The 115,343-nt window shown below is 66.0% G+C and carries 91 protein-coding genes (2 of these 91 only partly in view); 66 read left to right on the top strand and 25 right to left on the bottom strand.

Features of this window, described 5'->3' with window-relative positions; genetic code table 11:
• Nucleotides 1-854 carry the 5' portion of a peptidase U32 family protein gene (locus tag AC07PT_RS06150; protein ID WP_494656138.1) on the bottom strand. It extends 1,156 nt beyond the left edge of the window, so the window shows 854 of its 2,010 coding nt (coding positions 1-854); its start codon is at nt 852-854; its stop codon lies beyond the left edge, outside the window.
• Between the two features lie 113 nt (nt 855-967).
• Between AC07PT_RS06150 and AC07PT_RS06145 the strand changes: the two genes are divergently transcribed.
• Complete coding sequence (locus AC07PT_RS06145; RefSeq protein WP_494656137.1) at nt 968-1,717, top strand: acetyltransferase domain-containing protein; 750 nt, start codon at nt 968-970, stop codon at nt 1,715-1,717.
• Between the two features lie 65 nt (nt 1,718-1,782).
• Here AC07PT_RS06145 and AC07PT_RS06140 read toward each other — a convergent pair whose 3' ends face one another.
• From AC07PT_RS06140 to AC07PT_RS06115, 6 genes are all read right to left on the bottom strand, one after another.
• Entirely contained in the window at nt 1,783-2,568 is a 786-nt protein-coding gene (locus AC07PT_RS06140; RefSeq protein ID WP_492345546.1) for a peptidylprolyl isomerase, read from the bottom strand.
• A gap of 87 nt (nt 2,569-2,655) precedes the next feature.
• Entirely contained in the window at nt 2,656-2,925 is a 270-nt protein-coding gene (locus tag AC07PT_RS06135; RefSeq protein ID WP_492345545.1) for a BolA family protein, read from the bottom strand.
• The gene (locus AC07PT_RS06130) at nt 2,922-3,470 is read right to left on the bottom strand and encodes a septation protein A (RefSeq protein WP_494656136.1); all 549 of its coding nucleotides are present in this window, start codon (nt 3,468-3,470) and stop codon (nt 2,922-2,924) included. Before AC07PT_RS06130 ends, AC07PT_RS06135 begins: the two co-directional genes overlap by 4 nt.
• A complete protein-coding gene (gene msrB / locus AC07PT_RS06125; RefSeq protein ID WP_492345543.1) occupies nt 3,467-3,877 on the bottom strand; it encodes a peptide-methionine (R)-S-oxide reductase MsrB in 411 nt (136 codons plus the stop codon). The genes AC07PT_RS06130 and msrB overlap by 4 nt, the downstream gene beginning before the upstream one ends.
• Nucleotides 3,874-5,355, bottom strand: a complete 1,482-nt coding sequence (locus AC07PT_RS06120) for a protein adenylyltransferase SelO (RefSeq protein ID WP_494656135.1) — start codon at nt 5,353-5,355, stop codon at nt 3,874-3,876. The genes msrB and AC07PT_RS06120 overlap by 4 nt, the downstream gene beginning before the upstream one ends.
• Before the next feature lie 50 nt (nt 5,356-5,405).
• Entirely contained in the window at nt 5,406-6,125 is a 720-nt protein-coding gene (locus tag AC07PT_RS06115; protein WP_494656134.1) for a Crp/Fnr family transcriptional regulator, read from the bottom strand.
• 283 nt (nt 6,126-6,408) lie between these two features.
• Between AC07PT_RS06115 and AC07PT_RS06110 the strand changes: the two genes are divergently transcribed.
• The 16 genes from AC07PT_RS06110 to AC07PT_RS06035 all read left to right on the top strand — a co-directional run bounded on the left by AC07PT_RS06110 (nt 6,409) and on the right by AC07PT_RS06035 (nt 24,948).
• On the top strand, nt 6,409-8,052 hold the full coding sequence (locus tag AC07PT_RS06110; protein ID WP_494656133.1) for a 3-(methylthio)propionyl-CoA ligase: 1,644 nt from the start codon (nt 6,409-6,411) through the stop codon (nt 8,050-8,052).
• A gap of 138 nt (nt 8,053-8,190) precedes the next feature.
• Nucleotides 8,191-9,423, top strand: a complete 1,233-nt coding sequence (locus AC07PT_RS06105) for a branched-chain amino acid ABC transporter substrate-binding protein (RefSeq protein ID WP_494656132.1) — start codon at nt 8,191-8,193, stop codon at nt 9,421-9,423.
• A 70-nt stretch (nt 9,424-9,493) separates the two neighbouring features.
• Nucleotides 9,494-10,447, top strand: coding sequence for a branched-chain amino acid ABC transporter permease (locus AC07PT_RS06100; RefSeq protein ID WP_492345538.1), 954 nt, complete (start codon nt 9,494-9,496; stop codon nt 10,445-10,447).
• A 3-nt stretch (nt 10,448-10,450) separates the two neighbouring features.
• Nucleotides 10,451-11,752, top strand: a complete 1,302-nt coding sequence (locus AC07PT_RS06095; RefSeq protein WP_492345537.1) for a branched-chain amino acid ABC transporter permease — start codon at nt 10,451-10,453, stop codon at nt 11,750-11,752.
• Nucleotides 11,753-11,755: 3 nt separating this feature from the next.
• Nucleotides 11,756-12,538, top strand: coding sequence for an ABC transporter ATP-binding protein (locus AC07PT_RS06090; protein WP_019575513.1), 783 nt, complete (start codon nt 11,756-11,758; stop codon nt 12,536-12,538).
• Between the two features lie 2 nt (nt 12,539-12,540).
• Nucleotides 12,541-13,236 carry an ABC transporter ATP-binding protein gene (locus AC07PT_RS06085; RefSeq protein WP_492345536.1) on the top strand — a complete coding sequence of 232 codons (696 nt, stop codon included), beginning with the start codon at nt 12,541-12,543 and terminating at the stop codon, nt 13,234-13,236.
• A 199-nt stretch (nt 13,237-13,435) separates the two neighbouring features.
• Nucleotides 13,436-15,550, top strand: a complete 2,115-nt coding sequence (locus AC07PT_RS06080) for a 3-hydroxyacyl-CoA dehydrogenase NAD-binding domain-containing protein (RefSeq protein ID WP_494656131.1) — start codon at nt 13,436-13,438, stop codon at nt 15,548-15,550.
• A gap of 26 nt (nt 15,551-15,576) precedes the next feature.
• Nucleotides 15,577-17,046 (top strand): M20 family peptidase, encoded by a 1,470-nt coding sequence (locus AC07PT_RS06075; protein WP_494656130.1) that lies wholly within the window; start codon nt 15,577-15,579, stop codon nt 17,044-17,046.
• Nucleotides 17,047-17,086: 40 nt separating this feature from the next.
• On the top strand, nt 17,087-18,262 hold the full coding sequence (locus tag AC07PT_RS06070; RefSeq protein WP_492345533.1) for an acetyl-CoA C-acyltransferase: 1,176 nt from the start codon (nt 17,087-17,089) through the stop codon (nt 18,260-18,262).
• Nucleotides 18,263-18,470: 208 nt separating this feature from the next.
• Entirely contained in the window at nt 18,471-20,297 is a 1,827-nt protein-coding gene (locus AC07PT_RS06065) for an acyl-CoA dehydrogenase (RefSeq protein ID WP_494656129.1), read from the top strand.
• Nucleotides 20,298-20,308: 11 nt separating this feature from the next.
• Nucleotides 20,309-20,530, top strand: a complete 222-nt coding sequence (locus tag AC07PT_RS06060; RefSeq protein ID WP_492345531.1) for a hypothetical protein — start codon at nt 20,309-20,311, stop codon at nt 20,528-20,530.
• A gap of 159 nt (nt 20,531-20,689) precedes the next feature.
• The gene (locus AC07PT_RS06055) at nt 20,690-21,481 is read left to right on the top strand and encodes an SDR family oxidoreductase (RefSeq protein WP_494656128.1); all 792 of its coding nucleotides are present in this window, start codon (nt 20,690-20,692) and stop codon (nt 21,479-21,481) included.
• A 53-nt stretch (nt 21,482-21,534) separates the two neighbouring features.
• On the top strand, nt 21,535-21,954 hold the full coding sequence (locus tag AC07PT_RS06050) for a PaaI family thioesterase (protein ID WP_494656277.1): 420 nt from the start codon (nt 21,535-21,537) through the stop codon (nt 21,952-21,954).
• A 62-nt stretch (nt 21,955-22,016) separates the two neighbouring features.
• Nucleotides 22,017-23,033 carry an NADP-dependent oxidoreductase gene (locus AC07PT_RS06045; RefSeq protein WP_492345528.1) on the top strand — a complete coding sequence of 339 codons (1,017 nt, stop codon included), beginning with the start codon at nt 22,017-22,019 and terminating at the stop codon, nt 23,031-23,033.
• 34 nt (nt 23,034-23,067) lie between these two features.
• Nucleotides 23,068-24,006: a glutathione S-transferase family protein gene (locus AC07PT_RS06040; protein WP_494656127.1), complete on the top strand. Its 939-nt coding sequence runs from the start codon at nt 23,068-23,070 to the stop codon at nt 24,004-24,006.
• Between the two features lie 36 nt (nt 24,007-24,042).
• Nucleotides 24,043-24,948 carry an SDR family oxidoreductase gene (locus AC07PT_RS06035; RefSeq protein WP_492345526.1) on the top strand — a complete coding sequence of 302 codons (906 nt, stop codon included), beginning with the start codon at nt 24,043-24,045 and terminating at the stop codon, nt 24,946-24,948.
• Between the two features lie 9 nt (nt 24,949-24,957).
• Here the strand turns inward: AC07PT_RS06035 and AC07PT_RS06030 are convergent, their stop codons facing one another.
• Entirely contained in the window at nt 24,958-26,379 is a 1,422-nt protein-coding gene (locus AC07PT_RS06030; RefSeq protein WP_492345525.1) for an alanine/glycine:cation symporter family protein, read from the bottom strand.
• 177 nt (nt 26,380-26,556) lie between these two features.
• Between AC07PT_RS06030 and menA the strand changes: the two genes are divergently transcribed.
• On the top strand, nt 26,557-27,531 hold the full coding sequence (gene menA, locus AC07PT_RS06025) for a 1,4-dihydroxy-2-naphthoate octaprenyltransferase (protein ID WP_494656126.1): 975 nt from the start codon (nt 26,557-26,559) through the stop codon (nt 27,529-27,531).
• Between the two features lie 2 nt (nt 27,532-27,533).
• Here the strand turns inward: menA and AC07PT_RS06020 are convergent, their stop codons facing one another.
• Nucleotides 27,534-28,046 (bottom strand): hypothetical protein, encoded by a 513-nt coding sequence (locus tag AC07PT_RS06020; protein ID WP_494656125.1) that lies wholly within the window; start codon nt 28,044-28,046, stop codon nt 27,534-27,536.
• A gap of 3 nt (nt 28,047-28,049) precedes the next feature.
• Nucleotides 28,050-29,915 carry a monovalent cation:proton antiporter-2 (CPA2) family protein gene (locus AC07PT_RS06015; protein WP_494656124.1) on the bottom strand — a complete coding sequence of 622 codons (1,866 nt, stop codon included), beginning with the start codon at nt 29,913-29,915 and terminating at the stop codon, nt 28,050-28,052.
• Nucleotides 29,916-30,070: 155 nt separating this feature from the next.
• Between AC07PT_RS06015 and AC07PT_RS06010 the strand changes: the two genes are divergently transcribed.
• From AC07PT_RS06010 to AC07PT_RS05995, 4 genes are read left to right on the top strand one after another with little or no spacing between them, the layout of a single operon-like run.
• Nucleotides 30,071-32,416 (top strand): Tex family protein, encoded by a 2,346-nt coding sequence (locus tag AC07PT_RS06010; protein ID WP_494656123.1) that lies wholly within the window; start codon nt 30,071-30,073, stop codon nt 32,414-32,416.
• 37 nt (nt 32,417-32,453) lie between these two features.
• On the top strand, nt 32,454-33,278 hold the full coding sequence (locus AC07PT_RS06005; protein ID WP_492345520.1) for an HDOD domain-containing protein: 825 nt from the start codon (nt 32,454-32,456) through the stop codon (nt 33,276-33,278).
• A gap of 30 nt (nt 33,279-33,308) precedes the next feature.
• Nucleotides 33,309-34,382 (top strand): patatin-like phospholipase domain-containing protein, encoded by a 1,074-nt coding sequence (locus tag AC07PT_RS06000; RefSeq protein ID WP_492345519.1) that lies wholly within the window; start codon nt 33,309-33,311, stop codon nt 34,380-34,382.
• Nucleotides 34,383-34,441: 59 nt separating this feature from the next.
• The gene (locus tag AC07PT_RS05995; protein ID WP_494656122.1) at nt 34,442-35,512 is read left to right on the top strand and encodes an Rpn family recombination-promoting nuclease/putative transposase; all 1,071 of its coding nucleotides are present in this window, start codon (nt 34,442-34,444) and stop codon (nt 35,510-35,512) included.
• A gap of 6 nt (nt 35,513-35,518) precedes the next feature.
• Here AC07PT_RS05995 and gbd read toward each other — a convergent pair whose 3' ends face one another.
• Nucleotides 35,519-36,655, bottom strand: coding sequence for a 4-hydroxybutyrate dehydrogenase (gene gbd, locus AC07PT_RS05990; RefSeq protein ID WP_494656121.1), 1,137 nt, complete (start codon nt 36,653-36,655; stop codon nt 35,519-35,521).
• 195 nt (nt 36,656-36,850) lie between these two features.
• Here gbd and AC07PT_RS05985 point away from each other — a divergent pair, with 195 nt between their 5' ends.
• Together AC07PT_RS05985 and AC07PT_RS05980 are read left to right on the top strand one after the other, a co-directional pair.
• A complete protein-coding gene (locus tag AC07PT_RS05985) occupies nt 36,851-37,828 on the top strand; it encodes an alpha/beta hydrolase (RefSeq protein WP_494656120.1) in 978 nt (325 codons plus the stop codon).
• A complete protein-coding gene (locus AC07PT_RS05980) occupies nt 37,825-38,697 on the top strand; it encodes a YbgC/FadM family acyl-CoA thioesterase (RefSeq protein WP_494656119.1) in 873 nt (290 codons plus the stop codon). Before AC07PT_RS05985 ends, AC07PT_RS05980 begins: the two co-directional genes overlap by 4 nt.
• Before the next feature lie 40 nt (nt 38,698-38,737).
• Here the strand turns inward: AC07PT_RS05980 and ygfZ are convergent, their stop codons facing one another.
• Nucleotides 38,738-39,688 carry a CAF17-like 4Fe-4S cluster assembly/insertion protein YgfZ gene (gene ygfZ / locus AC07PT_RS05975; RefSeq protein WP_494656118.1) on the bottom strand — a complete coding sequence of 317 codons (951 nt, stop codon included), beginning with the start codon at nt 39,686-39,688 and terminating at the stop codon, nt 38,738-38,740.
• Between the two features lie 81 nt (nt 39,689-39,769).
• On the opposite strand from ygfZ, the gene mltG reads away from it, so the two are divergent.
• The 7 genes from mltG (at nt 39,770) to dinG (ending at nt 46,504) form a co-directional block, all read left to right on the top strand.
• A complete protein-coding gene (gene mltG, locus AC07PT_RS05970; RefSeq protein WP_494656276.1) occupies nt 39,770-40,735 on the top strand; it encodes an endolytic transglycosylase MltG in 966 nt (321 codons plus the stop codon).
• Nucleotides 40,732-41,406, top strand: coding sequence for a dTMP kinase (tmk, locus tag AC07PT_RS05965; RefSeq protein ID WP_494656117.1), 675 nt, complete (start codon nt 40,732-40,734; stop codon nt 41,404-41,406). Before mltG ends, tmk begins: the two co-directional genes overlap by 4 nt.
• A complete protein-coding gene (locus AC07PT_RS05960) occupies nt 41,403-42,431 on the top strand; it encodes a DNA polymerase III delta subunit-related protein (protein ID WP_494656116.1) in 1,029 nt (342 codons plus the stop codon). Before tmk ends, AC07PT_RS05960 begins: the two co-directional genes overlap by 4 nt.
• Nucleotides 42,428-42,784, top strand: a complete 357-nt coding sequence (locus AC07PT_RS05955) for a PilZ domain-containing protein (protein ID WP_027474505.1) — start codon at nt 42,428-42,430, stop codon at nt 42,782-42,784. Before AC07PT_RS05960 ends, AC07PT_RS05955 begins: the two co-directional genes overlap by 4 nt.
• 89 nt (nt 42,785-42,873) lie before the next feature.
• Nucleotides 42,874-43,689: a TatD family hydrolase gene (locus AC07PT_RS05950; protein ID WP_494656115.1), complete on the top strand. Its 816-nt coding sequence runs from the start codon at nt 42,874-42,876 to the stop codon at nt 43,687-43,689.
• The gene (locus AC07PT_RS05945) at nt 43,686-44,369 is read left to right on the top strand and encodes an ankyrin repeat domain-containing protein (protein ID WP_494656114.1); all 684 of its coding nucleotides are present in this window, start codon (nt 43,686-43,688) and stop codon (nt 44,367-44,369) included. Before AC07PT_RS05950 ends, AC07PT_RS05945 begins: the two co-directional genes overlap by 4 nt.
• Nucleotides 44,366-46,504: an ATP-dependent DNA helicase DinG gene (gene dinG / locus AC07PT_RS05940; protein ID WP_492345509.1), complete on the top strand. Its 2,139-nt coding sequence runs from the start codon at nt 44,366-44,368 to the stop codon at nt 46,502-46,504. Before AC07PT_RS05945 ends, dinG begins: the two co-directional genes overlap by 4 nt.
• A gap of 28 nt (nt 46,505-46,532) precedes the next feature.
• On the opposite strand, the gene AC07PT_RS05935 is transcribed toward dinG, so the two are convergent.
• A complete protein-coding gene (locus AC07PT_RS05935; RefSeq protein ID WP_494656113.1) occupies nt 46,533-48,881 on the bottom strand; it encodes a putative bifunctional diguanylate cyclase/phosphodiesterase in 2,349 nt (782 codons plus the stop codon).
• 1,628 nt (nt 48,882-50,509) lie between these two features.
• On the opposite strand from AC07PT_RS05935, the gene AC07PT_RS05930 reads away from it, so the two are divergent.
• Nucleotides 50,510-51,847: an MFS transporter gene (locus AC07PT_RS05930; RefSeq protein ID WP_494656111.1), complete on the top strand. Its 1,338-nt coding sequence runs from the start codon at nt 50,510-50,512 to the stop codon at nt 51,845-51,847.
• A gap of 22 nt (nt 51,848-51,869) precedes the next feature.
• Here AC07PT_RS05930 and AC07PT_RS05925 read toward each other — a convergent pair whose 3' ends face one another.
• Nucleotides 51,870-52,193: a nucleotide pyrophosphohydrolase gene (locus AC07PT_RS05925; RefSeq protein WP_494656110.1), complete on the bottom strand. Its 324-nt coding sequence runs from the start codon at nt 52,191-52,193 to the stop codon at nt 51,870-51,872.
• A gap of 239 nt (nt 52,194-52,432) precedes the next feature.
• On the opposite strand from AC07PT_RS05925, the gene AC07PT_RS05920 reads away from it, so the two are divergent.
• On the top strand, nt 52,433-53,149 hold the full coding sequence (locus AC07PT_RS05920) for a glutathione S-transferase N-terminal domain-containing protein (protein ID WP_494656109.1): 717 nt from the start codon (nt 52,433-52,435) through the stop codon (nt 53,147-53,149).
• Between the two features lie 250 nt (nt 53,150-53,399).
• Entirely contained in the window at nt 53,400-55,019 is a 1,620-nt protein-coding gene (locus AC07PT_RS05915) for a methyl-accepting chemotaxis protein (protein ID WP_494656108.1), read from the top strand.
• Between the two features lie 71 nt (nt 55,020-55,090).
• Here the strand turns inward: AC07PT_RS05915 and AC07PT_RS05910 are convergent, their stop codons facing one another.
• From AC07PT_RS05910 to AC07PT_RS05900, 3 genes are all read right to left on the bottom strand, one after another.
• On the bottom strand, nt 55,091-57,289 hold the full coding sequence (locus AC07PT_RS05910) for a methyl-accepting chemotaxis protein (protein ID WP_494656107.1): 2,199 nt from the start codon (nt 57,287-57,289) through the stop codon (nt 55,091-55,093).
• A 236-nt stretch (nt 57,290-57,525) separates the two neighbouring features.
• Nucleotides 57,526-61,536 carry a phosphoribosylformylglycinamidine synthase gene (gene purL, locus AC07PT_RS05905; protein ID WP_494656275.1) on the bottom strand — a complete coding sequence of 1,337 codons (4,011 nt, stop codon included), beginning with the start codon at nt 61,534-61,536 and terminating at the stop codon, nt 57,526-57,528.
• 210 nt (nt 61,537-61,746) lie between these two features.
• Nucleotides 61,747-63,156 (bottom strand): aminotransferase-like domain-containing protein, encoded by a 1,410-nt coding sequence (locus AC07PT_RS05900; protein ID WP_494656106.1) that lies wholly within the window; start codon nt 63,154-63,156, stop codon nt 61,747-61,749.
• 239 nt (nt 63,157-63,395) lie between these two features.
• Between AC07PT_RS05900 and AC07PT_RS05895 the strand changes: the two genes are divergently transcribed.
• The 16 genes from AC07PT_RS05895 to AC07PT_RS05820 all read left to right on the top strand — a co-directional run bounded on the left by AC07PT_RS05895 (nt 63,396) and on the right by AC07PT_RS05820 (nt 84,564).
• Nucleotides 63,396-65,021: an ABC transporter substrate-binding protein gene (locus AC07PT_RS05895; RefSeq protein ID WP_494656105.1), complete on the top strand. Its 1,626-nt coding sequence runs from the start codon at nt 63,396-63,398 to the stop codon at nt 65,019-65,021.
• 108 nt (nt 65,022-65,129) lie between these two features.
• Nucleotides 65,130-66,071: an ABC transporter permease gene (locus AC07PT_RS05890; protein WP_492345500.1), complete on the top strand. Its 942-nt coding sequence runs from the start codon at nt 65,130-65,132 to the stop codon at nt 66,069-66,071.
• Nucleotides 66,072-66,092: 21 nt separating this feature from the next.
• Complete coding sequence (locus AC07PT_RS05885; protein WP_494656104.1) at nt 66,093-66,965, top strand: ABC transporter permease; 873 nt, start codon at nt 66,093-66,095, stop codon at nt 66,963-66,965.
• A gap of 14 nt (nt 66,966-66,979) precedes the next feature.
• Complete coding sequence (locus AC07PT_RS05880; protein WP_494656103.1) at nt 66,980-68,665, top strand: dipeptide ABC transporter ATP-binding protein; 1,686 nt, start codon at nt 66,980-66,982, stop codon at nt 68,663-68,665.
• 27 nt (nt 68,666-68,692) lie between these two features.
• The gene (locus tag AC07PT_RS05875; RefSeq protein WP_494656102.1) at nt 68,693-70,180 is read left to right on the top strand and encodes a M81 family metallopeptidase; all 1,488 of its coding nucleotides are present in this window, start codon (nt 68,693-68,695) and stop codon (nt 70,178-70,180) included.
• A 46-nt stretch (nt 70,181-70,226) separates the two neighbouring features.
• Nucleotides 70,227-71,633: an amidase gene (locus AC07PT_RS05870; protein ID WP_492345496.1), complete on the top strand. Its 1,407-nt coding sequence runs from the start codon at nt 70,227-70,229 to the stop codon at nt 71,631-71,633.
• Between the two features lie 20 nt (nt 71,634-71,653).
• Entirely contained in the window at nt 71,654-72,391 is a 738-nt protein-coding gene (locus AC07PT_RS05865) for an AzlC family ABC transporter permease (RefSeq protein WP_492345495.1), read from the top strand.
• On the top strand, nt 72,381-72,722 hold the full coding sequence (locus AC07PT_RS05860; protein ID WP_492345494.1) for an AzlD domain-containing protein: 342 nt from the start codon (nt 72,381-72,383) through the stop codon (nt 72,720-72,722). The genes AC07PT_RS05865 and AC07PT_RS05860 overlap by 11 nt, the downstream gene beginning before the upstream one ends.
• Nucleotides 72,723-72,768: 46 nt before the next feature.
• The gene (locus AC07PT_RS05855; protein WP_494656101.1) at nt 72,769-74,295 is read left to right on the top strand and encodes a M81 family metallopeptidase; all 1,527 of its coding nucleotides are present in this window, start codon (nt 72,769-72,771) and stop codon (nt 74,293-74,295) included.
• Nucleotides 74,296-74,507: 212 nt separating this feature from the next.
• Nucleotides 74,508-75,353, top strand: a complete 846-nt coding sequence (locus AC07PT_RS05850; RefSeq protein WP_494656100.1) for a creatininase family protein — start codon at nt 74,508-74,510, stop codon at nt 75,351-75,353.
• A gap of 30 nt (nt 75,354-75,383) precedes the next feature.
• Entirely contained in the window at nt 75,384-76,676 is a 1,293-nt protein-coding gene (locus AC07PT_RS05845) for a YncE family protein (protein ID WP_494656099.1), read from the top strand.
• Nucleotides 76,677-76,745: 69 nt separating this feature from the next.
• Nucleotides 76,746-77,564, top strand: coding sequence for a type I methionyl aminopeptidase (gene map, locus AC07PT_RS05840; protein WP_494656098.1), 819 nt, complete (start codon nt 76,746-76,748; stop codon nt 77,562-77,564).
• A 55-nt stretch (nt 77,565-77,619) separates the two neighbouring features.
• Nucleotides 77,620-80,214 (top strand): [protein-PII] uridylyltransferase, encoded by a 2,595-nt coding sequence (locus AC07PT_RS05835; protein ID WP_492345487.1) that lies wholly within the window; start codon nt 77,620-77,622, stop codon nt 80,212-80,214.
• A gap of 251 nt (nt 80,215-80,465) precedes the next feature.
• A complete protein-coding gene (locus AC07PT_RS05830) occupies nt 80,466-80,873 on the top strand; it encodes a response regulator (RefSeq protein WP_492345486.1) in 408 nt (135 codons plus the stop codon).
• A 246-nt stretch (nt 80,874-81,119) separates the two neighbouring features.
• Complete coding sequence (locus AC07PT_RS05825) at nt 81,120-82,511, top strand: GntP family permease (RefSeq protein ID WP_492345485.1); 1,392 nt, start codon at nt 81,120-81,122, stop codon at nt 82,509-82,511.
• 97 nt (nt 82,512-82,608) lie between these two features.
• On the top strand, nt 82,609-84,564 hold the full coding sequence (locus tag AC07PT_RS05820) for an acyl CoA:acetate/3-ketoacid CoA transferase (protein WP_494656097.1): 1,956 nt from the start codon (nt 82,609-82,611) through the stop codon (nt 84,562-84,564).
• Between the two features lie 30 nt (nt 84,565-84,594).
• Here AC07PT_RS05820 and AC07PT_RS05815 read toward each other — a convergent pair whose 3' ends face one another.
• From AC07PT_RS05815 to smc, 5 genes are all read right to left on the bottom strand, one after another.
• Complete coding sequence (locus tag AC07PT_RS05815; protein ID WP_492345483.1) at nt 84,595-85,140, bottom strand: peptide deformylase; 546 nt, start codon at nt 85,138-85,140, stop codon at nt 84,595-84,597.
• A 2-nt stretch (nt 85,141-85,142) separates the two neighbouring features.
• Nucleotides 85,143-87,692: an NAD-dependent DNA ligase LigA gene (gene ligA, locus AC07PT_RS05810; RefSeq protein ID WP_494656096.1), complete on the bottom strand. Its 2,550-nt coding sequence runs from the start codon at nt 87,690-87,692 to the stop codon at nt 85,143-85,145.
• Nucleotides 87,693-88,062: 370 nt separating this feature from the next.
• Entirely contained in the window at nt 88,063-88,674 is a 612-nt protein-coding gene (locus AC07PT_RS05805) for a hypothetical protein (protein ID WP_494656095.1), read from the bottom strand.
• A 151-nt stretch (nt 88,675-88,825) separates the two neighbouring features.
• Nucleotides 88,826-89,911, bottom strand: coding sequence for a cell division protein ZipA C-terminal FtsZ-binding domain-containing protein (locus AC07PT_RS05800; RefSeq protein ID WP_492345479.1), 1,086 nt, complete (start codon nt 89,909-89,911; stop codon nt 88,826-88,828).
• A 33-nt stretch (nt 89,912-89,944) separates the two neighbouring features.
• Nucleotides 89,945-93,472 (bottom strand): chromosome segregation protein SMC, encoded by a 3,528-nt coding sequence (gene smc / locus AC07PT_RS05795; protein ID WP_494656094.1) that lies wholly within the window; start codon nt 93,470-93,472, stop codon nt 89,945-89,947.
• Nucleotides 93,473-93,810: 338 nt separating this feature from the next.
• Between smc and AC07PT_RS05790 the strand changes: the two genes are divergently transcribed.
• From AC07PT_RS05790 to AC07PT_RS05750, 9 genes are read left to right on the top strand one after another with little or no spacing between them, the layout of a single operon-like run.
• Entirely contained in the window at nt 93,811-94,800 is a 990-nt protein-coding gene (locus AC07PT_RS05790) for a LysR family transcriptional regulator (protein ID WP_492345477.1), read from the top strand.
• Between the two features lie 16 nt (nt 94,801-94,816).
• Nucleotides 94,817-96,319, top strand: a complete 1,503-nt coding sequence (locus AC07PT_RS05785; protein ID WP_494656093.1) for a SidA/IucD/PvdA family monooxygenase — start codon at nt 94,817-94,819, stop codon at nt 96,317-96,319.
• The gene (locus tag AC07PT_RS05780) at nt 96,316-97,290 is read left to right on the top strand and encodes an ABC transporter permease (protein ID WP_494656092.1); all 975 of its coding nucleotides are present in this window, start codon (nt 96,316-96,318) and stop codon (nt 97,288-97,290) included. The genes AC07PT_RS05785 and AC07PT_RS05780 overlap by 4 nt, the downstream gene beginning before the upstream one ends.
• On the top strand, nt 97,287-98,204 hold the full coding sequence (locus AC07PT_RS05775) for an ABC transporter permease (RefSeq protein WP_494656091.1): 918 nt from the start codon (nt 97,287-97,289) through the stop codon (nt 98,202-98,204). The genes AC07PT_RS05780 and AC07PT_RS05775 overlap by 4 nt, the downstream gene beginning before the upstream one ends.
• A gap of 5 nt (nt 98,205-98,209) precedes the next feature.
• Nucleotides 98,210-99,247: an ABC transporter ATP-binding protein gene (locus tag AC07PT_RS05770; protein WP_494656090.1), complete on the top strand. Its 1,038-nt coding sequence runs from the start codon at nt 98,210-98,212 to the stop codon at nt 99,245-99,247.
• A 17-nt stretch (nt 99,248-99,264) separates the two neighbouring features.
• Nucleotides 99,265-100,281 carry an ABC transporter ATP-binding protein gene (locus tag AC07PT_RS05765; protein ID WP_492345604.1) on the top strand — a complete coding sequence of 339 codons (1,017 nt, stop codon included), beginning with the start codon at nt 99,265-99,267 and terminating at the stop codon, nt 100,279-100,281.
• A 27-nt stretch (nt 100,282-100,308) separates the two neighbouring features.
• Nucleotides 100,309-101,877 (top strand): ABC transporter substrate-binding protein, encoded by a 1,569-nt coding sequence (locus AC07PT_RS05760; protein ID WP_492345472.1) that lies wholly within the window; start codon nt 100,309-100,311, stop codon nt 101,875-101,877.
• Nucleotides 101,878-101,880: 3 nt separating this feature from the next.
• Entirely contained in the window at nt 101,881-103,212 is a 1,332-nt protein-coding gene (locus tag AC07PT_RS05755; RefSeq protein ID WP_494656089.1) for an acyl-CoA thioesterase/bile acid-CoA:amino acid N-acyltransferase family protein, read from the top strand.
• A gap of 11 nt (nt 103,213-103,223) precedes the next feature.
• Nucleotides 103,224-104,315 carry a CMD domain-containing protein gene (locus AC07PT_RS05750; protein ID WP_494656088.1) on the top strand — a complete coding sequence of 364 codons (1,092 nt, stop codon included), beginning with the start codon at nt 103,224-103,226 and terminating at the stop codon, nt 104,313-104,315.
• Nucleotides 104,316-104,343: 28 nt separating this feature from the next.
• Here the strand turns inward: AC07PT_RS05750 and AC07PT_RS05745 are convergent, their stop codons facing one another.
• A complete protein-coding gene (locus AC07PT_RS05745) occupies nt 104,344-104,658 on the bottom strand; it encodes a HigA family addiction module antitoxin (RefSeq protein WP_492345469.1) in 315 nt (104 codons plus the stop codon).
• A gap of 134 nt (nt 104,659-104,792) precedes the next feature.
• The gene (locus tag AC07PT_RS05740) at nt 104,793-105,299 is read right to left on the bottom strand and encodes a MarR family winged helix-turn-helix transcriptional regulator (protein ID WP_494656087.1); all 507 of its coding nucleotides are present in this window, start codon (nt 105,297-105,299) and stop codon (nt 104,793-104,795) included.
• Between the two features lie 129 nt (nt 105,300-105,428).
• Between AC07PT_RS05740 and AC07PT_RS05735 the strand changes: the two genes are divergently transcribed.
• From AC07PT_RS05735 to AC07PT_RS05715, 5 genes are all read left to right on the top strand, one after another.
• Complete coding sequence (locus AC07PT_RS05735) at nt 105,429-106,475, top strand: cupin domain-containing protein (protein WP_494656086.1); 1,047 nt, start codon at nt 105,429-105,431, stop codon at nt 106,473-106,475.
• Between the two features lie 58 nt (nt 106,476-106,533).
• Nucleotides 106,534-107,244 (top strand): fumarylacetoacetate hydrolase family protein, encoded by a 711-nt coding sequence (locus tag AC07PT_RS05730; protein WP_494656085.1) that lies wholly within the window; start codon nt 106,534-106,536, stop codon nt 107,242-107,244.
• 43 nt (nt 107,245-107,287) lie between these two features.
• Entirely contained in the window at nt 107,288-108,286 is a 999-nt protein-coding gene (locus AC07PT_RS05725; protein WP_492345465.1) for a Bug family tripartite tricarboxylate transporter substrate binding protein, read from the top strand.
• A gap of 250 nt (nt 108,287-108,536) precedes the next feature.
• Nucleotides 108,537-111,383, top strand: a complete 2,847-nt coding sequence (locus AC07PT_RS05720; protein ID WP_492345464.1) for a PAS domain-containing protein — start codon at nt 108,537-108,539, stop codon at nt 111,381-111,383.
• The gene (locus tag AC07PT_RS05715; protein ID WP_494656084.1) at nt 111,380-112,891 is read left to right on the top strand and encodes a chemotaxis protein CheW; all 1,512 of its coding nucleotides are present in this window, start codon (nt 111,380-111,382) and stop codon (nt 112,889-112,891) included. The genes AC07PT_RS05720 and AC07PT_RS05715 overlap by 4 nt, the downstream gene beginning before the upstream one ends.
• Before the next feature lie 18 nt (nt 112,892-112,909).
• Here AC07PT_RS05715 and AC07PT_RS05710 read toward each other — a convergent pair whose 3' ends face one another.
• Nucleotides 112,910-113,749 (bottom strand): IclR family transcriptional regulator, encoded by an 840-nt coding sequence (locus AC07PT_RS05710; protein WP_494656083.1) that lies wholly within the window; start codon nt 113,747-113,749, stop codon nt 112,910-112,912.
• Between the two features lie 83 nt (nt 113,750-113,832).
• On the opposite strand from AC07PT_RS05710, the gene AC07PT_RS05705 reads away from it, so the two are divergent.
• Together AC07PT_RS05705 and AC07PT_RS05700 are read left to right on the top strand one after the other, a co-directional pair.
• A complete protein-coding gene (locus AC07PT_RS05705) occupies nt 113,833-114,849 on the top strand; it encodes a Bug family tripartite tricarboxylate transporter substrate binding protein (RefSeq protein WP_494656082.1) in 1,017 nt (338 codons plus the stop codon).
• A 61-nt stretch (nt 114,850-114,910) separates the two neighbouring features.
• Nucleotides 114,911-115,343: the beginning of a class I adenylate-forming enzyme family protein gene (locus tag AC07PT_RS05700; protein WP_494656081.1), read on the top strand. The gene runs 1,067 nt beyond the window's last position; only the first 433 of its 1,500 coding nucleotides appear in the window; its start codon is at nt 114,911-114,913; its stop codon lies beyond the right edge, outside the window.

The raw sequence follows: 115,343 nt of genomic DNA, 5'->3' as shown, positions 1-115,343 counted from the left end.
CGCGCCAGCGGCGGGCGGGCGGGATCGTAGGAGCCTTCACGCGATTCGATCACCTCGTCGATCAGGCGTCGGTAGTGGGCCGTGATGTTTTTCACATAGGCCATGTCCTTGTAACGGCCTTCGATCTTGAAACTGCGCACGCCGGCATCGATCAGGGCTTCCAGGTTGTCGGACTGGTTGTTGTCTTTCATCGAAAGCACGTGCTTGTCGTGCGCCACGAAGCGGCCCTGGCTGTCGGTCACCTGGTAGGGCAGGCGGCAGGCCTGCGAGCAGTCGCCCCGGTTGGCACTGCGGCCGGTGTGGGCGTGGCTGATGTAGCACTGGCCGCTGTAGGCCACGCACAGGGCACCGTGCACGAAAAACTCCAACTGGCAGCGCGTGGGGTCCAGGCCTTGATGGATGTCGCGGATCTGCTCCAATGTCAGCTCACGTGCCAACACGATCTGCGAAAAGCCCACGTCTTGCATGAAGCGGGCCTTCTCCACGCTGCGGATGTCGGTCTGGGTGCTGGCGTGCAGCTGGATCGGGGGCAGATCGATCTCCAGCAGGCCCATGTCCTGCACGATCAGCACATCGGCGCCGGCGTTGTAGACATCCCAGGCCATCTGGCGCGCGGGCTCCAGCTCGTCGTCGCGCAAGATGGTGTTGAGGGTGATGAAGATGCGACTGCCAAAACGGTGGGCATGGCGGCACAGTCGTTCGATGTCGCGGATGTCGTTGCCGGCCGAGGCCCGGGCACCGAAACCGGGGCCACCGATGTAGACGGCGTCGGCGCCATGGTTGATGGCTTCGATGCCGATCTCGGCATCGCGTGCCGGGGCTAGAAGCTCGATTTGGTGGTTGAGCAAAGACATGGGTGGGCTCACCGGCAGTGACCGGTCGGCTGGACAGGAGGAGGGCGGATTTTAGCGGCCCCGCCCACGATGCGGCGATCAGCCGGATGCATCGGCCCCTCTACACTCAGGGCATGACCCGGAATTCAGCCCGTTTTGACCCCATCGACGCCCTGCGGGCGCTGGCCATGTTGTGGATGACGGCCTACCACTTCTGCTTCGATCTCAACCACCTCGGGTGGCTGCACCAGAACTTTTTCCAGGACCCGTTCTGGACGGTTCAGCGCACTCTGATTGTCAGCCTGTTCCTGCTGTGCGCCGGACTGGGGCAATCGGTGGCCCTGGCCCAGGGCCAGGGCTGGCCGCGCTTCTGGCGGCGCTGGGCCCAGGTGGCGGCCTGTGCACTGGCCGTCAGCGCGGGCTCGTACCTGATGTTTCCCAACAGCTTCATCTATTTCGGCGTGCTGCACGGCCTGGCGGTGATGCTGATCCTGGCCCGCCTGAGCGCCGCCTGGGGGCGCTGGCTGTGGCTTGCCGGCGCCGCGGCACTGGGGGCCGCGTGGGCGGCACCGATGCTGCACCAGGTCTGGCCGGCCTTGTCGGTGTTGGATGGCCGGGCCTTGAACTGGCTGGGCCTGATCGGCCACAAGCCGGTGACCGAGGACTATGTGCCCGTGCTGCCCTGGCTGGGCGTGATGTGGTGGGGGCTGGCCGCTGGCCAATGGCTGATGCGCTCGCAGCCGGCCTGGCTGACCCGGCCATTGCCGCTCTGGGGCCGGTGGCTGGGCCCCCTGGGCCGCATCAGCCTGAGCTGGTACATGCTGCACCAGCCTGTGCTGTTGGGCGCACTGATGGCCTGGCGCTGGGCCTTCGCCCAAGGCTGATGGGGTTTCAGACAACAAAAAAGCGGCCTGAGCCGCTTTTTTGATGGAACCGGCAAGGTGGGGTCTTATTCGACCTTGGCCTTGGCGCGCAGGTCTTCCTGGAACTTGGCCAGGCGTTGCTGCTGCAGTTGCTGGGCAATCTGCGGCTTGACTTCGTCGATCTTGGGCAGTTGAGCCTGGCGCACGTCGTCCAGACGGATCACGTGCCAGCCGAACTGGCTTTGCACCGGGGCGTCGGTGGTCTGGCCCTTGTTGAGCTTGATCAGGGCTTCGGTGAATTCCTTCACGTAGCTGCCGGGGTTGGCCCAGTCCAGATCGCCGCCCTTGGCGCCCGAACCTGGGTCCTTGGATTGCTTCTTGGCGATGTCTTCGAACTTCGCACCCTTCTTCAGGCGGGCGATGATGTCCTTGGCTTCGCTTTCCTTCTCGACCAGGATGTGGCGGGCCTTGTATTCCTTGCCACCGTTGGCGGCGGCAAACTTGTCGTACTCAGCCTTGATTTCCTCGTCGGTGACCGGATTCTTCTTCTGGAAGTCGGCGAACAGTTCGCGGATCAGGATGGTCTGACGGGCCAGTTCGAGTTGGGTCTTGAAGTCTTCGGTGGCGTCCAGACCCAGCTTCTGGGCTTCCTGCATGAAGATCTCACGTGCGATCACTTCGTCCTTGATCTGGCCTTCCAGCTCAGGGGTGACCGGGCGGCCGGAGCGGGCCACTTGCTGGGCCAGCGCTTCGGCGCGGGCCTTGGGCACTGCCTTGCCATTCACGATGGCAATGTTTTGCGCCGAGGCCGGCAGGGCCAGCGTGACGGCAATGGCAGCAGCAGCAATGCTGCCCAGAGACAGTTTCTTCATCCTTGTTCCTCAGAAAATCCGGAGATGTTGGGGCCTTGGGGCCTGATGGATAGACAAGCCTGGTGGGCGTTAAAGCAAATAAGGCGGTTAAAGCACTTCGATGGCGAGGGCATGCAGGCCCTGGTCCATGAAATCTCGCAGCGAATCATACACAAGCCGATGCTGGGCTACGCGTGAACGGCCCGTAAACAAGGGCGAGGCGATGCGCACCCTGAAATGGGTGCCCGAACCACTGCCGTTGGCGCCCGCATGGCCGGCATGGGCTGCGCTTTCGTCCAGTACTTCCAGGGTGTGGGTCTGCAAGGCCACGCGCAGCGTGTCGGCAATGGCCTGGGCGGTGACAGCCTGCTGCGTCATGAGGGATCCTTGGCGTCGTCGGTCTTCATGTAGCGCGACAGCACCAGGGCCTGCGCGATGACAAATACAAACATCAGGCCCATGCCGCCGAACAGCTTGAAATTGACCCAGGTATCGGTGTCAAAGTGGTAGGCCACCCACAGGTTCAGGCAGCCCATCACGGCAAAAAAGCCCACCCAGCTCCATTGCGTCAGTCGCCAGGCGTCTTCGGGCAACTCCATTTGGGTCCCCATCAGGCTTTTGAGCAGGTTCTTCTTGAAGACCAGTTGCCCGATCAACAGAGCTGAGCCCATCAGCCAGTAAAGGACCGTGGGCTTCCATTTGATGAAGGTGTCGTTGTGCGAGATCAGCGTGGCGCCTCCAAACAGCACGATCACCCCCAGGCTGATCCACTGCATGGGCTCGATCTTGCCGGTCTTGTAGCGCAGGTAGCCGATCTGCAGAATGGTCGCCACGATGGCGATGGCGGTGGCCGCGTAGATGCCGGCGAACTTGAACGCTGCGAAAAACAGCAGGATCGGGAAAAAGTCGAGAAGCAGCTTCATGCTTTGGGTTCGAAGTTGAGCGAGGCCGAGTTCATGCAATACCTCAGGCCGGTCGGGGCCGGGCCGTCTTCAAAGACATGGCCCAGGTGAGCCCCGCATTGTGCACAAACTGTTTCGGTGCGGACCATGCCGTGGCTGCGGTCCACGATTTCGCGGATGGCGCCGGGCAGCGCGGCCTGCCAGAAGCTGGGCCAACCGCAGCCCGCATCGAACTTGGTGTCGGCGTCGAACAGCTTCTGGCCGCAGCACATGCAGTGGTAGGTGCCAGGGGCCCAGTGGCTTTCGTATTTGCCCGTGAAGGGTCGTTCGGTGGCAGCCTGGCGAGTGATCTGGAAGGCGCCGGGCTCGGCACCCTTGGCGGCCAGCTCGGCCTGCCATTCGGCATCGGTCTTGTGGATAGAGGTCATGATGAACAGCTGATGGAGATGGAAGACGCCCAATCGGGCGGGAAGTCGGCATAGGCCTCGTGACCTGGGTGCTCGTCAAAGGGGCGCTCCAGCAGTTGCAGCAGGGTGTGCACCTCGGACATGTCACCGGCCTGGGCCTTGTCGATCGCTTGCTGGCCCAGGTGGTTGCGCAGCACAAATTTGGGGTTGCTGCGCAGCATCCGGGCGGCATCCGGCGTGCTGCCGTCGGCCTGGGCCCGGCTCAGGTAGCCTGGCAGCCAGTCGTCAAAGGCCCTTCGGTCCATGAACAGATCGCGCACGGGGCCGTAATCGGCGTTGCCGGCCGCCAAGCTCAGGCGGCGCCAGAAGATCGTGAAATCGACACGCTGCTGGGCCAGCAGGCCCAGCGTGCCGTCGATTCGTTCGCCGTCGCCCGGCCGGGGCTCGCACCAGCCCAGCTTGTCGCGCAGGCGGGCCTCGAAACTGGCAGGGAACACCGTTTTGTACGACTCAAGGGCGGCCAGGGCATCGTCTTGCTCGCCGATCAGCGGCAGCAGGGCCTGGGCCAGGCAATACAGGTTCCAGTAGGCGATGTTGGGTTGACGCTGGTGAGCGTAACGGCCCTGGCTGTCACTGTGGTTGCAGATGTGGTCCGGGTCGAAGGTGTCCAGGAACTGGAATGGGCCGTAGTCAATCGTCAGCCCCAGGATGCTCATGTTGTCGGTGTTCATCACCCCGTGGCAGAAACCCACTGACTGCCATTGGGCCATCAGGCGGGCTGTGCGCTCGCTCACCTGTTCCAGCAGGGCGGAGTAAGGTTTGCCGGGCCAGCGGGGGTGTTCGCGGCACTCAGGCATGAATTGGTCGATCACGTGGTCCGCCAGTTGACGCAGTGCAGGCAGTTCATCGCGGGCGGCAAAGTGCTCGAAATGCCCGAAGCGGACAAAGCTGGGCGCCGTGCGGGCCACCACGGCGGCGGTTTCGATGGTTTCGCGCCGCACCGGCGCCGGCGAGCCCGTCACACTGAGCGCACGGGAGCTGGGGACGCCCAGGCCGTGCATGGCCTCGCTGCACAAAAATTCACGGATGCTGGAGCGCAGCACGGCACGACCGTCGCCCATGCGGGAGTAGGGGGTTCGGCCGCTGCCTTTGAGCTGCAGTTCATCGCCCGAGGGCGTCTGGCCCAGCAAAATGGCACGCCCGTCCCCCAATTGCCCGGCCCAGACGCCGAACTGGTGGCCGCTGTAGACGCTGGCCAGCGGCCGCATGCCATGGAGCAATTGGTTGCCGGTGAGCACCTGCAGGGCTTCGTCGGATTCGAGCCAGTCCGGATTCAAGCCCAGGCTGCGGGCCGCGGCCTTGCTGCGGCCCACCCACACCGGTGCGGGCAGGGGGCTGGGGTTCAACAGGGTATAGAAGGTGGGGCCCAGGGCACAGAAGCGGCTGGACCAGTCGTGGGTGGCGTCCGAGGCGGCGGGCACAGAGGCAAGATCGGTCATCCGTGCATTGTCCTGCAGGGGCAAACGCCTGTGCGGTGCAGGGGCATGGCTCAGGACGGGAGGGGCAGGCTCGGAGTGCCTGGGACGTCATCCGCGCTGGCCAGATAGCGCCCCAGGGCGGCATCACAGCGGATCAGCACCCGGCCGTGGTCGAGCGAGATGATGCCTCGGGCCGCCAGGTCACGCAGCACCCGATTCACGGTCTGGCGAGACACGCCAACCAGCTTGCCGAGTTCCTCCTGGGTGACGTACAGCTGGCGGGTGCTGCGCCAGAACAGGCGGCTCAGGTGCAGGGCCACCCGGTAGTCAGGGCTGCGCATGCGCCCGGTTTCGATCAGGGTCATGGCCTGACCCAGCCGCATGTTCAGGTGCTGGGCCAGGTATTGGTTGAAGCCCAGGCTGGTGGCGTACAAGTGCTGGAATCGCTCTTGGGGCAAGCACAGCAGCCAGGTGTCGCGCAGCGCCACCACGTTGTAACGCCGGGGCTCGTTCTTGAGCGCCGAGCCTTCGCCAAACCATTCGCCGTCGGGCATGCCGATAAAGGCCGATCGGCGCTGGCCTTGCGACTCACTCTCCAGCAGCACCAGCCCAGACAGCACGGCGTACCAGCCGTTGACGCGTTGGCCCTGTGGCAGGAGCACCTCGCCCTTGCGTGCCAGAAAGGTCTGTATGGAGGCCTGCAGCGCCTCCTGTTCGGCCGCGGGCAGGCCGTCATACCAGGGTTGGGCAGCCAGGAACTGCCTGGCCATGAGGTCGATACCGTGAAGCATGGCGCGATTGTGAGCCCTTCGGCGACCGACGGCTTTGACCTGGGGCCATTCGGGTTTGCCCTAGCGGCCTGTCAATGGCACGACACGGTTTGTGCCAAGGGCGATGCGGCCTGACAGTGCACACAGTAACCGATGGGACATGCGTGGGCCGTGGGCTGTCCTGGCGGTGCCAGAATCGTCCTGAGGCGGCTGTGAATGGCCCTAGTGCCTGCGTTGACTCATGTCAATGGCGCGCAGTCCCCAAGGTTTAACTTGAACGACTGAATCAACTTAAGGAGCCAACATGCTCGGTCTCATGCAGAGCCAACCCCTCTTGATTTCCACCCTGCTTGAATTCGCGGATCGGCACCATGGCGATGGCGAAATTGTGTCGCGCCGGGTCGAGGGCGACATTCACCGCTACACCTACAAGGACCTTGCGACGCGCTCGCGCCAGGTGGCCAATGCGGTCGAGAAGTTGGGCCTGCAATTCAGTGACCGCGTGGCCACCCTGGCCTGGAACGGTTACCGTCACCTGGAGCTGTATTACGGTGTCAGCGGTTCGGGCCGCGTGTTGCACACGGTCAATCCCCGCCTGCACCCCGACCAGATTGCCTGGATCATCAACCATGCCGACGACCAGGTGATGTGTTTCGACACCACCTTCCTGCCCCTGGTGCAGGCGGTGCATGCGCGCTGCCCCGGCATCAAGCTGTGGGTGGCGCTGTGCGATGCCGACAAGCTGCCGGCCGACAGTGGCGTGCCGGGCCTGGTCAGCTACGAGGCCTGGATTGCGGCTCAAAGCGGCGATTACCACTGGCCTGAATTCGACGAGAACACCGCGTCGAGCATGTGCTACACCAGCGGCACCACCGGCAACCCCAAGGCGGCCCTGTACAGCCACCGCTCCAGCGTGTTGCACGCCTACGCTGCTTCGCTGCCCGATGTGATGTGCCTGTCGGCGCGTGATTCGGTGCTGCCCGTGGTGCCCATGTTCCACGTCAATGCCTGGGGTCTGCCGTATTCGGCGGCACTCACCGGCTGCAAACTCGTGTTCCCGGGGCCGGCACTCGATGGCAAATCGGTCTATGAGCTGATCGAGGCTGAGGGCGTCACCTTTGCCGCGGGCGTGCCCACGGTGTGGCAGATGCTGCTGGGCCACATGAAGCCGGGTGGCCTGAAGTTCAGCCAACTCAAGCGCACCGTGATCGGAGGCTCAGCCTGCCCGCCGGCCATGATCAACGCCTTCCAGGACGACTACGGCGTGGAAGTGCTGCATGCCTGGGGCATGACCGAAATGTCGCCCCTGGGCACCCTGTGCACGCTCAAGAACAAGCACCTGAGCCTGTCCAAGGACGAGCAGATGAAGATCCGCATGAAGCAGGGGCGGGCGATCTTCGGTGTCGACATGAAGATCGTCGGCGGTGACGGCGAAGAGCTGCCCTGGGACGGGCGCGCCTACGGCGACCTGCTGGTCAAGGGCCCCTGGATCCTGGGCGATTACTACCGCAACGAAGGAAGCCAACCGCTGATCAAGGACCAGCAGGGGCGGGGTTGGTTCCCCACCGGCGACGTGGCCACGATCGATGCCGACGGCTTCATGCAGATCACCGACCGCAGCAAGGACGTGATCAAGTCGGGTGGTGAATGGATCAGCTCGATCGACATCGAGAACATCGCCATGGGCCACCCGGCCATCGCCATGGCGGCCTGCATCGGCATGCCCCATCCCAAGTGGGACGAGCGCCCGGTGGTGGCCGTGGTCAAGAAGCCCGGTACCGAGGTGACGCGAGAGGAGTTGCTGGCCTTTTACGAGGGCAAGACGGCGAAGTGGCAGATCCCGGACGACGTCATTTTTGTCGACGCCATCCCCATCGGGGCCACCGGCAAGATGCTGAAAACTCGGCTGCGCGACCAGCTCAAAGGCTACAAACTGCCTGGGCTCTGAACGCAAGATGCCGAGAGGATTGGGCGACTGGCTGAATGGTTCAGTCGCCTGCGTGATAGATGCTAGGGGCATTCCCTGAGCGCTGCACTGCACAAAGACATTACGCTGAAAACATTCCAAACAGAACGGAGACAAAGCATGAAATTCGTGATGAAGACCGTGGTGGCCTCGACCCTGCTGGCCCTGGCTGGCGGCGCGTTTGCCCAACAGGGTGAAACAGTCAAGATCGCCTGGCTTGATCCGCTGTCGGGTCTGATGGCGGCTGTGGGCACCAACCAGCTCAAGAGCTTTCAGTTCCTGGCCGAAGAGTTCAACAAGAAAAATGCTGCCGGTGTGAAGTTCGAGATCATCGGCATTGACAACAAGCTCAGCCCCCAGGAGACCACCAGCGCCTTGCGCTCGGCCATCGACCAGGGTGCCCGCTACGTCACCCAGGGCAACGGCTCGGGCCCGGCACTGGCCATCATCGATGCACTGGAAAAGCACAATGCACGCAATCCGGGCAAAGAGGTGCTTTACCTCAACTATGCCGCGGTCGACCCCGACCTGACCAACAGCAAGTGCAGCTACTGGCAGTACCGCTTCGATGCCGACACCTCGATGAAGATGGAGGCCCTGACCACCTGGATGAAGGATCAGGCCGACATCAAGAAGGTGTACCTGATCAACCAGAACTACTCGCATGGTCAGCAGGTCTCGAAGTTTGCCAAGGCCAACCTGAGCCGCAAGCGCCCCGACATCCAGATCGTCGGCGACGACCTGCACCCGCTGGCCCAGGTGCGTGATTTCTCGCCCTATATCGCCAAGATCAAGCAGTCGGGTGCCGACACCGTGATCACCGGCAACTGGGGCTCCGACCTCGCGCTGTTGATCAAGGCCGCCAACGATTCGGGTCTGAACAACGTCAAGTTCCTGACCTACTACGCCGTCACATCGGGCACCCCGACTGCGATGGGTGCGGCCTCGGCGGGCAAGATCTACCAGGTCAGCTACGCCCACTACAACATGGGTGGCGACATCCAGAAGCTGGCCGACCAGTTCAAGGCCAAGTTCAACGACGACCTCTACACCACCGACATCTACACCGTGTTTGTGGCGCTCACCGAGGCCTTTGCCAAGTCCAAGTCGACCGACCCGGTCAAGGTGGCCGCCACCATGGAAGGCATGAAGTTCAAGAGCTTCAACGGCGAGGTCGAACTGCGCAAGACCGATCACCAGTTGCAGCAGGGCCTGTACATCACCAAGTGGGAAAAGGCGGGCGGCAAGTACCCTTACTCGCCTGAAAACACCGGCTATACCCTGGTGCCCCTGAAGTTCTATGAACCCTATGTGGCCAGCACCCCGACTTCGTGTGAAATGAAGCGACCCTGAACTGTTGTCGAACTTGCGAGGCCCGACGCCGCTCGGGCCTTTTTTTTGACCCTGATGCAAAAGACTTTCAATGAATCTTGAGTTTTTCACCATCTCCATGCTCAACGGCATCAGCTATGGGCTGCTGCTGTTCATGCTGAGCTCTGGGCTGACGCTCATTTTCAGCATGATGGGCGTTCTGAACTTCGCCCACACGAGCTTCTACATGCTGGGCGCGTACTTCGCCTACACCATCTCGAAGGCCATCGGCTTCTGGCCGGCGCTGTTCGTGGCACCGCTCGCGGTGGGCGCGCTGGGCTCTCTGTTCGAACGCTACAGCCTGCGCCGGGTGCACAAATTCGGCCATGTGCCTGAACTGCTGGTCACCTTCGGCCTGTCCTACCTGATCCTCGAAGTGGTGCAACTGGTGTGGGGTCGTTCCACCGTGCCCTACGGGCTGCCCGAGCAACTGCAAGGTCCGCTGTTCACCTTGTATGGCACGCAGTTTCCCAAGTCGCGCAGCTTCATCATGCTGGTGGCGCTGTTGATGCTGGCCTCGGTCTGGCTGCTGCTGACCCGCACCCGCATCGGCCTGGTGATCCAGGCCGCGCTGACTCACCCCGACATGGCTGAAGCCCTGGGCCACAACGTGCCACGGATCTTCATGCTGGTGTTCGGTGGCGGTGCCGCTCTGGCTGGCCTGGCGGGCGTGATCGGCGGCAACACCTATGTCACCGAGCCGGCGATGGCTGGTTCGGTGGGCTCCATCATCTTCGTGGTGGTGGTGGTCGGCGGCATGGGCTCGTTGGCAGGGGCCTTTTTGGCTTCGCTGCTGATCGGTGTGCTGCAGACCTTTGCCGTGGCATTGGACTATTCGATGGCCACGGCGCTGGTGGGCCTGGGCTTTCACATCACCGAAGACACTGCGCTCTATTCCGTGCTCAAGCTCACCATCTCGCAAGTCGCGCCCATCCTGCCCTACTTGTTGCTGGTGCTGATGCTGATCTTCCGGCCCAAGGGCCTGCTGGGCAAACGGGAGGATTGATCCATGAGTTCCAACAACATTCAAGTCTACGGCTTCAAGCCCCTGAACCTGGGGCGCATCGTGATCTGGGCCCTGTTCGCGCTGGCCCTGATCGTGGCTCCGCTGCTGTTCAAGAGCAGCCTGGCGCTGACCATGCTCTCGCAGATCGGCTACCTCATCATCATCTGCCTGAGCTACAACATGCTGCTGGGGCAGGGGGGCATGCTGAGCTTTGGCCATGCGGTCTACACCGGGCTGGGCTCGTTCATCGCCATCCACGCCATGAACATGGCCGGCAAGGGGCTGAGCATCCCGGTGTCGCTGATCCCCATCGTGGGCGGCATGGCCGGCATGGGTTTTGCCGCCTTGCTGGGCTGGGTGACCACCAAGAAGTCGGGCACCACCTTTGCCATGATCACCATGGGCGTGGGCGAGCTGGTGGCCTCGATGGCTTTGATGCTGCCTGACTTCTTTGGCGGCGAAGGTGGCATCACCACCAACCGGGTGTATGGCCAGAGCTTCATGGGCATCAGCTTCGGGCCGCAGATCCAGGTCTATTACCTGATCGCGCTCTATTGCTTCGTCTGCACCGCGGCGATGTTCGCCTTCACGGGCACGCCGCTGGGGCGCATCCTGAACGCGGTGCGCGACAACCCCGAGCGGGTCGAGTTCATCGGCTACAACACCCAGCGCGTGCGCTATTTCGCCTTCATCATCGCCGGCTTTTTTGCCGGCGTGGGCGGCGGCCTGGCCACCATCAACTTCGAGATCGTCACCGGGGCCGACAGCCTCAGCGTGATCCGCTCCGGCGGCTATCTGCTGTTCACCTTCCTGGGGGGGGCCACCTTCTTCTTCGGGCCCATCATCGGTGCCGTGCTGCTGGTGTTCGCCTCGGTGCTGCTGTCCGAGCTGAGCAAGGCCTGGCTGCTGTACCTGGGCCTGGTGTTCCTGTTCATGGTGATGTATGCGCCTGGCGGCATCGCCAGCCTGGTGATGCTGAATGTGCGGCTGGCCCGTTTCGGCCGCCTCAAGCCCCTGCTGAGCTGTTACCTGGGCATGGCCTTGACCGGTTCGGTGGTGGTGCTGGGGGCGGCTTCGATGATCGAGATGCTCTACCACCTGCAGCTGAACGCGGCCCTGGGCCCCGAAATGGAGTTCCTGCACCTGCGCGTGAATGCGGAAGCCACCACCAGCTGGTTGTGTGCCGGTGCGGTGCTGGCCGTGGGCCTGGGCCTGTTCGAGCTGGTGCGGCGCCGTTTTGTGGCCCGCTGGCACCTGATCCAGGAAGAAATCGAAAAAGAAATCAAGCGCACGGAGGCCCACTGAGTCATGACCGCCACTTCTGAATACGCCCTGGAGCTCAACGACCTGCGCAAAAGCTTCGGTCGCTCCGAAATCATCCGCGGTGCCAACCTCAAGGTGGCCCACGGCGAGCGGGTGGCCATCATCGGGCCGAATGGGGCGGGCAAATCCACCCTGTTCAACCTCATCAGCGGCCGCTTTGCACCCACCAGCGGTGACGTGGTGCTCAACGGGCAGCGCATCAACGGCTTGCCGCCCTATGAGATCAACCGGCGCGGGCTGTCGCGCAGCTTTCAGATCACGAACATCTTCCCGAAGCTGAGCGTGTTCGAGAACCTGCGTTGCGGGGTGCTCTGGAGCCTGGGCTACAAGTACACCTTCTTGCGCTTCCTCTCGGGTCTGCACGATGCCAACGAACGGGCCGAAGAACTGATGCGGCAGATCCACCTCGACAAGAAGCGCGACGTGCTGGCCATGAACCTGACCTACGCCGAACAGCGGGCCCTGGAGATCGGCATCACCATCGGCGGCGGCGCCAATGTGATCCTGCTCGATGAACCCACCGCCGGCATGAGCCGCAGCGAGACCAAACGCTTCATCAGCCTCATCCGTGAGGTGACGGTGGGCAAGACCTTGCTCACGGTGGAGCACGACATGGGGGTGGTTTTCGGCCTGGCCGACAAGATCGCCGTGGTGGTGTATGGCGAGGTGATCGCCTTTGACACGCCTGAAGCCGTGCGCGCCAACCAGCGCGTGCAAGAAGCCTATCTGGGCTCCGTGGTGGCCGAGAACCAGGCCGGAGGACATTGAGCATGCTGAAGGTAGAGAACCTGCACGCCTTCTACGGCAAGAGCCATGTGTTGCATGGCGTGCATTTCGATGTGCAGCCGGGCGAAATCGTGGCCCTGCTGGGGCGCAACGGCTCAGGCCGTTCGACAACCGCGAAGGCCGTCATGGGCCTGGTCAACTGGGAAGGCTCGATCAATTGGAAAGGGCAGGCCCTGCAGGGTCGCAAGGCCTACGAGATCGCCCATCTGGGGCTGGGCTATGTGCCCGAAAACCGCGAGATCTTCCCCAAGCTCACGGTGCACCAGAACCTGCTGTTGGGCCGCAAGGGCAATGGCAAGGGCTCGCGCTGGTCGTTTGACGACATGTACCAGATGTTCCCGCGCCTGAAGGAGCGACAGCACACCGAGGCCGGCGTCATGTCGGGCGGCGAGCAGCAGATGCTCACGCTGTGCCGCACCCTCATGGGGGACCCCGACCTGATCATCATCGACGAGCCCACTGAGGGGCTGGCCCCGAAGATCGTCGAACTGGTGGGCCAATACCTGCAGAACCTCAAGGCTCGCGGCATTTCGGTGCTGCTGATCGAGCAGAAGCTGACCATCGCCATGTCCATCTCCGACCGGACGCTGGTCATGGGGCATGGCAGCATCGTGTTCGAAGGCACGCCTGATCAGTTGCGTGCCGATGCCGACGTGCGCAAGGAGTGGCTGGAGGTCTGAGACACGCCCCGAAAAACGGGGCAGGGCAGGGTGGTGAGCGGCCGCTCTGCACATCGTTTGTTAGGGGTTTTCCCTTGTACATCGGTCAAAACCGCTCATTTTGTCCCGGCTGGGACAGCCCGGTCGTTGCGGTGCAACAAGCTTTCCCTAAAATAAAAATCGCACGATCGTTCTTTTTTATTCATCGAGGAACACCCGCATGACGGCAGAATACAAAGTCCACGGCGATATCGCTGTGATCACCCTGAACAACCCTCCGGTCAACGGCCTGGGCCTCGCCACCCGCCAGGGCATCGTGGCCGGCCTTGAGCAGGCCAATGCCGATGCCGCCGTCAAGGCCATCGTGCTGACAGGCGCAGGCAAGGCCTTCTCGGGCGGTGCCGACATCAAGGAATTCGGCAGCCCCAAGGCGCTGCAGGAACCCAACCTGCTGAGCGTGATTGGCGCGGTCGAGAAATCGGCCAAGCCGGTCGTGGCCGCTGTGCACAGCGTGGCCATGGGCGGAGGCCTGGAGCTGGCTCTGGGGGCGCACTACCGCATTGCAGCCCCCGGCACCCAAGTGGCCCTGCCTGAAGTCAAACTCGGCCTGATCCCCGGGGCGGGTGGCACACAGCGCCTGCCGCGCGTGCTGGGTGTTGAAACCGCGCTCAACATGATCGTGAGCGGTGAGCCCGTCAAGAGCGAATTGCTGGCCAGCCTGCCGGGCCAGAAGCTGTTTGACAAGCTGGCCGCCTCGCCTGAGTCGCTGGCCGACGAAGCGCTGGCGATGGCCCGCGAGGTGGCCGCCAAGCATGCCGCCGACGGCTCGGCCTTCCCCCTGGTGCGCAACCTGCCCTGCAAGCACCCCCTGGGCGACGCCTACTTCCAATTTGCCCGCAACATGGTCAAGGGCATGGCCAAGAACTTCCCCGCCCCGGGCAAGTGCGTGGACGCCGTCGAGGCCGCCACCAAGAAGAAGTTCGACGACGGCATGGTCTTTGAACGCGACATCTTCATCAACCTGATGTGGACCCCCGAGTGCCGTGCCCTGCGCCACCTGTTCGTGGCCGAGCGCGCTGCCTCCAAGATCCCGGATGTGGCGGACGACACCCCCAAGCGCGACATTCGCCAAGTGGGCGTGATCGGCGCCGGCACCATGGGCGGCGGCATCACGATGAACTTCCTGAATGCCGGTATCCCCGTGAAGATGCTGGAAATGAAGCAGGAAGCCCTGGACCGCGGCATTGCCACCATCAAGAAGAACTACGAAGCCCAGGTCAAGAAGGGCAAGCTCAAGCAAGACAAATATGAGCAGCGCATGAGCCTGCTGAGCACCACCCTGAGCTATGGCGACCTGAAGGACGCCGACCTGATCATCGAAGCGGTGTTCGAGGAAATGGGTGTCAAGGAAGCCGTGTTCAAGCAGCTCGATGCCGTCGCCAAGCCCGGTGCCATTCTGGCCTCCAACACGTCGACGCTGGACGTCGACAAGATTGCGTCCTTCACCCAGCGTCCGCAGGACGTGGTGGGCATGCACTTCTTCAGCCCGGCCAACGTGATGAAACTGCTTGAGGTGGTGCGTGGCAAGGCCACTGCCAAAGATGTCTTGGCCACCGTCATGGCCGTGGGCAAGAAGATCAAGAAGACCGCTGTGGTTTCGGGCGTGTGCGATGGCTTCATCGGCAACCGCATGATCGAGCAATACAGCCGCCAGGCAGGCTTTCTGCTTGAAGAAGGGGCGACCCCGGCTCAGGTTGACAAAGCGGTCGAGAAGTTTGGCTTTGCCATGGGCCCGTTCCGCATGGGCGACCTGGCTGGCAACGACATCGGCTGGGCCATCCGCAAGCGCCGTTACACCGAGAAGCCCGACCTCAAGTACAGCAAGACCGCTGACCTGCTGTGTGAACTGGGCCGCTACGGTCAGAAGACCGGCGCCGGCTGGTACGACTACGTGCCGGGCAAGCGCGATGCCATCCCCAGCCAGCTGGTGGTCGACCTGATCGAGAAGCATCGCAAGGACCTGGGCATCACACCGCGCAAGATTTCCGACGAGGAAATCGTGCAGCGTCTGGTGTTCTCCCTGGTCAACGAAGCCGCCCACATTCTGGAAGAGGGCATTGCCAGCAAGGCCAGCGACATCGACATGGTGTACCTGACCGGCTATGGCTTCCCGATCTGGCGCGGCGGCCCGATGCACTATGCCGATCAGCTGGGCCTGTTCAACGTCGCCGAAGCCATGAAGCGTTTTGCCAAGAACCCGCTCGACGACGCCCAGTTCTGGCAGCCGGCCCCGTTGCTGGCCCGCCTGGTGGCCGAAGGCAAGACCTTCAATTGAGCGCTGTCGCCACCAGCTGACACGACATGAGCCTCAAGCGAATCTCTCTGGCTGTGCTGGTGCTGTGCGCCGGCCTGGGTGCTGTGGTGGTGGGCAACACCCTCCTCAAACCCTCGCGGCAACTGGCCGTCGAACGCATTGCCTCCCCGCAGGTCGATGCCGATGCCGTCGCCAAGCGACTGGCCGGTGCGGTTCGCATCCAGACGGTGTCGTCGGAATCCGACGCCCAGCTCAACGCAGCCGAATTCGACCGACTGCACGCCTATCTGGCGCAGCAGTTTCCGCGTGTTCACCAGCAGCTCGAGCTGGAGCGCTTCGGTGCCCACAGCCTGATGTTCATCTGGACCGGCAGCGATGCAAAAGCCTTGCCGCTGGCACTGATGGCACACCAGGACGTGGTGCCCATCGCCCCCGGCACCGAAGCCAAATGGACCGTACCTCCTTTCGAGGGTCGCATCCAGGATGGCTTTGTCTGGGGCCGTGGCGCCTGGGATGACAAGGGCAACCTGATGGCCCAGTTGGAAGCCATCGAATCGCTGCTGGCCTCTGGCTTTCAACCTCGTCAGACGGTTTACCTGCTGTCGGGCGGAGACGAAGAGGTCGGCGGGGCGGGTGCGCGGGAGATGGCCCAGGTACTGAAGCAGCGCGGGGTCCAGTTCGACTTCGTGCTGGACGAAGGCATGGTGGTCACCGAAGGCGTGTTGCCTGGCCTGCAAGTGCCGGCGGCGCTGATTGGTGTGGCCGAAAAAGGCATTGGCACCTGGCAGCTCAGCGTCGACACCGCCCCCGGCCATTCGTCGATGCCGCCGCCTCAGACCGCCATCGGCATGCTGAGCAAGGCTTTGACGCAGCTCGAAGCCCAGCAATTGCCCGCCAGCGTGACGGGTGTGGCCCAGGATCTGTTCGACACCCTGGCGCCCGAGATGCACGGTGTGAACCGCTTCCTGTTGTCCAACCTGTGGCTGTTCGGGCCCCTGGTGCGTCAACAGCTTGAGAAGTCGCCCAGCTCGAACGCCATGCTGCGCACCACCACGGCCCTGACCATCGTCAACGCCGGCAACAAGCTCAACGTGCTGCCCGGCCACGCCGAAGCCACGGTGAACTTTCGCCTGCTGCCCGGTGACAGCCTGGACTCGGTTGAACAGCATGTGAAAACCGTGGTGGCCAACGAAGCCATCCAGCTGCAACGCCTGCGCGACAGTGCCGAGCCCTCGGCCGTCTCGCCCACCTCGGCCCGAGGCTATCAACTCATCAACCGCACGGTGCGTGAGTTGTTCGCCGATGCCGTTGTGGCCCCTGGCCTGATGGTGGGGGGCACGGATTCCCGCTTTTTCGGCGACCTCAGCCGCAACATCTACAAGTTCTCGCCGGTGCGTGCGCACCCCGAAGACTTGCCACGTTTCCACGGCACCAACGAGCGCATCTCGGTGAGCAACTACGTGGAAGCGATCCAGTTCTATCAACAACTGCTGCGCAATGCCTCCAAGGCTTCGTGAGCACAGCCGAACCCCATAACCGACAGAAAGGCACCCTGCCATGACCAAGGCCGTTATTGTTTCCACCGCCCGTACCCCGCTTGCCAAGAGCTGGAAGGGTTCGTTCAACATGACCCATGGCGCCACCCTGGGCGGCCATGCCGTCAAGCACGCGATTGCCCGGGCTGGTATCGATGCTGCCCACATCGAGGACGTGATCATGGGCTGCGCCAACCCAGAGGGCGCCACGGGTGCCAACATCGCACGTCAGATCGCCCTGATGGCCGGCTGCCCTGTGAATGTGTCGGGCCTGACCGTGAACCGCTTCTGCTCCTCGGGTTTGCAGACCATTGCCCTGGCTTCGCAGCGCATCATCGCCGGCGAAGGTGAGGTGTATGTGGCTGGCGGCGTTGAAAGCATCTCCTGCGTGCAGCAGGAAATGAACCAGCACATGCTGGCCGATCCGGCGCTGCTGAAGGTCAAACCCGAAATCTATTGGTCCATGCTGCAGACGGCCGAGCAGGTCGCCAAGCGCTACAACATCGGCCGCGACGTGATGGACGAGTACGGCGCTGCCAGCCAGCAAAAGGCCTGCGCCGCCCAGGCCGCCGGCCTGTTCGATGCCGAAATCGCCCCCATCACCGTGACGGCCGGCGTAGCCGACCCCGTGATGGGCCTGCGCACCAAGGAAGTGACCGTGAGCCGCGATGAAGGCACCCGCGAAGGCACCACCAAGGAAGGCATCAGCGGCATCAAGCCGGCCATGCCCGGCGGTGTGGTGTCGGCCGGCAACGCCAGCCAGTTCTCCGATGGCGCCGGCGCCTGCGTGGTGGTCAGCGAAGAGTACGCCGCACGCCACAACCTGCAGCCGCTGGGCCGCTTCCTGGGCTTTGCTGTGGCCGGTTGCGAGCCCGACGAGATGGGCATCGGCCCCGTCTTTGCCGTGCCCAAGGTTTTGGACCGCCTGGGCCTCAAGGTCAGCGACATCGACCTGTGGGAGTTGAACGAAGCCTTTGCCGTGCAGGTGATCTACTGCCGCGACAAGTTGGGCATTCCGGCTGACCGCCTGAACGTGAACGGTGGCGCCATCGCCCTGGGCCACCCTTATGGGGTGAGCGGCCAGCGTCTGACCGGCCACGCCCTGATCGAAGGCAAGCGCCGCGGTGCCAAGCGCGTGGCCGTGACCATGTGCATTGGCGGTGGCATGGGTGCTGCCGGCATTTTCGAAGTGCTGTGATCGGCACCGGGAGGCGGTGCCGGCGTCCAGCGGATGCCGGCGCAGTCTCCCAGGCCTGAGCTGCCTTGGCGTGACTGACACCCTGGCAGCCAGGCCTCCGCACGGGCCACGGACACGCGCCATGCCCAGATTCAGCCCGCTCCGGGCTGCGGCATGCTCTGTTTCTGCTGGCTCCCCCTGATCTCTTCTTACGCACAGAGTCCACGCCATGAGCCTCCGTTCCAGCATCGATTTCCTTCTGTTCCAGTGGCTGCAAGCCGACAACCTGAACCAGCGTGAGCGCTTCGCGGACCACAGCCGCGATACCTTCGATGCCGTGCTGGACACCTGCGAGCGCATCGCTCGCGAAAAGTACGCCCCCTTCAACCGTCTGGTGGACACCCAGGAGCCCCATTTCGACGGTGAGAAGGTGACCTTGCCCCAGGCCACCCATGATGCCCAGAAGGCCTATGCCGAATCCGGCATGCTGAGTGCTGCGCAGGATTACGACTGGGGCGGCATGCAATTGCCCTACACGGTTGAAGCCGCCGCCAACGCTTTTTTCGGTTGCGCCTCGGTCAGCATCGGCTCGGGCATGCTCACCACCGGCAATGCCAACCTGCTGATGGCCCACGGCAGTGAGCTGCAGAAGCAGGTTTTCGCCAAGAACGAGTTTGCTGGCCGCTGGTCGGGCACCATGTGCCTGTCCGAGCCGCAGGCCGGCTCCAGCCTCAGCGATGTGGCCACCCGTGCCGTGCCCGATGGCGAGGGCGCCGAGGCTGATCCGTTGGGCCCGCGCTTCCGCCTCAAGGGCAACAAGATGTGGATCTCGGCCGGCGAACACGAGTTGACCGAGAACATCATTCACCTGGTGCTGGCCAAGATCCCGGGTCCCGATGGCAAGACCATTCCGGGCGTGAAGGGCATCTCGCTGTTCATCGTGCCCAAGAAGCTGGTCGACACCGAAGGCCGTCTGACGGGCGAGCGCAATGACGTCGTCCTCGCGGGTCTGAACCACAAACTGGGTTGGCGGGGCACCACCAACACCTTGCTCAACTTTGGCGAAGGCAAGTTCCAGCCAGGCGGGCAGGGCGGGGCCGTGGGCTACCTGGTAGGTCGCCCGGGCGAAGGCCTGAAATGCATGTTCCACATGATGAACGAGGCCCGGATCGGCGTGGGCATGGCCGCCACCATGCTGGGCATGGCGGGTTATCTGGCCTCGCTGGACTACGCCCGCAACCGGCCCCAGGGCCGCCCCATGGGCGTGGGTGGCAAGGACGCCGCTCAGCCGCAGATCCGCATCATCGAGCATGCTGACGTCAAGCGCATGCTGCTGGCCCAGAAGTCGTACTGCGAAGGCGCGCTGGCTCTGGAGCTGTACTGTGCCCGTCTGGTCGACGAACAACACACCGGCGCCCCTGAGGCCGCTGACGATGCGCGCCTGTTGCTGGAGGTGCTCACCCCGATCGCCAAGAGCTGGCCCAGCGAGTGGTGCCTGGAGGCCAATTCGCTGGCCATCCAGGTGCATGGGGGCTACGGTTACACCCGCGACTTTCCGGTGGAGCAGTATTGGCGTGACAACCGCCTGAACATGATTCATGAAGGCACCCACGGCATCCAGGCCATGGATCTGCTGGGCCGCAAGGTGCTGATGGAGAACGGCCGGGGCCTGCAGTTGCTGGCTGCCCGCATCAACAACACCATCGAGCGCGCGCTGCAGCAGCCCGAACTGGCCGCCCATGCCAATGCGCTGGGAGGTGCCCTGCAACAGGTGGGTGCGGCCACCAAGGCGGCCTGGGCCACTGGCGTGCCTACCGACGCCTTGGCCAATGCAGTGCCCTACTTGCAGGCCTTTGGTCACACGGTGCTGGCCTGGATCTGGTTGGACGTGGCGCTGGCTGTGCAGGCCGGTGGCACCCGTGACGCCACGGCACAGGGACGTCTGGCAGCAGCGCGCTTCTTTTTTCATTACGAATTGCCCAAGATCGGGGCCTGGCTGCGGGTGGTTGAAACGCGTGACCAGACCTGCGCCGAGCTGCCTGAAGACGCTTTCTGAGGTCTTGCCCCGTGGCCCTGTTGCGTGTCAGCCCCCGCTTGTTGTTGCGCCTGCAGCAGCTCGTGTGGTGGCTGATCTACGGCGGGCTGCTGAGCGTGGTGCTGGGCCTGGCCACCGAGCGGGTCGCGCCGGGGCAGGGGGAGCGTCTGCTGGTCTGGGGTGGTCTGGCGACCGCTGCTGGCGTTCTACTGATCTTTGTGCGCGCCGCCCTGCAAGCCCGTGAGGACCGCTGAGAGCCTGAAGTCAGCCTGAAGGTATCGCCGCCGAGACAGGTGGCGCCGCCTGGAATGCCCAGAATCCTTCTCATTCCATTTGATTCCGTTCCGTTCTTTTGACCCCGGCATGAGCCTGGCCAGCGCCGGGTTCGCCATCCAACAGCAGGAGACATTCCCATGACACGCAACGTGCAACAACTTTTTGACCTTCAAGGCCGCACCGCCCTGGTGACCGGCGGCTCACGTGGACTGGGCCTGCAAATGGCCCATGCCCTGGGCGAGGCCGGTGCCCGTGTGGTGCTGAGTTCGCGCAAGGCCGAAGACCTGGAAGAGTCGGCCGCCGAACTCAAGGCCGCCGGCATCGACGCCAGCTGGATTGCAGCCGACTGTGCCCGTGAGGACGACATCCGTCGTCTGGCCGACGAGTCTATCGCCCGTCTGGGCCACATCGACATCCTGGTGAACAACGCCGGCGCCGCCTGGGGCTCGCCTGCCGAAGACCACGCGGTGGAAGCCTGGGACAAGGTCATGAACCTCAACGTGCGGGGCTATTTCATCCTCAGCCAGCATGTGGCCAAACACAGCATGATCGCCCGCAAGAAGGGCAGCATCATCAACCTGGCCTCGATCGCAGGCCTGGGCGGCAACCCCAAGGGCATGAACACCATCGCCTACAACACCTCCAAGGGCGCGGTGATCAACTTCACCCGCACCCTGGCCGCGGAATGGGGCCAGCACAACATCCGTGTCAATGCGATCTGCCCGGGCTTCTTCCCGAGCAAGATGACCGTGGGCACCCTCAAGGCCCTGGGCGAGGAACGTCTGGCCGCCCACGCACCGCTGGGCCGTCTCGGCGATGACGAAGATCTCAAAGGCCTGTGCCTGCTGTACGCCTCGGACGCGGGCAAGCACATCACCGGCCAGTGGCTGGCGGTGGATGGCGGTACCTCGATCGTGACAGCAGGCTGAAAATGCCCCGAACGGGGCGCACACTCCCGCTCTGAATCCCCATGGACCTTTTTATGAGCTTTGGCGTCGAAATTCCTTTTGTCACCCTGCTGGGGTTTGAACTCACCCGCTTCGAAGGCGGGCATTCCGAGATCGTGTACGAGCCCCGGCCTGAGCACATGAACTCGTTTCAGGTGGCGCATGGCGGCTCGATCATGACCTTGCTGGACGTCACCATGGCCACGGCGGCGCGCAGCGTGGCCCCCGATCTGGGGGTGGTGACGATCGAGATGAAGACCAGCTTCATGCGCCCGGGGACCGGGCGCCTGACCGGCAAGGGGCGGTTGATGCACCGCACCCGCAGCATGGCCTTCACCGAAGCCACGATCTACAACGAAGCCGGGGAGGCCTGCGCCCATTCGACCGGCACTTTCAAGTACGTGAAACGCACCGAAACGCCGGGCCAGGGCCCTGCCGCCGTGTCCACGGACTGATGTCCCCACGCCCCCTGAACACCCACCCAAGGCCGAATGATCGGCCTGACCAGGAGAAACCCATGCCCCAGAACAAGCAGATCGTGCTCGACAACCGCCCTCAGGGCGAGGCCACCGTCGACAATTTCAAACTCGTGGTGACCGACACCGCCCCCTTGCAGGAAGGTCAGGTGCTGGTTCAACACCATTACCTCAGCCTTGACCCCTACATGCGTGGCCGCATGAACGACGGCAAGAGCTATGCCCAGCCCCAACCCCTGGGCCAGGTGATGATCGGTGGCACCGTGGGCGAGGTGCTGGAAAGCCGCCACGCGCGCTACGCCGTGGGCGACAAGGTGGTGGGCATGGGGGGCTGGCAGCAATACAGCGTGGTCGATGCGTCCACGCCGGGCACCCTGCGCAAGGTGGACACCACCCATGTGCCGCTGTCCCACTACCTGGGCGCGGTCGGCATGCCCGGCGTGACAGCCTGGTATGGCCTGGTCAAGATCATCAATCCCAAGGCCGGTGAGACCGTGGTGGTCAGTGCCGCCACCGGCGCGGTGGGCAGTACCTACGCCGCGGTGGCCAAGGCGCGCGGTTGTCGCGTGGTGGGCATTGCCGGTGGCCCCGAGAAATGCGCCTACGCCGTGAACGAACTGGGCTTTGACGCCTGCATCGACTACAAGACCCACCCCGATGTCAAAAGCCTGTCGCAGGCCCTCAAGGAGGCCTGCCCCAACGGCATCGACGGCTACTTTGAAAACGTGGGCGGCTACATCCTCGATGCGGTGCTGCTGCGCACCAATGCCTTTGCCCGCATCGCGGTGTGCGGCATGATCGCCGGCTACGACGGCAAGCCGCTGCCGCTGGCCAACCCGGCCCTGATCCTGATCAACCGCCTCAAGGTTGAGGGCTTCATCGTGGGTGAGCACATGGAAGTGTGGCCCGAGGCCCTGGCCGAACTGGGGAGCCTGGTGGCCAGCGGCAAGCTGCGCCCGCGTGAAAGCGTGGCCCAGGGCATCGAGTCGGCGCCCGACGCCTTCCTGGGCCTGCTCAAGGGCAAGAACTTCGGCAAGCAACTGGTCAAGGTGATCTGAGGCGCCCGCGCCTCCCAACCCCACGGAGCCCGCCATGCACGACCTGATCCTCCACCATTACCCCACGTCGCCGTTCTCGGAAAAAATCCGCCTTATCCTGGGCTACAAGCAACTGGCCTGGAAGTCGGTGATCATCCCCTCGATCATGCCCAAGCCCGACGTGCTGGCCTTGACCGGGGGCTACCGCAAGACCCCGTTCCTGCAAATCGGTGCCGACATCTACTGTGATACGGCCTTGATCTGCGACGTGTTGGAGCACCGCCAGCCCAGCCCCACGCTGTACCCTGACCACCAAAAGGGTGTTGCCCGGGTGCTGGCCCAGTGGGCCGACACCACCTTGTTCTGGGCCGCCATGGCCTACAACCTCAGCCCCAAGGGTGCGGCCGCCATGTTCGCCGGTGCGCCGCCCGAGGTGGCCAAGGCCTTTGCCGCCGACCGGGGCGCCATGTCCACCGGCATGACCCGTTTGCGCCCTGGCGATGCCACGGCCGCCTACAAAAGCTACCTGCGCCGCCTGGCCAACATGCTCGAAGACCCCCCCTTCCTGCTGGGCGATGCGCCCACGGTGGCCGACTTTGCGGCCTACCATCCGCTGTGGTTCAGCCGGGTGCGCAACCCGGTCATGGGCGACATCCTGCAGGCCACGCCGGGCGTCCTGGGGTGGATGGATCGGCTGGCCGCGCTGGGGCACGGCCGCCTGGACAAGTTCGACTCGGCCGATGCCATCGCCGTGGCCGCGGCCAGCCAGCCGGTGGCTCTGGGTGACGAGCCCTTCAAGGATGAGCATGGCATTGCCCTGGGCAGCCGCGTGAGCATTGCCGCGGAAACCTTTGGCACCGAGACCACCGAGGGCGAGCTGGTGGCCGCCACGCGCATGCACTACACCCTGCGGCGCACCGACGAACGCGCCGGCACCGTGCATGTCCATTTCCCGCGCATCGGCTACGTGCTGCGCGCGCTCGACGCGGCCTGAGCGCCTCCGCAACCCGTTCAATCAAGGAGACAAAGAATGATCAAGGATTTCAAGAACACCACCGCCGTGCTCACCGGGGCCGGCTCGGGCTTCGGCCTCGAATGCGCCCGCATTGGCGCCCGTCTGGGCATGAACCTGGTGCTGGTGGATGTGCAACAGGATGCCCTGGACAAGGCCCAGGCCGAACTCGAAGCTGCCGGCGCCCAGGTGCTGGCCCGCCGCGTCGACGTGGCCAAGGCCGACCAGATGGAGGCCTTGGCCACGGCGGTCAAGGAGCGCTTCGGCGCGCCGCACTTCGTTTTCAACAACGCGGGCGTGGGCGCCGGCGGGCTGGTGTGGGAGAACTCGGTCAAAGACTGGGAATGGGTGCTGGGTGTCAACGTCTGGGGTGTGATCCATGGCGTGCGCCTGTTCACGCCCATGATGTTGGAAGCCGCGGCCAAAGACCCGGCCTACCGGGGCCACATCGTCAACACCGCCAGCATGGCCGGCCTGCTGACCCCACCCAACATGGGCATCTACAACGTCAGCAAGCATGCCGTGGTGAGCCTGACTGAAACCCTGTACCAGGATTTGCGCCTGGTCAGCGATCAGATCAGTGCCAGCGTGCTGTGCCCCTTCTTCGTGCCCACCGGCATCAACCAGAGCCACCGCAACCAACCTGCTGAACTGCGTGACCAGAAGCCCACCAAGAGCCAACTGATCGGCCAGGCCATGAGCGACAAGGCGGTGGGCTCGGGCAAGGTGACGGCTGCCCAGGTTGCCCAGAAGGTGTTCGACGCCATCAGCGCCGATCAGTTCTACATCTTCAGCCACCCGCACGCCCTGGGCTCGGTGCAGACCCGCCTCGAAGACGTGGTGCAGGGCCGCAACCCCACCGATCCGTTCTCCCACAAGCCAGAACTGGGCGAGCAGCTCAAGGCCGCGCTGCGCGCCGCCTGAGCCGTTGCTTCAAGGCCGCCAGACGCCTTGGGCCGCCGTGCTGCGGCCCTGATCTGGCAGCACGCCGGCCCGGAACGTCGGTGCCGTGCTGCTGGTGGCGATCTGGCGGCGGTAATCGGCCCACGCTGCAAATGCGTAGCGACGCAGCCTGAAGATTGCCACCAGGTTGATCAACGCCATCACCCCCATGGCCACATCGGCCATGTCCCAGACCAGGGGCACGCTGGCCACGGCACCAAACATCACCATGCACAGCACCAACACCCGGAAAGCCATCACCAGGGGCTTGCTGCTGCGCAGAAATTCGACATTGCCCTCGGCATAGGCGTAGTTGCCGATGATGGAGGTGTAGGCGAAGAAGAACACCGCCACCGCCATGAAGGCCTGGCCTGCGCTGCCGATGTGGGCCTGCACTGCGGCCTGGGTCAGGGCGGCACCTTTGAGTGCCCCGCCTGGTACGAACTGGTCTGACAACAGAATGATCAGCGCGGTGGCCGTGCAGATCACGATGGTGTCCACAAACACACCCACCATCTGCAACAGGCCTTGCGACACTGGATGCTGCACCGTGGCGGTGGCCGCCGCATTGGGGGCGCTGCCCATGCCGGCTTCGTTCGAGAAAAGGCCTCGTTTGACGCCAAATTGCAGGGCCTGGGCCACGCCGTAGCCCATCAGGCCGCTGGCGGCCTCCTGCAGGCCAAAGGCGCTGCGAAAAATCAGTGCGAAAACACCGGGCACGCGGTCAAAGTTCACCACCAGGGCATACAGCGCCACCAGCAGGTAGCCCAGGGCCATGATGGGCACCAGCCATTGAGCGATGCGGCCGATGCGGCGAAGGCCGCCAAAGATGGACAAGGCACTGAGGGCCACCAGGGCAATCCCGATGCCGGCCTTGTCCCAGCCATAGGCGGTGTGCAGCACGTCGACGATCGAATTGGCCTGCACGGCGTTGAAGACCAGGCCGAAGGCCACAATCAGGGCCAGCGCGAAGGCCATGCCCCAGCGCCGTGAGCCCAGCCCGTGCTGAATGTAATAGGCTGGCCCGCCGCGGAAGCTGCCGTCCGGGTGACGCTGCTTGTAGATCTGAGCCAGCGTGGACTCTGTGAAGGCCGACGCCATGCCGAGCAGACAGGTCAGCCACATCCAGAAAATGGCCCCCGGCCCCCCCAGGGCGATGGCGGTGGCAACGCCGGCAATGTTGCCTGTGCCTACCCGGCTGGCCAGGCCGGTGGCGAACGCTTGCAATGGTGTGATGCCGCTGCTGCCACCATCCCGGCGCAAGGCGTCCAGACTGTGGCCCAGTCCGCGCAGTTGCACCGCGCCGGTGCCCAGGGTCAATACCAGGCCGACGCCGAGCAGGGCGTAAATCAGCACATGGCTCCACAGAAGGTGGTTGAGCGGGTCGATCACAAGGCGAAGGGCGGCTTCCACAAAGACTCCTTGACGGCGGGTGGGTGGGTTGGCGGTGGGCGATTTTGGGCAGTGGTAGGGGGGTGCACGGCTGTCCGGCCTGGTGGCTTGGTAAGCAAATGCGTTGGCGCCGTCACGGCTTCCCCAGTCGGGCGCGGCTGGCAGAATCGGTTGTTTCGTCCTGTAGCAATCGATGCCGTGAACAAATCCCCCTTGCAATCTGCCCCGTCGGCTCCGGCCGAACCGCCCAGAGGCCGCTGGCAGACCTGGAAAGCCTGGCAGGTGGCCGTGCGCCCACGCAGTCTGTGGGTCGCGCTGGCCCCAGTGCTGGTGGGGGCCGCGTTGGGGTGGCACCGTACCGGTGCGCTGGATGCCTGGGCCGCAGCGGCCGCAGTGGTGGCGGCCTTGTTGATGCAAATCATCACCAACCTGCAAAACGATGTCGGCTACACCCGGCGCGGTGCGCACCAGTCGCCCACCGCCACCGGCTTGCCGCGGGCCACGGCGCTGGGCTGGATCGCAGTGCGCCAAATGCAGTGGGTGGTGGCCGCTCTGGCCTTGCTGGCCACGGCATTCGGTTTGGGGCTGGTGCTGCTCAAAGGTTGGCCGGTGTTGGTGATCGGCAGTGCGTCGTTGCTGGCGGCGCTGGCCTACATGGGCGGGCCGCGGCCGATTGCCTACACGCCATTTGGCGAGCTGACCGTGCTGGTGTTTTTCGGGCTGGTGGCTGTGCTGGGCAGCGAATGGCTGTTGACGGGCGGATTCGACGCCCCCAGCGTGCTGGCCGCGCTCTGCATGGGGGGGCTGGCCGCATCGGCACTGGCCATCAACAATCTGCGCGATCTGGCCCACGATGAACGGGTGGGGCGCCGCACCCTGGCCGTGTGCCTGGGGGCCGCCCATGCACGGCGGGCCCATGCGCTGATGCTGACCGGCCCATTCGCACTGTTGCTGCCCCTGGCTTGGCTGGCGGGGTCATCCTTGTGTCTGTTGCCCATCCTGCTCTGGCCCCGGGCACAGCGCCTTCTGCGGGCCTTGCGGCGTGCATCCCACGCCGACGACTACAGCGCGCTGCTGATCGAGACCTTCCGGTTCGAGATGCAGTTTGCCGTCTTGCTGGCGGCGGGGCTGGTGCTCAGCGGGCTGGTGCGGGGCTGGTTGCCGCAGGGCTAGGTTCAACCGCGCCAGGCCTGCCACCAGGCGCGCACCTGGCCCACCACCCGGGTCTTGAGGGCGCGGGCCGCCTGCCAGGGCGCGCTGTTGCGCACATAAGCCAGCAGCCGGTCTTTCCAGGCTTTCCAGCGAGGGTACCAGCGGGCAAACCAGGCCAGTTGCATCAGGGCCGGCTGGGTCAGGTGGAACAGGCGTGCCAACACCGCGGTGCCCAGCAGCTTGGCGCCCAGCAGCAACACCAGGCCCAGCGCCGCGTGGCCCTGGCTGAATAGCCACAGGGCGCCCAGCTTCACGGGCAGCAGGGCCAGGGCCGGGACCGCGAACATCAACAGGGCGGCCCAAGGGGGCAGTGCGCGGATGCGGCGCTCCAGCCAGGCCAGCACCGGCAGCCGGGCGATCCATCCGACCAGGGCTGACAGGGTGTCCCAACCCCATTCTTCGAACACCAGCAGCAAAGCCAGCGTGCCCAGCAGCAGGGTCTTGATGAAGCGCAGCAGCGCCTTGAACAGGTCCATGGTTCAGCTCCGGCCTGGGGTCGGTGCCGGTTCCGCCACCGCGTCGCCATGGATCACCGCTTCGGCCGCCGTGTTCAGGGCCTGGCCTTCGCGCTGCGGCGTGGTCAGCGGGGTGGGGGCCCAGCGGTTGCCATGCAGCAGCGCCAGGGCCGCCTTGGCTTCGCCATTGAGTTGCATTTGCAGGCGTTCCGAGTCGCGCCGGCGGATGTCCTCGCCCACGGCGGCGGCGTCCGACGCTTCAACCCCCAGTTGGCGCAAGGCCTCCAGGCTGAAGGCCATGGCACTTTCAAAGGTTTCGCGCATCTGGAAATCCACGCCATGGTGCATCAGTTCGATGGCGTGCTGGCGATCAAAGGCCCGGGCCAGCACCGGGGTCAGGGGGAAGCTCTGCTTGATCAATTCGACAATGCGCGTGGTGGCGGCCTTGTCGTCCACGCACACCAGGACTGCGCGCGCAGTGCCGGCGCCACTGGCTTGCAAGACGTCCAGCCGGGTGCCGTCACCGTAATACACATTGAAGCCGAACTGGGCCGCGGCCCGGATCATGTCGGTGTCGCGGTCGATGATGGCGATCTCGATGCCGCGGGCGAGCAGGTTCTGGCAGGCAATCTGGCCAAAACGACCGAAGCCGATCACCAGCACGCTGGGGGCCAGTTCGACTGCGGCGTCCACGGACTGGATGCCGCGCAGGTCGGGCGGGGCAGGGCGGGCCGCCAGGGTTCGGCGCACGGCGGCCAACAACAGAGGACTCAGGGCCATGGACAAGATCACTGCCGCATTCAGCACGGCATTCATCTCGGCCTCGATCAGGCCCGCATGGGCGGCCGTGGCGTACAGCACAAAGGCGAACTCGCCACCTTCGGCCATCATGGCCGCGCGCAGCACAGAGTCACGCCGGTTGCAACGGGTCAGGCGGGCCACGGTGTACACCCCCAGGCCCTTGAGCAGCATGTAGCCCACCACGCCCGCCAGCAGCTTGGGCCAGCCCTGCAAGACCAGCGGCAGGTCGAGCGACATGCCCACGCCCATGAAAAACAGGCCCAGCAGCAAGCCCCGGAAGGGTTCGATGTCGGCCTCCAACTGATGCCGAAAAGTCGATTCGGACAGCATCACACCGGCGGCGAAGGCGCCCAAGGCCATCGACAGCCCGCCCCACTGCATGGCCAGGGCAGCGCCCAAGACCACCAGCAGGGCGGCCGCCGTCATCACTTCGCGGGCGCGCACCTTGCTCAACAGGCTGAACAAGGGGTTGAGCAACCAGCGGCTGACCGCCACCAGGCCCAGGATGGCGCTGAGCGCCACGCCCATGGTGACCCAGCGCGACACGGGCTCCTGGTCGGCCGGTGCAGGGGCCAGAAAGGCCACGATGGCCAGCAGTGGCACGATGGAAAGGTCTTCCATCAGCAAAATCGACACGATGCGCTGCCCGGGCGGGCTGGAAGATTCACCGCGCTCGTCCAGCACCTGCATCACGATGGCCGTGCTGGACAGCACAAACCCCATGGCGGCGACAAAGGCCACCGGCCAGGCCAGCCCGAGCAGGTGGCCCAGGGTGGTGAGCAACGTGGCGCAGGTCAGCACCTGCATCAAGCCCAGACCGAAAATCTGGCGGCGCAGCTTCCACAGCCGGCTCGGCTGGGTGTCCAGGCCGATCACGAACAGGAACATCACCACCCCCAGCTCGGCCACATGAAGAATGGTCTGGGACTCACTGAAAACGGCCATGCCGAAGGGCCCCACGGCCAGGCCCGCGGCCAGGTAGCCCAGCACCGAGCCCAGCCCCAGTCGCTTGAAAAGCGGCACGGCCAGCACCCCGGCGCCCAGCAGCACCACGGTTTTCAAAAGATCACTGCCTTGCTCGATGGCCATCGCTTCACTCCATGTTGCCGGGCAGTTTAGCGGCTGCCGTCTGTCGGCTGCGATGCGGCAAAGTTTCACACCCGAGCCAGCTCATTTGGACGCCAGGGGCAGGGCGCTGTGGCACACTCGCCGGCTTCGGATTCGACCGTGACGCTGCGAGAGACATGCAAAAGATCATTCGGCAATTGGCCGCTGAAATCAGGGTGAACGAGGCGCAGGTGCGCGCTGCTGTAGACCTGCTGGATGGGGGCGCGACCGTGCCCTTCATTGCCCGCTACCGCAAGGAAGTGACCCAGGGCCTGGACGACATCCAACTGCGTGAGCTGGAAGCCCGCCTGGCCTACCTGCGCGAGTTGGAAGACCGCCGCGAGGCCATCCTGAAGAGCATTGCCGAGCAAGGCAAGCTGACCGATGCCCTGCGCGCGGCCATCGATGCGGCCCCCACCAAGCAGGAACTCGAAGACCTGTACTTGCCCTACAAGCAAAAACGCCGCACCAAGGGCCAGATTGCCCGCGAAGCCGGCATCGAACCCCTGGCCGATCTCCTGTTTGCCGAGCCGACCCGTGTGCCGGCGGACGAGGCCCAGGCCTATGTCAAGACCGCCAAGGGCGAAGACGGCAGTGATTTCACCACCACCGGGGCCGTGCTGGACGGCGTGCGCGACATTTTGTCCGAGCGGTGGGCCGAGGACGCCGCCCTGGTGCAAAACCTGCGCGAGTGGCTTTGGAATGAAGGTCTGCTGAAAAGCAGCAAGATCGAGGGCAAGGACGAAAACCACCCCGATGTGGCCAAGTTCCGCGACTATTTCGACTACGACGAACCCATTGGCCGGGTGCCATCGCACCGCGCCCTGGCGGTGTTTCGCGGCCGAACACTCGAGATTCTGGAGGCCAAACTGGTGTTGCCGGTGCCCCCGGAACCGGGACAGCCCTCAGTGGCAGAAGGGCGCATTGCCCTGCACCTGGGCTGGAGCCATGCAGGCCGACCGGCCGACGACCTGCTTCGAAAGTGCGTGGCCTGGACCTGGCGCGTCAAGCTGAGCCTGTCCACCGAGCGGGATCTGTTCTCGCGCCTGCGTGAAGAGGCCGAAAAGGTGGCGATCAAGGTGTTTGCCGACAACCTGCGCGACCTGTTGCTGGCGGCGCCCGCCGGTCCGCGTGTGGTGATGGGCCTGGACCCAGGCATCCGTACCGGTGTCAAGGTGGCCGTGGTCGATGCCACCGGCAAGCTGGTGGACACCAGCACCGTGTTCCCGCATGAGCCACGCCGCGACTGGGACGGTTCGCTGCACACCTTGGGCCGCCTGTGTGAAAAGCACGGCGTGAACCTGATTGCCATCGGCAATGGCACGGCCAGCCGCGAAACCGACAAGTTGGCCGCCGACCTGATCAAGCTGCTGGTCAAGATCGACCGTCACGTGGAGAAGGTGGTGGTCAGCGAGGCGGGTGCCTCGGTGTACTCGGCCAGCGAATTCGCCTCGCAAGAGATGCCCGATGTGGACGTGAGCCTGCGTGGTGCTGCCAGCATCGCGCGCCGCTTGCAGGACCCGCTGGCCGAACTGGTCAAGATCGACCCCAAGAGCATTGGCGTGGGCCAGTACCAGCACGATGTGAACCAGAGTGAACTGGCTCGCACGCTCGAAGCGGTGGTGGAGGACTGCGTGAACTCGGTGGGGGTGGATCTGAACACCGCCAGCGTGCCCCTGCTGTCGCGGGTGTCGGGCCTGAGCGCCGCCGTGGCCAAGGCGGTGGTGCGTTGGCGCGAGGCCAATGGCGCCTTTGCCAGCCGCCAGCAGTTGCTCAGCGTGAGCGGCCTCGGGGCCAAGACCTTCGAGCTGAGCGCGGGTTTTCTGCGCATCCGCGGTGGCGAGAACCCCTTGGACATGACCGGTGTGCACCCCGAAACCTACCCTGTGGTGGAGCAGATCATGGCCAAGACCGGCAAGCCTGTGGCCGAACTGATGGGCCGTGCCGACATGCTCAAGACCCTGAAGCCAGAGCTGTTTGCCAACGAGAAGTTCGGCGTCATCACGGTCAAGGATATCCTGGGCGAACTGGAGAAGCCGGGGCGCGACCCGCGGCCCGATTTCAAGGTGGCCCGTTTCAACGAAGGGGTTGAAGACATCAAGGACCTGCGTGAAGGCATGGTTCTGGAAGGCACCGTCAGCAATGTGGCCCAGTTTGGCGCCTTCATTGACCTGGGGGTGCATCAGGACGGTCTGGTGCACGTGAGCCAACTCAGCCACAAGTTCGTCAACGATGCGCGCGAAGTCGTCAAGACCGGTGACATCGTCAAGGTGAAGGTGATGGAGGTGGATGTGGAGCGCAAGCGCATCGGCCTGTCCATGAAGCTCGACGCCGCACCGGCGCGCCGCGACGGTCCGCGCGACAACCGCTTTGAAGGGGCTGGGCGCCAGCACCAGGGCGGCGGGCAGCGGCGCCAAAACGACGCGGCAACCCCATCTGCCATGGCTTCTGCATTTGCCAAGCTGCAAAACCGCTCGCGCTGACGATAATCGGAAACAATCAGTTTCAAAATCAATTTCCATGGAGCTTGACGCCCTTCTGGCCTCTGAAATCGCCCTGCCCAGCATTCCGCGGGTGGTGGCCTTGCTCATGCTGGAATTGGACAAGGACGAGTCGGACCTGCGTCGCATCACGCAACTGATCAGCACCGACCCGGCCTTGACAGCCCGCTTGCTGCAATTGGCCAACTCGGCCTTCTTTCATCTGGAGCGGCGAGTCAACGGCGTGGCCGAGGCCCTGGCCGTGCTGGGCCTGAACCATGTTCGGACCCTGGTGTCCGCGGCAGCGGTGGGCGGCGCCTTCCGCGGCGTGGCGGGCATCAACCTGCAGCAGTTCTGGCGCTACAGCCTGGACACGGCCAAGGTGTCCCGCATTCTGGCCGGCGTGGTGCGGCAGAACCCCAGCGCGGCCTTCACCTCGGGCTTGCTGCATGCGGTCGGCGAACTCGCCATGCACATGGGCATGCCGCGTGACATGGCGCTGCTCAACATGGAGCACGGGCCATTGGATCTCAAGCGGGCGCGCAGCGAGCGCAAGAAGCTGGGCTTCTGTTACGCCCAGGTGAGTGCCGGATTTGCCCGCAAATGGCAGTTTCCGGCGGCCATCGTCGATGCGCTCGAGTACCAGGTTGCCCCGTTCGAGAACGAGGTCTATGAGCCACTGGCGGGTGTGATCCACCTGGCTTCCTGGCGCACCCGCGCCAAGGAAGCGGGATTCACCGACCGCGAACTGGCGGTGAGCTTTCCGGACACCGTGGGCCTGGCGCTGGAGCTCGACATCGACATGGTGCTGCAGCAGGATCCGATCGACTGGACCACCCCCCAGGAAGTGGGCGCCTTTGTCTGAACCCGGACCCCACCAGCCGCGCATGCCCCGATGAGAGCGCTACGTCTTTATGCCGGGCCCCAGGCCCGCGCCCAATTGCAGGCCCACGGGCTGCAGCCTCAGCACATTCGCGTGGTGCCCGCGGCAGCCGGCGGCCCCAAGGGGTTGGTGCTGGGGCCGCTGGACCGTTTCCTGTTCGGCGAATGGCTGCCGCGCTCAAGCCAGCCCATCGATCTGGTGGGGGCCTCGATTGGGGCGTGGCGCATGGCCACGGCGTGCCTGGACGATCCCGTTCAGGCCTTTGCCCGGCTTGAACATGACTACATCGCCCAACGCTATGAACTGGCGCCAGGCCAGAAGCGCCCCAGCGCCGAGCATGTGAGCGAGCGATTTGCCGACAATTTGAAATTGTTTTTTGGCGGTCGCGAACATGAAGTGCTGGAACACCCACGCTACCGACTGCATGTGATTGCCTCGCGCGGCCGGCACGTGCTGGCCCAGGAGCATGGTCTGGCCACGCCCCTGGGGTATCTGGGCGCATTTCTGAGCAACACCGTGCAGCGCCGTGCCATGGGGGCCTGGCTGGAGCGGGTCGTGTTTTCGGCCCGGCATGCCGCCTTGCCCTTCAGCACCCGTGATTACCGCAGCCGCCAGGTGGCCCTCACACCGGCCAATTTCATGGACGCCGTGCAGGCCAGTTGTTCCATCCCCTTTGTGCTGCGCTCGGTCAGCGGTATCGCCGGCGCCCCACCAGGGGCCTACTGGGATGGCGGCATCACCGACTACCACATGCACCTGGATTACCGAAGCCCCGCCCCGGGCGTGGTGCTGTATCCGCATTTTCAGCAGGCCGTGGTGCCCGGCTGGCTCGACAAGGCCCTGAAGTGGCGCCACCGTGCCAGCGCCTTTCTGGACCCGATGCTGGTGCTGGCCCCCGACCCGGCCTGGGTGCAGACCCTGCCCAACGCCAAACTGCCCGACCGCAAGGACTTCACCCACTATGGCAATGACCATGCTGGCCGTGCAGCCGCCTGGACTCGGGCCGTGCAGGCCAGCCAGCAACTGGCCGACGAGTTCGCCGAGTGGCTGCATGCCCCGGACATGGGTCGGGTCGAGGCCCTCTGAACGGCTCCTCCGGACTGGGCTGCTACCCGCTGTCAGGCTGACAGCGCAGTCTGGCGGCCATGCAACTGGCCCTTGTGCGATCCGCGGCAGCATGGGCGATGCCCACGCACCACGACAACGACTACAAGCTGCTGTTCTCCCACCCCGAGATGGTGCGCGACCTGCTGCTCGGTTTCGTGCCCGGCGACTGGGTGCAGGCGGCCAGGTTCGAGACGCTGGAGCGGGTCAATGCCAGCTACGTGAGCGAATCGGACAAGCAGCGCCACGACGACATGGTCTGGCGGTTACAGGTGGGGCCGCGCTGGATCTGGGTTTATCTGCTGCTGGAGTTTCAAAGCCAGCCCGACGAATGGATGGCGGTGCGCATGATGGTCTATGTGGGCCTGCTGGCCCAGCATCTGATCAAGGAAGGGCAGTTGGAGCAAGGCAGGCTGCCGCCCTTGCTGCCTTTGGTCCTTTACAAAGGACATCGCTCCTGGTCTGCGGCTCAGGATGTGGCTGACTGTTTCGCCCCTGGCATACCTGCGCTGGAACCCTACAGACCGCGCTTGCTGTATCACCTGATCGATGAAGCCAGATTGAAGCTATCCCAGTCTGACGAAGTTCGGAACGTGACCGAAGCCTTGTTCAAGTTGGAGCACAGCACCAATCGGTCCGACATCGCCAGGCTGGCGTACGCGATGGGTCAGGCGCTCCAGGCACCCGAGCATCAGAAATTGAGAAGAACCCTCAATGTCTGGCTCCGTCGCCTGATACGGCGCAAAATGCCGGACATCGTCACCGACGAACTCGATCAAATCCACGACCTTCTGAAAGGCCCGACCATGCTCGAAGAAACCCTGGAACGCCTTTACAACGAAGCCATTGAAAAAGGACTGTCCAAAGGGCATTCACAAGGATTGTCTCAAGGACTGACACAGGGTCTCTCACAAGGGCTTTCACAAGGGCTTTCACAAGGCATCGCCATGATGCTGACTCGAGTGATAGAGCAGCGCTTCACCCCCGTGCCCGCCTGGGTCTACCAGCGGCTTCAGAGTGCATCGGTGGAGCATTTGGAAGCGTGGTCCGAGCACATGTTCAGCGCACCCACCCTGGAGGCTTTGCTGAATGAACCCAGCACCAGGCTTTGACAGGGCTCACATTGAGGCTTCCAGCATCTCGCGGTATTCCTCGGGGCTGGCGATGCGCGGGTTGGTCTTGTGGCAATGGTCGGCCAAGGCACCCTTGATCACATCGTCGAACTGATCCCGCGTGACGCCCATGGCGGCCAGGCCGGTGGGCAGGCCCAAGCGGGCGTTCATGTCGCGGATGGCGTCCGGGATGTCTCCGCCTGAGCGCAGGCCCATCGCGTGGGCCATGCGGTCCAGCCGGCGCTCACGCTGCACCGATTCGGCGCTGGCGTTGAAGCGCACCACCGCGGGCAGGAACATGGCGTTCAGCGTGCCATGGTGCAGGCGGGGATTCACGCCCCCCAGGCTGTGACTCAGGCTGTGCACACAGCCCAGGCCTTTCTGGAAGGCCATCGCACCTTGCATCGAGGCGCTCATCAGTTGCAGGCGCGCCTCGCGATCCTGCCCATTGCGGGTGGCACGCTCAATGTGGGCCCAGCCACGCTCCAGGCCGTCCAGGCCGATGCCGTCAGCTGGCGGGTTGAAGGCCGCCGACATGAAGGTCTCCATGCAGTGCGCGATGGCATCCATGCCGGTGGCCGCCGTGAGGCCCGGGGGCAGGCCCAGGGTGAGTTCCGGGTCGCAGATGGCTGCCCGCGGCACCAGGTGCCAGGAATGGAAGCCCAACTTGCGGTGGTCATCCACGATGATGATGGCGCCACGCGCCACCTCGCTGCCGGTGCCGCTGGTGGTGGGCACTGCGATCAAGGGGGCGGTGCGCTCGGTGATGCGGGGTGAGCCCCCTTCGATGGTGGCGTAGGTGGTCAGCGGGCCTTCGTGCGTGGCCGCGATCGCGATGCCCTTGGCGCAGTCGATGGCCGAGCCACCGCCCACCGCAATCAGCCCATCACAGCCCTGAGATTTGTACAGTTCGACGGCGGCCCGCACGGCGGCCTCGGTGGGGTTGGAGGGGGTCTGGTCAAACACGGTCGGGCTAAGGCCCGGCAGGGCATCCAGGGCCTTTTGCAGCACGCCCGCGGCGCGCACCCCGGCGTCGGTGACGATCAGGGGGCGCTGGATGCCTACGCGCTCGCATTCGGCCGCCAGCAGGCGCACGGCGCCAAACTCGAACTGGATCTGGGTGACGTAGTTGATGAAGGCCATGAAGCGAAAATAAAGTGTCAGACGGGTTGAGGGGACACCGGTCGCCGATCGGACCAAGCGCCACGTTGTACGATGCGTAACTGACTTTACCGGCTGAAGCCTGGCCTGACCAGACGTTCAAACCCCAGGCAGATCACCCCGGCGGTCACTCAGGTGACAAGGCCCGGTGCTGACAGCCGCAACGATCCGAGACCGATGTCTTCCAGCACTTTTTCCCAAGCCCACCGGCTGACCCCTGCGATGCAAGGCGTGATCGACCGCATGCTCAAGGCCAGGCGTCCACCCTTACACTCATTGTCTCCACGGCAGGCGCGCGCCGCCTATGCAGCCGGGGCCGATGTGCTTGAAATCAGCCGCACTGAATTGGCCGAGGTGCGTGAGCTGACAATACCGGCCCGCGATGGGGTCGCCCTGCCAGCCCGCCTTTACCGGCCCACCCTGCACACAGGGCTGCCTGTGTTGCTGTACCTGCATGGCGGTGGTTTCATGATCGGCAGCATCGCCACCCATGACATCCTGTGCCGCAGCCTGGCCCTGCGATCGGGTTGTGCCGTGGTGTCGCTCGATTACCGGCTGGCCCCGGAGCACCGGTTTCCGACGGCCTTCAACGATGGCTGGGATGCCTTGCGCTGGCTGCATGGCCAAGGCCCCGGTCTGGGACTGGATTCATCAAGGCTGGCCGTGGGGGGCGACAGCGCTGGCGGCACCCTGGCTGCCGCCTTGGCGGTGCAGGCTGCGTTGGAAAGCCTGCCACTGGCCCTGCAACTGCTGTTCTACCCTGGCACCACGGCTTACCAGGACACCGTGTCGCACCAGCGCTTTGCCCATGGCCTGGTGCTGGAGGCGTCCCACATCCAGTGGTTTTTCGATCAGTATGTGCCCTCCCGTCAGGAGCGCGAGGATTGGCGCTTCGCCCCCTTGCTGGCCCCCGACACCGAGCAGCTTGCACCGGCGTGGTTGGGGCTGGCCGAGTTCGATCCACTGGTGGACGAGGGCATTGCCTATGCCGACAAGCTGCGTCTGGCCGGCCATGCGGTAGACCTGGAGATCTACCGCGGCGTGACCCACGAATTCATCAAGATGGGCCGCGCCATCCCTGAAGCCCTGCAAGCCCACCAACATGCGGCAGAGGCCATGCGCGCTGCCCTGAATCCCCCCACGGAGTCCCCATGAGCACCCCAGCGCCACAACGCAGCGATTTCCGATTCTTTCACCGCCTGCGCGTGCGCTGGGTGGAAGTGGACATGCAGAAAATCGTCTTCAATGGCCATTACGCGATGTACCTGGACACCGCCATGGGTGACTACTGGCGCGAGCTGGCCTTGCCTTACGAGGCCTCGATGCAGGCGCTGGGCGGTGAGCTTTACGTGAAGCGTCTGACGCTGGAGTACCACGCCTCGGCGCACTACGACGACGTGCTCGAGGTCGGCCTGAGCTGCCGACGCATTGGCAATTCGTCGATTGAACTGGTGGGCGCCATTTTCCGGGGCGATCAGTTGCTGGTGTCTGGCGAGCTGTTGTATGTGTTCGCTGATCCGGCCACCCAGACCTCGCGTCGCGTGCCGGATGCTTTGCGAAGCCTGCTGCTGGACCACGCCGCAGGCCAGCCGGTATTCGAGGTGCGCCGCGGTGACTGGACCACGCTGGGGGCCGATGCGGCCCGCGTGCGCACCGAGGTGTTTGTCCAGGAGCAAGCCATTCCCCTGGACGAGGAATGGGACGAGGCCGATGCCACCGCCCTGCACGCGGTGGTCTACAACCGCCTCGACCAGGCCCTGGCCACCGGCCGTTTGCTGGTGCATGCGCCCGGTGTGGCCCGCATTGGCCGCATGGCAGTTTTGCGGGCCATGCGGGGCTCGGGTTTGGGCGCAGACGTGTTGCGCACCCTGATGGAGGCCGCCCGTCAGCGGGGCGACCGCGAGGTGCTGCTGCACGCCCAGACCAGCGCCCGCGGGTTTTACGAAAAACTGGGCTTTGAGCCCCGTGGCGACGTGTTCTACGAAGTGGATATCCCGCACATTGAAATGGTGCGGGGCCTTTGATCCAAGACGCCGATCTGAAGACGCGAATCCGGTCCGTGGATCAGATGTCGGCCAGCAGCGGGTAGGGCAGGGGCTGCACCACCAGGGCGGGGCCATCCGGTGCGCCCAGGTGCAAGGTGGTACCGGCGGCACTGGCCGTCACCTGCACCACGGCCAGCAGATCGACCCCGCCGGTGGGGGACACGGCGGCCTGAACCACCACACCGCTGGGCTGATCGGCCGCATCATCTGGCAGAAACACCTCCTGGCCGGGGCTGGGGGCCTGCTCAAGACTGGCCAGACCTGCTCCGTGGGCCAGGCAGGTGCGGCGCTTCAGCGTGCCCCTGAACTGGCTGCGTGCCACCACCTCCTGCCCGGGGTAGCAGCCTTTCTTGAAGCTCACGCCGCCCACCGACTCGTGGTTCAGCATCTGGGGCACAAAGCTGTCGGTCTGCGAGGCACCGGGTGTCGGCACGGCGGCCAACACCTCCGACCAGGCCCAGAGCGACTCGGACAGGGCCGGCGCGGTGGACTCACTGCCGCTTGCCAGGCCCACCCACAGCGCGCGTGCCACACCGGCTGCCGGATACAGCGCAATGGCATGCCCCGCAGCGCAGGGGGCGGCCGTCCAGGGCGGGGTCCCTGCGGGCAGGGCGGCCAAGGCGGCTTCACCGGCCAGGCCCCGCACGCTCAATTCGGCACTGGCATCGTCGAGCTTGACCTTGGCTCGCAGCACAAACATGGACAGGCGCTTCAGGCTGGATGCCAGCAAGGCCTGGGGGCATACCAGCCAAACTTCGGCGGCGCTCAGGCGCAGCAGCACAAAACTGGCCAGCAGGCGCCCCTTGGCCGAGCAATAGCCGGCCAGGCGGGCCTGCCCGTCTGGCAAAAGCAGCACATCCTGGGTCAGTTGACCGTGCAGGAACGAAGCAGCATCGTCGCCGCGGGCGCGAATCACGCCCAGCGTCGACAAGGGCGCCACACCGTGCAGCAGCGCCTGGGGAGAATTCATGGCTTGTGTCATGCGTGAATTATCATCCCCCGTCAAAAACTTGTTCGTGATGGGGCCTGGGCTGTGCGCGCTTTGCTGGTGATGTTGGTGTTGGTGGCAGCAGCCCTGGGCGGCGCCGTGTTCTGGTGGCTGGATGCGCCCTTGCGCCTGGCTGCGCCCACGATCGACCTCTCGATCGAACCTGGCACCTCGCCGCGTGCCCTGGCGCAGGACGTGCAGGATGCGGGTGTGGAGGTGAATCCCCTGTTCCTGTATGCGTGGTTCCGTTTTTCAGGCCAGGCCCGTGGCATCAAGGCCGGCAGCTATGAGCTTGACGCGACCATCACGCCCAGGCGCCTGCTGAGCAAGCTGGTGCGAGGTGAAGAGGCCCTGCGTGCCGTCACCCTGGTCGAGGGGTGGAACTGGCGCCAGGTACGCCAGGCCCTGGCACGGGCCGATCAACTCAAAGGCGACAGCACCGAGCTCGATGATGCCGCCATCATGGCGCGTCTGGGTCGCCCCGGGACGGTGCCCGAGGGCCGCTTCTACCCCGACACCTACACCTACTCCAAGGGCAGCAGTGATCTGGCTGTGTTGCAACGGGCGCTGCGGGCCATGGACAAGAAACTGGAGGCTGCCTGGCAGGCCCGTGACCCGAACCTGCCCCTGAAGTCGCCCGACGAGGCCCTGGTCCTGGCCAGCATCGTCGAAAAAGAAACCGGGCGCGGCAGCGACCGCCCGCTGATTGCCAGCGTGTTCGTCAATCGCCTTCGCACCGGCATGCTGCTGCAGACCGACCCCACGGTCATCTATGGGATGGGCGAACGTTTTGATGGCAACCTGCGCAAACGCGACCTGCTCACCGACACGCCCTGGAACACCTACACCCGCCCCGGCCTGCCGCCCACCCCGATCGCCATGCCCGGCCGGGGGGCCTTGCTGGCCGCCGTGCACCCCGCCGAGAGCCGTTCGCTGTACTTTGTCGCACGTGGCGACGGCAGCAGCCACTTCAGTGCCACCCTTGACGAGCACAATCGGGCCGTCAACCAATTCCAGCGTCGACCATGACCCCACCCACTCCCGGCTTGTTCATCAGTTTCGAAGGCATCGACGGTGCCGGCAAGACCACCCACATCGAGGGGGTGGTGGCGGCCTTTCGTGCCCAGGGGCGGGTGGTGTGTCAGACCCGCGAGCCTGGCGGGACGCCCCTGGCCGAGAAACTGCGCGCCCTGGTGCTGAACGACGCCATGGACCCCCTGACCGAAGCCTTGCTGATTTTTGCCGCTCGACGTGACCACCTGCAACAGGTCATCGAACCCGCCCTGGTCCGCGGAGAGGTGGTGGTGTGTGACCGCTTCACCGACGCGACTTTTGCCTACCAGGGCGGTGGCAGGGGCTTCGATCTGGACACCCTGGCCCAGCTCGAGCGCATGGTGCAAGGCCGCTCTGGTGGCAGCCTGCGGCAGCCGGACCTCACGATCTGGTTTGATCTCGACCCCGAGGTGGCGGCCGCCCGACTGGCCGACGCCCGTGTGCCTGATCGTTTCGAGTCTCAACCCGTGGCCTTCTTCGGCCAGGTGGCAGCGGGCTACGCGGCACGCGCCGCCGCAGCGCCTGGCCGTTTTGAACGCATCGATGCGGCTCAGAGCCGACACCAGGTCTGGCAGCAGATCACCCGGGTGCTGGTGCGCAAGGGCTGGCTGGCCATCATGGTGGCCGCCCATGGAGGTCCGCAATGAGTGAAGAGCGCGAGGCTCGCCCGCCCCTGGCGCCCTGGTTGCAACGGCAGCTTGACAGCCTGTTGAGCCAGCGCGGTCACGCCTGGCTGCTGCAAGGCCCCTCGGGCCTGGGTCAGTACCCGCTGGGCCTCGCCCTGGTCGAGGCCTGGTTGTGTGATGCACCCACACCGCATGGCGCCTGCGGCCACTGTGCCAGTTGCCACGCCGTGCGCGTGCGCACCCACCCTGATTTGATGGTGCTGATGCCCGAAACAGCGCTGCTGGCCTTGGGCTGGCCCTTGTCGGAGAAAGCGCAGTCTGAAATTGACGACAAGAAGCGCAAGGCCAGCCGCGAGATCCGTGTCGAGGCGATGCGCGAGGCGGTGCAGTTTGCCCAGCGCACCTCATCGCGGGGGCGTGGCAAGGCCGTGCTGGTGTACCCGGCCGAGGACATGAACCACATCACGGCCAATGCGCTGCTCAAAACCCTGGAAGAACCCCCGGGCGATGTGCGCTTTGTGCTGGCCAGTGAAGCGGCCCACCAGTTGCTGCCCACCATCCGCAGCCGTTGCCTGACCCACTCACTGGTCTGGCCAGGTGCTGACGAGGCCGGCCATTGGCTGGCGGGGCAGGGTTTGCCGGCTACCGCCGCCGCGGCGTTGCTGCGCGCGGCCGGCGGACGCCCCGAAGACGCGCTGATGCTGGCCGCTGAGGGGCTGACCCCCGAGTCCTGGGCGCAATTGCCCCGTGCGTTGCTGCGGGGTGACCCCGGCGTGTTGGCCCACTGGCCCGCCGCACGCAACATCCAGAGCCTGCAGAAGGTCTGCCATGACCTGCTAGCCATGGCCTCCGGCGCGGCACCGCGTTACTTCATGGCCAGCGAACTGCCGCGTCCACCGGCCCACAAGGTGCTGCTGCGCTGGTCGCGCAACCTCAGCGAGGCGGCTCGAACGGCAGATCACCCGTATAACCCAGGTTTGATGTTGGAAGCGCTTGTGAGCGAGGCGCAAATCGCCCTAAACTCGGCCACAGAGTCCACGCCATGAACAGTCCCAGTACCCCGCGCCCCAGTGTTGTGCAGCTCGCCATCAAGGAGAAGGGGGCCTTGTATGCCGCCTACATTCCCTTGTTTGCCGAAGGGGGCATGTTCATTCCGACCGCGCGCGACTACCGCCTGGGCGACGATGTCTACGTGCTCTTGTCCCTGCCGGACGACCCGCAGCGTTACCCGATTGCCGGTCGTGTGGCCTGGGTCACGCCACCGCGGGCAGCTGGCAACCGCACCCAGGGGGTGGGTATCCAGTTTCCGCGTGATGAGAAATCCCGCTTGCTCAAGATCAAGATCGAGGAGATGCTGGGCAGCCACCTGGCCTCCGAGCGGCCCACCCAGACCATCTGAAATCTGCCGGCCGCCGTACCTGAAGGGCCGGATCTCCCCCCTGTTTGAATGACGCCCGCCCTGTCGCGGGCCTTTCCGTTGAGTTTTTCATGTTTGTCGACTCCCACTGCCACCTGACTTTTCCTGAGCTGACCGCCGATTTGCCCGCCATCCGGCGTGCCATGGCCGATGCCCAGGTTGACCGAGCCCTTTGCATCTGCACCACGCTGGAGGAGTTTGAATCCGTCCATGCGCTGGCTCTGCAGCACGACAATTTCTGGTGCACGGTGGGCGTTCACCCCGACAACGAAGGGGTGCTGGAGCCCAGTCTGGATGATTTGCTGCAGCGTGCGGCATTGCCGCGGGTGGTGGGCATCGGTGAGACCGGCCTCGACTACTACCGGCTTGGCGAGCGAAGCGTGGCCGACATGGAGTGGCAGCGCGAGCGCTTTCGAACCCACATCCGCGCAGCGCAGGCCTGCGCCAAGCCGCTGGTGATCCACACCCGCAGCGCCTCCGACGACACCCTGGCCCTGTTGCGCGAGTTGGGTGAAGACGGGCGCGAAGGCGCCGCCGGCGGTGTATTCCACTGCTTCACCGAAAGCCTGCAGGTGGCCCGAGCCGCGCTGGACCTGGGCTTTTACATCTCGTTTTCCGGCATCCTGACCTTCAAGAGTGCCAGCGATCTGCGGGAAGTGGCCGGTTTTGTGCCGCTCGACCGCATGCTGATTGAAACCGACAGCCCCTATCTGGCCCCGGTACCCTACCGTGGCAAGACCAACAACCCCTCGTACGTGCCCCTTGTGGCGGCCCAGATCGCGCAACTGCGTGGCCTGAACGCAGAGGCGGTGGGCGCACTGACCAGTGCGAACTTCGAGCGTCTGTTCCGTGGAGTGGTGAGCCAAGTCGCCGGGAGTGCCGCATGAAAACAAGCCGCCGCCAATGTCTGATTGCCCTGGGGACCAGCGCAGGCCTGGCTCTCATGAGCCTGCCGGCGCGTGCCGGGTCTTTTGAAGACTTCTTCACCGCCATCCGCCGCAACGATGCGAGCACCATCCAGGCCTTGATCCGGCGTGGTTTTGATCCCAACACGGTGGATGAAGCCGGCCAGCCCGGCCTGATGATGGCGGTGGACCTGCAGTCGATGCGTGCCGTCGAGGCCTTGTTGAGCGCGCCCAACATCGAGGCCGAAGTTCGCAACAAGAAGGGTGAAAGTGCGCTGATGCTGTGCGCCATCCGAGGTGATCTGCCCCTGGCCAAGCTGCTGATCGAGCACGACGCCGATGTCAACAAGACCGGCTGGACGCCTTTGCACTACGCGGCCTCCGGCACCTCTCAGAACCAGGTGGAGATGGTGCGCCTGCTGCTGGACAACGCTGCTTACATCGATGCCGCCTCGCCCAATGGCAGCACGCCGCTGATGATGGCGGCCATGTATGGGCGCAGCGATGTGCTCAAGGTGCTGATCGAGGAGGGGGCTGATGCCTCGCTGCGCAACGAGAAAGGCCTGACCGCCATCGACTTTGCGCAGCAAGTAGGCCGAAGTGCCAACGTGGAGGCCATTGCCGCGGCCTTGCGCGCCCGCCAGCCGCAGGGCACCTGGTGAGCGCAGAGACAACCCAGGCCACCGCTCTGGCCGCGTTTGACCATGTGGTGGCCGCTTCAACCGGTTTCAGAGCCCGCGCGGGCCAACGCGACATGGCCGAACTGGTGGCACAGACCTTCAGCACGCCCACCCTGGGCAAGTGTGAGGAAGAGCCCGAGCGCGCCTTTGCCGTGATCGAGGCAGGTACCGGCGTGGGCAAATCGATTGCCTATGCCGCCCCCGCCATTGCCGCCGCCCTGGCGCGCAAGACCCGCGTCATCATCTCGACCGCCACCGTGGCCTTGCAAGAGCAATTGGTGCACAAGGATCTGCCTTTGCTCAGCCAGTTGATGCCCGAGCCCTTCACCCACGCCCTGGCCAAGGGGCGCGGGCGCTACGTCTGCAAGTACAAGCTGATGCGTTGGGTCAACGGCGAAGGCGAGCCCGACCTGTTTGCCGACGAGTTGCCGGCCGGAAACGCCCCCAGTGCGTCCAGCAACGGGCGTGCACCCACCGAATACCAGCTTCACTTCTACCGCCAGATGGCCGCCGAATTGAAGGAGCGCCGTTGGGACGGCGATCGTGACACCCTGGCCGTTCCGCCCAGTCCAGAGATGTGGAGCCCGGTGGCGGCCGAGGCCAGCAGTTGCACGGCCAAGCATTGCCCCGACTACCAGGACTGCGTCTACTTTGACCAGCGCAAGGCCCTGGCGGCGTCGCAGGTGATTGTGGCCAACCACGACCTGTTGCTGGCCACACTGAACGGCAACACGCTGCCCGATCTGTCGGACTGTCTGCTGGTGCTGGACGAGGGCCACCACCTGCCCGCCGTGGCATTGAACCATTTTCAGGAAAGCACCGACCTGACCCGGCTGCGCTGGGTGGAGCAACTCGCCTTGCGCGCCCGCAAGACGGCTGAAATGCTGGACCTGGATGCGGCCGCCGAACTGACAGGGCAGGGCAGTGCGCTCAAGGTCCACCTCAACGAGGTGGCGCAGCAGGCGCTGGCCCTGTACCGGCCGCGGGGCTTGAGCGATGAACCCGTGGAGTTGCTGCCCATCGGGCCGCTGCCTGCGGTGCTGAGCAATCCGGTCAGCGAGGTGCTGACCCTTTCAGGTGCCATGCTCAAGCACCTGCAGGCCATCTCGGCGGCTTTGCGCACCCAGATGAAGGAACGCCCGGAAGATTCGCGAGAACTGGCCACCCACTACGTTCAGCTGGGGGTGTTGGCACCACGCCTGGAAGCCGTGCAGGCCTGGGCAGCACTGATGCTGCTGGAGACCGAAGTGCCCGCGGCGCGCTGGTTCACCTTTGGTCTGTATGGCGAGTTTCTGTCGATCACGGGCTCGGCCAGTCCCATCCTGCCCGCCAGTGCCCTGCGCCACAAGCTGTGGGCCAAGGCCCGTGGCGTGGTGATCACTTCGGCCACCTTGACCAGTTGCGGCAGCTTTGATTTCTTCCTCAACGAAACCGGCTTGCGCGGGCTGGACAACGTGAGTACCCGGGTGGTCAGCAGCCCCTTTGACTTCGCCAGGCAAGGGCATTTTGTGGCAGTCGATACGCCGGCCGACCCCAAACGTGCCGCCGAGTACAACCAGGCCATGTGCAAAGAGTTGATGGCGGACCTGGCCCAGGTGCAGGCTGGTGCGCTGGTGCTGTTCACCTCGCGCGACCAGATGCGCACCGCGGTCGACAGCCTCAGCGGCAGCCTGCGCAGCCGGGTGCTGGTGCAAAACGATCTGCCGCGGCAGACCCTGCTGCAGCGCCACCGCGAAAAGGTGGAGCGGGGCGACGCCTCCATCATCTTCGGCATGCAGTCTTTCGGTGAGGGCCTGGATCTGCCCGGGCGGCTGTGTGAAAGCGTCTTCATCTGCAAGCTGCCCTTTGCGCCGCCCTCCGATCCAGTCAGTTCGGCTCGATCCCAGTGGCTGCGTTCCAAGGGGCGTGATCCGTTCATGGAGCTGGTGGTGCCGGCGGTGAGCATCCGCCTGGCTCAGTGGGTGGGGCGTGCCATTCGCAGTGAAACCGATGAGGCCCATGTCTACTGCTACGACCGGCGCCTGATCAGCACCAGCTTTGGCCAGCGTCTGCTGGCCGGCCTGCCTCCGTTCAAGCGCCAAAAGCGCAACAACCAGGGGCAGGTGTTCGACCTTTGAGCCGGTCCTGCCCGGGGCAGGGCAGGGGTCAGGCCTGCAAGGCGGTGGCGCGGGCCTTCAACTGTTGCTCGAAATCTTCGATGGCTGAGGGGCGGCCAAACAAATAGCCCTGGTAGGCCATGCAACCCGATTGGCGCAAAAATTCAAACTGGGCCGCCGTTTCGACGCCCTCGGCGATCACCTCCAGGCCGAGGTTGCGGCCCATGGCAATGATGGTCTTGATCAGGGTGGCATCGTCGGTGTTGCCTGGCAGATCGGAGACGAAGCTGCGGTCGATCTTGAGCTCATCCAGCGGGAAATGCTTGAGCATCGACAGGGACGAGTAGCCGGTTCCGAAATCGTCGATGGACAGCGACAGCCCCAGGGCGTGCAAGGCCTGAAGCTTGGCAATCAGCTCCTGGCTTCGTCGCAGCATCAGACCTTCGGTCAGTTCCAGGCGCAACAACCCGGCCGGGCAGCCCGTTTCGTCCAGGCATCGGGCCACCGATTCGACGAAGTCGCTTCTCTCCACCTGGCGCGCGCTGACGTTGATCGACAGGCGCAGGTCCTGCATCCCGGCCTGCCCCTGCCAGGCATGCAGCTGCCGGCAGGCGGTCAGCAGCACCCATTCCCCGATCTCGCAGATCAGGTTGGACTCCTCGGCAATCGGCACAAAGTCGGCCGGCGACACCCAGCCCCGGTGCGGATGACGCCAGCGCAGCAACAACTCGGCCCCCAGCACTTCGGCTTGTCCATCCACTTGCACCTGGTAGTAGGGCACCAGCTCCGATTGCGCGATGGCATGGCGCAAGTCAGCCTCCAGATTCGCCCGCGCCTCCAGTTGCGGCTGCAGCGTCTGGTCGTAAAAGCAGACGGTGTTGCGTCCGGCCTGCTTGGCCTGGTACATGGCCATGTCTGCCCGCTTCAAGACTTCATTGACACTCAGTTCATGCGCCAGGAACAGACAGATGCCGAGGCTGGGCGAGGTCTGGTACTCGAAGCCCGAGATGTCGAAGGGCTTGTTCAGTTCGGTGATGATCTTTTGCGCCACCTGTCGGCAGCCCATCAAGGCCGTCTCCTGCTGCTCGCCAAGGCCCTCCAGCACCACCACAAACTCGTCACCCCCAAAGCGCGACACCGTGTCATGGCTGCGCATCATCTCTCGCAAGCGGGTGCCGACCTGTTTGAGCAGCAGGTCACCCGCAGAATGGCCCTTCATGTCATTGAGCGTTTTGAAGCGATCCAGGTCGAGAAACACCACGGCGCCATGGTCCTGCTGCCGTGCACTCAGGGCAAAGGCCTGTTCGATGCGGTCGAGCAGCAGGCGACGGTTGGGCAAACCGGTCAGCATGTCGTAATAGGCCAGTTGGTGCACTGCCTCGAGGTTTTTCTGGGCCTCGGTCTTGTCCACCACCAGCGCGGCCGCTGCAATGATTCGGCCGTCGATGTCTTTCAGCGGCGTGGCAAACCAATCGCAGATGATGATCTGGCCATCCTTGCGCAGGTTCTCACTCTGGTTGTTCTGGGCCAGGCCATTCGCAAACAGATGGCGCATGACATGCCTCACCCGCTCACGCTCCCAGGGGGGCATCAAAACGGTCAGGGGCTGGCCCAGCATCTCTTGGGCGGTGTAGCCAAACATCGATTCAGCGGCGGCATTCCAGACCGTCACTTTGAATTGGGTGTCGCATTCGATCACGCCCATTGGCGTTTGCTGGATGTGCAGCGCTTGGCGTTCGGCCATCTCATGGACCGCCTGTGAACGCTGATTGGCCACGATGCGCAGGCTGATGTTTTCACGCAAGTGGTGGGACATCGATGCACTGGACAAGCTGATGTAGACCATGAACAAGGCCAACATCAGGGCCAGCGACACCGAAAAGGAACTGCCGTGGGTCAAAAAGCCGGGCAATGCCAGGAAATAGATGCCTGCACAGAACAGACGACCACACGGGGGATCGATCAGGTAGGCCATGATGCCGCCGCTGGACACACCGACCAGGATCACCACCAGAAAAGCCTGGCCCACTGTGTCGCCACCCGGGTAGAAGAACCATCCGGCCAGGCCCCACACGGAGCCACAGGCGGCCGTGGCCACCCGGTACGCCAGCAGCCAGCGTGCCATCGGTGTGTTTGAACTGGAACGGGTACGAAACTGCCAGGCCAGCATTTCACGGGCGCCGTAGCTCAGCATCGTCAAGCCTGCCCAGACCCACCACGGCACCCGTGCGGCGTCTCCGTGCTGCAGGGCCAGAACCGTGGCTGCCACCAACAGGGCCACCAATGTGCTTCGCCGGGTCGACCCGTACACCAGGGTCAAGATCTCAGCACTCAGCAAGTGCCTTTCCTGCGAGTTCAGGGCGGATGCGCTCTGGGCGTGAGGGAGGTCTGAGGTCACGGTTCCTGCATTCCTTTGGTGCAGCATCCTTTGCCGTGGTTCACCCGATGCGCTTCAACGAAGCAGGCTGGCATGAAGTCCCCCTTATTTGTATCAATGGGCAATTGATCATAAGTGACCCATTGAAAAACCACCACGGCATTCTCCAGCGCCACAGCGAAGACGTGTTGACTGGCGCATGCCTCAACTTTGGCACTCGTCACACCCTCGAACGCTGAGGGGCTTCGCGCACCGCGGCTTTGGCCCTGCCGGCGCCTCAATCAAGGTCATAAGCGATAAAGGTATGTAATCACACATAGCATGTGCGATTACATACCTTAAATTAAATAAAACACGATAAGCATCACTTATCGATGTCATTTTTCAGCGCACATAAGATCCATTCGTTTCGAGAGCTTGCAGGGCGCCGGTGGTACCGTGTGTGGGCAGTGAGGGCGATCCTCTCTGCCGACGCCAATGGCTGCCCAGCTTGAGGATCAGTGCAATACCTGTGTTTTCGATGGAAAACTGGACGTGCTCGTGGGCACGCATGATCGCAAGCGTCCGCTGTGGTTGGACCGCTTGAACAAGGCACTCGGCAGGGTGTCTCTGCAGCGGATTCAGCGAGCCGATGGCCTACCTGGATGCCATACGAGCCCCCACATGAACGCCTGGGCGGAGGGCCGGTGAGGGGAGTGACGTCAAAGGCTTGTTTTGGGCTGGTTGGAACCTTTGTATGAGCCGGCAACGAAGAGGCTGGTTGACTCACTGGACGAGCAAGAGCTACTAGAGCAATTCCTGAAGGGCGGCAAACCTCTGATCAAAAAGGCGCACCACCCATCTTCTCTTCACGCCATTTCGGCACACCCCGCCACATGCCCATCGGCTTCGCCCCGCCCACGAGCACGGCCAGTGGCAGGGCACACTGAACCCGGTGGCCGTCTGCGCCCAGATCGCCTATTGGCGACCTCTAGTACGAATCAGCGCGCACGGCCGGCGAGGCCTGTGCGGCAGCTTTCGCCCAAGATGCCTTGTTCGATCCCCCACAGGGGCTGGATGCCATGCGCCAAAGATGGCGTTGCACAGCCACACGGCACCAGGTGATGCTGGTCAGTGATGGTGTGGCCCGCTTCGAGTGCGAGTTCGTGTTTTGATCCTGCTGATGTCAGGGGGCATGGGAGATGCGCAACCCTTGGAGCAGTCCCGATGGGGTGTGGAATTCAATGCGGCAATCGAGGGCTCATTCTGCGTCTTCGTTTTACGCCTGATATTTGACATAATATACATTGTATAAAGTAGATGTAGCACGGCGCTGGGCCGTTCGGGCAACTCATTCAGCAGCTCTTTCAACAGACAGCTCCGCCGCTAGGCCCGGCTGCAGGCGGCTTGGCAACACCTGGCAGGCCTTGGCCTGTGGGCCAAAGCCTGGCCACCAGAAGCCCTGACTCCGATTCGGATCTAGGGTTAACCCTAAAATGGAGGCTTGGGCGGTGCAACGCAGCCCAATCTGTTCCAAGCGCAGGTCGCCATCGTGGTCTGCGTGCGTGTGGCCGTCCACCCCCAGGCCCCTGAACAGCTGAAATCCTGCCACACGACCTGCGGCCTTCGTCACGCATTGTCGCCACACCGGCGACCCATCCAGGCTTTTCATGACTTCCACTTCCGAGCGTGTGGCGCCACAGGCACCACACCGTCCCCTCAATCGCCATGACTACCAGACCCTCGCGCTGTCCGCGCTCGGGGGCACACTGGAGTTTTACGACTTTGTGATCTACGTCTTTTTTGCCACGGTGTTAGGCGGTCTGTTCTTTCCCGCCGACATGCCGGACTGGCTCCGCCAGTTGCAGACGTTTGGCATCTTTGCGGCGGGCTACCTGGCGCGACCGGTGGGCGGCATCGTGATTGCGCATTTTGGCGACAAGCTGGGCCGCAAACGCATGTTCACGCTGAGCATCTTCATGATGGCGCTGCCCACGCTGGTGATCGGCCTGTTGCCCACCTATGCCTCGATTGGCGTCGCAGCGCCCTTGCTGCTGCTGGCCATGCGGGTTTTGCAGGGGGCTGCCATTGGCGGCGAAATGCCCGGCGCCTGGGTGTTTGTGGCCGAACACGTGCCGCGGCGCCATTACGGCCTGGGCATTGGTACGCTGACCTCGGGCATCACCGGCGGCATCTTGCTGGGTTCTCTGGTGGCCATCGGCATCAACAGCCATTACGAAGCCGCCGAGGTGCAGGGGTTTGCCTGGCGCATTCCGTTCATCCTGGGGGGCGTCTTTGGCATGGTGTCGGTGTACCTGCGACGCTTTCTCCAAGAGACCCCGATCTTCAAAGAACTGGCGCAACTGCGCCACATTGCCGAAGAACTGCCCGTGAAGACCGTGCTGCGTGAGCATCGATGGGCCTGCGCGGTGGTGGCCTTGTTGACCTGGGTGCTCTCGGCCGCCATCGTGGTGGTGGTGCTGTTCACCCCAACCTACCTGCAAAAGACCCACCACATTCCGGTGACCCTGGCACTGCAGGCCAATGCCCTCGCTACCTTGATGCTGAGCGCGGGATGCATTCTGGTGGGCTGGGCCAGCGACCGCCTGGGCACGCGGGCTGTGATGCTGACAGGATTTGCTGGCTTGCTGATCAGCAGCTACCTGTTCTACACCGACCTGCCCGGAACGCCGGCTTCATTGCTGTGGCACTACGCCATCACCGGCCTGTTTGTGGGCACCATCGCCATCGTGCCCATCGTGGGGGTGCGGGCCTTTCCACCCCGGGTGCGATTCAGCGGCCTGTCATTTGCTTACAACATGGCCTATGCCGTGTTTGGTGGGCTGACGCCGATCATCATGACCACCTGGTTGCAAAAGGACGTGCTGGCACCGGCGCACTACGTGGGCGCCCTGTCGGTGCTTGGTTTCGTGCTGGGCCTGGTGCCGTTCGTGGCCCGGGGCCATGTCAGCCCTGTCCCGACGGCGGGCGCTGGCACACCACGCTGAAATCCCCCGCCCTGCCCCAGCTTCATGCAGGCGGCAGCGGCGGGTGCTTCTGGGCATTTTTGATCAATTTATCGGCCACCGCCTGTTCCAGGTCGACCCCGGTGTGGTCGGCCAGCTGCAGCAGGTACAACAGCACATCGGCCATTTCTTCGCCCAGATGCTGCTGTACATCGGGTGTTTCGCGGGTGCGCGCCGCTTCGTCGGGGGTCATCCACTGAAAGATCTCGGTCAGCTCGGCGGCTTCGACCATCAAGGCCATGGCCAGGTTTTTAGGGTTGTGAAAAGCCTGCCAGTGGCGATCGGCGGCAAACTGGCGCAACGTGGCCTGCAGGGCAGACAGATCCATCTTGAAGTCCTTGAGTGGTTTGGGCGCAGCAGCGGCCCGCCTCCGGATTTTCAGCGATGCGGGCGGGCATCCAGCAGGCTGGCCGGACTGGCACGTGCACGGTGTGGCGAACATGCCCCTGCCATGAACCGTGGCACCAACGTCGCCGCTTGCAGGCCCTGCGCGCACTGGTTCCAATGGCGGTCTATCCAACCAATGGCCGGCCCTGACCCGGGTCGCGCCCCAGCACCGGCAACGTCATGAGCACCCCCTCCTCCACCCTCTCCTCTTTTTCCATCACCCACAAATGGCCCGCACAACATCCCGATCGGCTTCAGCTGTATTCGCTGCCCACGCCCAACGGGGTCAAGGTGTCGATCATGCTGGAGGAGATCGGCCTGCCCTACGAAGCCCATCTGGTGAGCTTTCAGACCCAGGATCAGCTGTCGCCCGAATTTCTCTCGCTCAACCCCAACAACAAGATCCCGGCCATCCTGGACCCCCAAGGGCCGGGTGGCCAGCCCCTGGCCTTGTTCGAGTCGGGCGCCATCCTGGTCTACCTGGCCAAAAAGACAGGGCAGTTGCTGCCGGCCGACCCGGCGCGTCGATACCAGGTGCTGCAATGGCTGATGTTCCAGATGGGCGGCATCGGGCCCATGTTCGGCCAGTTGGGCTTCTTCCACAAGTTTGCGGGCAAGGACTATGAGGACAAGCGCCCGCGCGATCGCTATGTCGCCGAATCCCGGCGCCTGCTGGGGGTGCTGGAGCAGCAACTGCAAGGGCGCACCTGGATCATGGGCGAGGACTACAGCATTGCCGACATCGCCATCTGGCCATGGGTGCGCAATCTGTTCGGTTTCTACGAAGCGGGTGACCTGGTCGGTCAGGCTGATTTTGTGCAGGTGCAACGGGTGTTGTCGTCCTTTGTGGCACGCCCGGCCGTGCAGCGGGGGCTGAACATTCCCGCGCGAGATTGAGGCTGCTGTGCTGCGGCCTTGATCTGATGAAAAGTCTTCTGGCTGTTGATTCAAGCCCTCACAAGTGACAGATTCGATCAGGCTTGACCGGGGTTTCTTGTTGAATATGCCGATTTTGCGGGAGCGATCTGTTTGCGAGCGGCCTGGGCGGTTTACATTTCAAGGCTGTCAGTGTCAAAGCGTCACCGTTGCGTTGTCGTGAACCACCCAGCCGCCGCCCCTGTGGTGAGTGGCCCCCATCGAGACTTTCATGCGAATCAATGAACCCGTCACACAGCGCGAGCATCTCTACCCACCCCGCATGACCCCGGTGTCGGTGACAGACACCAAGGGGCGCATCACCTATTGCAACCAGGACTTCATCGAACTGAGCGGCTACCCCAAAGAGGAATTGCTGGGCCAGCCCCACAATCTGGTGCGCCACCCTGACATGCCTGCCGAGGCGTTCCGCGACATGTGGGACACCGTGCAACAAGGGCAACCCTGGACCGGTCTGGTCAAGAACCGGCGCAAGGACGGCGATCACTACTGGGTTCGCGCCAATGCCACTCCCATGCGCGATGGCCAACGCATCACAGGCTATCTTTCGGTTCGCACCGCCCCACGCCGCGAAGAGATTGAAGCTGCCGAAGCGCTGTACGCCGTGATGCGAGAAGAAGCCCGACAAGGCCACCTGCGGCATGTGCTGCGCCAAGGCGCTGTGCTGCGCACCGGTCTGGCAGGCCGTTGGCAACAAGTCATGCAAGGGCTCAGGCCCCTGCGCATGAGCGTGCTGTATGCCGCCGTGGCGGGTGTCACCTGGGCCAGCATCGCACTCGGTGCCCCTTCCGGCCTCACCGCAACGGCCGCTTTGGTGGCGGCATTGGTCGCGGGTTACCTCACCCATGCGTGGGCCGTGGCGCCCTTGCGCCAGATCATGAACGATGCCAACCGCCTGGCCTCCGGCGACCTGTCCGAAGAAATCAAGACCGGCGACTCCGGTCTGCTGGGGCAGTTGCAGCAAAGCCTGCATCAGTTGTCGGTCAATCTGCGCACGGTGGTGCGCGACGTGCGCCAACAGGTCGATTACCTGGGCGATGCCGTGCGTGAGGTGGCTGCGGGCAACCATGACCTGTCGACCCGCACGGAATCCCAGGCCGCCAGCCTGGAGAAGACCGCGGCCGCCATGGAGGAAATCAACAGCATGGTCAGCCAGAGTGCCGCTGCTGCGGCCCAGGGGGCGCACCTGGCCACCGAGACGTCCAATGTGACCGGACGCAGCAACGAGGCGGTTCAATCGGTGGCTCAGACGATGACGGGCATCACCGAGTCGTCGCACAAGATCGGTGAAATCATCCACTTGATCGAAGGGGTGGCATTTCAGACCAACATCCTGGCCCTGAACGCTGCCGTCGAGGCGGCCCGGGCTGGCGAGAGCGGGCGTGGTTTCGCCGTGGTGGCGTCCGAGGTACGGGCCCTGGCGCAACGCACGGCGGGTGCAGCCAAGGAGATTCGCCAGCTGATCGTGGAGTCCTCCGAGCGCATCGACAGTGGCAGCCAGCAGACCCAGGCCGCCCGCGGGCGCATGGACGAGGCACTGGCCGCGGTGGGCAAGGTCAGCATGGTGTTGCACGAAATCAGTCACTCAGCCGCCGAGCAGCAGGGGGGCATCTCTCAGATCAACTCGGCGGTGGCCGACATGGACTCGATCACCCAGCAGAATGCGGCCCTGGTCGAGCAACTGGCGGCGGCAGCCAAGGCATTGCACCTTGAGGTCGATGAGGTCAGCCACTCGATGCGCCTGTTCCGCCTCGCTCACGGTGAAGCCTCGATCGCCGATCTGGATGCCGTGGCCTTGCGCCGAGAGATGAAACAGTTGCCGGCCGCCTGAGCCGGTACCTCGGCGCCCACGTCAGCGGGCTCGCCGGGCAGGCGCGGTCAATCGCCCCTGCCCTGCCCGGTTCAGAAGCTTTCCCAATCGCTCTCGGTAGCGCCGCCACTGCCGCCGCTGCCGGTGGTGCCGGTCCCGCGGCGCACCTCTGAGCCCGAGCCGATCGCGGCCTGTGCGGCTCTGCGCTCAGCCCCACCCGCCGCCAGTTTCAGCGCTGGCCGGGCAGCGTACGGAGTCTGCCTGGGCTGCACAGACGCAGCAGGTTCGGCACGAGCCACTGTGCGCCATGATGGCGCGCCCTCATCCACCTTGAACAGCGACACCGAGCGCACCAGTTCATCGGCCTGATGGCGCAGGCTGCTGGCGGCAGCGGCCATCTCCTCGACGAGGGCTGCGTTCTGCTGGGTGGCGTGGTCCATCTGCGTCACGGCCTCGCCCACCTGGGCTACGCCAGCGCTTTGCTCGCCGCTGGCAGTGCTGATTTCGCTCACCACGTCGCTGACGCGCTGGATCGCCTCCACCACCTCCTGCATGGTGTGGCCGGCCTGATCGACCAGGTCGCTGCCCTTTTCAACCCGCTCGACGCTGTCGCTGATCAGCGACTTGATCTCCTTGGCGGCCTCGGCGCTGCGCTGGGCCAGGCTGCGCACCTCGCTGGCCACCACGGCAAAGCCGCGCCCTTGTTCACCCGCGCGGGCCGCTTCGACGGCGGCATTCAGGGCCAGGATATTGGTTTGAAAGGCGATCCCGTCGATCACGCCGATGATGTCGGCGATGCGGCGCGAGCTGTCGTTGATGCCACGCATGGTGTTCACGACCTCCCCCACCACCTCGCCACCGCGGGTTGCCACCGTGCTGGCCGTCACCGCCAACTGACTGGCCGTGCGGGCATGTTCGGCGTTCTGGCGTACCGTCGAGCCCAGCTCCTCCATCGAGGCCGCGGTCTGCTCCAGGGCGCTGGCCTGGCTTTCGGTGCGCCCGCTCAGGTCCTGGTTGCCCTGGGCGATTTCGGCGCTGGCCGTGGCCACGCTTTGCGAGTTCTCGCGCACCGAGCGAACCACGCCAGCCAAGCCCTGGCTGATGCGGTTGATGGACTCCTGCAGACGCCCGACTTCGTCGTGCCGATTCACCTGCAGGGCCACCGTCAGATCGCCCTGGGCAATCTGGTCGGCCGCATGGCCTACTGCGACCAGGGGCTGGACGACCAGCTTGCGGAACAGCAGCCACCAGGCCACCGAGATCAGCAGCACGATCACCGCCCCCAGCAGGGCGTACAGATTGCGCAGGTGCACCACGCCGGCTGAGTATTCCTCGGCATAGGTGCCGCCGGCAATCACCCAGTCCCACTCCTTGAAGTAGGTGAAGGAGATGACTTTTTCTCGGCCCCTGGTTTCGCCCAGCTCCGCATTGATCCAGGGGTAGCGCAGCACACCCGTCTTGCGCTCCAGCATCTCGCGCACGAAGTTGTGGCCGTCGGCATCCTTGGAGTCGAGCATGTTCTTGCCTTCTTTGGCCGGATGGATCACCAGGTTGCCGTAGTTCGGCCCCTGGCGGGCATCCAGCACATAGAAATAGCCGGTCTCGCCAATCTTCAGCTCGCGGACGGTCTTCTTGAGGATGGCCAGGTACTCGGTGAACTCCTGGGCCACCAGGCTCAGGCCCACCACCTTGCCAGCGGTGTCTTTGAGGGGGTCGTAGCGCGTCATGTACTGACGCCCGAACAGTGACACCAGGCCCACGAAAGGCTGGCCTTGCAAGGCCAGGGCATAGGCCGGGTGCTGGCGGTCCAGTGCGGTGCCGTTGGCGCGCTGGCCCTGTTCGGTCTTGAGAGAGGTGGTGATGCGCACAAAATCGTCGCCGGTGCGCACAAACACCGTGGTCGAACTCTTGGTGAGTTGAGAAAACTCGTCCACCACACTGTTGTCCAGATTGACCTGCCGCCCATGCAGCAGCATCACAGGCACCTGCTTGCCGCCCATGTCGACCGTTTCGCCACTCAGGCTCACCTGTCCATTCAGGCGGGCATTGAAGGCCAAAGCCAGGGCCGAGGTCCGCAGCCGCAAATCGTCGTCGGTGGCCTTGATCAGGTGCACCAGCAACTGGGTCTTGTCGCTCACCTCCTGGGTGGCCTGCTCTTCGGTGGCCCGAGAGACGGACCACGTGATGGCCGCAATCAAGGCCGTCAGAACCACCAGTACCAGCAGGAAATTGCTCAGGGACAATTGGGTTCCCAGGCTCAGATCACGCCACCGGGCTCGGCTTCCATTCATCACGACACTCCATCTTGCGGGCCGGGCGCTCAGTTTGAAGACCCCAGATGGGCTGACCTCCGGCAAAAAGTTACAAAAAGAAACTTCAATTCGGCGAGAGTGTGTCTCATTTCTGATGCCGCAGGCTTGATGCGCATCAAGTCTGATGACGCCCGGCCAACGAAAAGGCCCGGCAGCGCAACGCGGCCGGGCCTTTTCGAACAGCGGCGAGCCCTGTGCAGCTCAGCCGGTGGGCATCAACCCACCCACTTGCGGGCGTTGCGCCAAATGCGCATCCAGGGGCTGAACTCGGATTTGTCGCCCGAAGTCCAGCTCATCTGCACATTGCGGAACACGCGCTCGGGGTGCGGCATCATGGCCGTGAAGCGGCCGTCGGCCGTGGTCACGGCGGTCAGGCCTTGCGGGCTGCCATTGGGATTGAAGGGGTAGGCCTCGGTGGCCGCACCAAAGTGGTCCACAAAGCGCATGGCCGCGATCGCCTCGGCCGGCTTGCCCCGGTACTTGAAGTTGGCATAGCCCTCGCCGTGCGCCACCGCGATCGGCAGGCGGCTGCCGGCCATGCCTTGCAGGAACAGGCTGGGCGATTCCAGCACCTCCACCATGGACAGGCGGGCCTCAAAGCGCTCGCTCTGGTTGGTGGTGAAGCGCGGCCAGGCCTCGGCGCCCGGGATGATGTCGGCCAGTTCGGCAAACATCTGGCAGCCATTGCACACGCCCAGGCCGAAGGTGTCGCTGCGGCCGAAGAAACCCTTGAACTGCTCGGCCAGCACCGGGTTGAAGGTGATCGAGCGGGCCCAGCCGATGCCGGCCCCCAGGGTGTCGCCGTAGCTGAAGCCGCCGCAGGCCACCACGCCCTTGAAGTCGCTCAACTGGGCGCGGCCACTTTGCAGGTCGGTCATGTGCACGTCGTAAGCCTCGAAGCCGGCCTCGGTGAAGGCATAGGCCATTTCGACGTGCGAGTTCACGCCCTGCTCGCGCAGGATGGCCACCTTGGGCCGGCTCAGGTTCAGGAACGGGGCCGCCACGTTGTCGGCCGGGTCAAAGCTCAGGCTGACGTGGGCGCCCGGGTCGCTGGGCGCGCCGGCGGCGGCATGTTCTGCGTCGGCACAGGCCGGGTTGTCACGGCGCTGGCAGATCTTCCAGCTCACCGCATCCCAGACCTGGTGCAGGTCCGACAGGCTGGCACTGAACACGTTCTTGGTGTCGCGCCAGACCTGGATCTCGCCCTTGCCCACGTCCAGTGCGGCACCGGCGGGGCGGGTCTTGCCGATGAAGTGGCTGTGCTTGCTCAAACCATGCTCGCGCAGGGTCTGCATGACCTCGTTGCGCTCGGTGGTGCGCACCTGCAGCACCACGCCCAGTTCCTCACTGAACAAGGCCTTCAGGGTGAGCTCTTCACGGCGGGCACTGACTTGCTGCGCCCAGTTCTTGCTGTCGCCGTACTCGGCACGGCTGTCACTGATGCCGTCGCCTTCGGTGACCAGCATGTCCACGTTCAGGGCCACGCCCACATGGCCGGCAAAAGCCATTTCGCAGACGCTGGCGAACAGGCCGCCATCGCTGCGATCGTGGTAGGCCAGGATCTTGCCCTGGGCACGCAAGGCGTTGACCGCATTGACCAGGTTCTTCAGGTCTTGCGCATCGTCCACATCGGGCACCGAATCACCCACCTGGTTCAGCACCTGGGCCAGGATGGAGCCGCCCATGCGGTTCTGGCCTTTGCCCAGATCGATCAGCACCAGGGTGCTGTCGTCCACGCTGGCATCCAGCTGGGGCGTCAGCGTGCCACGCACGTCAGCCAGGCTGGCGAAGGCGCTCACGATCAGGCTGACCGGCGAGGTCACCTTTTTGGCTTGGCCCGATTCGTCCTTCCACTGCGTGCGCATGGACAGGCTGTCCTTGCCCACCGGGATCGAAACGCCCAGGGCCGGGCACAGATCCATGCCTACGGCCTTCACGGTTTCGTACAGGGCGGCATCTTCACCGGTCTCGCCACACGCGGCCATCCAGTTGGCCGACAGTTTCACGCGGGGCAGCTCGATGGGCGCGGCCAGCAGGTTGGTGATGGCCTCGGCCACCGCCATGCGGCCCGAGGCTGGGGCATCGAGCGCGGCCAGCGGGGTGCGCTCGCCCATGCTCATGGCCTCGCCGGCAAAGCCCTTGTAATCAGCCAGGGTGACCGCGCAGTCGGCCACCGGCACCTGCCAGGGCCCCACCATCTGGTCGCGGTGGCTCATGCCCCCCACGGTGCGGTCGCCAATGGTGATCAAAAAGCGCTTGCTGGCCACGGTCGGGTGGGCCAACACTTCGATGGCGGCCTGCTGCAGGCTCACGCCGGTCAGGTCCACCGGCTTGAACTGGCGCGCCACGGTCTTCACGTCGCGGTGCATCTTGGGCGGCTTGCCCAGCAGCACATTCATCGGCATATCGACCGGGGTCGCTTGGCCCTCGTCCGCCAAAACCAGCTGGCGTTCCTCGGTGGCGACACCCACCACCGCAAACGGGCAACGCTCGCGCTCGCAGAACGCCTTGAACTGGCCCAGCGACTCGGGGGCGATGGCCAGCACGTAACGCTCCTGGCTTTCGTTGCTCCAGATCTCCTTGGGGGCCAGGCCCGACTCCTCGAGCGGCACCTTGCGCAGGTCGAAGCGCGCACCGCGGCCGGCGTCGTTGGTCAATTCGGGGAAGGCATTCGACAGGCCGCCAGCGCCCACATCGTGGATGGCCAGGATTGGGTTGCCCGCGCCCTGGGCCCAGCAATGGTTGATCACCTCTTGCGCCCGGCGTTCGATCTCGGGGTTGCCGCGCTGCACCGAGTCAAAGTCGAGCTCGGCCGCGTTGGCGCCGGTGGCCATCGAGCTGGCGGCACCACCGCCCATGCCGATGCGCATGCCCGGGCCGCCCAGCTGGATCAACAGCGTGCCGGCCGGGAACTCGATCTTCTTCGTCAGGTCGGCGTCGATCACGCCCAGACCGCCCGCAATCATGATGGGCTTGTGGTAGCCGCGGCGGATGCTGTCCACGTCCGATTCAATGGTCTGCTCGTATTCGCGGAAGTAGCCCACCAGGTTCGGGCGGCCGAACTCGTTGTTGAAGGCGGCGCCACCCAGGGGGCCTTCCACCATGATCTGCAGCGGGCTGGCGATGTGCTCGGGCTTGCCGAACTCGGTGCTCTGCGTCTCGTCGAACACCAGGCGCGACACGGTGAAGCCGGTCATGCCGGCCTTGGGCTTGGAGCCCCGGCCGGTGGCACCTTCGTCGCGGATCTCGCCGCCCGCGCCGGTCGAGGCGCCCGGGAAAGGCGAAATTGCAGTTGGGTGGTTGTGGGTTTCCACCTTCATCAGCACGTGGTGGGTGGCTTCGCTCTTGGCATAGGCCACCGACTGGCCCTGGGCCGAGGCGGCATTGAAACGCTCCACCGCATGGCCCTCCATCACCGAGGCGTTGTCCGAATAGGCAATCACGGTGTGCTGCGGGGCCAACTGGTGCGTGTTGCGGATCATGCCGAACATGCTTTTGTCTTGCGCCACGCCGTCAATGGTGAACTGGGCGTTGAAGATCTTGTGCCGGCAGTGCTCGCTGTTGGCCTGGGCGAACATCATCAACTCCACATCGGTGGGGTTGCGTTGCAAGCCGGTGAAGGCGGCCACCAGGTAGTCGATCTCGTCGTCGGCCAGGGCCAGACCGAACTGGGTGTTGGCCGTTTCCAGCGCGGCACGGCCGCCGCCCAGCACATCCACGTACGCCATGGCCTGGGCCTGCAGCTCGGTGAACAGGCCGGCGGCCTGGGCCCGCTCGAACATCACCGATTCGGTCATGCGGTCGTGCAGCAGCGCCGCCACGGCCCCGCGCTGCTCATCGCTCAGCGTGGCCTTGCCCAGCAAGGGCTGCTTCAGGGTGATCACGTACTCGGTCACGCGCTCGACGCGTTTCAAGGCCAGGCCGCAGTTGTGGGCGATGTCGGTGGCCTTGGAAGCCCAGGGCGACACAGTGCCGAAACGCGGGCTGACCAGCAGCAGTTCACCCTCGGTGGGGCCGGCGTAGGGGTCGCCGTAGGTCAGCAGGGCCGCCAGGCGCTCGCGGGTGGCCGCGTCGGGCTGCTGTTCGGAGGCCACCAGGTGCACAAAACGCGCAGCGATGCCGGAGATGCGGTCGTGGATGACTTGCAGCCGGGGCAGCAGTTGCTGAACCCGGAAAGCGCTCAAGGCGTTGCCGCCTTCAAAGGTGCTGATGTGCAGGTGGTGCATCGTGGGCGAGGGGTGCGAGGTCACTTGGGCGGCCTGTTTGGGTGGAGCTGCAGGGGCTGGGGGCAGAACGGCCGGTCGCTGAATGGGACCGGCCCGCCCTGACCCGAGCGGTGCGTGGAAAACCCGGCATTTTAGCGTGTGGGCGGCCAACCCACCCGATCAGGCGGTCGCTGCGCCCTCTTCCCCTCCCCGGCCTGCACGCCAGCCCCTTCAGCGGCGCACAGCACGCTTCACCTCCTGGCTCAGGAAGCGGTACAGCCTGGGGTCGTGGGCATAGGCCACATTGAAGCGCAGCCACGGCGTGGGTTTGAGATCGGGCCGGAACAGGTTGCCGGGGGCCAGCATCAGCCCTTCGGCCACGGCGCGCTGTGCCACGGCCTGCACATCCACCCCATCGTGCCCCAGGCCGGCCCACACAAACGGCCCGCCCTGGGGGCGGGTGAACAGCACCATGCCAGCCGCCTCAAGGCCGTCACACACCTGCCGCTGGGCCTGCGCGAGGCGCTCGCCCAGGCGCGACAGATGGCTGCGGTAATGCCCGTCCACCAGCACGGTGTGCACCAGCTTCTCGGTCAGTTCAGAGCTCGTCAGACTGCCCAGCATCTTTTGGTAGACCAGTTTTTCGGCCAGGTCTTCACTCACCGCCGCAAAGCCCACCCGCAGGCTGGGGGTGATGGTCTTGGAGAAGCTGCCCACATAAGACACCCGGCCCAGCGGCGCCAGGGCGGCCAGATTGACCGAACCGGGGGGGTCCAGGCCGGCCATCACCTCGTTTTCCACCACATGAAAATCGTGCTGCTCGGCCAACTTCAGCACCTGAGCCGCCACGGTGGGCGAGCATTGGCTCCCGGTGGGGTTGTGCAACGTGGTCGTGGTGAAAAAGGCTTTGGGCCGGTGCCGCTGGGCCAGGGTGGCCAGCGCCTGCACGTCGGGGCCGTCCAGCCGGCGCTCCACCCCGATCAGCCTCAGGTCCATGGCCCGCAGCGCGGCAAAGAAGTTGGTGGCCCCCGGCGAATCGACCAACACCGTGTCGCGCGGCCGCAGCAGGCAGCGCCCCAGCAAGGCCAGGGCCTGGGTGGCGCCATGGGTCAGTACCAACTGATGCGGGTTGGCCTGCACCCCCCGGGCCGCCAACTGGGTCTGGATCTGTTGCCGCAGCGGCAGGTAGCCATGCGCCGTGCCGTAATGGGCCAGCCCGGCGGGGCTCTTGCGCGCCAGGCTGGCCAGTGCCTGGCGCACGCCCTCCAGGTGCAGCCAATCCGGGGGCAACCATCCGCAGCCGGCATTGAGCAAGGCACTGTCGTCTTCGAACACGCGCTGGATCAGCCACAGCGAATCCACCTGGGTACGGCCCACAAAGGGGCGATGGCGGGGCTGCGCCTTGGCCGGCGCCGCCACGTAGTAGCCGCTGCCGCGACGGGCCTCCACATAGGCTTCGGCCACCAGGCGCTGGTAGGCATGGGTGACGGTCATGGTGCTGATGCCCTGCTCGCGCGCCAGGCCTCGCACCGAGGGCAGGCGCGTGCCCGGGCGCAGGCTGCCCTTGTCGATGAGGGCGGCCATCGCCTCGAACACCTGGCGCACCAGCGGCGTGGCGCTGTCGGGCTGCAAGGTGATCATCGTGGTGCACCCTGGTACAGCCCAGCCGCGCGTGCCTGAAAACGGTGCGCCAAAGGTCTGCTGCTGGGGCGTGCGGGCGCGCTTCGTGTGCGTACTGTGCTGATCTTCATGGCCCCAACTGTACATAGTCAATTGGTATCGGACGTGACTAAATACCCCCATCGCTGATGACGACCCTGCGCAGAGTGCCCAGGCCCCAGCGCCGCCCGTCCCCCTTGCCACCGAACAGGAACCTGTCCATGCCCCTGCCACTGCACAAAGCCTTGTCCGAACGTTCCTTCAACAGCGCACGTCGCCGCCAATGGGCCGCCGGCCTGCTGCTGGGCCTGGCCGCCGCCGGCACCCACCTGGGGGCCCTGGCCGACACCAAGACGCTGCGCATCATCCCGCACTCGAACGTCACGGTGCTCGACCCGATCTGGACCACCGCCTACATCTCGCGCAACTTCGGCTACATGATCTATGACACCCTGTTCGGCACCGACCTGGATGGGCGCATCAAGCCGCAGATGGTCGAGAAATGGAGCGTGTCCAAGGACAACAAGACCTGGACGTTCAAGCTGCGCGACGGCCTGGAGTTCCATGACGGCAAGACCGTCACCAGCGAAGACGTGGTGGCCTCGCTGACCCGCTGGGCCAGCCGCGACACGATGGGCGGCCAGCTGGCCAAGGCCCTGGACCACTACGAGATCCCCGACGCCAAGACCTTTGTGCTGGTGCTCAAGGAGCCCTTCGGCCTGGTGCTCGAAGCCCTGGGCAAGCCCTCAGCCAATGTGCCGTTCATCATGCCCAAGCGTGTGGCCGACACCCCGGGCGACACCCAGATCAAGGAGACCATCGGCTCCGGCCCCTACACCTTCAAGGCTGACGAGTACCGCCCCGGCGAAAAAGTCGTGTTTCTGAAGAACGCCCGTTACAAGCCCCGCGCCGAGGCCCCTTCGGGCACCACGGGTGGCAAGAACGTGTATGTCGACCGGGTCGAGTGGGTGATCGTTCGCGATGCCCAGACCCAGATGAATGCCCTGATCAACGGCGAGGTCGACATCCTGGAGCAACCGGCCTTCGAACAATACGCCACCTTGCGCAGCAACCCTGACCTGACCCTGGTCGATGCGCAACCCGCGGGCAACCAGTTCATCTTCCGCTTCAACTTTCTGCACGCGCCCTTCAACAACGAGAAGATCCGCCGCGCCGCCATGCTGGCCATGGGCCAGGAGGCCTTCCTCAAGACCCAGGTGGGTGCGCCCGGGATGTCGCGTTACTGCAAGAGCATGTTCCCCTGCGGCACGCCCTTTGAATCCGATGCCACCGGTGAGTACACCGGCATCGCCAACCCGGCCAAGGCCAAGGCCTTTCTGGCCGAGGCCGGTTACAAGGGTGAACCGGTGGTGCTGATGCGCCCCACCGACCTGGGTGCCATTGCCAAGTTGCCCCTGGTGGCCAAGCAGCAACTGGAGCAGGCGGGCTTCAAGGTCGATCTGCAGACCATGGACTGGCAGACCCTGGTGGCCCGCCGCGCCAAGAAAGACCTGCCCAGCGCCGGCGGCTGGAACGCCTTCATGACGTCCTGGACCGCCTCCGACATCCTCAACCCGCTGACCATGGCCATGATGAATGCCGCTGGCGACAAGGGCTGGTTCGGCTGGCAGGACGACCCCGAGCTGCAGAAGATCAAGCTGCAGTTCTCCCAGGCCAGCACCGACGCCGACAAAAAGAAGCTGGCCCAGGCCGCCCAGTTGCGCGCCTTCGAGACCGTGACGCACGTGCCCGTGGGCCAGTACAGCCAACCTGCCGCCGTGCGCAAGGGCATCACCGGCCTGGTGCCCGCCGGCGCCCAGGTGTACTGGAACATCAAGAAGCCCTGAGCCGGGCCCCGCTCGCCCGCCAGCTTGCCTGCCCGACAGGCCCGGCCTGCGCCTTGCCTGCAAGGGGCGCGGCCGGCGCCGGGGCGACTGTTTTCCGGAGATTTCCTGATGCTTTCATTTTTGGCCAAACGACTGCTGGCCACCCTGCCGGTGTTGCTGGTGGTGGCCGTGGCGGTCTTCATGATCGTGCGCCTCACGCCGGGCGACCCGGCCGCCGTGATCGGTGGCAACAGCGCCACCAGCGAAGACCTGGACCGCATCCGCACCCAGCTCGGCCTGACCCAGCCGCTGTGGCAGCAGTTCCGCCTGTGGGGCGGAGCCGTGCTGCAAGGCGACCTGGGCCACTCTTTCTTCATGAACAAGCCCGTGGTCGAGCTGATCGCCCAGCGCATGGAGCCCACCCTGTCGTTGGCCGCCGGCACCTTGCTGCTGGCCATCGTGCTGGCCCTGCCCCTGGGCACCCTGGCGGCCTGGCGCATGGGCAGTTGGCTGGACAAGGCCGTCATGGCGTTCTCGGTGGCCGGCTTCTCGGTGCCGGTGTTCGTGGTGGGCTATGTGCTGATCTATGTGATGGCGCTGCAACTGCACTGGTTTCCGGTGCAGGGCTACCGGCGGCTGGAGTCCGGCCTCTGGCCCTGGCTGCACCAGCTGATCCTGCCCTGCCTGACCCTGTCGGTCACCTATGTGGCCCTGCTGGCCCGGGTGACCCGGGCCGCGGTCAGCGAGGCCCTCACCGAGGACTACATCCGCACCGCCCGGGCCAAGGGCATCACCGAGTTGGCCGTGTTGACCCACCACGCGCTGCGCAACGCCGCCGTGCCGGTGGTCACCGTGATCGGCGTCAGCGCGGCCTTGCTGCTGGGCGGCGTGGTGGTGACCGAGACCGTGTACGCCATCCCCGGCCTGGGGCAGCTCACGGTGGACGCCGTCCTGAACCGCGACTTTCCGGTGCTGCAGGGCGTGGTGCTGTTCTTTGCCCTGGCCTATGTGCTGATCAACCTCCTGGTCGACCTGAGCTACCTGTTCCTCGACCCGCGCATCCGTTACTGACCCTCCTTCCCCGGATCTCCCATGAGCAACTGGAACAAACTCTGGCGCAACAGCGCCGTGCGCCTGGGCTGCGCGGTGTTGGCCGCCTTGCTGCTGCTGGCTGTGCTGGCCCCGTGGCTGGGCACTTTCGACCCCTCGGCCATGGACCCCAGCTTCATCTCGGTGCCTGCCGGCACCCGTGGCGAAGTCACCCTGCCCGACGGCCAGACCCTGCAGCATGTGTTCTGGATGGGCAGTGACAACTTTGGCCGCGACATCTGGAGCCGCGTGCTCTTCGGCACCCGCGTTTCGCTGGGGGTGGGGCTGTGCACCGCTGTGCTCGCCATCACCGGTGGCTGCCTGCTGGGCATGCTGGCGGGCTACTTCCGGCCCGTGGATGCGGTGGTGATGCGCCTGGTGGACGGCATGATGGCCATCCCCGCCGTGCTGGTCGCGATCACCCTGGTGGCCATGCTCGGGGCCAGCCTGCCCACCGTGATCCTGGCCATTGCCGTGCCCGAAATCCCACGGGTGACCCGGTTGGTGCGCGCCCTGGTGATGGGCCTGCGTGACGAGCCCTTTGTCGAGGCGGCGCGGGCCCTGGCCTCGTCCAACCTCACCATCCTGTGGCGCGACATCCTGCCCAATGCGCTGGCCCCGCTGATCGTGCAGGGCACCTTCATTGCGGCTTCCGCGGTGCTGACCGAGGCCATCCTGAGCTTTCTGGGCCTGGGGCTGCCGGCCGACGTGCCCACCTGGGGCAACATCATGGCCGAAGGGCGGGTGCAGTTTGCCCAGAGCCCGGGCAATGTGATGTTTCCGGCGCTGTTCCTGGTGCCCACCGTGCTGGCCATCAACCTGCTGGGCGACGGCCTGCGCGACGTGCTGGACCCCAAGTTCTCCAAGCGAGCCTGAGCGAGCCCCCTGCCATGAACACCTTGACCTCCCCCACCCCCGTCTTCCTGGATTCGGCACCGCCCCCGGTGCCCCGGCCCGCCGAAGTGATCCTCGATGTGCAGGGCCTGCAGGTGGCCCTGCCGGCCGACGCCGACCGCCCTTTTGCGATTGAGCACCTGGACGTGCGCATCGAAGCCGGCCAGACCCTGTGCATCGTCGGCGAGTCGGGCTCGGGCAAGTCCGTGCTGGCCACCACGGTGATGGGCCTGCTGGCCAAAGGCCTGAGCGCCACCCAGGGCCAGATCCGCCTGGCCGGCGAACCCCTGATGGACCAGGCCCGACTGGCCCCCGAATCACGCCTGCGCGCCTGGCGCGGCACCCGCATGGGCATGGTGTTCCAGGAGCCCATGACCGCGCTCAACCCCGTGCACAGCTGCGGCGAGCAGGTGGACGAGCTGCTGCGCACCCACACCCAGTGGCCCGCGCACGAGCGCAAGGCCCACATCCTGGCCATCTTCGACCGGGTGCGCCTGCCCGATCCCAAGCGCATCTACGACAGCTACCCGCACCAGCTCTCGGGCGGCCAACGCCAGCGCATCGTGATCGCCATGGCCATCATCCTGAAGCCCCGGCTGTTGATCTGCGACGAGCCCACCACGGCCCTGGACGTGACCACCCAGGCCGAGATCCTGCGCCTGATCGCCGAGCTGCAAGTGGAACAACGCTCGGCCGTGCTCTTCATCACCCACGACATGGGCGTGGTGGCCGAGATCGCCGACCAGGTGATGGTGATGCACCGCGGCCGCGTGGTCGAGCAAGGCCCGGCCGAGCAGGTGCTGCAGGCACCGCGCGAAGCCTACACCCGCATGCTGCTGGACGCCGTGCCCGGCATGACCCCGCCCCCCCCGCGCGAACTGCCCGGTGGGCGTGCCCTGCTCAGCGCCACCGGCGTGGGTAAGACCTATGTGCGCCGTGACTGGCTGGGCCGGGCCAAGCCCAACACCGCGCTGCGCGATGCCAGCGTGGCCGTGCATCGGGGCGAGACCGTGGGCGTGGTGGGCGAGTCGGGTTCGGGCAAATCCACCTTTGCCCGCTGCATGATCCGCCTGATCGACCCCAGCGAAGGCAGCATTCTGTGGGGCGAGACCCCGGTGCAGGGCCTGCCCGAGGGGCGGCTGCGCCCCCTGCGATCGCGGGTGCAGGTGGTGTTTCAAGACCCCAACCGCTCGCTGAACCCGCGCCGCACCGTGGGCTCGTCGCTGATGGAGGGGGCGATGAATTTCGGCATGGGCGAGCGCCAGGCCCGCCAGACCGCCGAAGAGCTGATGGACCGCATCCAGTTGCCCCGCACCGCGCTTGACCGCTACCCACACCAGTTCTCGGGCGGACAGCGGCAGCGCCTGGCCATTGCCCGCGCCGTGGCCTGCCAGCCCCAGGTGCTGGTGGCCGACGAGGCCGTGTCGGCCCTGGACGTGTCGGTGCAGGCCCAGATCCTGTCCCTGCTGCGTGAAATCCAGGCCGACCTGGGCCTGGGCATCCTGTTCATCACCCACGACCTGCGGGTGGCGGCCCAACTGTGCGACCGCGTGATCGTGATGAGCCAGGGCGAGATCGTCGAGCAAGGCCCCACAGCCCAGGTGTTCCAGCAGCCCGCCCACGACTACACCCGCCGCCTGCTGGCCGCCGCCCCCCGGGCCGAGCTGGCCCACCGGGGCTGAATCCCTCCGCCCTACAGGACCCCCACCATGCGACTTCTGCTGGCCCAGTTCAAGCACGAGACCAACACCTTTTCACCGGTGCCCACCCCGTTGGAGCGCTTCTACCGTGCTCTGCCGGCCGATGCTGACCAGGCCAGCCTGCTGGCAGCCTACCGAGGCACCGGCCTGGCGCTGGGCGGCTTCATCGACGTGGCCGAGCGCGTGGGCGCCGAGGTGGTGATTGCCACCGCCGCCGAGGCGCAACCCAGCCGCCCCACCGACGACGCCACCTACGAGCGCATCAGCCAGACCATCTTGTCGCGCGTGGCGCGGGGCGGCTTCGATGCCGTGCTGCTCGACCTGCACGGTGCCATGGTCACCGAATCGCTGGAAGACGCCGAAGGCACGCTGCTGCGCCGCCTGCGCGAGATCGACCCCGACATCCCCGTGGGCGTCACCCTGGACATGCACGCCAATGTGTATGAAGACATGGTGCGCCACGCCACCGTGATCACCGGCTACCACACCTACCCCCATGTGGACATCCATGCCGCCGGTGTGCGGGCTGCCGAACTGATCCTGCGCACTTTGAGTGGCGAGATCCGCCCCGTGATGCAGTGGGGCCAGGCCCCCATGCTGCCGCACGTGATGCGCCAGGGTACACACGCCGAGCCCAATCGCTCGCTACAGGCGCGCTGCCAGGCCCTGGAGGCCGGCGGCGAGGTGCTGGCCGCCTCGGTGTTTGTGGGCTTTCCGCACGCCGACATCAGCCAGGCCGGCCTGAGCGCCGTGGTCTGCACCGACGCACGGCCTGAGACAGCCCGCGGGCATTGCGACGCCCTGCTGACCCAGGCCTGGGAGGCCCGCGAGGGCTTTGTGTTCCACCCCACCCCGCTGGCCGAAGCCGTGGCCCGGGCCCAGGCCTGCGCCATCGGCCTCGGCGGCCCGGTCGTGCTGCTGGACCATTGCGACAACTCGGCCTCGGGCGGCTCGATGGACACCACCGAGGTGCTGGCCGAGGTGCTGCGCCAGGGCCTGGACGAGGCCGTCTTCTATGCGATATGGGACCCCCAGGCCGTGCAACAGGCGCTGGCCGCCGGCATCGGCAGCGAGATCACACTGAGCCTGGGTGGCAAGACCGCCATGCCAGCGCTGCGCCGTGACAGCCCACCCCTGAGCGTCACCGGTCGGGTCAAGCTGGCCTTTGACGGGCGCTTTCGCAACCGCGGGCCCATGTACCAGGGCGTGCAGACCCGGCTGGGCCCCACCGTGGTGCTGGCCGTGGGCGGCCTGGAGATCGTGCTGATCTCCGAGCACCAGGAGCCGTTTGACCTGAACTGCCTGTCCAGCGTCGGCGTCGATCCGCTGCAAAAGCGCTTTGTCATCCTCAAGAGCCGGGTGCACTGGCGCGCCGGCTTTGGCGACCTGGCCCGTGAGGTGATCGAGTGCGACGGCCTGGGCGTGACCACGTCCGACTACGGCGCACTGCAATTCAAACGGGTGCGCCGCCCGATCTACCCGCTGGACCCGATGTAAGTACCCCGTCCTTTCCCGATTTTCTCCACCTCAGGACCCCTGACCCATGAGTGAACTCCACGCCCTTTCCGCCTCCGCCATGGTGGCGGCCTACCGTGACGGCAGCCTGTCGCCGGTCGAAGTGACCCAGGCCGTGCTGCAGCGCATCGAGCGTTGCGAGCCCGTGCTGTGCGCCACCTATGCGCTTGATGCCGATGCCGCACTGAGCATGGCGCGCGCTGCCGAAGCCCGTTGGCGTGCCGGTACCCCCATCAGCGTGGGCGGTGTTTGCATCGACGGCGTGCCAGCCACCATCAAGGAAAACATCGCCACCCGCGGCGTGCCCGTGCCGGTGGGCACCGCCGCCAGCCTGCCGGTGCCCGCTGCGGCCGATGCGCCGCCCGCGGCTCGCCTGCGTGAGGCCGGTGCCGTCTTCGTGGCCAAGACCACCATGCCCGAGTACGGCATGCTCTCGTCAGGCCTGTCGAGCTTCCATGCCCTGGCCCGCAACCCCTGGAACACCGCGATGAACCCCGGCGGCAGCAGTGCCGGCGCGGGCGCGGCGGGTGCCGCAGGCTACGGCCCGCTGCACATCGGCACCGACATCGGCGGCTCGGTGCGCCTGCCGGCCGCCTGGTGCGGGCTGGCCGGCCTCAAGCCCAGCCTGGGCCGGGTGCCGATCGACCCGCCGTACATGGGCCGCTGCGCCGGCCCCATGACCCGCACCGTCACCGATGCGGCCCTGATGATGGCCGTGCTGTCGCGCCCCGACCCACGCGACCCCATGAGCCTGCCGCCGTCCGACATCCCGTGGCTGTCGCTGCAGCGCGAACTCAAGGGGCTGCGCATCGGCCTGTTGCTGGAGGCCGGCTGCGGCATGCCGGTGTCGCCCCAGGTGCAGCAGGCCGTGGTGGCGGCGGCCCGCCTGTTCGAGCAGGCCGGTGCGGTGATCGAAACCCTGCAGCCCTGGATGAGCAACGAGCTGCTGCATGGGGTGGACCGCTTCTGGCGCATCCGCTCGGGCGTCGATGTGCAGGCCCTGCCGCCCGAGCGCCGCGCCAAGGTGCTGCCCATCGTGCGTCAGTGGGCCGAAGGCGGCCTGGGCTTCAGCGGCGAGCAGGCTTTCGAGGCCTACAGCATGACCTTCAAGACCCGCGCCACCACCGTGGCCGCCACCCAGCCCTACGACTACGTGCTGTCGCCGGTTTCGCCCAACACCAGCTTTCCGGCCGAATGGGCGTACCCGACCAACAACGTCAATGAGGCCATGGACCACATCGGCTTCACCCTGCCTTTCAGCATGAGCGAGCAGCCCGCTGCTTCGGTGAACTGCGGCTACGACAGCCATGGCGTGCCCATCGGCCTGCAGATTGCCGGGCGCCGCTTTGACGACCTGGGCGTGCTGCAGATGGCCCGCGCCTTCGAACAGATGCGCCCGGCCCAACGGCCCTGGCCGCACATCGCGGAGGCCTGATGCGCCGCTGGCGGCCTGCCTTGACCCTTTGGCCCGCCTGGCTCGGCCCACGCACCGTGAGGCACGCGCTGGCGGGGGTGCGGGCCGTCACCGGGCCGGCCACCGGCACGGCCGCCATGGGCCTGGTGGCGGGCGTGGCCATGGCCCAAAGCGGCCTGCCCATGGCGGTGTTGTTGCCCATGTCGCTGCTGGTGTATGCCAGCTCGTCCCAACTGGCCTGCCTTCCGCTGATGGCCAGCCAAGCCCCGTTGTGGCTGGTGGGGGCCACCGCGGCCGTGCTGAACCTGCGCTTCGTGGTGTTCAGCGCCGAATGGAGCCGCTACTTCCACCACCTGAGCCGACCGCAGCGCGTGGCCTTGTCCTACTTTGCCGGTGACCCGATCTATGCGCTGTTCACCCAGCGCCACCCCCTGCCCGGCCACAACCGCCGGCAACGCCGCCGCGAGGTGGCCTTCTACCTCGGCCTGGCGCTGAGCAACTGGGCGGTGTGGCAGCTCTCATCCGGGGTGGGCCTGCTGCTGGCCGACCAATTGCCCGGCGCCAACAGCCTGCGCTTTGTGGCAATCCTGGCCTTGCTGACCCTGACCCTGCCCATGGTCAAAGACCGCCCCACCCGCGTGGCCGCTTTCGCGGCCTGTGCCGTGGCCCTGCCGGCCCAGGCGCTGCCACGCGGCCTGCCGGTGCTGGTCACCATGCTGGCCGCCATGGCCGCGGGTCTGCTGGCCGAACACCGCCGACCGAGGCCCCATGCTCGATGACCCCGAACACAGGGGCTGGCTGGCCGTGGCCCTGCTGGTGCTGATCACCGTGCTGACCCGGGCCTTTTTTCTGCTGCCCGGCCAGCAACCCCGCCTGCCGGGCTGGCTGCGCACCTGCCTGCGCTTTGCACCACTGGGCGCCTTGCTGGCCATGGTCGTCCCTGAGGTGGCGCTGAACCAGGGCCAGTGGGTGCCGCAATGGCAGGATGCCCGCTGGTGGGCCTGCGCCGCCGCCCTGCTCACCTACTTCGGGGGCCGGCGCAACATCAACCACGCCTTGTTTGCCGGCATGGGCGTGTTGCTCGGCCTGCACCTGGCCCTGGGCTGGTAGCCGCCTGCCCAAAGCCTCAACCCCTCCCTGCCCACTGCGAAACACCATGAACATCCTGATCGCCGGCTTTCAGCACGAGACCAACACCTTCGCCCCCAGCCCGGCCGACTGGGCCGCCTTTTTGCGCGGCGACGGCTTTCCGGCCTACAGCGAAGGGGCCGACATGCTTCGCCGCTTCACGGGCAGCAGCCTGCCCATCGGCGGCTTCATCAGCGAGGCCCAGGCGCGGGGCTGGGCCTTGCTGCCCGCCTGCTGGGCGGGGGCCACGCCTTCGGCCCAGGTCAGCGACGAGGCGTTCGAGCGCATTGCCGGCGCCATCGTCGAGGCGGCCCGCCAGGCCCTGGCCGGCCCGGGCCTGCAAGCCATCTACCTGGATCTGCACGGCGCCGCCGTCAGCGTTGCCTTCGAAGACGCCGAAGGTGAATTGCTCAGACGCCTGCGCTCGCTGGTGGGCGATCAACTGCCCATCGTGGCCAGCCTTGATTTGCACGCCAACGTCAGCGCCGACATGTTGGCGCTGGCCGACGGCCTGGTGGCCTACCGCACCTACCCGCATGTGGACACCGAAGCCACCGGCCGCCTGGCCGCCCAGTTGTTGGAGCGCCGCCTGCAGGCCGGCCAACGCCTGCCGATGGCCTGGCGCCGCGTGCCCTTCCTGATCCCGATCAACGCCGGCTGCACCCTGATCGAGCCGGCCGCGTCCTTGTACGCGCAACTGCCCGAGGTGGATGCCCGTCAAGCCACCCTGAGCAGCATCGCCATGGGCTTCCCGGCCGCCGACATCGCCTGCTGCGGCCCCTGCGTGTGGGCCTATGGCGAGCACGCCGAGGCGGTGGTGCAAGAACTGTGGACCCAGCTTTGCCAGCCGCCCCAGCGTTGGCGCGTCAGCCTGCCCGAACCCCTGGCTGCGGTGCAGCAGGCCCTGGCACTGGCCGAACACGCCAGCGCCCCGGTGGTGATCGCCGACACCCAGGACAACCCCGGCGCAGGGGGTGACAGCGACACCACCGGCATGCTGCATGCCCTGCTGCAGGCCGGCGCCGGCCAACGCTACCCCGGCCAGGTGGCGCTGGGCCTGCTGTACGACCCCGAAGCCGCCGCGGCCGCCCACCGGGCCGGCCTCGGCGCCCGTCTGTCCCTGAGCCTGGGCCGCCAGGTCACCACCCTGCCCGGCCAGCTCAGCGACCCACCCGTGCAGGCCGTGGTCACCGTGCGCGCCCTGTTCGAGGGCAGCGTGCGCCTGCTGGGCCCCATGATGCACGGCGTGCTCACTCGCCTCGGTCAGGTCGCCTGTCTGGAGCTGGACGGTGTGCTGATCGTGGTCGCCAGCGGCAAATGCCAGATGCTGGACCGCGAGCTGTACCGTTGCGTGGGCATCCAGCCCGAGGCCATGAAGTTGCTGGTCAACAAAAGCTCGGTGCACTTCCGCGCCGACTTCACACCCATCGCGTCCCACATCCTGGTCACCCGCGCCCCAGGCCCCATGCCCGCCGACCCGGCCAGCCTGCCCTGGACGCGGCTGGGGGCGGGAGTATCAGCGGGGATACCAGACGTGCTGACGGACGTCGCTTGAAGGGCCAGGGCCCTGAGGACGCATGTCGCTGCCGAGCACCCACCAGCACAACGTGTCGTCATTTCCTCAAAATGAGAACATGTCGTGGGCTCATGTCGTCCGCGGCGACATGACAGCACGGGCCACACTTCTGCCGTCTGATACCCACCCTTCACCGCCTCTTGACATACTGAACACATAATTCCTCATCTCGCATTGCCACCGCCGCCCGAATGCCCTTTCGTCGCCCTTCCCGTGCTTCCCACACCCTGGCCTGCCTGGGCCTCATGGCCTTGCTGGCCGGCCCGCTGGGGCCGATGGCCCAGGCGGCAGAGCCAGACAGCCCTTTTCTGGAAGACCTGAGCAGCCCCGAGTTGCAGGCCCGCCTCGATGCGGGCACGCGCACGGTGCTGATCCCCATCGGCGGCACCGAGCAGAGCGGGCCGCAGATGGCGCTGGGCAAGCACAACGTGCGGGTGCATGTGCTGGCCGGTCAGATTGCCCGGCGCGTGGGGCACACGGTGGTCGCCCCGGTGTTGGCCTATGTGCCCGAGGGCAGCATCCACCCGCCGGCCGGGCACATGCGCTTTGCGGGCACGATCTCGATCCCCGAGCCGGCTTTTGAGGCCGTGCTGGAGGGCTCGGCGCGCAGCTTTCGGCAGCATGGTTTTCGCGATGTGTTCTTTCTGGGTGACCACGGGGGCTACCGCAAGAACCTGGAGCGGGTGGCCGAGCGCCTGAACCAGGCCTGGGCCCGTGACGGCGGCCCGCCGGCCCGAGTGCATGCCCTGAGCGAGTACTACCGCGTGACCCAGACCGCCTACGTGGCCGAGTTGAAGCAGCGCGGCTTCAGCCCGGCCGAGATCGGCGAGCACGCCGGCCTGGCCGACACCTCGCTGATGCTGGCCACCGACCCGGCCCTGGTGCGCACCGACACACTGGCCAGCCCGGGCGCCCGCGACCGGGCCCGGGGCGTGACCGGCGACCCGCGTCGCGCAAGCATTGCGCTGGGTCAAGTCGGGGTGCAGCAAATCGTGGAGACTTCGGCCGCAGCGATCCAGGCGGCCATCAAGCCCTGAGCCGCCTCTTTTTTCTGGAGTGTTCTTCTCATGTCCCTCGGGAAAGTCTTTGCCCGCAACGCCGTTGGTTTGGCCGTCAGTTCGGCTGTCATCGTGATGGGCCTGCTGGCCAGCGGGGTGCAGGGGGCCGACGCGGTCGGCAAGAATGGCGCGGCCAAGCCGGCGACGGTCAACACCGTGCCCGGCATGCCGCCGGTGCCCAACCCGGCCAATCTTTACAGCGAAACCGCTGCTGACCACATGGCCCCGGCCGTGCGCGACGATCTGGAGCGCATCTATGTGCCCAATCTGCGCTCCAACGATGTGTATGTGATCGACCCGGCCAAGATGAAGGTGGTCGACAAGTTCAAAGTGGGGCCAGCCCCACAGCACGTGGTGCCTTCGTGGGACCTGCGCACGCTGTGGGTGGCCAACAACGCCGAGCGCCGCACCGATGGCAGCCTGACCCCGATCGACCCGCGCACCGGCAAGCCGGGCAAGGAGATCCTGGTCGACGACCCCTACAACGTGTACGCCACGCCCGATGGCGCCTCGCTGATCGTGGTGGCCGAGGCCAAGCACCGGCTGGATTTTCGCGACCCCAAGACCCTGGCCCTGCAATACGCCATCGATGTGCCCAAGTGCGGCGGCATCAACCATGCCGACTTTTCGATCGACGGGCGCTACGCGATCTTCACCTGTGAGTTCCAGGGCAGCGTGGCCAAGATCGACCTGGGCAAGCGTGAGGTGCTGGGCTACCTGAAGCTGCAGATGCCCAAGACCCGCTTCAAGGACGGGCAAAAGCTCAGCGATCCCAATGTGTCGCCGATGGAGACCGAGGTCTGCTCGGCCACCAAGGGCATGCCGCAGGACATTCGCATCTCGCCCGACGGCAAGCATTTCTACGTGGCCGACATGGAGGCCGACGGCGTGCATGTGCTCGACGGTGATTCGCTCACCGAGGTGGGCTTCATTGCCACCGGGGTGGCCGCGCACGGGCTGTACCCGAGCCGCGACGGCAAGCAGTTGTATGTGGCCAACCGGGGCTCGCACCGCATCCACGGCCCGCGCAAAAGCCCGGGCAGCGTGACGGTGATCGACTTTGCCACCGAAAAGGTCACGGCGCAGTGGCCGATCCAGGGCGGCGGCAGCCCCGACATGGGCAATGTCAGCGCCGACGGCAAGTGGCTGTGGCTGTCGGGTCGTTTTGACGACGTGGTGTACCGCTTTGACACCCAAAGCGGCGCCGTGGCCCAGATCAAGGTGGGGCAGGAGCCCCATGGCCTGGCCGTGTGGCCGCAACCTGGCCGCTATTCGCTGGGCCACACCGGCAACCTGCGCTGATACCGGCAGCCTGGGGCCGGCCAAGGCCGTGCCCCGACGCGGCTATTCTCAGGTGGGATAATCCGCGTCATGAGCATCACCTACAAAAACGCGGAAGAGATCGAGGGCATGCGCGTGGCCTGCCGCCTCGCGTCCGAGGTTCTGGACTACCTGACCCCCTTCGTCAAACCCGGCGTCACCACGCTGGAGATCGATCGCCTGGCCCATGAGTACATGGTCAATGTGCAGGGCACCAAGTCGGCCACCGTCGGTTACCAGCCCCCCGGCTACCCGCCCTACCCGGCTTCGCTGTGCACCTCGCTGAACCATGTGGTGTGCCATGGCATCCCCAATGACAAGCCGCTCAAGAAGACCGACATCATGAACATCGATGTCACCGTGATCACCGACAAGGGCTGGTACGGGGACAACAGCCGCATGTACGTGATGCCCGACGCCTCGATCGCGGCCAAGCGCCTCAGCGCGCTGACCTTCGAGGCCATGTGGATCGGCATCCAGCAGGTCAAGCCCGGTGCCCGCCTGGGCGACATCGGTCACGCCATCCAGAAGTTTGCCGAGGGGCATGGCTTTTCGGTGGTGCGCGAGTTCTGCGGCCACGGCATCGGCCAGCGCTTTCACGAAGAGCCCCAGGTGCTGCATTACGGCAAGCCCGGCACGCTCGAAGAACTGAAGCCCGGCATGACCTTCACCATCGAGCCCATGATCAATGCCGGCAAGCGCGAAGTGAAGTCGCACGGCAACGACGGCTGGACCATCGTCACCAAAGACCACAGCCTGTCGGCCCAATGGGAGCACACCATCCTGGTCACCGAAACCGGCTATGAGGTGCTGACGCTGTCGGCCGGCAGCCCGCCGCTGCCGGGCTTCATCACCACCACCAAGACCTGAGCCTCAGGCTCTCGTCCCGTTTTCGCCCCGTTCACCCCGCGCCGCCCGCCCCGCCATGACCGACCTCCAGGCCTTGCGCCAGTCCTACAAAGAGCAGAAAGCGGCTCTGTTGCAGCAACTCCAGACCGAGGGCGCCACCACCCGGGGCATCCACGGCTTGCTCACCCGGCTGGCCCGGCTGGTCGATGACCTGCTGGCCGAGCTGTGGCGGCGCGCTGGATTTCCGCCCGCTTTTGCGTTGGCTGCCGTGGGCGGCTATGGGCGCGGCGAGCTGTTTCCCTATTCGGATGTGGACGTGCTGGTGTTGCTGCCCGACAGCGTGGTGGCGGACAGCGAGCCGGAGCTCAAATCCCGGCTCGAGGCCTTCATCGGCTCTTGCTGGGACGTGGGCCTGGAGATCGGCTCCAGCGTGCGCACCCTGAGCGAGTGCGTGGCCGAAGCGGGCAAGGACGTCACGGTGCAGACCTCGCTGCTGGAGGCCCGCCTGCTGATCGGCCCGACCGATCTGTTCACGGCCTTCCAGCAGGCCTTCCGGGCCCATCTGGATGCCCAGGCCTTTTTTGTTGCCAAGAGCCTGGAACTGCGCCAACGCCACAACAAGTCGGAGAACACGCCCTACTCGCTGGAGCCCAACTGCAAAGAATCGCCCGGTGGCCTGCGCGATCTGCAGACCATTCTGTGGGTGGCCAAGGCGGCCGGCTTTGGCGACACCTGGGACGACCTGGCCGCCAAGGGCCTGGCCACGCCGTTCGAGGTCCGTCAGATCAAGAGCAACGAGGCCTTGCTGAGCCTGATCAGGGCCCGCCTGCACGTGGTGGCCAAGCGCCGCGAAGACCGGCTGGTGTTCGACCTTCAGACAGCGGTCGCCGAGACTTTTGGTTACCAGTCGCATGCACCCGATGGCTCGCGCCTGGCCGTGCGGGCCAGCGAGGCCCTGATGCGCCGCTACTACTGGGCCGCCAAGGCGGTGTCGCAGTTGCACCAGATCCTGATGCTCAACATCGAAGAGCGGCTGCACCCCAACACCCACGAGCCGCGGCGCATCAACGAGCGCTTCTTCGAGAAGGCCGGCATGATCGAGGTGGCCAGCGACGACCTGTACCTGAACCAGCCGCACGCCATCCTCGAAACCTTTTTGCTGTACGAGACCACGGTGGGCCTCAAGGGCCTGTCGGCCCGCACGCTGCGCGCCCTGTACAACGCCCGCCATGTGATGGACGGGGCTTTCCGCCGCGATCCGGTGAACCGCCGCACCTTCCTGAGCATCCTTCAGCAATCCGAGGGCATCACCCACGCCATGCGCCTGATGAACCAGACCTCGGTGCTGGGGCGTTATCTCTGGGTCTTCCGCCGCATCGTGGGCCAGATGCAGCACGACCTGTTCCACGTCTACACCGTGGATCAGCACATCCTGATGGTGCTGCGCAACGTGCGCCGCTTCTTCATGGCCGAACACGCGCACGAATACCCTTTCTGCTCGCAACTGGCGGCCGGTTGGGACAAGCCCTGGATCCTTTACACGGCGGCGCTGTTCCATGACATCGCCAAGGGCCGAGGGGGCGACCACTCCGAGCTGGGGCGTGCCGAGGTACGCCGTTTCTGCCGCGACCATGACATTGCGAGTGATGACAGCGAGCTGATCGAGCTGCTGGTGGGTGAACACCTCACCATGAGCCGCATTGCCCAGAAAGAAGACCTCAGCGACCCCGAAGTGATCCAGGCCTTTGCCAAACGCGTGGGCAACGAACGCAACCTGACAGCGCTGTACCTGCTGACGGTGGCTGACATCCGCGGCACCAGCCCCAAGGTCTGGAACGCCTGGAAAGGCAAGCTGCTGGAAGACCTGTACCGCTACACGCTGCGCGTGCTGGGCGGCCGCGCCCCCGACGCCCGCGCCGAGATCGAGGCCCGCAAGCGTGAGGCGCTGGTGCAGCTGGCCCTGTACGCACTGCCCCACGAGGTGCAAAAGCCGCTGTGGGACACGCTGGACGTGAGCTATTTCATGCGCCACGACGCGGGCGACATCGCCTGGCACACCCGGCAGCTGTCGCGCCACGTGGCCTCGCTCGACCCCATTGTGCGGGCCCGCCAGTCGCCGGTGGGCGAAGGCATGCAGGTGCTGGTCTACACCGCCGACCAGCCCGACCTGTTCGCCCGCATCTGCGGCTACTTCGATCAGGCCGGCTTCAGCATCCTGGACGCCAAGATCCACACCACCTCGAATGGCTACGCCCTGGACACCTTCCAGGTCGTGACCCAGATGCTGCCCGAGCACTACCGCGAGCTGACCAGCATGGTGCAAAGTGAACTGGCCCGCACCCTGACCGAAGCGGGTCCCCTGCCCCCCCCCAGCCGGGGCCGGGTGTCGCGCCGCGTCAAGAGCTTTCCGATTGCCCCGCGCATCGACCTGCGCCCTGACGAAAAAGCCCAGCGCTGGTTGCTCAGCATTTCGGCCAGCGACCGCCTGGGCCTGCTGTACATGGTGGCCCGGGTGCTGGCCCAGCACCACATCAGCCTGCAGATGGCCAAGGTCAGCACCCTGGGCGAGCGGGTGGAGGACACCTTCCTGATCCAGGGCCCCGAACTGCAGCAGAACCGCAAGCAGATCGAGATCGAGACCGAGCTGTTGAAAGCCCTGGGCACGGTCTGAAACCAAGCCGTCAGCGGCCGGGCAGCCCCCTGCACGGCTGACGGGCGCCGCGGAGTGCCTTGGCCCTGTCCTGGCGCAATGGCGCGTCCGGACATCGATGCCCTCCTACAGGGCGTGCCGTCTGTGGCCTGCACAGCCCCTTCGGGGACTGCATCAAACTGCAACAAATCCTTCCGACAGCCCAGGTCCGCCCAGCCACGGCGCGGCACGCGGTGGGATGGCCCATGCAGCAGCAGCCCCGAAAGATCGCCATGAACGCAGTCCCCCAGCCCCTCGAAACGCCAGGCCCCCCAGTACGGCCCCGACGGCGTGTGTTGCTGGTCGAGGACAACGCTTTCATCATCGAACTGCTGCGGCTGGTGCTGCACCAGCACAGCGAGGTGCTGCTGGCCGCCGACGCCGCCTCGGGCTGGGCCCTGGCTCAGCGCGAACAGCCCGACCTGGTGATCACCGACCTGTGCTTTGGTGCCGGCATGAGCGGCCACGACTTGCTGCAGGCGATGCGGGCCCACGCCCTTCTGGCCGACACACCGGTGCTGGTCATCTCGGCCCACGCCAGCCAGGCCGACATTGAGACCAGCCTGGCCTTGGGGGCCCAGGCCCACATGGGCAAGCCTTTCAGCCCTCTGCGCCTGCTGCGCTGGCTGGAGGCCTTGTAGGCCGCCACCCACACCAGCGGGACTGAACAGCGCGCTGAGCCAAAAACGCAAATAACACACGCTCACAAGCGACGCCCAGGCCGACGGCTTCCTGATCCCACAATCTGCCCCCCACCTTTGGACCGTCGCGCCCCACAGCCCGACGGTCTCTTCATATCGACTGGAGACAGACACCGTGACCCCCACCCCTTTCTGTGCCGCGCTGCAATCCGCGCAGGCTCACAAGCTCGCCCTGCGGAGGACCGCATGAGCTTTTTGATCATTTTGCTTTCGCTGGTTTTGCTGATGTTCGTGGCCTACCGCGGCCTCAGCGTGATCCTGTTTGCGCCGGTCTGCGCGCTGTTGGCGGTGCTGCTGACGGATCCCACCCTGGTGCCACCGCTGTTCAGCGGCATCTTCATGGACAAGCTCGTGGGCTTTGTACAGCTGTACTTCCCGGTGTTCCTGCTGGGCGCCGTGTTTGGCAAGGTGATCGAGCTGTCGGGCTTTTCCAAGTCCATCGTGGCAGCCGTCATCGGGCTGCTGGGGCGCGAGCGCGCCACCCTGTCCATCGTGGTGGTGTGTGCGCTGCTCACCTACGGCGGCGTGTCGCTGTTCGTGGTGGTGTTCGCGGTCTACCCGTTCGCAGCCGAAATGTTCCGTCAAAGCGACATCCCCAAGCGCCTGATCCCGGGCACCATCGCGTTGGGCGCCTTCACCTTCACCATGGATGCGCTGCCGGGCAGCCCGCAGATCCAGAACATCATCCCCAGCACCTTCTTCAAGACCAATACCTGGGCCGCGCCCTGGTTGGGCGTGGTGGGCACGGTGTTCATCCTGGTGACCGGCCTGGCCTACCTCGCCTGGTGCCGTCGTCGTGCACGTGAGGCCGGCGAAGGCTATGGCAGCGGCCACAGCAACGAACCCGAACCCTATGCCGCCGAAAAGCTGCCCAACGCCTGGCTGGCCCTGGCGCCCTTGCTGGTGGTGGGGGTGATGAACAAGGTGTTCACGGTGCTGATCCCGCAGTTCTACGGCGCGGTGCACACCGCAGCCCTGCCCACCATGGCCAAGCCGGTGGTGACCGACGTGAGCAAAGTGGCGGCCATCTGGGCCGTCGAGGCGGCGCTGCTGATGGGCATCCTGACCGTGGTGGTGTTTGCCTGGGGCCCGGTGAAGAAGCGTTTCGCCGATGGCACCAAGGCCGCCGTCGGAGGGGCCCTGCTGGCCGCCATGAACACCGCATCCGAGTACGGCTTTGGCGGCATCATCGCCGCCCTGCCCGGCTTCACGGTGGTGGCCGATGCCCTGCGGGCCATCCCCAACCCGCTGCTCAATGAGGCCATCTCGATCTCGGCACTGGCCGGCATCACCGGTTCGGCCTCGGGGGGCATGAGCATTGCGCTGGCCGCGATGTCCGACACCTTCATCCAGGCCGCCAACGCAGCCCACATCCCGCTGGAAGTGTTCCACCGTGTGGCCGCCATGGCCAGCGGCGGCATGGACACCTTGCCGCACAACGGCGCCGTGATCACGCTGCTGGCCGTCACCGGCCTCACGCACAAGACCTCGTACAAGGACATCTTCGCGATCACCCTGATCAAGACGGCCGCCGTGGGCGTGATCATTGCCACCTACTACCTGACCGGCCTCTATTGAGACCTGAGATCTGAGATCTGAGATCTGCGACCCGAAAGCCGCAGCCCGGGGCCCACCCCGGCGCTGCGCCAACAAAACAAGACACCGGAGACAAGACATGCGCAACAAGATCGTTTCGGCCGCCGAGGCGGCCGCCCTGGTCCGCGACGGCGACGTGGTGGCCACCTCGGGCTTTGTCGGCATCGGCACCCCCGAGGAGTTGCTGCTGGCCCTGGAGCAACGCTTTACCGCCAGCCAGACCCCACGCGACCTGACGCTGGTGTTTGCCGCCGGTCAGGGCGACGGCGGTGAACGCGGGCTCAACCACCTGGGGCATCCGGGCCTGGTGCGGCGCGCCATCGGCGGGCACTGGGGCCTGATCCCCAAGGTGGGCCAAATGGCCCTGGCCGACCAGATTGAAGCCTACAACCTGCCTCAAGGCTGCATTTCGCAGCTCTACCGCGACATCGCGGCGGGCAAGCCCGGCACCCTGTCGAAGGTGGGGCTGGGCACTTTCGTCGACCCGCGCCTGGGGGGCGGCAAGATCAACCGGTGCACCCACGAAGACCTGGTGCGCCTGATGGACATCGATGGCGAGGAATGGCTTTTCTACAAGGCCTTCGGCATCGACGTGGCCCTGGTGCGCGGCACCACCGCTGACACCCACGGCAACATCACCATGGAGCGCGAGGCCCTGACCCTGGACAACCTGGCCATGGCCATGGCGGCCCGCAACTCAGGCGGCATCGTGATCGCCCAGGTCGAGCGCGTGGCCCAGGCCGGCTCGCTCAACCCGCGCCAGGTCTGCATCCCCGGCACCTTGGTCGACTGTGTGGTGGTGGCCCAAGCTGACAACCACATGCAGACCTACGGTACGCGCTACTCGGCCGCTTTTTCGTCTGAACTGCAGGTGCCGCTCGACAGCCTGGCCCCGCTGCCCCTGGACGAGCGCAAGATCATCGCGCGCCGCTGCGCGCTGGAGCTGCCCCTGGACGGCGTGCTCAACCTGGGCATCGGCATGCCCGAAGGCGTGTCGGCCGTGGCCAATGAAGAGCGCGTGCTGGACCTGTTCACCCTCACCGCCGAGCCCGGCATCGTCGGGGGCATGCCCGCGGGCGGCATGGACTTTGGCGCCGGCTTCAACGTCGAGGCCGTGATCGACCAGAACCAGCAGTTCGACTTCTACGACGGCGGTGGCCTGGACCTGGCCTGCCTGGGCATGGCCGAATGCGACGCGGCCGGCAATGTCAACGTGAGCCGATTCGGCCCCAAGCTGGCCGGTGCCGGCGGCTTCATCAACATCTCGCAGAACGCGCGCACCGTGCTGTTTGCCGGCACCTTCACCGCCGGCGGCCTGAAGGTGGCCGCAGCCGACGGTCAACTGCGCATCCTGCAGGAGGGCCGCTCGCGCAAGTTTCTGCCCCAGGTCGAGCAGATCACCTTTGCCGGCCGGCGCGCCGCCGGGCAGGCCCAACGCGTGCTGTACATCACCGAGCGCTGCGTGTTCGAACTGACCCCGCAGGGCCTGCGCCTCACGGAAGTGGCCCCGGGTGTGGACATCGAGCGCGACATCGTGGCCCACATGGGCTTTCGCCCCCTGATCGAGCAGCCCCGCCTCATGGACCCGGCCCTGTTCCGCCCCGAACCCATGGGCCTGCGTGAGCGCCTGTTGAACATGGCCTTTGAGGCCCGCTTCCGGTACGACGCCGCACAAGGCCTGCTGTTCCTGAACTTCCAGCACCTTAGCGTGCGCACCGAAGCCGATGTGGAGCGCATCCGCGCCGCCGTCACCGCACTGTGCGCCCCGCTGGGCCACAAGGTGGGTGCCGTGATCAATTACGACGGCTTCAAGCTCGACGAGCAGGCAGCCGAGGCCTACGCCCGGATGGGGATTGACCTGGAGCAGCGCTTCTACCGCAGCGCCTCCCGCTACGCCAGCAAGCCTTTCCAGCGCCTGACCCTGCCCGCCCTGCTGCACCGCGATGCACAGCTGCCGGTGTATGACAGCCTGGCGCAGGCGACTTCACAAGCGACGTCGCAAGGAGCTGCTCAAGCCTGGCCCGAGCGGACCTGAGCCCCGAACAGGACTGTAGAAAGCCCGTGCTCAATCATCCTGCTTCGGATCCAGCCCCGGAAACAACACCTCGGTGAAGCCGAAGCGCGAGAAATCGCGCACGCGCATGGGGTAGAGCTTGCCGATCAGGTGGTCACACTCGTGCTGCACCACCCGGGCGTGAAAGCCCTCCACGGTGCGCTCGATCGGGTCGCCATAGGGGTCGAGGCCGCGGTAGTGCAGGCGTTTGTAGCGGGGCACCACGCCGCGCAGGCCGGGCACCGACAGGCAGCCTTCCCAGTCGTCTTCTTCTTCGTCGCCCAGCGGGGTGAGCACCGGGTTGCACAGCACGGTGCGGGGGACAGGCGGCGCATCCGGGTAGCGCGGGTTGGGGGCGTCGGTGCCGAAGATCACCAGTTGCAGGTCCACCCCGATCTGCGGTGCGGCCAGGCCGGCGCCGTTGACGGCGGCCATGGTCTCGAACATGTCGCGCACCAGCAGGTGCAGGGCGTCGCTGTCGAAATCGGCATCGGCCAGGGGCTGGGCGATGCGCAGCAGGCGGGGGTCGCCCATTTTCAGGATCTCTCGGATCGCCATGTTCAGTCTCCGGTCAGGGTGAAGGGCAGTTGGCCCTGGGGGGGCTCGGCCACAGGGGGCGACGCAGCGTCCGCCACGGTGGGGGTCGCCGGTGTCACGGGCTCGGGCCCGCCGTCGGTCTGGGCCAGCAGGCTCAGCATGCCGGCCTCGTCGAGCACGGGCACGCCCAGGCTCAGCGCCTTGTCGAGTTTGCTGCCGGCCTCGGCACCGGCCACCAGGTAGTCGGTCTTCTTGCTCACCGAGCCGGTCACCTTGGCGCCGGCGGCTTCCAGCAAGTCTTTGGCCTGATCGCGGCCCAGGGTGGGCAAGGTGCCGGTCAGCACCACGGTCTTGCCCGCCAAGGACGATCGCGGCCCCGTGCTGGGGGCCGGCAAGGCGGCCAGCAGCTCGGTGCGGATCTGGTCCAGGTCCTTCAGCACCGCGGCCTGGCCGGGCTCGGCCACAAAGGCTTGCAGCGACTTGAGCACCTCGGCCGGCAGCTCGGCCGCGGCCTGCCAGGCGCCCTGGGCATCCAGCAGATCGCTCAGGGCCCGCAGGTGCGGGGCCAGTTGCTCGGCGCGCAGCGGGGTGAGCTTGGGCACCTTCAAGGCCCCCAGCAGGCTGGGCAGGCTCAGCTTGTCGGCCAGCGCCGGGTTGGGCAGGCCGGTGTCGGGCGGCACCACGCCTTGGGCGATCAGGGTGTCGATGACCTTGCGGTTGTGGTCTTCCTGCAAGAACTCGTAGATCGAGGTGGCCACCACGTCGCCCACGTCGGGCAGCACCCGCAGCAGGGGCAAGGGCGCGCGGCGCACCCAGGCCAGGCGCCCCAGCCAGTCGGCCAAGGTTTTGCCGGTGGATTCGCCCACGTGGCGGATGCCCAGGGCAAACAGGAATCGGCCCAGGGGGCGCTGCTTGCTGGCGGCGATGCCGTCGAGGATGTTCTGCGCCCACTTGGTGGGCACCTCGTCGCGGCCTTGCAGCTCGGCGGCCACGCCGTCGCGCTCGTCCACCCGCCGCTTCACATCGAGAAACTGCTGCAGCGTGAGGCTGTACAGGTCGGCCACGCTGCCGATCTGGTCGTACTCGACCAGGTTGTCGATGTGACGCTCGCCCAGGCCCTCGATGTCCATGGCGCGGCGGCTGGCAAAGTGGCGGATCGACTCCTTGCGCTGCGCCTTGCAGAACAGGCCGCCGGTGCAGCGGGCCACCACCTCGCCCTCGTCGCGCATCACGTGCGAGCCGCAGACAGGGCATTGGGTGGGCATGACAAAGCGCTTGTAGGGCTCGGGCAGCGGCTCGGCGCCCAGATCGAGGTCGGCCGGGCGGCGCTCGGCCACCACCGCCACCACCTGTGGAATCACATCGCCGGCTCGGCGCACGATCACCGTGTCACCCACCAGCAGGCCCAGGCGGGCGATCTCGTCCTGGTTGTGCAAAGTGACGTTGGACACCATCACGCCGCCCACAAACACCGGCTCCAAACGGGCCACCGGGGTGATCGCACCGGTGCGGCCCACCTGCACATCCACGCCCAGCACGGTGGTCAGTTGCTCCTGCGCCGGGTACTTGTGGGCCACGGCCCAGCGGGGCTCGCGGGTGACGAAGCCCAGCCGGCGCTGCAGGGCCAGGCTGTTGACCTTGTAGACCACGCCGTCGATGTCGTAAGGCAACTGGTCGCGCAGGGCCCCGATCTTCTGGTGGTAGGCCACCAGTTCGGCCGCGCCACGGGCGGTCTGGTCCAGCGCCTCGACCGGGAATCCCCAGGATTTCAGGGTTTGCAGAATCTCGAAATGGGTCAGCCAGGCCGGTCCGCCCTGCTCCGGGGGCGTGACCTCGCCAAGGCCATAGGCAAAAAAGCTCAGCGGCCGCTGGGCTGCGATGTTGGAGTCGAGTTGGCGCACGGCCCCGGCTGCGGCATTGCGCGGGTTGACGAACAGCTTGTCGCCTCGGGCCCGCTGGGCCTCGTTCAAGCGCTCAAAGTCGGCACGGCGCATGTAGACCTCGCCCCGCACCTCCAGCACGGGCGGGGCCCCCGCCGGCAAGCGCAGCGGGATCTGGCCGATGGTGCGGATGTTGCTGGTCACGTCTTCACCCAGCTCGCCATCGCCCCGGGTGGCGGCCTGCACCAGCACGCCTGCCTCGTAACGCAGGTTCATGGCCAGGCCATCAAACTTGAGTTCGGCCACGTACTCGACCGGATCGCCCCCCTCCCCCAGGCCCAGCTCGCGCCGGATGCGGGCATCAAAGGCCTCGGCGCCACTGGCTTCGGTGTCGGTCTCGGTGCGGATGCTGAGCATGGGCACGGCATGGCGCACGCTGGCAAAGGCCTCCAAGACACGCCCGCCCACGCGCTGGGTGGGCGAGTCGGGCGTCAGCAGCTCGGGGTGGGCCGCCTCCAGGGCCTGCAGGGCGCGGAACAGGCGGTCGTACTCGGCATCCGGGATCTCGGGCGCATCGAGCACGTAATAGCGGTGGGCATGGTGGTGCAGCTGCTCGCGCAAGGCCTGGGCCTGCGCCACGGTGGCGGCATCCGCGGGCGCCGTGGCAGCCCCGTTCGGGTCAAGGGTGGTCATGAAAAACGTCCGGCGGCGGGCCCAGACGCTGGGCCGCATGCGGCAAAAATTTTATCCAAGATGGGAGGGTTCAGGGCCTGATGCTGGCTCGTACGAGCCTAGTCGATCGTAATGCAGCATCAGGGCGGGGTTGAGGTTCCGGCTTCACGGAAAATCAGCCCTGCTGCAGACCAACCCCGCTGGGTTCTGCAGGCCAACGTCAGTCCGCAACGCCCCTATTTGCAGGAAGCTGCCGCCCTCCTCCTGGCACGGCCCAGCCGCCCACGATGGCGGGCACCCGATTCCACAAGCAACCCTTTCCCTCGAACTCATCGAGCTGGGTCGCCTGGGTCATTGAGGACAACGTTCCCATGATTCGATGGAATAGCCGTCAGGAGCATCGATGGTAAGAGCGCTGCTGAAATGAAGGCCTTGAACTTATCGGAGACCCGTAGAGGTTAAGACTCACAAAGGGTAAGTTGCCGTGTGCATCCAATGCGTGAATGGCGTCTGCTTCAAGAACAACGATGTCCCCTGGGGTCACAATCCTTTGCGCTAGCTTTCGAACATGACGCTGGCGGATATCGACCATCTCGAAAATCGTATTGCATCCCGCCCCTTCCAAACCAACGAGCACAGCCCATGTGCCGTGCTCATGGGGAATGTCTGATGCCCCGGGAGGTTCAGAATTCAAATACAGGGAGGCCCCATCGTCTTGCCCCGCATGCACTTCTCGCATCCAAGGGCATGCCGAATCGAGGGCCATGGGTCCTACAAGATTCGTCCAGTTGCGCCCGACGGTACGAGCCAGCGCTTGCGCGACGGATTCGAGCTGAGCGTGGTCAGGGCATTTGGGAATCTGGCTGAGCAACTTCAGAAAGGCCCTTTTCAGGTCCGACGCCGTGAAGTCTTCAGCTTCGTGCGATGCCACTAGGTTTCGCAGGTCGATGAGCAGGGAACCAGGCAGATCGGCCTTTGGGGCTGAGGGGGTAGACAAAGGCATGGAATGCGTCCTCCGGCAGGCGCCGCGGGCGCGGCGGGAAGGACAGCATGCAAGCCATCAGACAGGGGTGGGGGCCGGCCTGGCCGAAACCTGCCTCAATGCAGCCCCGCGCCGGCCCGGCGGCAGGGCGGATCGACTCAGCTGAAAGGACTCAACTGAACAACCGCCGCGCCTGCGGCGAACCGGCGGCCAGGTCGCGGCTGTCGAGGGCGTCGTACAGCTGTTCCAGGTCGACGCCGATGGCGTCCATGGCCTGCTCGGGGATCAGGTTGCCGTTCTGGTCGGTGACCACGCCGTCCATGGCTTCGGCCAGGGCCTGGGCCACCTGGCGCAGTTGGCGGAAGGGTTGCTCACTGCGCGGCACCTGGGGCACGTCCAGGTGCAGCGAGATGTCGCGCAGGGCCGATTGCTCGGGATCGTCGGCCATGGCGGCCTGGGCGTCGTAGGTCAGGCCCAGCATGGGCGGCAGGCCGGCCACGGTCGAGGGCAGCACCATGCGCCCCGGGATCACGCCGGGCACAAAGCCCAGCCGCGCAGCGTTCTGCTGCACATAGCCGGGGCTCCAGGCAGCCTGGCGGGCGCGCAGGCTGAAGGTCAGCTGGGCGTCGTGGTCGCTGGCGAACTGGTCCAGCTCGCGCCCGCGGGCCACCTCATGCAGCATGTCGGGGAACTCGGGCAAGGCGTTCACCGCATCGGCAAAGGCCTGGGCCTTCATCACAAACTCGGAAAACTCGATCTCGTTGAGCGCACCGGTGCGGTTGGCCAGCTGCACGCCAGCCTGGAAGGCCCCGTAGCGCTGGCCGGGCACGGGCGTTTCCCAGTGCTGGCTGGCTTCATTCAGCCCCTCGATGGCAAAGGGCTTGCTGCCGGCGCGTCGGGTGTGCGGCGACGCGGCCAGGGCGGCATCGCCCGACACCACCCCTTCAAGGGACATGGGGGCAATCACGTCGATCAGCGAGTCGAGACCCGGTTTGCGCTCCAGCACGGGCAGCGGCATGCCCAGACCAGGAGAGGCATCGCTGGCCTGGGCGGGCTCCAGCGGGTCGACCAGGGCCGCATCCAGGCCAGGCTCACGGCGCGCCAGGGGATCGGTCAGGTCGGTGCCGGCATGCTGGCTGTCGGGCTCTGGTTCGGGCTTGCGCGGTTCGTTCTTGCGCGAAGTCCAGGTGTTGTAGGCCACCACCGCCGCCAGGATGGCGCCGCCGGCAATGGCCAGGCTGATTTGCAAATTGCTCATGGTTGCTTGGGGTTCCTGGGTCTCTGGGCCGGATCAGGCGTGGTCGGCCATCGAAAGGGCCGACTCCATGTCGACCGCCACGATGCGCGAGACGCCCTGCTCCTGCATGGTCACGCCGATCAGTTGTTCGGCCATTTCCATCGCGATCTTGTTGTGGCTGATGAAGAGGAACTGGGTTTCCTTGCTCATGCTGGCCACCAGTTTGGCATAGCGCTCGGTGTTGGCGTCGTCCAGCGGGGCGTCCACCTCGTCGAGCAGGCAGAACGGCGCGGGGTTGAGCTGGAAGATGGCAAACACCAGGGCAATGGCGGTCAGGGCTTTCTCGCCGCCGGACAGCAGGTGGATGGTCTGGTTCTTCTTGCCCGGGGGCTGGGCCAGCACCTGCACGCCCGAATCAAGGATTTCCTCGCCGGTCATCATGAGCTTGGCATTGCCGCCGCCGAACAGCTCGGGGAACATGCGCCCGAAATGATGGTTGACCGTGTTGAAGGTGCCGGCCAGCAACTCGCGGGTTTCGCCGTCGATCTTGCGGATGGCGTCTTCCAGCGTGTTCATGGCCTCGGTCAGGTCGGCCGACTGGGCGTCGAGGAAGGTCTTGCGTTCGCGGGCCACGGTCAGTTCATCGAGCGCCGCCAGGTTGACAGCCCCCAGGGCGGCAATCTCGCGGTTCAGGCGGTCGATCTCAGACTGAAGGCCGGTCAGGCGCACGGCGCCCTGCTCGATCGAGGCGGCCACCGCGGCCAGGTCGGCGCCGGCATCGGCCAGCAGGCCTTCGTACTGCTCAAAACCCAGGCGGGCGGCCTGTTCCTTGAGCTGGAACTCGGTGATGCGCTGACGCAGCGGCTCCAGCTCGCGCTCCAGCTTCTGGCGCATCTCGTCGCTGGCGCGCAGCTTGGTGGTGAGGTCGTCGTATTCGCTGCGTCGGGCGCCCAGGTTCTTCTCGCGCTCCAGCTTGAGGTGCAGGGCATCCTGCAGCCCCCCCTGGGCGGCCGCGTCGGACAGACGGGCCAACTCGTCGTGGGCGCGCTGCTGCTCGGCGACCAGGCTTTCGGCCTGCTGGCGGGCGGTGTCGATGGTGCGGGACAACTCGCCACGGCGCGCTTCGAGTGAGCGGCGGGCAAAGGTGGCTTCCTGGGCCTGGCGCTCCAGGGTGCGCTGCTGCTCACGGCTCTCGGCCAGCTTGCGCTCGGCTTCGATCACACGTTCGTCCAGTTGGGCGTGCCGCTCCTGGGTGTCGGCCAGTTGCAGGTCCAGTTCTTCGAAACGGGCCTCGGCGGTGATGCGGCGCTCTTGCAGTTCCTCCAGGGCGGCATCGACTTCAGCCAGATCGGCCTGCAACTGCTCACTGCGTTGGCGGGCCTGCTCCGCCTGCTGGCTGAGCCTCAGGGTCTCCACGTCCAGCTCGTGGCGGCGGCCCTGGGCCTCGGCGGCCTCACGCCGCACGGCCACCAGGCGTTGCGAGGCATCGGCATAGGCGGCCTCGGCACGCACCAGGGCGCTGCGCGCTTCCTCACCGAGCAGCACCTGGGCCCGCAGTTGTTTGTCGAGGTTCTCGATCTCCTGGGCGCGGGCCAGCAGGCCGGCCTGCTCGGAGTCGGGGGCGTAGAAGGTGACGCCATGCGCCGACACGGCATGGCCACCGGCCACATAGACCACCTCGCCCGGCTTCAGGCTGGCGCGCTGGGCCAGGGCTTCGTCCAGGCTGGGCGCGGTGTAACAGCCGTGCAGCCAATCGGCCAGCAAGGCACTCAGGCCGGCATCGTTGAGGCGCAACAGCTCCGACAGGCGAGGCCAGGCCCCGGCGGGCGCGGGCACGGCGGCTGCCGGCGGGCTGAAAAAGGCCAGTCGGGTGGGCGGCGCATCGGCCGGCGCCTGGCCCAGAAAGCCCCGCACCAGCTCCAGGCGCGACACTTCGAGGGCGCCCAGGCGTTCGCGCAGGGCGGCTTCCAGGGCGTTTTCCCAGCCCGCTTCGATGTGCAACCGGTTCCACAGGCCCTGCAGGTGGTCCAGGCCGTGCTTGGCCAGCCAGGGCTTGAGCTTGCCGTCGGTGCGCACCTTCTCCTGCAAGGCCTTGAGGGCCTCCAGGCGGGCCGACAGGTCGGCCTGGCGCGCACTCTCGCTGTTCACGGCCTGCTGGCGGCTGCGCCTGTCTTCGTCCAGGGCGGGCACGCTTTCCTGCAGTTCGTGCAGTCGGGCCTCGGCCTCTTCGGCCACGGCCTGGGCTTCTTCCAATTCGGCGCGGCGCGTGTTCAGCAAGGCCTCATCAGGTACTGCCAGCGCCTTGCGGTCGGTGCTGAGCTTGTCGTGGCGCTGGTTCAGGTTGCGGCTTTGCTCATCCAGGCTGCGCTGCTCGGCGGCCAGCACCTGGATCTGCTGCTGCACCTGGCTGACCAGCACGCGCTGTTCATTGGCGCGTTGCTGGCTCAGGCGCAGCGCGTCTTCCAGCTCGGGCAGACGCATGGCCTGCTCTTCAACCTGGGCGGCCAGCAGCTCGGCCTTTTCTTCGGCACTGATGTCGTCCTCGGCCAGGGTTTCCAGTTGGGCTTCGGCGTCTTCACGGCGCAGCGACCATTGGCCGATCTGCTCGCGCAGCGTGGCCAGGCGCTGCTCCACGCGTTGCCGGCCTTCCACCACGAAGCGGATCTCGGCCTCCAGGCGGCCGACTTCGGCGCTGGCTTCATACAGGGCGCCCTGGGCCTGGTTGACCTGGTCACCGGCGGTGTAGTGGGCCTGGCGGATGGTTTCCAGGTCGGCTTCGATGTGGCGCAGGTCGGCGGTGCGCGACTCCAGGTCGTTCACGGCCTGGGCCGCGTCGGCCCGCACCTTGGCCTGGTCGCCTTCGCTTTCGCGCCGTTTCAGGAACCACAGCTGGTGCTGCTTGAGCGTGACATCGCTTTGCAAGGCGTTGTATTTGCGGGCCACCTCGGCCTGCTTTTCGAGCTTGTCCAGGTTGGCATTGAGCTCGCGCAGGATGTCTTCGACCCGGGTCAGGTTCTCACGCGTGTCCGACAGGCGGTTTTCGGTCTCGCGGCGGCGTTCCTTGTACTTGGACACCCCGGCCGCCTCTTCGAGGAACAGGCGCAGTTCCTCAGGCTTGGATTCGATGATGCGGCTGATCGTGCCCTGGCCAATGATGGCGTAGGCCCGGGGCCCGAGGCCGGTGCCCAGGAACACGTCCTGCACGTCCTTGCGGCGCACCGGCTGGTTGTTGATGTAGTAGCTGCTGTTGCCGTCGCGGGTCAGCACGCGCTTGACGGCGATCTCTTCGTACTGGTTCCATTGCCCACCGGCGCGGTGGTCGATGTTGTCGAACACCAGTTCAACGCTGGATCGGCTGGCCGGCTTGCGCGTGGTCGTGCCGTTGAAGATCACGTCCTGCATCGATTCGCCGCGCAACTCGCTGGCCTTGCTTTCGCCCAGCACCCAGCGCACGGCATCCATGATGTTGGATTTGCCGCAGCCGTTCGGGCCCACCACCCCCACCAGCTGCCCGGGCAGCAGGAAGTTGGTCGGCTCGGCGAACGACTTGAACCCTGATAGCTTGATTGAATTGAGACGCACGAGAAACCCTGTTCGGCCTGTCGCCACGGGGGCGCCGCAGGCAGCTTGATGGCATGGGACCGACAGCACCCCGCAGGGCTTCGGTCCGGATGATCCGCGGGGCACGATGTTACCCGAGCGCACTCTGGTTCCGCGGTGCAGCGGGCCACAGCACCGCTTTTTGCGCCCTCGCCCGCGTGATTTGGGTCACGGGCAGGCAATTTCAGCGGTCGTCAGGCCTGACCACCGCGATCAAGGGTGCCTATCAGCAGCTGACCGGCATGCCAGGCACGCTGAACTCATAAGCATATAAATATTGAATGATTGACCTGCATTAATGCGCAATGTAGATTCTTGGCATGGAAACCCGCCACCTCGAAGCCTTTTCGGCCGTCATGTCCAGCGGCAGCATCACCGGTGCGGCTCGGCTGTTGGCGCGTTCGCAGCCGGCGGTCACACGGCTGATCCAGGAGCTGGAGGCTGAAATCGGCCACCCGCTGTTCCAGCGCCATGGCCCGCGGGTCACCCCCACCGAGCACGGCTTTGGCCTGCGCGGCGATGTGGAGCGTGCCCTCGCCGGCCTGCGCCAGGTCGGCGAGCGGGCCCGCCAGATTGCCAGCCGTGAGCTGCCGGCCCTGGAAGTGGCCGCCACCTCAGCCCTGGCCCTGGGCCTGCTGCCCCCTGCCCTGGCCCACCTGGAGCAAGGCCTGGGCCCCAGCCCACTGCAACTGAACACCGGCGTGCCCGAGCAGGTCTTGCAGGCGGTGCTGCTGGGTGAGGTGGACCTGGGCCTGTGCAGCCTGCCGCTGGAGCACCGGGGCCTGCAGGTGCACTGGATCGGTCAATTGCCCTGCGTGGCGGTGTTGCCGGCCGACGATGAACTGGCGCGTCATGCGGTGGTGCCCCTGCAGGCACTGGGTCAGCGCCGCCTCATCACCATGGGCAACCCCTACCGGCTGCGGCATCGGCTCGAACATGCGCTCGGGCCGACCCAACAGCCCGCGCTGATCGAAACCAATGCCTCGGCCAGCGCGATGGCCCTGGTGCGGTCCGGGCTTGGCGTGGCCGTGCTGGAGCCGCTGACCGCGCATGGCCTGCAGCCCAGCGGCGTGGCCGTGCGCCCCTTGGACACCGAAGTGCCCTTTTTCTTTGGCGTGATCACCCTGCCGACCCGGCCCGTGGCGCCGGCCCAACAGCAGCGCACCGAGGCCCTGGTGCAGGCCTTGCTGGCGCAGGCCCGCCAGTTGCCCGGGTTCCAGGAACACCCGCCCTCGGCCCACGCCCACTTGCTCGATGCAGAGCATGGCCTGGCGCCCCAGTCCCCGACGAACAACCCGATTTCACTTTGACTAGAAAGGCTCGACCATGAGCGCTACCCCTGTGTCCTCCGCTGTTTCCCCCGCCGGCCTGGCCGCCCTGGAGGCCCGCCTGAAGCAGGACCTGCAATGGCTGTGCCTGCCCGCCAAGCCCTGGGTACCTCAACAGGCCGACCCCGAGGTGCTGGACGTCGCCATCATCGGCGGCGGCATGGCCGGCCTGGCCCTGTCGGCCTCGCTGCGCCACCTGGGCATCCGCAACCGCATCTATGACCAGGCGCCGGCCGGTTTTGAAGGCCCCTGGGCCACCACGGCGCGCATGGAGACCCTGCGCTCCCCCAAAGAGTTGACCGGCCCGGCGCTGGGCCTGCCCGCCCTGACCTTTCGCGCCTGGTTCGAGGCCCAATTCGGCCTGGACGCCTGGAACGAACTGGACAAAATCCCGCGCCTGCAATGGGCAGACTACCTGCGCTGGTACCGCCAGGTGCTGGATCTGGAGGTGCTCAACCAGCACCGGGTGACCGATGTACTGCCCCAGGCCGACGGCACGGTGCAGATCGAACTGCAGGACCAGCGGCAGACACCGGCCCGCACGCTGACCGTACGGGCCCGCCACCTGGTGCTGGCCACCGGGCGGGATGGACTGGGCGGGGCCTGGGTGCCGGCCTGGGTCCACCAGGTGCCGCGAGACCGCTGGGTGCATTCCTCTGACGTCTGGGACGGCGAGCGCATGCGCGGCCTGCGCGTGGCCGTGGTGGGGGGCGGCTCCTCGGCCATGGACGTGGCGGCCACGGCGCTGGAACACGGCGCGCAGCGGGTCGACCTGCTGATCCGCCGCCCCGACCTGCCCCGCGTCAACAAAGGCAAGGGCGCTGGCCACCCCGGCATGGTGCATGGCTACCCGACGCTGGCGGACGAGTGGAAGTGGCGCTTGCGCCACTACATCAATGTGCAGCAGGTGCCGCCGCCACACGGCAGCACGCTGCGGGTGTCGCGCCACGCCAACGCCCACTTTCATCTGGGCACCCCCATCCTGGGTGCCAGCCTGCGCAGCGACGGCGTGCTGCGGGTGGACACCGCCAAGGGCCCGCTGGCCGCCGACGTGCTGATCTTCAGCACCGGCTTTCGCACCGACTGGAGCCAACGCCCCGAGTACGCCCGCCTGGCGCCCCATGTGCGCACCTGGCAGGACCGCTTCACCGCCCCGGCCGGGCAAGAAGACAGCGAGTTAGACCAGTCGCCTGATCTGGGTCCGCTGTTCGAGTTCCAGCAACGCACGCCGGGCAGCCTGCCGGGCCTGGAACGGGTGCACTGCTTCTGTTATGCGGCCGCGCTGTCGCAGGGCGCCGGCGCCGGTGACATCCCGCAGATCAGCGAAGGCGCCCAGCGACTGGCCCGCGGCCTGGCCGCCCAGTTGCTGAGCGAGGACGCCGCGCAGCACTTTGCCGCCATGGAAGCCTATGCCGACCCCGAACTGGACGGTCAGGAATGGACCCCGGCCCCGGCCCTGCCGCCTTACGACGACGTGGCAGCCGCTGCGACCATGGCATGAGCGGCTGGCTGCTGCGCCGCATCGGTCAGGCGGCCCTGGTCGTGCTGGCCATGACGGTGATCGTGTTCGTGGGCCTGCACGCGGTGGGCAACCCGGTCGACATCCTGATCGGCGACGACCTGAACCAGCAGGAGCGCCTGCAGGCCATTGCCCGCCTGGGCCTGGACCAGCCGCTGTGGCGGCAGTACCTGGCCTTTGTCGACGGCGCCCTGCATGGCAGCCTGGGGCGCAGCTTTGTGTACCAGGAAGACGCCTTCCACCTGATCCTGCAGCGCCTGCCCGCCACCCTGGAACTGGCGGTGTCGGCCCTGCTGCTGGCGGTGGTGATCGGCGTGCCCCTGGGCCTGGTGGCAGGCATGTGGCCCGAGCACCCGCTGTCCAAGGCCTTGATGGCGGGCTCGATCGTGGGCTTTTCGCTGCCCGCCTTCTGGGTGGCGCTGATGCTGATCATGGTGTTCAGCGTGCAACTGGGCTGGCTGCCGGCCAGCGGCCGTGGCGCCACCCGCGAGTGGCTGGGCGTGGCCTGGTCCTGGCTCACGCTGGACGGCTTGCATCACCTGCTGCTGCCGGCCATCAATCTGGCGCTGTTCAAGATCTCGCTGGTGCTGCGCCTGACGCGGGCCGGCGTGCGCGAGGTGCTGCCGCAGGATTTTGTGAAATTTGCCCGCGCCAAGGGCCTGCCGCCGGCCCGGGTGCTGCTGTGGCATGTGTTGCGCAACACCCTGATCCCGCTGGTGACGGTGCTGGGCCTGGAGTTGGGCTCGACCATCGCCTACGCGGTGGTCACCGAAAGCATTTTTGCCTGGCCCGGCGCCGGCAAGCTGATCCTGGACAGCATCAACTCGCTGGACCGCCCCGTGGTGGTGGCCTACCTGATGGTGGTGGTACTGATCTTCGTCACCCTGAACCTGCTGGTGGACGTGCTTTACAAGTTGCTGGACCCCAGGGTGCGGCTGGAGGGGGCGGCATGAGCGGCACCCGTCTGGTCAAACCCGCGCTGGCGGCCCACGAACACTCGATCTGGTGGCGCATGGCGGCCGACTTTGCGCGCTCGCGCATCGCGCTGGCCGGCCTTTTGTTGCTGCTGGCGGTGCTGCTGGTGGCCCTGGTGGCCCCCTGGATCACCCCGCAGAACCCCTACGACCTGATGCAACTCGACGTGCTGGACGCCCGCCTGCCGCCGGGCAGCCCGCAAGGCAGCGGCCAGTACACCTACTGGCTGGGCACCGACGGCCAGGGGCGCGATCTGTACTCGGCCATCGTGTATGGCCTGCGCATCAGCCTGCTGGTGGGCGTGGGTTCGGCCGCCGTGGCGGCTGTGGTGGGCACGCTGATGGGCCTGCTGGCCGCCTACGCGGGTGGACGCATCGATGCGCTGATCATGCGCCTGGTCGATCTGCTGCTGTCGTTCCCCACCCTGCTGATGGCCTTGATGATCCTGGCCTGGACGGGCAAGGGCGTGGGCAATGTGGTGCTGACCCTGGTGCTGCTCGAATGGGCCTACTACGCCCGCACCGCCCGCGGCCAGGCCCTGGTGGAGGCGCGCCGTGACTACGTGGAAGCGGCGCGCGGCCTGGGCCTGCCCGACTGGCGCATTCTGCTGGGCCACATCCTGCCCAACTGCCTGCCCCCCTTGCTGGTGATCGGTGCCTTGCAGGTGGCGCGCGCCATCACGCTGGAGGCCACCCTGTCCTTTCTGGGCCTGGGGGTGCCTATCACCGAGCCCTCGCTGGGGCTGTTGATCTCCAATGGCTACCAGTACCTGCTGTCCAATGAATACTGGATCAGCGTCTTCCCGGGCCTGGCCCTGCTGGCCACCATCGTGGCCATCAACCTGGTGGGGGATCAGTTGCGCGATGTGCTCAACCCCCGCCTCATGAAGTGAACGCCATGGCATCTCCCATTTCGACAGACGCGGGCGACATCACGCTGGAGGTGCGCGACCTGCGCACCCGCTTCCACACCCGCGAGGGCGTGCTGCCCGTGGTGGACGGGGTCTCGTTCACCCTGCGGCGCGGCCAGGTGCTGGGGCTGGTGGGCGAATCCGGCTCGGGCAAGTCGGTGACCGGCTTTTCCATCATGGGCCTGATCGACCCACCGGGCCGGGTGGAAGGCGGGCAACTGCTGTTCCAGGGCCGCGAGCTGCGCGACCTGAGCCCGCGCGAGCGCCGCAGCCTGCAAGGCGACCGCATGGCCATGATCTTTCAAGACCCCATGGCCACGCTGAACCCGGTGCTGGACATCGCCACCCAGATGATCGAGGCGGTTCAGGCGCACCGCCGCGTGAGCCGGGCCCAGGCCCGGCAATTGGCCCGCGACACCCTGGCCAGCATGGGCATTCCCAGCCCCGACGAGCGCCTCGATGCCTACCCGCACCAGCTCTCAGGCGGCATGCGGCAGCGGGTGGCGATTGCCATTGCGCTGCTGCACGGGCCCGACCTGATCATTGCCGACGAACCCACCACCGCCCTGGACGTCACCTTGCAGGCCCAGATCCTGTCCGAGGTGCAGGCCCTGGTGCGCGAGCGCGGCACGGCGCTGATCTGGATCAGCCACGACCTGTCGGTGGTGGCCGGCCTGGCCGATCAGATCGCGGTGATGTATGCCGGGCGCATCGTGGAGCACGGCACGGTCGACCAGGTGCTGGACCACCCCCAGCACCCCTACACCCAGGGCCTGATCGGCAGCCTGCCCAGTGCCAACCAGCGCGGCACCCGCCTGCGCCAGATCAGCGGCATGGCCCCCAGCCTGCTGGACATGCCCGCGGGCTGTGCCTTTGCCCCGCGCTGCCCACGCGCCACCGCCACCTGCCAGCAGACCCGGCCCGAGATCAGCCCGGCGCGCCCGGAAGCCCCCGACCACACGGTGCGTTGCCATCACCCCGGCCCCGCCACCCTGGCCGCCCCCTCAGACAAGGCCGATGCATGAGCGCGCCACTTTCCAACATGACGCCCCAGACCTCGCCGCCCCTGGTCGCCCTGAGCGACATCCGTCAGCACTTTGGCCATCGCGCCCCCCGCGGCTGGCTGGGCCGCGGCCTGGACCGGCTGCTGCCCCCCGCACCACCCCGCATCACCCGTGCGGTGGATGGCGTGAGCCTGAGCGTGCAGCCCGGCGAAGTGGTGGGGGTGGTGGGTGAATCGGGTTGTGGCAAATCCACCCTCGGCCGCATCGCCGCCGGCCTGTTGCGCCCCACCTCGGGCGAGGTGCAGGTGCTCGGTCAGTCGCTGGAGGCCTTGAACCCGGCCGAGCGCCTGGCCGCCCGGCTGCGGGTGCAGATGGTGTTCCAGGACCCCCATGCCAGCCTGAACCCGCGCCTGCGCGTGTCGCGCATCGTGGGCGAGGCTCCGCGCCACCATGGACTCACTGATGCCGCCGGGCTGGACGACTATGTGTGTGCCCAGTTGCAGCGCGCCGGGCTGGACCCCAGCCTGCGCCACCGCTACCCGCACCAGTTCAGCGGCGGGCAACGCCAGCGCATCGGCATCGCCCGCGCCCTGGCGGTGCAACCGGCCATGCTGGTGTGCGACGAGGCAGTGGCTGCGCTCGATGTGTCGATCCAGGCCCAGATCCTGAACCTGTTCATGGACCTGCGCGACCAGCTGGGCCTGGCCTACCTCTTCATCAGCCACGATCTGGGCGTGATCCACCACCTGTGTGACCGGGTGGTGGTGATGTACCTGGGCCGGGTGGTGGAAAGCGCCTCGGCCGAAGAGCTGTTTGCCCGGCCGGCCCACCCCTACACCCAGGCCTTGCTGGCCGAGATTCCCGACATCGCCCAGCGTCGCACCCGATTCACCGCCCTGGCCGGCGAAATCCCCAGCCCCTTGGCCCCGCCGCCGGGCTGCCATTTCCACCCGCGCTGCCCCCAAGCCACCGAACGCTGCCGAACCGAGGCGCCCACGCTGCGAGGCATTGCCGTGCGGCATCAGGTGGCCTGCCATCTGCACGACACGGTCTGAACCCCACCCCCACCCGGAAAGACGCCCATGAAAACCACCCTCACCGCCCTGGCTCTGGCCGCCAGCCTGTCCAGCCCCCTGGCCGGCGCCCAGACCCTGTCGATCGGCTACGCCGACCCCCTGTCCTCGTTGGACCCCCAGCTCAACAACCATGCCGGCGACCGCTCGCTGGCCCTGCATTTCTGGGATTCGATCATCAACTCACGCGATGGCGGCAAGCTGGAGCCGGCCCTGGCCAGCAGTTGGAAGAGCCTGGACGAGCGCACCTGGGAGTTCAAGCTGCGCACCGACATCAAATGGCAGGACGGCACGCCCTTCACCGCCGACGACATCGTGTTTTCGTTCCAGCGCGCCCGCAACGTGCCGGGCAGCGTGGCCTCGTACACCGGGGCGCTGCGCTCGGTTGAATCGGCCACGGCCCGCGATGCCCACACGGTGGTGATCAAGACCACCACCCCCAACCCCATGCTGCCGCTGGAGATCGCCTCGGTCTACATCGTGAGCAAGCACGTGGGCGAGAAATCCAAGACCGAGGACTACAACGCCGGCCGGGCCATGGTGGGCACCGGGCCGTACAAATGGGTGTCGTACGTGCCGGGCGACCGCACGGTGTTCGAGCGCAGCCCCAGCTACTGGGGCCCCAAGCCCGAGTGGGAGAAGGTGAACTACCGCTTCATCAACAATGGGGCGGCCCGCACGGCTGCCCTGCTGGCGGGCGACGTGGACGTGATCGACAAGGTGGCGGTCACCGATGTCGAGAAGCTGCGCAAAAACCCGGCCTTCAGCGTCTACACCTACCCTGGCCTGCGCGTGCTGCTGGTGCAGCCCAGCTTCCGCACGGGGCCCAATGAATTCATCACCGACAACGCCGGCAAGCCGCTGGCCCAGAACCCGCTGCTCGATGTGCGGGTGCGCCAGGCGCTGTCGCTGGCCATCAACCGCAAAGCGATTGCCGACCGCATCCTGCAAGGCACGGTCACCGTCGCCAACCAATGGATGCCCAAGGGCAGCTTTGGTTTCAACCCCGACATCCCCGAGATCGCCAACGACCCCGAGCAGGCCAAAAAGCTGCTGGCCGCGGCCGGCTTTCCGCAAGGCTTCCAGATCAGCATCCATGTGCCTGGCGACCGCTACCCGCAAGGCCCCGAGACCGCCCAGGCGGTGGCCCAGTTCTGGAGCCGCATCGGCGTGAAGACCAAGGTCGAGGTGGTGCCGTGGTCGGTGTATGCCGGCAAGGCCAACAAGAACGAGTACGCGGTGAGCGTGCTGGCCTGGGGCAATGGCACCGGCGAGGCCAGCTACGGCCTGCTGAACGCCTTTGCCAGCGTGGACGCCAAGCGCGGCCGCGGCGCCTCGAACTGGGGCCGCTACGGCAATGAATCGGTCGACAAATCGCTGGACGCGGCCACGGTCGAGTTCGATGCCCGCCGCCGCGAGGCCATCCTGCGCCACTCGGCCAAGCTGGTGAGCGACGATGTGGGTGCCATCCCGCTGTTCCATTACCAGAACATCTGGGCCGCCAAGAAGGGCCTGAAGGTGGTGCCGCTGCTCAGCGACCGCACCACGGCCATGCAGGTCAGCCGCGTGGGCAAGTAAGCCATGAGCGCCGCCGTCCACCTGAGCATCCTCCCGGCTGAGGCACTGATCGACGTGCCGCGCCAGATCCTGGTCCAGGGCCTAGCACCCGGCGAAGCCATCACGCTGCAAAGCCGCACCGTGCGCGGTCCCGGTGTGGCCTGGGTGGCCACGGCCCGGTACCAGGCCGATGCCGCCGGTCAGGTCGACCTGGGCCGCGACGCCCCATTGCCTGGTTCGGCCTACGAGGGCGTGGACGCCATGGGCCTGATCTGGGCCCAGGCGCCCGAACAGCCCGGCGCCTCCCGCGAGGTGTTCGGCACCGAGCCCGGGGCCGCGCTGCGGACCCACATCACCTTGCTGCGCGACGATCAGGTCGTGGCGCAGGCCTGGCTGGTGCAGCAACTGGCCGCTCCCGGCGTGCAACGCCGCGAAATCCGCGAGCAAGGCCTGGTGGGCAGCCTGTGGACGCCCGCCGGCCCGGGGCCGCACCCAGCGGTGCTGGTGCTCAATGGCTCGGGCGGCGGCATCAACGAAGCCCGGGGCGCGTTGTATGCCTCGCGCGGCTACACCGCTCTGGCGCTGGGTTATTTCAAGGCGCCCGGCTTGTCCGACTACATCTCGAACACCCCGCTGGAGTACTTCGAGACCGCCCTGCACTGGATGCACCGGCAGTTGCAACCCGCGCAGGGCTTTGTGGCGCTGAGCGGGCAGTCGCGCGGCGGTGAACTGGTGCTGCTGCTGGGGGCGATGTTCCCCGATCTGGTGTCGGCCGTGATCGGCTATGTGCCTTCGGCCGTGGTCAACTGCGCCCAGAACGCCTGCGACCCAGCCCTGGGGCGCGAGGGCTGGGCCTGGCTCTACCGGGGCCGCCCGATCCCGCATGTCTGGGAGCACAACCGCCACGCCACCTGGGCCCCCTGGGATGAAGGCCCGGAGCCACGCCGCCACACGAACGCCCTGCTGACCTCGCTGCAGGATGCCGAGGCCGTGGAGCGCGCGCGCATCCGGGTGGAGCGCATCCGCGGCCCGGTGCTGTTGCTGACCGCGGGGGATGATGGCTCGTGGCCTTCCAGCCTCTACGGGCGCATGGTGGTGGATCACCTGGCGCAGGCCGGGCATCCCTGGCCCGTGCGCCAGCTCGACTGGCCCGAGGCCGGCCACAGCGTTCTGTTTCCGACGGTGCCCACCACCCAGTTGGTCTATGCCCACCCGGTGTCGGGCCGCCTCAGCACCACCGGGGGCCACCCCGCCGCCAATGCACAAGCCGACCAGGCCTCCTGGGCTGGCGTGCTGGATTTTTTACAACAAGCCGTGGACGCCCATGCTGCGCAGGCCGCCCACGCCCACCCCTGAGAGAGCCCATCATGAGCACTGACCTGATCGACACCCTGGTGCCCCTGGCCCCCGCCGAGGCCCTGTACACCACCCGCCACCAGCGCGACAAGGTGGTGGCCGCCACCCAGGGCAGCCACGACGCCCTGTTCGACCCGGCCCTGCCCGGCCTGAGCCTGGGCGAGCGCCTGCACGTGGCCTTGTCCATGGCGCAGACCGTCGGCCATGAAGGCCTGACGGCCCACTATGCCCAGGCCTTGCGCCAGCACGGACCGGTGCAGGACTCGGGCCGGCTGGCCGCGGCCCGGGCCTTTGCCCACACCCTGACCGTGAACCCGGTGGCCGGCGACCGCGAGGCCCTGCTGAGCCTCCCAGCCGCGGGTTTTTCGACCCCGGAAGCGATTGCACTGGCCCAGTTGATCGCCTATGTGAGCTACCAGGTGCGCGTGTTGGCCGGCCTGCAGGCCATGAAGGCCCTGGGCGCCACCACCGCCCAGCCCCCGGCGGCCGACGACGCCCCCTTCGTGCACCCGGCCAACCTGCCGCCCCCGGGCGAACCGCTCAACATCAAGGGTTTCACCAGCGCCACCCTGGGCTGGAAGGCCTGGCTGCCGGTGCTGGACCTGGCCCAGGCCACGCCCGAACAACTGGCCGTGCTCGACAGCAGCCACCCCAAGGCCCGCAGCTCCGACTACTACCTGCTGCTGAGCCAGCAGCCGCGCATCCTGCAAGAGCGCTCCACCGTGTTCAACGCCATCATGTACGCGCCGGGCGGCCTGTCGCGGGCCGAACGCGAGCTGGCCAGCGCGGTGGTGTCGCGGGTGAACGGCTGCGTGTACTGCGCTTCGGTGCATGCGCAGCGCTTCGAGCAACTGACCAAGCGCAACGACGTGATCGCCCAGGTGTTCGAAGACCCCGACACCGCCGGCACCACGCCGCGCGAACGCGCCATCGTGCGCGCCTCGATCGCCCTGACCCGAGTCCCCGCCGACTTCGGACCCGCCGCCATCCAGTCGCTGCGCGACCAGGGCCTGAGCGACCTGGAGGTGCTGGACATGCTGCACGCCGTCGCCATCTTTGCCTGGGCCAACCGGCTGATGCTGAATCTGGGGGAGCCGGTTTGAGGGGGGGGTGAGGCTCGCAGTGGCGATCTCACGCAGAGTTCGCTTCCGCGACACCGGTATGCCTCTGGATGCTGGCCAACACATCGGCCATGTCTTCCCGTGCCCGCATCAGATCGTGGTCCGTCTGCAGATTGATCCAGCTTTGGGCATCGGTGCCAAAGAACACCGCCAGCCTCAATGCCGTATCGACCGTGATGCCGCGCAAGCCCTTGACGATCTCGTTGATGCGCCGAGGGGGCACGCCAATCGCCTTGGCCAAGGCGTACTGGCTGATGCCCATGGGCTCCAGATAGTCATGCAAAAGAATCTCACCCGGATGGGGCCAGGGAATCTCACGGGCCATGGCTGGCATTCCTTTCAGTGGGAGTCCAGGTTGGTCATCCGATACTGATAACGGCACCCGTTAATAACAAGTGTCGTCGACGGGGTATCAAGCGCAGCAAAGTGTTGCAGGCCTCGATCACCCCTGCGTTCCATTCAACCCGCCCGCCGCCCTTCCACAGCGGGCTCCAGCGGCACGCTGGGCGCCCGGCTGTACTCGTTGTTGCCGTCCACCAGCACCTTGAGCATCTGCATGAAGGCCTCTCGCTGCTCGGGGGGCAGCGGCTCCAGCATGCGGGCCTGGGCGCGCAGCATGCCGGGCTGCACCTCGGCCAGCAAGGTGTCGCCGTCGGGGGTGAGGGTCAGCAGCCGCACGCGCCGGTCGGTGGGCGAGGCATTGCGCCGCATCAGGCCACGGGCTTCCAGGCGGTCGATCACGCTGCCGATGGTGGAGGTGTCAAAGCCGATGGTGCGGGCCAAGGTGCGCTGGTCCAGCTCGGGTTGGCGCTGCACGGCGGCCATGGCCGCGTATTGCACCGGTGTCAGGCCGTGTTCCTGGGTTTCCTCCAGAAACACCGCCACGGCGATCTGCTGCAGTCGGCGAATGTGAAAACCGGGCAGGTCCTCGAGATCGGGGCTCAGGCTGGGCGGGAGGGCGGACATCGGACAGGGTTCAGGGTTTGCACGGGTGATGGGCGTCAAATTCTAAACCTACACTTTTCGTCAGCACACTGTCTATCAGTATGCATTTGAAACACCCGCCAGCCCCTGCAAGCCGGCCTGGAGCCCCTCATGAATGAACTTGGACGCCTGGAAGACCTGCCCCAGGACTACCGCGATGCGCTGAAGGCGCAGAACCTGGTGCCTTTGTGGCCCAGCCTGCGGGCGGTCTTGCCGCCGGGCAAGCCTCGGCCCCAGACCCGGGCGACAGCCTGGTCTTACCAGGCCTTGCGACCGCTGTTGCTGCAGGCGGGTGAACTGACCCCGATCGAAAAAGCCGAGCGCCGCGTGCTGGTGCTGGCCAACCCGGGCCATGGGCTGGACAAGATGCAAGCCAGCGCCGCCATGTACCTGGGCATGCAACTGCTGCTGCCCGGTGAGTGGGCCCCGTCGCACCGTCACACGCCCAACGCGGTGCGCATGATCGTTGAGGGGGAAGGGGCTTACACCACGGTGGACGGCGAAAAGTGCCCCATGAGCCGGGGCGACCTGATCCTGACCCCGACCGGGCTGTGGCATGAGCACGGCCACGACGGAGACCAGCCCGTGGTGTGGCTGGACGTGCTGGACCTGCCCCTGGTGCATTACATGGAGGCGTCCTACCACGTGGATGGCCCGCGCCAGGCCGTGAAACCCGGCCACGGTGAGCGCACCCACGCCCGCGGGGGCCTGCTGCCCACCCCGGTGTTCGAACGCAGCCCCCGGGCCTACCCCATGCTGCGCTACCCCTGGGCGGAGGCCCGCGCCGCGCTGCAGGCCCTGGCCGAGGACCAGCCGGGCCTCGACGCGGTGCAACTCACCTACACCAACCCGGCCACCGGCGGCCATGCCGAGAACATCCTGGGCTTTTACGCCTTGATGTTGCGCCCAGGCCAGACCCTGGCCTTGCCGGCACGCTCACCCGCCTGCGTGTTCCATGTGATCGAGGGGGCGCTGGAGGTTCGGGTACAGGGGCAGGTCGACGATCAGTCCTTTCAGTTGGCCGAGGCCGACACCTGCTGCGCGCCGGGGTACACGCCCGTCACGTTGGTCAACCCACGCCCCGACGCCCCGGCCTTTGTCTTCATGGCGGATGAATCCCCCTTGCACCAGAAACTGGGCGTCTACGAGGTGCGCTGAACCGCGTCCTCTCCCGCCTCATCCACCTCACCTGCGGCCCCCAACCCGTCGATCTGCCATGAACCCGACCCCCAGTTACCTCTGGAACCCGCCCGCCGTCATGTCGCTGCCTGTGCAGGGCAGCACCCGGCGCCTGCCGATCAACCGCCTGTTCTTCGTCGGCCGCAACTACCACGCCCATGCGGTCGAGATGGGCAAGCCGGTGGACAAGCGCGTGGAACGCCCCTTCTACTTCACCAAGGCCCCGCAAACCCTGGTGCAAAGCGGGGCCGCCGTGGCCTACCCCCCCGGCACGGCCAACTACCATTTCGAGATGGAGCTGGTGCTGGCCATCGGCCAGCCAGGCTTTCGGGTCAGGGCAGAAGACGCCCATGAGCTGATCTATGGCTACGCCCCGGGCCTGGACATGACACGTCGCGATCTGCAGTTGCTGGCCCGTGACAAGGGCCGCCCCTGGGACCTGGGCAAGGATGTCGAAGAATCTTCGGTGTGCGGTGAGATCGTGCCCCTGCCGGGCCAGGTGATTGAACACGGCGAGATCGCCCTCAGCGTGAACGGCGCCACCCGGCAGCAGTCCGATGTCGCCAAACTGATCTGGAACCTGCGTGAAATCATCGCCGACCTGTCGCAGTTCTACCACCTGCAGCCGGGCGACCTGATCTACACCGGCACCCCCGAGGGTGTGGGGGCCGTGCTGCCCGGCGACCGCATCGAAGGCCATGTGGCCGGCGTGGGCCGCGTCACCCTGAAGGTCGGTCCGGCCGACTGAACCCACCGCCAGATCCCATCCCAACCTCAGAAAAGAGACAAGCATGAGCCAACACATCACACGCCGCTTCGCCCTGGTGGCCGCCCTGAGCCTGGGGGGGCTGGGCCTGAACGCACCGGTGGCGGCCCAAGGCAGCACCGACTACCCGACCAAGCCGGTCACGGTGTTCACCGCCTTCGCCGTGGGCAGCGGCCCCGACGCCGTGCTGCGTCTGGTGGCCAATCGCTTGTCGGCCCAATGGAAGCAAAGCGTGACCGTGGACAACCGGCCTGGCGGCGGCGGCTTCATTGCCATCGAGGCGGCGCGCCGGGCCGCCGCCGACGGCTACAGCCTGGTGCAACTCGACAGCGAGCACCTGGCCGCCCTGCCCTACCTGTACAAATCGCGCAATTTCGACACCCTCAAGGCCTTCGACCCGGTAGCGCCCTTGTTCCGCACCCCTTTCATGGTGGCGGTGTCCTCCCAGTCGCCCTGGAAGACCATGGCTGACCTGCTGGCCGCTGCCAAGGCCCGGCCCGGTTCCATCAGCTATGGATCCTGGGGGGTCGGCAGCCCGGGGCACCTGGGGGCCGAATGGCTGGAGTCGCTGACCGAGGTGCAGATGGTCCACGCCCCCTACAAGGAGGTCAGCCAGCTCTACACCTCGGTGGCCAATGGCGATGTGGCCTGGAGCTTTGCCAGCATCCCGTCCAGCCAGGGGGTGTACAAGGCCGGCAAGCTGCGCTACCTCGCAGTGGCCGCCCCGAAGCGCATCCCCCAACTGCCTGAGGTGCCCACCGTGGCCGAAGCCGGTGGCCCGGCGGGTCTGGACGTGAACTCCTTTGTCAGCCTGCTCAGCCCCAAGGGAGTGCCGGCCGCGGTGCGAGCCAAGATCCACGCCGATGTGCTCAAGGTGCTGGCAGAGCCCGAGGTGCGCGAGCGCTTCAACACCTTTGCCTTCGAGCCGCTGAACTGGTCAGTCGAAGAGATCCTGAAGAACGCCGACACCAAGTCGCAGCAGTACCAGGCCCTGATCAAGAAGGCCAACATCAGCCTGGACTGAGGCGCCCATGCCCCATCCCCCCTGCCACCAGGCGCCTGGCCTGAGCGCGCCACCTGGCGCCGAGTGCCTACCTGCCAGAGCCGCAAGCCCGAATGCTCGAACTAATTCGATAAATACGATATTCGCCACCATTCAGACTCAAAAATACAATTTTTATTGATAAATATGTGATCATCTGATAAATTCGCTCCGAGGTGTTGATTCAAAGTGCATGGCAAAGGCCCATGCACCACGATCGAAGGAGCTCCGGATGTTCAAGAATGCGTTCTACGACCTGCTGACCGAAAAACTGATGCGGGGCGAAAGCCTCACGCCGGGCGAAGCCCGCGAGTTGATCAGCCTGGGCAAGTCGATTGACCAGGCCCAGTCGCTGGCCGAATTTGACCGCGATGGCTTTCTGACCGAAGCCAATGACCATTTTCTGGCCCTGTACGGCTACCCACTGGAGCAACTGCAGGGCCAGCACCACCGCGTGATGTGCCCGGCAGAGCTCGTCGAAAGCCCGGCCTACGACCATTACTGGTCAGAGCTGCATGCCGGACGCTCGGTGTGTGGGGAGTTCGAGCGCATGGATGCCCAGGGTCGCCGCATCCACATCTACGGCATTGCTGCACCCGTGATCGGCCCCGATGGCAAGCCCGAGCGCTTCATCAAGTTTGCCCACGACATCACCAGCACCCGGCTCAAGGCCATCGAGGCCGAGGTCCGCATGCGGGCCATCGACCAGACCCAGGCCGTGATCGAATTCAATCTGGAGGGCGAGGTCCTGGAGGCCAACGACCTGTTCCTGCAGGCCATGCAGTGCAGCCGCCACGAGGTGATAGGCCAAAGCCACAGCCTTTTCTGTGACAAGGCGTATGTGGACAGCCCGGAGTACCCGGCATTCTGGACTGCCTTGCGCGCCGGCCAGCCCCAGACCGGCTCGTTCCGGCGACGCGACCTGAAGGGCCGCCCCGTCTGGTTGCAGGCCACTTACACCCCAATCGTGGGGCTGGACGGCAAGCCGGTGCGGGTGGTCAAGTTCGCCACCGACGTGACCCAGGCCATGCTCAAATCCCTGGAGGACGATGGCAAGGTCAGTGCCATCACACGCTCGCACGGCACCATCGAGTTCGACATGGCCGGCACCGTGCTGACCGCGAATGAGCAATTCCTGAACCTGATGGGCTACACGCTGGACGAGATTGCCGGCCAGCACCATCGGATGTTTGTCGACAACGACACCTTCAACCCGGCCGCCTACCGGGCCTTCTGGCAAAAGCTGGGACAAGGCCAGTTCGAGGGTGGCGAGTACCTGCGCATTGGCAAAAACCTCAAGCGGGTCTGGCTGCGCGCCACCTACAACCCCATCTTTGACCTGGACGGTCAGCCGATCAAGGTGATCAAGTTCTGCAGCGACGTGACGGCCGAGAAGCTGGCCAGCCTCGACATCCAGGCTCGCATGGACACCCTGCAGAAAACCACCTGTGTCATGGATTTCGACGCCCAGGGCCTCATCCTCAGTGCCAACCAGCCGATGCTGAATGCGCTGGAGCTCCAGCGCGAGGATTTGCTCGGACGCCCGGAGAGCAGCCTGGTCTTTGATGAAGACAAGCCAAGCCCGGCCCGCCAGGCCCTCTGGCCCACGCTGCGGCGCGGTGAAAGCTGGTCTGGCGAGATGCGCCTGAAAGGCCATGCGGAAAAGGAAATCTGGCTGGCCGCCACCCTGACCCCGGTCCTGGGGCTGGACGGCCAATTGGCCAAGGTGATCGTGCAGGCCAACAACATCACCGACAGCAAGTCACGCCAACTCGAGGCGGATGCCAGGCTGGTGGCCATCGACCGGGCTCAGGCTGTGATCGAATTCGACCTGAGCGGCAAAATCCTGGCCGCGAACCGGAATTTTCTGGGCCTGATGGGCTATTCGCTGGAGGACATCCAGGGCCGCCCGCACCGCATGTTTGTCGAGCACGACATGGCCAACAGTACCGAATACCACCAGCTCTGGGAGCGCCTGGGGCGCGGCGAGTACATCACCGATGTGTTCAAACGCATCGGCAACGAGGGGCGCGAGGTCTGGATCCATGCCACCTACAACCCCGTGTTCGATGCCCTGGGGCGCCCGGTGAAGGTGGTCAAGTTCGCCTCTGACATCACGGCATCCAAGGTGCGCACCTCCGAGTACGAAGCCAAGGTGGCAGCCATCGACAAGGGCCAGGCGGTGATTGAGTTTGATCTGGACGGCAATGTACTGACCGCCAATCGCAACTTCCTGGCCGCCATGGGCTACACGCTGCGCGAGATCCAGGGCCAGCACCACAGCCTGTTCTGCACGCCCGAGTACACGCAAAGCCTGGAGTACCGCGATTTCTGGCTGCGCCTGGGCGAGGGTCAATTCCTCTCCGGGCGCTTCCACCGGGTGGGCAAATACCAGCGCAATGTCTGGCTGCAATCCACCTACAACCCCATCCTGGACCTGAATGGCAAGGTGGTGAAGATCGTCAAATACGCATTCGACGTCACCAAGGAGATCCAGCTGGAACAAAGCATTGCCAAGCGGGCCGACGAGATGAACCAGAGCATCGAAAGCCTGCTGACCAGCATCCACCAAGTCACCGACAACACCCGGGTGGCCGCCGAACGTGCCACCGAGACCGCTCGGGCCGCCGAACTGGGCCATGACTCGTTGCGCAAGTCCATCAGCGCGATCGACCGCATCGAGGCCAGCTCGGCCAAGGTGGGTGAGATCGTGCGCGTGATCAGTGACATTGCCAGCCAGACCAACCTGCTGGCCTTCAACGCGGCCATCGAGGCAGCCCGCGCCGGCGCCCACGGGGTGGGTTTCTCCGTGGTGGCGGCCGAGGTGCGCAAGCTTGCTGAGCGCAGCGCCGGGGCCGCCAAGGAGATCGCCAACCTGATCGAGCAATCCTCTCGCGAAGTCAATGAGGGGGCAGAAGTCAGCCGGGCCGCCTCCACCAGCTTCGAGGGCATCCTGGGCAATGTGACCCTCACCGTGAGCCGGGTGGAGAGCATCGCCCAGGCAGCGGAGGCCCAGGCCCGCCTGGCCGACGGTGTGGCCAACCTGATCCATGAGCTGACCGCAGCCGCCAGCGCATGAGCCCCGCCGCCGCCGACCCGCTCCACGTGGGGGTGTTCCACCTGGCGGGGATGTCACTGGCCTTGTACCAGCTCCACCTCAAGGAGGTGGTGCAGACCGGGAACCTGAGCGCCTTGCCCACCGAGTGCCCCAGCATCATCGGCGCGCTCTCCTTGCGCGGCCTGATGGTGCCGGTGATGGACCTGCGCCACCTGCTGCAACCCGGCATGCCCCAACACAGGCCAGCCCCCTATGTGGTGGTGGTTGAATGGGAGCAGCGCCTGCTCGGACTGGCGGCCGATGGGGTGGTGGGGGTGTACGCCTTGCCCCCGGCCCACATGCGCCGGCTCGGGCCAGCGCAGCAAAGCGATTCGGTTCTGATGGGCGGTTTTGAGCGCCCGGACGATGGCAGCCAGGTCAGCCTGCTGAATGTGCAACGCCTGATCAGCCAGCCCCATCTGCCCATGACCTGGCCAGCGACGCCCGAACCAGCCGCAGACGGCCAGACTGAGTCGCCCAGGGCACCCGTCGCAAGCCCGTCCGTGCCGGCAGGATCTGCCTTGCCGGTGGTGGACGCCCAGCCCCTGATGCTGTTCCGCTGCCAGGGCATTCCGATGGCGATCGGCACCGAGGCCGTTCACACCACCGTGGTCAATCCGGAGCTGCAGGACGTGCGCAATGCCTCGGGGGCCTTCCTGGGGATGATGCGATTCAATGGACACGACGTGCCGGCCGTCCACCTGGGCCAGCTTTGCGGGCTGAGCCCCCAGGCAGGCCATCAGGTCAGCGCCGATCAGCAGGCCTTTCTGGTTCCCACCGCGGGCGGGTTGGTGGCCTGCCTGGTCGACAGCATCACCGACGTGGCGGCGGCCGACTGCCGCCAGCGCGTTCCCCTGCCCCCTTACAGCCTCACGGGCTCGGCCCTGTTTGCCGGCACCCTGCCGGTGGAGGCCCTGGCGGCGACACCGGGCCGGCCCGAGCCGAGTTGCATCGGCTTTTTTCTGCTGCTCGACGCGCAGGCCTTGCAAACCGATGCGCGCCTGCTGGACCTGACCCGGCTGAGCCAGTCCGGTGGCCAGCAAGCGCGTGGGGGTGAACCCCAGGCCGCCCCGCCTCGTGACAGCGGCCCCTTGCTGATCTACCGCCTGGGGGGCGATGTGGCCAGCCCTTTACCGCAGATCGCAGAAATTCTGCCCTGGGAGCCAGGCTCCGCAGTGCATGGTCTGGGACAGGGCAGCCTGCTGATGAACCGGGGCCGGGCCATTCCGGTGTTGGCCCTGGCGCCGCTGCTGGGTCTGGCGGCAGACCCGACCGACGCCGGGCAGGTGCTGGTGCTGGAAGACGACGGGCAGTGGCTGGGATTCAAGGTGCCGGCGCTGGTCAACATCGAACACGGGCGCCTGCCCGCTGGCCAGCGCGAGGACCGCGTGCTGGTCGGGACGGCGGCCGAAGAACGCGTGCTGCGCCTGATCGACCTGGTCAAGCTGGCCCGCGGTCTGCGTTCCCCCCAGGCCCCGTTGAGCGCCTGAGCCGCCCACCGCAGTTCCTCACAAGCCCTCGGGCAGGTGCTGCTGCAAGGCCTCCTGCATCGCCCGTGCCATTAGTTGCTGACGCGCCTTGGGCAGGCGCGCCAGGGTGGTGGCCACGCTGATGCCGGCCACCGGCTCGCCCAAGGCATTGCGCACGGCGCAGCCCACCGCCAGCACGCCGCGGGTGGCGTGGTTGCCCACCACCGACCAGCCCCGCTCACGGCTGGCCGCCACCAGCAGGCGCAAGCGCTCCGGGCTCATGCCCCCATACGCCGCCAACTGCCCGGCATTGGCGGCGATGCAGGCCTCGACCTCAGACTCGGGCAGCGCCGACAGCAAAGCCAGGCCTGCCGCCCCCACCCCCAGGGGTTGGGCCGTGCCGACCTGGATCACCAGAATCTGCACCGGGTGCGTGCCCACATGCCGGGCAATGCAACGTGACAGCGCGCCCTCACGCACGATCGCAAAGGTGGCGTCGCCGCCACAGGCACTCACCTGGGCCAGCACCGGCGCCAGGCGCACCGCCCAGTTGGCGCTGCCAGGCTGCGGCTGCAAGGGGGCCAGGCGCAGCCCGGGCTGGTAGCGGTAGCGCCCTTGCCGCGCCACGTAGCCCGCCTCGATCAAAGGGGCCAACAGGCGGTACAGCGTGGCCCGCTCCAGGCCGGTGGCACGAGCCAGGTCGACCACCCGCACGCCTTCACGGCCGCCGGCCAGCACCTGGTCCAGCACCTGCAGGCCCCGGCGCAGGGTGCGGTTGCCGGCCTCGTCGTCCAGCCCCTTGCCCGGCGTTTGGAGGGAGGCCGGCGAGGGTTCTTCGTCCACCAGGTGAACGTTTTCATGCATGCGTTTCGTGGACATTCAGAACAATCCGGTGTTGAGCCCAGCCGCGCAGTGTGCCCCAGACACGCCAACGGCCAGAACCACCCTCAGGAGACAAGACCATGGACCCCAAGATTTCCCCTCCCTGCATCCCACCCCGTCTCAGAGCCCGGCGCCTGGCCTGCGCCCTGTTGCTCCAGACGGCCTTCAGCGCCCTGGCGCTGGCACAGCCCGGCAGCGCGCCCTGGCCCACCAAACCGATCCGCCTGGTCGTGGGTTATTCAGCCGGTGGCGCCACCGACCTGATCGCACGCCAGGTCGGCCAGCGCTTGAGCGAACAGCTGGGCCAGCCAGTGACCATCGACAACCGCACCGGCGCCAACAGCAATGTGGGGGCCGAGGCCGTCAGCCACGCGCCAGCCGATGGCTACACCCTTTACGTCTACACGATTGCCAACACCATCAACGCGTCGTTGTATCCGCGCCTGGGCTATGACCCGGTGAAGGATTTCGAGCCCATCGGGCTGATCGCCAGCATTCCCAACGTGCTGGTGGTCAACCCGACTCTGCCCATCCAATCGGTGGGCGACTACCAGCGCTTTGCCAAGGCGAACAAAGAGGGCATCACCTTTGCCTCATCGGGCAGCGGCTCGTCGATCCACCTGTCGGGGGAGATCTTCAAGATGCAGAGCCGCCTGAACCTGCTGCATGTGCCCTACCGAGGCAGCGCCCCCGCCATCAGCGACCTGATCGGTGGCCAGGTGCAGTCGATGTTCGACAACATGCCTTCGGCGCTTCCCCACATCAAGGCCGGGCGTCTGCGGGCCATTGCCGTCACCAGCGCCCAGCGCTCGCCGCTGCTGCCAGATGTGCCCACGCTGGCCGAATCGGGTTACCCGGGCTTGGAGGTGCAGTCATGGTTTGGCCTGGCCGCGCCCACCGGCACCCCGGCCGCCGTGCTGGAGCGCCTGAACCAGGCGCTGAACAAATCGCTGGCCCAGCCCGAGCTGCGCCAGCGTCTGCAAGAGATGGCGGCCACCCCCCTGCCCGGCACGCCCGAGCAGATGCGCCAGACCATCGCCAACGAGATCAAGCGTTGGCGTGAGGTGGTCAAGGCCTCCGGGGCCAAGGCCGACTGAGCCGCGCACCAACCTCCACTCTCTGCCCCCACTCACTGATCACCGTTCACGAGAACCCGATATGTACCCCATTGATTTCTTCTGGCGCGCCGCCCGGCGCTGGCCCGAGCGCATCGCCATCGACGCCCCGGATCAATGCATCCCCTATGCCGAGCTGGCCCGCCGCGTGCGCGCCGTCGCCGCCGCCCTGCTGGCGGCCGACCCGCACGAGCAAAGCCGGGTGGCGATCTGTGCCCACAACAGCGCCGAGCACATCGTGGCCCTGCTCGCCGTGCTGGCCTGCGGCAAGACCTGGGTGCCCCTGAACCCCAAGAGCACTGCGCCCGAAATTCGCCGCATCGTCGACGCCACCGAGCCCAGCGTGCTGGTGCTCGACGAGGCCGGCACCGCCCTGTTGGGCGAGGCCCCGGGCCACCGCATCGCCCTGGGTGGGGCCGCGCTGACCCGTCTGATCGAGCGCCATGCCCAAGCGCCCGAGCCTCACTTCCATCAAC

It is taken from the genome of Curvibacter sp. GW821-FHT09D12, from assembly GCF_059416245.1.
The sequence above is the reverse complement of the archived record's forward strand: the minus strand, read 5'-3'. Positions and strand labels throughout refer to the sequence as shown.

Coding starts and splice junctions, on each gene's coding strand:
- AC07PT_RS05770 (WP_494656090.1), top strand. CDS start 98,210: ATGGCATCTCCCATTTCGACAGACGCGGGCGACATCACGCTGGAGGTG.
- AC07PT_RS05885 (WP_494656104.1), top strand. CDS start 66,093: ATGAGCAACTGGAACAAACTCTGGCGCAACAGCGCCGTGCGCCTGGGC.
- AC07PT_RS06115 (WP_494656134.1), bottom strand. CDS start 6,125: ATGCTTCACGGTATCGACCTCATGGCCAGGCAGTTCCTGGCTGCCCAA.
- AC07PT_RS05985 (WP_494656120.1), top strand. CDS start 36,851: ATGTCTTCCAGCACTTTTTCCCAAGCCCACCGGCTGACCCCTGCGATG.
- AC07PT_RS05790 (WP_492345477.1), top strand. CDS start 93,811: ATGGAAACCCGCCACCTCGAAGCCTTTTCGGCCGTCATGTCCAGCGGC.
- ygfZ (WP_494656118.1), bottom strand. CDS start 39,688: ATGAATTCTCCCCAGGCGCTGCTGCACGGTGTGGCGCCCTTGTCGACG.
- AC07PT_RS06105 (WP_494656132.1), top strand. CDS start 8,191: ATGAAATTCGTGATGAAGACCGTGGTGGCCTCGACCCTGCTGGCCCTG.
- AC07PT_RS05995 (WP_494656122.1), top strand. CDS start 34,442: ATGCAACTGGCCCTTGTGCGATCCGCGGCAGCATGGGCGATGCCCACG.
- AC07PT_RS05745 (WP_492345469.1), bottom strand. CDS start 104,658: ATGGCCCGTGAGATTCCCTGGCCCCATCCGGGTGAGATTCTTTTGCAT.
- AC07PT_RS06130 (WP_494656136.1), bottom strand. CDS start 3,470: ATGAAGCTGCTTCTCGACTTTTTCCCGATCCTGCTGTTTTTCGCAGCG.
- AC07PT_RS05955 (WP_027474505.1), top strand. CDS start 42,428: ATGAACAGTCCCAGTACCCCGCGCCCCAGTGTTGTGCAGCTCGCCATC.
- AC07PT_RS06095 (WP_492345537.1), top strand. CDS start 10,451: ATGAGTTCCAACAACATTCAAGTCTACGGCTTCAAGCCCCTGAACCTG.
- AC07PT_RS05825 (WP_492345485.1), top strand. CDS start 81,120: ATGAGCTTTTTGATCATTTTGCTTTCGCTGGTTTTGCTGATGTTCGTG.
- AC07PT_RS06000 (WP_492345519.1), top strand. CDS start 33,309: ATGAGAGCGCTACGTCTTTATGCCGGGCCCCAGGCCCGCGCCCAATTG.
- AC07PT_RS05715 (WP_494656084.1), top strand. CDS start 111,380: ATGAGCCCCGCCGCCGCCGACCCGCTCCACGTGGGGGTGTTCCACCTG.
- AC07PT_RS05875 (WP_494656102.1), top strand. CDS start 68,693: ATGCGACTTCTGCTGGCCCAGTTCAAGCACGAGACCAACACCTTTTCA.
- ligA (WP_494656096.1), bottom strand. CDS start 87,692: ATGACCACCCTTGACCCGAACGGGGCTGCCACGGCGCCCGCGGATGCC.
- AC07PT_RS05815 (WP_492345483.1), bottom strand. CDS start 85,140: ATGGCGATCCGAGAGATCCTGAAAATGGGCGACCCCCGCCTGCTGCGC.
- AC07PT_RS06055 (WP_494656128.1), top strand. CDS start 20,690: ATGACACGCAACGTGCAACAACTTTTTGACCTTCAAGGCCGCACCGCC.
- AC07PT_RS05850 (WP_494656100.1), top strand. CDS start 74,508: ATGCCCTTTCGTCGCCCTTCCCGTGCTTCCCACACCCTGGCCTGCCTG.
- AC07PT_RS05750 (WP_494656088.1), top strand. CDS start 103,224: ATGAGCACTGACCTGATCGACACCCTGGTGCCCCTGGCCCCCGCCGAG.
- AC07PT_RS06015 (WP_494656124.1), bottom strand. CDS start 29,915: ATGGCCATCGAGCAAGGCAGTGATCTTTTGAAAACCGTGGTGCTGCTG.
- AC07PT_RS06085 (WP_492345536.1), top strand. CDS start 12,541: ATGCTGAAGGTAGAGAACCTGCACGCCTTCTACGGCAAGAGCCATGTG.
- AC07PT_RS06040 (WP_494656127.1), top strand. CDS start 23,068: ATGCACGACCTGATCCTCCACCATTACCCCACGTCGCCGTTCTCGGAA.
- AC07PT_RS06050 (WP_494656277.1), top strand. CDS start 21,535: ATGAGCTTTGGCGTCGAAATTCCTTTTGTCACCCTGCTGGGGTTTGAA.
- AC07PT_RS05800 (WP_492345479.1), bottom strand. CDS start 89,911: ATGAGCAATTTGCAAATCAGCCTGGCCATTGCCGGCGGCGCCATCCTG.
- AC07PT_RS05945 (WP_494656114.1), top strand. CDS start 43,686: ATGAAAACAAGCCGCCGCCAATGTCTGATTGCCCTGGGGACCAGCGCA.
- purL (WP_494656275.1), bottom strand. CDS start 61,536: ATGCACCACCTGCACATCAGCACCTTTGAAGGCGGCAACGCCTTGAGC.
- msrB (WP_492345543.1), bottom strand. CDS start 3,877: ATGACCTCTATCCACAAGACCGATGCCGAATGGCAGGCCGAGCTGGCC.
- AC07PT_RS05895 (WP_494656105.1), top strand. CDS start 63,396: ATGCCCCTGCCACTGCACAAAGCCTTGTCCGAACGTTCCTTCAACAGC.
- AC07PT_RS05870 (WP_492345496.1), top strand. CDS start 70,227: ATGAGTGAACTCCACGCCCTTTCCGCCTCCGCCATGGTGGCGGCCTAC.
- tmk (WP_494656117.1), top strand. CDS start 40,732: ATGACCCCACCCACTCCCGGCTTGTTCATCAGTTTCGAAGGCATCGAC.
- AC07PT_RS06145 (WP_494656137.1), top strand. CDS start 968: ATGACCCGGAATTCAGCCCGTTTTGACCCCATCGACGCCCTGCGGGCG.
- AC07PT_RS05930 (WP_494656111.1), top strand. CDS start 50,510: ATGACTTCCACTTCCGAGCGTGTGGCGCCACAGGCACCACACCGTCCC.
- AC07PT_RS05915 (WP_494656108.1), top strand. CDS start 53,400: ATGCGAATCAATGAACCCGTCACACAGCGCGAGCATCTCTACCCACCC.
- AC07PT_RS05980 (WP_494656119.1), top strand. CDS start 37,825: ATGAGCACCCCAGCGCCACAACGCAGCGATTTCCGATTCTTTCACCGC.
- AC07PT_RS05950 (WP_494656115.1), top strand. CDS start 42,874: ATGTTTGTCGACTCCCACTGCCACCTGACTTTTCCTGAGCTGACCGCC.
- AC07PT_RS05860 (WP_492345494.1), top strand. CDS start 72,381: ATGCTCGATGACCCCGAACACAGGGGCTGGCTGGCCGTGGCCCTGCTG.
- AC07PT_RS05780 (WP_494656092.1), top strand. CDS start 96,316: ATGAGCGGCTGGCTGCTGCGCCGCATCGGTCAGGCGGCCCTGGTCGTG.
- AC07PT_RS05720 (WP_492345464.1), top strand. CDS start 108,537: ATGTTCAAGAATGCGTTCTACGACCTGCTGACCGAAAAACTGATGCGG.
- AC07PT_RS05855 (WP_494656101.1), top strand. CDS start 72,769: ATGAACATCCTGATCGCCGGCTTTCAGCACGAGACCAACACCTTCGCC.
- AC07PT_RS06070 (WP_492345533.1), top strand. CDS start 17,087: ATGACCAAGGCCGTTATTGTTTCCACCGCCCGTACCCCGCTTGCCAAG.
- AC07PT_RS05910 (WP_494656107.1), bottom strand. CDS start 57,289: ATGAATGGAAGCCGAGCCCGGTGGCGTGATCTGAGCCTGGGAACCCAA.
- AC07PT_RS05725 (WP_492345465.1), top strand. CDS start 107,288: ATGAGCCAACACATCACACGCCGCTTCGCCCTGGTGGCCGCCCTGAGC.
- AC07PT_RS06035 (WP_492345526.1), top strand. CDS start 24,043: ATGATCAAGGATTTCAAGAACACCACCGCCGTGCTCACCGGGGCCGGC.
- AC07PT_RS06065 (WP_494656129.1), top strand. CDS start 18,471: ATGAGCCTCCGTTCCAGCATCGATTTCCTTCTGTTCCAGTGGCTGCAA.
- AC07PT_RS06135 (WP_492345545.1), bottom strand. CDS start 2,925: ATGACGCAGCAGGCTGTCACCGCCCAGGCCATTGCCGACACGCTGCGC.
- AC07PT_RS05705 (WP_494656082.1), top strand. CDS start 113,833: ATGGACCCCAAGATTTCCCCTCCCTGCATCCCACCCCGTCTCAGAGCC.
- map (WP_494656098.1), top strand. CDS start 76,746: ATGAGCATCACCTACAAAAACGCGGAAGAGATCGAGGGCATGCGCGTG.
- AC07PT_RS05765 (WP_492345604.1), top strand. CDS start 99,265: ATGACGCCCCAGACCTCGCCGCCCCTGGTCGCCCTGAGCGACATCCGT.
- gbd (WP_494656121.1), bottom strand. CDS start 36,655: ATGGCCTTCATCAACTACGTCACCCAGATCCAGTTCGAGTTTGGCGCC.
- AC07PT_RS06110 (WP_494656133.1), top strand. CDS start 6,409: ATGCTCGGTCTCATGCAGAGCCAACCCCTCTTGATTTCCACCCTGCTT.
- AC07PT_RS06045 (WP_492345528.1), top strand. CDS start 22,017: ATGCCCCAGAACAAGCAGATCGTGCTCGACAACCGCCCTCAGGGCGAG.
- AC07PT_RS05920 (WP_494656109.1), top strand. CDS start 52,433: ATGAGCACCCCCTCCTCCACCCTCTCCTCTTTTTCCATCACCCACAAA.
- AC07PT_RS06090 (WP_019575513.1), top strand. CDS start 11,756: ATGACCGCCACTTCTGAATACGCCCTGGAGCTCAACGACCTGCGCAAA.
- AC07PT_RS06010 (WP_494656123.1), top strand. CDS start 30,071: ATGCAAAAGATCATTCGGCAATTGGCCGCTGAAATCAGGGTGAACGAG.
- AC07PT_RS05785 (WP_494656093.1), top strand. CDS start 94,817: ATGAGCGCTACCCCTGTGTCCTCCGCTGTTTCCCCCGCCGGCCTGGCC.
- AC07PT_RS05735 (WP_494656086.1), top strand. CDS start 105,429: ATGAATGAACTTGGACGCCTGGAAGACCTGCCCCAGGACTACCGCGAT.
- AC07PT_RS05900 (WP_494656106.1), bottom strand. CDS start 63,156: ATGATCACCTTGCAGCCCGACAGCGCCACGCCGCTGGTGCGCCAGGTG.
- AC07PT_RS05775 (WP_494656091.1), top strand. CDS start 97,287: ATGAGCGGCACCCGTCTGGTCAAACCCGCGCTGGCGGCCCACGAACAC.
- AC07PT_RS05830 (WP_492345486.1), top strand. CDS start 80,466: ATGAACGCAGTCCCCCAGCCCCTCGAAACGCCAGGCCCCCCAGTACGG.
- AC07PT_RS05730 (WP_494656085.1), top strand. CDS start 106,534: ATGAACCCGACCCCCAGTTACCTCTGGAACCCGCCCGCCGTCATGTCG.
- AC07PT_RS05760 (WP_492345472.1), top strand. CDS start 100,309: ATGAAAACCACCCTCACCGCCCTGGCTCTGGCCGCCAGCCTGTCCAGC.
- AC07PT_RS06100 (WP_492345538.1), top strand. CDS start 9,494: ATGAATCTTGAGTTTTTCACCATCTCCATGCTCAACGGCATCAGCTAT.
- AC07PT_RS05880 (WP_494656103.1), top strand. CDS start 66,980: ATGAACACCTTGACCTCCCCCACCCCCGTCTTCCTGGATTCGGCACCG.
- AC07PT_RS05925 (WP_494656110.1), bottom strand. CDS start 52,193: ATGGATCTGTCTGCCCTGCAGGCCACGTTGCGCCAGTTTGCCGCCGAT.
- AC07PT_RS06080 (WP_494656131.1), top strand. CDS start 13,436: ATGACGGCAGAATACAAAGTCCACGGCGATATCGCTGTGATCACCCTG.
- AC07PT_RS05740 (WP_494656087.1), bottom strand. CDS start 105,299: ATGTCCGCCCTCCCGCCCAGCCTGAGCCCCGATCTCGAGGACCTGCCC.
- AC07PT_RS05755 (WP_494656089.1), top strand. CDS start 101,881: ATGAGCGCCGCCGTCCACCTGAGCATCCTCCCGGCTGAGGCACTGATC.
- AC07PT_RS05805 (WP_494656095.1), bottom strand. CDS start 88,674: ATGCCTTTGTCTACCCCCTCAGCCCCAAAGGCCGATCTGCCTGGTTCC.
- AC07PT_RS06120 (WP_494656135.1), bottom strand. CDS start 5,355: ATGACCGATCTTGCCTCTGTGCCCGCCGCCTCGGACGCCACCCACGAC.
- AC07PT_RS05845 (WP_494656099.1), top strand. CDS start 75,384: ATGTCCCTCGGGAAAGTCTTTGCCCGCAACGCCGTTGGTTTGGCCGTC.
- AC07PT_RS06005 (WP_492345520.1), top strand. CDS start 32,454: ATGGAGCTTGACGCCCTTCTGGCCTCTGAAATCGCCCTGCCCAGCATT.
- AC07PT_RS05820 (WP_494656097.1), top strand. CDS start 82,609: ATGCGCAACAAGATCGTTTCGGCCGCCGAGGCGGCCGCCCTGGTCCGC.
- AC07PT_RS05835 (WP_492345487.1), top strand. CDS start 77,620: ATGACCGACCTCCAGGCCTTGCGCCAGTCCTACAAAGAGCAGAAAGCG.
- AC07PT_RS05890 (WP_492345500.1), top strand. CDS start 65,130: ATGCTTTCATTTTTGGCCAAACGACTGCTGGCCACCCTGCCGGTGTTG.
- AC07PT_RS05710 (WP_494656083.1), bottom strand. CDS start 113,749: ATGTCCACGAAACGCATGCATGAAAACGTTCACCTGGTGGACGAAGAA.
- AC07PT_RS06020 (WP_494656125.1), bottom strand. CDS start 28,046: ATGGACCTGTTCAAGGCGCTGCTGCGCTTCATCAAGACCCTGCTGCTG.
- AC07PT_RS05960 (WP_494656116.1), top strand. CDS start 41,403: ATGAGTGAAGAGCGCGAGGCTCGCCCGCCCCTGGCGCCCTGGTTGCAA.
- mltG (WP_494656276.1), top strand. CDS start 39,770: ATGTTGGTGTTGGTGGCAGCAGCCCTGGGCGGCGCCGTGTTCTGGTGG.
- AC07PT_RS06075 (WP_494656130.1), top strand. CDS start 15,577: ATGAGCCTCAAGCGAATCTCTCTGGCTGTGCTGGTGCTGTGCGCCGGC.
- AC07PT_RS06140 (WP_492345546.1), bottom strand. CDS start 2,568: ATGAAGAAACTGTCTCTGGGCAGCATTGCTGCTGCTGCCATTGCCGTC.